The organism is Asticcacaulis sp. W401b, assembly GCF_046503825.1.
Classification (GTDB): domain Bacteria; phylum Pseudomonadota; class Alphaproteobacteria; order Caulobacterales; family Caulobacteraceae; genus Asticcacaulis.
Map to the genome: position 1 here is coordinate 332841 of NZ_JBKFEE010000003.1, position 112523 is coordinate 445363.

The following is a 112523-nucleotide window of genomic DNA, read 5'->3' on the forward strand; positions in this document are numbered from 1 at the left end:
GCTTGAAGTTAAAGCCAATGTAGAAACGACGGCCGAACAGGTCGAAGTTATCCGCCGAGGTTTGACCCATCCAATCCACCGGATCGGCATCGAAGGCGTTGACCACGCCACCGCGCAGGATCACACCGTCCTTCACGCGCCAACGGAACGAGAAGTCGTGCGTGATGTAATCACCAGTCGTGAGGTACTCATAGGCGCGGTTGTCGGGATCACTGCGCAGGAAGTCGATATCCGCAATTTCCTGGCTAGACTGGAAGTCGATATTCCAGAAGAAGCTCAGGTCCGGCTTATAATTCCAGGAGAAGCTGGTGTTGAAGCGCAGTTGCGGCTCTTCGACTGCTTGCGCAAAATCGGTGTGCACCAGAGGCGCATCGATATTTGTGTAAGTGCGGTCGAATTGCAGGTAGGTGCCGCGTACCTGAACGCCCAGATTTCCAAGGTTCTTACCGAAGACATTGTTCAACGGTTGACGATACAGGAAGGTGAAGTCCATCCCCTGGTTTTCGTACTTGGCGTAGTTGAACGAGCCTTGCAGGAACGAGGTCATGCGATAGCTAACATCGGCCCCGCCGCGGGTGATGAGACCGCAAGCCTGAGTATTTAGAACCGGACCACCGACGCACTGGTTGGCCAAGGTCTGAGCCGTGATCGAAGCGATAACGCTGTTGATCTCGATATTGTACCAGTCGAACACGAGGGTCGTGCGCGGCAGGATTTTCGGTGTCAGGATCAGGCTGAGGGTCTTCGAAATCGACTCTTCCGGCTTCAGGTTCGGGTTGCCACCGTTGAAGCCCGCAGGCGAGGAAGGATAGCTGATGGCGGTCCCTGTCGGGATTCCAAGCGCTTTACAGTTGGCGATGCGATAGTCGCGTATCTGCTGGTTGGCCGTATTATTGATAACGGTGACGTCACAAGGATCAACGAAGCCGTTGGCAAAGGTCTGGCTTTGCAGCGAGAAGTTTTCCGAAAGTGACGGGATACGCACAGCCTTGCCTCGCGTACCGCGGATCTTCACCTGCTCATTAATTTCCCAAAGGAACTGAGCTGAGTAGGTATCCACCTTGCCAACCGTCGTGTAATCCGAACGGCGGGCCGCGCCGGAGAATTCGAGGCGGTTAACGAACGGCAGATCCTTCAACAGCGGAACGCGAAGTTCGGTGAATATTTCTTTGGCTTCGTACTGCGAATACGGGAAGTCAGCGCCAGTGTTCAGGAACAGAAGGCGATCACCTGTAGAAGCCGTACGGCCCTTACCTTCGGCTTCTTCTTTGCGCCACTCTACGCCAACCGCTGCACCGATCGGGCCGGCACCCCAGAAATCCCAGAACTCACCCGAGCCATAGGCCAGGAAGTGCTGTTGCTTGTTGGTGTGCGAGACTTCGATTTCGGCGTCGAAATAGTTACGCGCTGCCGCATCGTTTTGACCGTTACCGAAGATGCTGAAGGGCACACAGCCCGCGACCTTCGGATCGGTCGGGCTCACGGTCCCGCCACGATAAGGATCGGGGATGGCAATACCATTGGCCGCAAGCAGTTGCACACGGCAGACGATTTGCCCCGGTTTGCCGCTGACCTTACCTGCGGTATCGACCACCGCATCGGCACCGTAACGGTAGCGTTCGACGTCCAGCGCCCGCTCGTGATTTTCGTTAGTTAATTCGCCGTACACATAGCTAGCTTCCCAAGCGATGTTCTTGGCAAAGAGGAACTGATCAGCCTCGCCCTTGGCACCGATCACGTAACGCTGAACCTTGCGGTAATTCAACTGATTACGCAGCGGACCAAAGTTGGTGAACATGGCGCGAGGATCGAGGGCACCTGTCGAAACCACATTGCCGTTCGCGTCGTAGGTTTTGCGCGTGTTGGTCGCGATAGCTGTACGCAGGGCTGGGGACAGGTAGGCATTGTCCAGACCGATGTTGAAGGAGCTGGTAGCGGGAGTCCATTGCGGCATGACCGCGCCCGTTGCCGTCGTGGTCCCGCCCGCCACAGGCGCTTGCGTGAAGTCATAGATACCGATGTTGAAGAACGAACCTTGACCCTCGTCGTAGGTTGTTTCCTTGACGTATTTGGCTTCTGCGTAAAGCAAAACGTTTTCAGTCAGCTTGAAGTTCAGGCCACCCTGAACGCGGCTGGCGTTCGACTCAGGTATACGGCTGCCTTGCGAGAACTCCGTGCCGACGTTCAGACCGTCACCCCCAATGTTAATCGTACGTGCGCCACCAACAGCGACGCGCTGACCCACATTAAGACCACGCGGCGTGCCATCGTTGGCAAATACGAATGCGCTGCCGGCGTTGGCAAAGAAGCAGTTGGTGTTGGTTCCGGTAGCCGCCGGGAAGGCGTTGTATGCAAGTTTTTGCGCGGAAGTTGCGGTTGTGGCCAAGGTCGGAGCGCTACAGCCGGCTGAGGTTGTGGGAATATCCGGGTCGGTAGTCGGGCTGGCCGTAATGGCTGATGACAAAACGAGAAGACCCGTGTAGGGGCGCGAGAAGTTGCGCACACCGCAGAGCAACTGGTTGTCCAGAACACCGTCGTTATTATTTGGCGAGGCCTGATCCGCGTCCATCGCATAGAGGCCGCAGGCGCGTCGACGCCAATCAACATCGGAGTCCTTGACTTGATCGTTTTCTTCGTGTTCCAGCGACAGGTACGCGTTCAGCTTGTCATCGAAGAAATTTTTACCGAACAGCATGGACAGACGCTTTTGCGCCGTTCCGTCTTGGTTGATTTGCGAATAGGCCCCATCGACTTCGACGCCTTCGAAGTCGCGCTTGAGCACATAGTTGACGACACCCGAAACGGCGTCGGCACCGTACATGGCCGACTGACCGCCCGTGATGATGTCAATGCGGTTGATCAGCAGACGCGGGATAGAGTCCACATCCACCGAGAGCGAGCCTTGTGGTGCGCCCACGTGACGCTTACCGTCCACCAAGACCAGTGTGCGCTGCGAACCAAGGAAGCGCAGGTTCAGCAGTGACAGGCCGCCGTCGTTCAGGTTGGAACCCGTGGTATCTTCCGGAACGGTCGAACCCGAGAGGGCCGGAATATCGGCCAGTTGGTCAATGATATTGGGCACGCCCGATTGCAGAAGGTCGTCCTGAGTGACGCTGATCGTCGGGGCCGGGGCATTGGCCACGCTGCGGCGAATACGCGAACCTGTAACGACCACTTCCTGTACGGCTTCGGCCGGTTTGGACTCTTCTGCTTTTGGCGCGGCTTCCTGCGCCTGCGCCATGCCGCCGGTGACCGTGGTCAGTACACCCGCAACCACCGCACTGCAAAACGAGGTTGTGGCCAGCAAGCCAAATCGTCTCGATTCTTTTTTCACACTCTATCTCCGGGTTTATGGACGCTTTCACAGCCGAAACGTTGCGACTATGTTTTCTATAGAAGGATATAACGCCTCGTCGTCATGGACTCGTCAATGTCTCGCCACAAATTTGTCAATTACGAATGAAACCTGTTTCAATAAGGTCACACTGGCAACTATAAGACCCTGTTTAACGTGTGGACTTGGCTTGAAAAGAGAACGTTTTTTCGCCTTTTCGTTACCTTAAAAGGTAAGGTGTAAAAAAACTGCCTGCCTTTTGCCATTTTTTGCCCTCTCCAAATGTGTCGGGAAGGCGGTAAAATAGCGTCCTCCGCGATATATTGCGCTATATGATGTCTCTCAATTTCGCAATTGCACATGTTGCGCCGCACAACTTCCCCGCCCGATATGAGTTTGCTCTGAGCCAAGCGCTGGTCTAGCTTAGCACGCGGTCTCAGTGGCGGGTGCGCATGAACGGTTACATTCTCCTCATCGCAGCGGCGGCCTATGTAGGCGGGTTGTTTGCCATCGGCGCCTGGGCCGAAGGGCGGGCGCGGCGTGAGGGCGGGCGTTCGCCGCTGAGGTTGCCGGCCTACGCCCTGTCTCTCGGTGTCTATTGCACTAGCTGGACCTTTTTTGGCGCGGTCGGATCGGCGGCCGGGGAGGGGTGGAGCTTCGTGCCCATCTATCTGGGGCCGATCCTGTTGTGGCTTCTGGCGTCCGGGTTTCTGACGCGCCTGATCGCCGCCGTGCGCGCCGAAGGGGCGACGTCGATTTCCGACTTTATCGGCGCGCGATTCGGCAAGAGTCGCGGCGTGGCGGCGCTGGTGACTCTGCTTGCTCTGTTCGGCACCATTCCTTATGTCGCCCTGCAACTGCGCTCGGTGGGGACCAGCTTTGCGGCGGTGGCGGGCGGTGAGCGCCTGTGGCCTATGACCCTGACGGCGCTGGCCCTGGCGCTGTTTGCCATGCTGTTCGGGACGCGGCACTATGTGGCCTCCAGCCGCAATGAGGGCATATTCTACGTCATCGCCACCGAATCTCTGGTTAAGCTGGTTGCGCTGGTCGCCGTGGCCGGGTTTGCCGTTCTGGCCTTTATAAGCGCGCCGCCCGATCTGCGCAGCGGCGGCTGGACGCATTTTTCCGCCCGCTTTGCGCCGTCTCAGCTCAATCTCGATTTTGTCGTCATGACGCTTCTGTCGATGGCCGCCGTGGTATGCCTGCCGCGTCAGTTCTACACGGCGGTCATCGGGGCCGACCGGCCGGAGGACGCGCAGAAGGCGCGCTGGCCGTTCGTGGGTTATCTGCTGGCGACGCTGGTGGTGGTGCCGCCCATTACGCTGGCTGGCCTGACGCTTCTGAGCCCAGATGTGCCGCATGATCTGTTCGTGCTCAACCTGCCCTATGCGGCTGGGCTGAACGGCCTGACCCTGCTGGCCTTTATCGGCGGCTTTGCGGCGGCGACGGGCATGGTGCTGGTCGAAACCATCGCCCTTTCGACCATGATTTCCAACGACCTGATCGCGCCCTTCCTGCTGCGACACCGCAGTGCGTCGGCGGCAGCGGATTTCGGCAAGCTGATGCTGTGGGTGCGCCGCGGCTCGATTGCGGCGGTGATGGGGGCGGCCCTGACCTATGCCCTGTGGGTGCCGCCGGGGCAGCAACTGGCGGTCATCGGGCAGATTGCCTTCGCCGCCATCGCGCAGTTTACCCCGGCCCTGCTTCTGGCCGTCAATGGCAAGGCGCGCGACGCCGCCGCCATTCAGGCCGGGCTGCTGGCCGGTCTGATCGTGTGGACCTACACCCTGTTCTGGCCGACCATAGCTTCGCCGCACTGGCTTGAAGGCGTGGCCCTGACGCTGTTCGATCCGCAGGGCCTGTTCGGCATAAAGGCCTTGTGGCCGGACCTCAATCCGCTGGTGCACGGGGTGGTGGCCTCGCTGGGGGCCAATGCCGCCGCCTGGGGGCTGGTCTCGGCCTTCGGGCGGACCCGTCCGGGCTTTGGCCTGCGTCTGACGCCGGCGGTGCGGCAAGGCGCGGTGCACAGTCTGGGGCAGTTGACCACGCTGACGGCGCGCTTTGCCGGGCCCGAAGCGGTCGCCGAAGCCTTTGGCCGTATACAGGACCACGCTCCCATCGACCGCGCCGCCGTGCGCCGGGCCGAGCGGCTGATCGCCGGGGTGGTCGGCGCGCCTTCGGCCCACGCCATCGTGTCGTCTGCCCTGTCCGGCACGGCGATCAGCGTCGATGAGGTGGCGCGCCTGCTCGACCGCTCGGGTCAGAGCCTGCAATTTTCGCGCGGTCTTCTGGCGGCGACGCTGGAAAACATCGACCCCGGCGTCAGCGTGGTTGATCAAAACCTGCGGCTGGTGGCGTGGAACACGCGCTATCTGGAGTTGTTTCAGTACCCGCCTGAGCTTGTGCGCGTCGGCACGCCGGTGGCCGAGCTGATCCGCTTCAATGCCGAACGCGGCGAATGCGGGCCGGGCGAGGTCGAAAGCCACGTCGCGCGCCGGCTGGACCACATGCGGCGCGGCACGCACCACGCTTTTCAACGGCGGCGCAATGACGGGCGGGTGATCCGCACGGTCGGCGGCCCCATGCCCGGCGGCGGCTATGTCATGTGTTTTACCGATGTGACGGGTGAGGCCGACGCCCTGTCAGCGCTGGAAACGGCGCGCGCCGAGCTGGAAAGCCGCGTGGAACGCCGGACGGCGGAGTTGCGTCTGGTCAATTCGGCTCTGGCGCGGGCAACCGAGGAAAAGACGCGCTTTCTGGCGGCGGCCAGCCATGATCTGCTGCAACCGCTGCACGCCGCGCGCCTGTTTACGGCGGCTCTGGCGGAGGAGACGCAAGGCGAGGCGCGGGCGCTGGTCGATAATGTCGAACGCTCGATCGAGGCGGCGGATGCCCTGCTGAAATCCCTGCTCGATATCTCCAAGCTCGATGCCGGGGGCGTCACGCCGCGCCCGGTGCGCTTCGACCTGTCGGTTCTGGCGTGGGATCTGAGCCTGATCTTCACGCCGCTGGCGGCGGAAAAGGGGCTGAGCCTGCGCCTGATCGCGCCGTCGGTGTGGGTGGAGAGCGACCGCACCCTGCTGCGTTCGATCCTGCAAAACTTCCTGTCCAATGCCGTGCGCTACACAAAAAGCGGTGGTGTGCTGCTGGTGCTGCGGCCGCGCCCAGAGCGTGTGCGGATCGAGGTCTATGATACCGGCGTCGGCATTGCCGAGGCCGATCAGGACCGTATTTTCCGTGAGTTTGAGCGGCTGGGCGTATCGGGTGAGGCCGGGGTCGGGCTGGGGCTGGCCATTGTCGAGCGCACGGCGCGCCTTCTGGGGCTGCGCGTCGAGGTGCGTTCGCGCCCGGGGCGCGGCAGCCGTTTTGCCGTGACCCTGCCGCGCGTTCAAGCGGTGGAGGCCGCGACGGCGGGACCGGTGGCGATTAACGCCCCGGCACGGCGCGTGCTGATCGTCGATGATGAGCCCGCAGTGCGCGAAGCCATGTCGGCGCTTCTGACCCAGTGGGGGTGTGAGGTGCAGGCGGTGGATGACACGCAGGCGGCCTTCAATCAGGCCGAAACCGCCGACTGCGCCCTGATTGACTTTAATCTGAGCGAGGGTCAGGACGGCCTGTCGCTGATCCGGCGCTTGCGCGGGCGTAATCCAGACCTGCGCGTGGCCCTGATCACTGCAGACCGCGACCCGGCGACCGAGGCGGCTGCCGAGGCGGCGGGCGTGCCGGTCTTCGCCAAACCCGCTGAGCCCAAAACCCTGCGGCAGTGGCTGGGGGTTTAACCCTCTATCCCGATGCCCAGAGCGCGGGCGGCCAGCACGGCCTGAGTACGGTTCTGCACATCCAGCTTGCGCATGATGGCGGTCATATGTGCCTTCACCGTGGCCTCCGAAATGCTGAGGTCGTAGGCGATCTGCTTGTTGAGCCGCCCCGCCAGCACGCCCAGCAGGACACGCAACTGCGTCGGGGTCAGGTCGGCGACCTTGGCCGCCACCGTATCGACCTCCGGATCGGCGGGCGGTGTGTCGCTGACGCGCCCTTCCAGAGCGTCGCTGATGGCCTCCTGCATGCGCGGCAGCGGCTGGTCCTTGCCGATAAAGCCCACCGCGCCGAAGCGCCGGGCTTCGCGCGCCGCCTTTTCGGCGTCGGCGGCCGAGACGACCAGCACGGGTACATGCGGCACCTCGGCGTGCAGCAGAGCGACGCCGGAAAAGCCCTCGGCACCGGGCATACGCAGATCGAGCAGGACCAGTTTGAGGTTGGCGGCCTGACGCACGGCCTCCAGCGCCGCATCCAGCGTACCGGCTTCGAGGATATGGGCGTCCGGGCGGACCTTGCGCGCCGCCAGTATCAGGGCCTGACGAAAGAGCGGGTGATCGTCGGCGACCAGAATGGAGGGTGCCGAAACGGGAAGGGGCATACTCAAGACGAAACCTCCGGCCGCATTCTTTTTATTATTGAAAATGCTGGCGCGCCCAATCTGTACCCTTGGCGCTGACATGTCCAGACCCAAGTGCGGCTATGGGACGCATTTCGTTACGTTATCCGACCAAGGTCTGAACGACCAAGGTCGGGGGGCGTCTCGACCAAGGTCGCCCTTCAATTACCGCCCCTTCGGCCTGATCCTCTGTCTCACCGCTGCCCACCCGGAATAGCAAAAAAGGGCAAACAAAAAGCGGGGAGGTTCACATGCGATATACCCTGATCGGCCTGACCTCTGCGGTCGGGCTGGCGCTGGCGGCTGGCCCCGTCAGCGCGCAACAGACCGCGCCGTCTGAGGCGGCGGCGCTCGAACAGAGACTGGCGGCGATGGAGGGCGAGCTGAGCCGCCTGCGCGCCGAACTGGCCGGGCTGAAGGCCGAAAAGGCCACGCCGTCCGCCCCGGCCCAATCCGCCCAAACCCAACCCGCCCAAGCTACCGGGCCCGCCTTACGCTTTGGCGGTTTTCTCAAGACCAATGCCTTGTTCAGCCGGTACGATTCCGGCGATCTGGCCACTGGATCGCTGGGGCGCGACTTCTACCTGCCGGCGTACATCCCCGTGGGGGGGACGCGCGAACACAGAGACGCCGATTTTATCGCCAAACAGACGCGCCTGACGGTGTCGATGGACAGCGGTTCGGGCTTAAGCGGCTATGTCGAGGCCGATTTCCAGACCACGCCCGGCGGTGGCAGCGAACGGACCACCAACGGCTATAATCTGGCGCTGCGTCGCGCCTACATCACCTATGGCCGCTGGCTGTTCGGGCAGGACTGGACGACGTTTCAGAACGTCGCCGCCCTGCCGGAAAGCACGGACTTTGTCGGCCCCACCGAAGGCACGGTCTTCGTGCGCCAACCGCAGGTGCGCTATACGCTGCCGCTGGGGGCGGGCTACAGTCTGGCCGTGGCGCTGGAAAACCCCGAAACGGCGTCGATTACGCCCACCGCCGCGACCCTGATCGAAAACGACGACGACCGCCTGCCCGATGTTACGGCGCGCCTCAGTCTTAAAAAGCCCTATGGCGATTTCGCGGTGGCCGTTCTGGCGCGACAACTGGCCGTCGATAATGGCGCGGTCGGGGCCACGGCATCGGGCTACGGGCTCAGCCTGTCGGGCAAGGTGCCGTTCGGGACGAAGGCGCCCCATGATCTGCGCTTTATGCTGACCGGCGGGGAAGGGATCGGGCGCTATGTCGGGCTCAACTTCGCGCCTGATGTCGTCTATGCCGGGACGCCGGGCGCGAAGATGGAAACGGTCGGCGTCACCTCAGGTTTTGCGGCGGTGAAACTGGGCTGGACGCCGCGCCTGCGTTCGACCTTCGCCGCCTCGTTCCTGAGCGCCGACTATCCGGCAGGCAGCCCCGCTCTGGCGTCGAAATCGGCGCAAAGTCTGGCCGCCAACCTGTTTTTCACACCGGTCAGGGGGCTCGATTTCGGTATCGAACTGCGTACCGGTAAACGCGAACTGCTGAATGGGCAGAGCGGGCGGCTGGACCGCCTCGAACTGGCAGCGAAATACGCCTATTGAGTGCGGGCGCATTGACCCCGGCCCGCGGCGGTGCTTAGGCTCACCCCTTCGTTTTTGCCTGAGTACCCGCATGGCCGCTTCTGCCTCCGCCTCCGTTCCGTCTGTTACAGGCCTGTCTTCTGGCCTGTCCTCCGGTTTGACCAGTAACCACTGGCTGATCGGCATAGGCGGCATTCTCACCCTGCTGCTGATCGCGTTTCTGGTGTCGGCCGATCGTAAGGCCATTCGGTTGCGCATGGTGGCGTGTGCCTTTGCGCTTCAGGTGCTGATCGGCGTGCTGGTCCTGCACACGAGCTGGGGCAAGGCGGGGGTGCAGGCCATCGCGCACGGCGTCGAAGCCCTGATGGGCTATTCCAAAGGCGCCATTGACATGCTGTTCGGCGGGCTGGTCAATGTGCCGGGCGGGGCGGGTTTTGCCATTAATGTGCTGCCGGTGATCGTCTTTTTCGCCGCGCTGGCTTCGGTGCTTTATTACCTGAAAATCATGCAGTTGATCATCAAGGTGATTGGCGGGGGCTTAGGCTTTATCATCGGCATCAGCCGCGTTGAGGCGCTGGCGGCGGCGGCCAATGTGCTGGTCGGGCAAAGCGAATCGCCGCTGGTCGTGCGGCCCTATCTGGCGGGCCTGAGCAAGGCACAACTGTTTGCCATCATGGCGTCTGGCATGGCCGGTGTCGCGGGCACGATTCTGGCCGCCTATGCGCAGATCGGCATCAAGATCGACTACCTGCTGGCCGCCAGCTTCATGTCGGCCCCCGGCGGGTTGCTGATGGCCAAGATCATCATTCCCGATCCCAAAGGGGCGGTGATCCATTCGCCCGAACCGATCATGGAAGACGCTGACCACCACCCCAAAAGCCTGCTGGCCGCCATCTCCGACGGCGTGCAGGACGGCCTGAAGATCGCCATTTCGGTGGGCGGCATGGTGCTGGCCTTTGTGGCCCTGATCGCGCTGGTCAACGGCATTCTGGGCGGCATAGGCGGCCTGTTTGGTTACCCGGACCTGACGCTTCAGGGGATGCTGGGCCTTGTCTTTGCACCGGTCATGTTTCTGATCAATATTCCGTGGAACGAGGCCGTGGCGGCCGGCGGCCTGTTCGGCGAAAAGCTGATCATGAACGAATTTGTCGCCTATCTGCACCTGATGGAAGAGGGCGGGCAGTTGTCGGCGCGTTCAACCGCCATAATGAGCTTTGCCCTGTGCGGCTTCGCCAATCTGTCGTCCATCGCCATCCAACTGGCGGTGATCGGCGGTCTGGCCCCCAATCAGCGCGATTTGATCGTCAAGCTGGGGCCGAGGGCGCTTCTGGCAGCCACTCTGGCCAATCTGATGAACGCGGCGATAGCGGGACTTTTGCTGTTCAGCTAAATTGAATCAATTATTGATTCGGATGTAAACATACGCCCGGTCTGAGGCGATAGCGAGCGTGCCAGTCACCGGGATCGAGGTGACTGAAGAGTCCCGTCTTTATGCCGGACAAGGTTCGCAGCATTTCCTGCTTCATCCACGGCATCCGACACATCAGCCCGAAGGTGCGGTCGCGCACCCAAGGGGCCAGGGTCTGGTCGGACTGAAAGAATGGGGTCATCCAGCGGCTGGCGATCTGATAGAAGGTCAGATGCGCCTTGCGTGCCCGACTGTAGGCCGCAATGGCATCCTCAGGGGTCGCGCTGCGCGACAGGGCCTCGCTGAGGATCAGGGCGTCGCACAGGCCCAGATTGGCCCCTTGCCCCAGTTGCGGGCTGATCGGATGGGCAGCGTCGCCGGTAAAGACCAGACGCCCGCCGTACCAGCGCTTCATCACCCGGTGGCCGTATTCGGCAAAGGTCAGTTGATCGAAGTCCGTGAACTGCGCCACAAAAGGCGCCATCTGGGGCCAATAATGAGTGACACGTTCCTGCCATGCCGCCAGTCCGTCGGCGCGCACCCTCACATTATCGCGGGCGGGCAGGCTCCAGAAAAAAGCCATGTGCGGCTGTGGGTCGGTTGGGGTTTGCCCCAGCGGCAGTGTACCGATCATGACCCGCGCGGCGTCATAACGTTGCAGGAGGTGGTCTTTGCTGAAGCCCTCCAGATCGTGAACCACTCCCCACAGGGCGGCATAGGGGTAAGGCGTGTCGTGGGCAATAGCGCCGCGGGGCGAGTTTCGAATGGCGTCCACTGGCGTCGATAATCAGATCAAACGGCCCGGCGTCGCGGCCATCCGCCAGACTCAGCGACAGCTTGCCATCGGCGTGGGTGCGCGTCTCCACGGCATCGCATCCGGTGTGGATGGGAACGCCAAGCGAAACGACGTGATCGTACAGAACCTGAAACAGGCTGGCGCGATGGGTGCCCAGACCGAACAGGTGCGGGGCCAGACTGCGGTAGTCCAGATCGAATATCACTGTCCCGCGCTGGGTCTCCCCATAGAGGTGGTGCACCGGCGCGCTCAGAGCGATCAGCTTTTCATCCAGCCCCAGACGCGCCAGAACCGCCAGCCCGGACGGTTGCAGCAGAAGGCCCGCCCCCAGCGGACGTGGCGTTTCGAAGCGTTCGAACACATCGACCGCATGGCCATCGGCCTTCAGAAACCCGGCGAGAGCCAGACCCGTGGTGCCTGCCCCGACTATGGCGGTTTTATAAATGGACCGTAAGAGCGGCATCACACCAGAAGTTTATCTGTATTATCATCCCCGGCAGGTTTCTTAGCACGAAGCCCCTGATGTGCATAATGGTACGATGATGATGCGCCCTGTTTTAAGTTTGTTCCCGGTTTTGGCCTCGCTGTCACTGATCGCCTGTTCGCCCAAGACCGACACTTCTACCCCCACCGAAGCGGAGGCCTCGGCCTCCAGCGCTGCCTCGACCAGCGCGTCGAAAGCCGCCGATGTTGCCGCCGGCTATGTCGGGCGCTGGACCGGGCCCGAAGGCACATCGCTTGAGGTCGTGGCGCGACAACACGATTACGAGGTGACGCTGAGCGGTAAGAACACACCGGGCGTCTTTACGGGGACGGTCAATGGCAGTGCCATGCAGATCGAGCGCAACGGCGAAACCCTGCTCATCCGCCATACGACCGGGGCCAAAACCGGCGTCAAATATCTAGCGGACAAGCTGGATTGCGTCTCCGTCTCGAACGGCGAAGGCTATTGCCGGGATTAATTTCCATACCTGTATTGTGGAAATGAGGGTGATCGGTTAGGCAGGGCGCGATTGAAACTAACAAGGAGCCCCGCCATGTCCGATGAAGAACTGATCGTAAAGGACGCCAATGGCGCGCGTCTGGCGGATGGCGACAACGTCACCCTGATCAAGGATCTTAAGGTTAAAGGGTCGGGCGGTGTGACGCTGAAGCGCGGCACGCTGATCAAGAATATCCGCCTGACCTATGACGAAGACGAGATTGAGTGCAACCACGAGAAGGTACGCGGCCTTGTCCTGCGCACCGAGTTCGTCAAAAAGGCCTGATCGCTCGTTTGTGATAGACTGGGCGTGAACGTAATCCCTCTGACGAGCGTATAAAAAGCGTTCAAGCAAGGGGAAGTCACATGGCCCGTACCATCACCTCTATAGACTCGGTCAGTACCGGTCGTGTGCCAGCGGCCGGTTGGCTGCTGTTGCTGCTCGGTCTGGCGCAGATTTTCAGCGGCCAGGTGCCGGAATGGCTGGGCGTCGGCCGCAGCGTTGCCGAACAGTCGGCCCTGACCTCTCACCCTCTGGTGCCACTGGGGCCGGCCTTTGCCATCTGGGGCGTTATCTATCTGTGGGCGCTGGTCGGCGCGGTGTGGGCCATCCGTCACGCCGACACTGAAGCGCTGCGGGTTGCCTGGCCGCATACGGCGGTGATCTGGCTGCTCAATACGGTGTGGTCGATCTGGGTGCCCATCCACGGCATCGACTGGGTGAGCTTTGGCATCATCAGCGTGTCGCTCACCACAGGCCTCACCGGGCTGATGCGCCTGAAACGGCTGAGCCTCAGCAAGAGCGAAACGGGCTTTGTCGTGGCCCCGCTGGCTCTGGTCACCGGCTGGATTTCGGCGGCGACTGTGGTCAACTTCACCTCGGCACTGGTGGCGGGAGGCCTTACGCCCGATCCGCGTCAGGTCATGGTCTCTCTGGGCTTTCTGCTGGGCCTGATCGCCTTTGCAGGCATTATGCTGCGCCTGACGCGCTCGCGCATCTATGCCGTGCCGCTGGTCTGGGCGCTGGGCTGGATCGCTGCGGCCAATGTGCAGCGTCAGGACGAGCCGCTGATGGCCTTTACGGCGGTCATCGGCATCGGCCTGTTGCTGGCTCTGGCCCTGACCGTTAGGCGGCGGATCGCCTGAGGCCGAACAGGGGCCGCAGCCGGGGCACGGCGCGAACAATCAGATAGGTCAGAACGCAGCCCGCGACCGTGATCACTATCAGGAGCGCGAACTCCAACCCAATGGGCAGGTTGAATTTTGCCAGATGATAGGCCGCGACGACGATCAGGGTCTGATGCACAATATAGAAGGGAAAGACGGCTTCGGTTAACGTGCGACGCAGAGGACCATCTGCGGCGGACAGGTGCTGACGGGCGAAGCCGAGCAGAGCCAGAATGGCGAACCACGCCTGCGCCTCACGCGCGCCACGCAGCACGAACAGGGCCCACGGGGGCAGTTCGCCGCCGGACCACAGGCTCATCGGCATGAAGACCGCATAGGCGACAACGGCTACGCACAGCCACAGCCAGCGCCAGCGACGGGTCGTTTCAAACACCGCGTCTGAGCGCCCAACCATAGCCCCCAGCAGGAACAGAAAGCCGTAAAGGGCATGGAGATAATAGTCGTCCGTCAGAGCATGGGTGTCGCCAAACACAGGGAAAAGGGTGGCGCGCAGTCCCCAAAGTACCAGCCAGGGCCCAAGCACGAATGTCCATAAGGGCCATTCCCCTTTGATCCGCTTCAGCAGCGTCCAGATCAGGGCCAGAACCACCGAATAGACCAATAGATAAGCGACGAACCACATATGGTTCCAGGTCGGCACGCGCAGGCAGTCTTCGCCATCGCACCAGCCGCTGTAGCCACTGATATATTTGAGATAAAATGCGCGGTAACTATCGGTGTAAGCCGGAATTTGTCCCAGACGCACCGCGTCCAACAGCTCATAATAGGCTTGTGGCGGAACGATCACGAAGATGGCAAAGACCAGCGGCCAGAACAGACGATGAAAACGTGACAGGGCAAAGCCCCGGGCGGACATCTTGTCGAGCATGAAGCGCGCCCCGACCCCTGAAATAAAGAACAGAAGGTCCAGCCGCCACGGGTTGGTTAGCAGCATCAGCTTTTCCGCCCAGTCTGAGGCGCGCGGACTTTTGACGTGCCAGTCCCAGGTCACGTAGAACATACCGATATGATAAAAGATCAGCAGACCGAAGGCGATGATACGCAGCCAGTCGAGATCGTAACGGCGGGTAAGAGGAGCGGATGTCATATGGTGTTTCCCCGAAAACTGTGCCACGCTTAAGCTTAAGACCTAGGGTAGGGCCACGCCTAAGCCTTGAGCGGACAAACGATTGGGACGGACGGGGAACGGCCTGTGACAAGCGGGGAAGCAGCAGGGACGAGCGGTGAGGGTGGAACGTTCCTTGATCGATTGAGCCGAATATATATCGCGGTTGCTTTTTTGGTGGGGTTAAGTTGCGCCGTGAATATCGGTTCGGTGCTGATCGAAAATCCGCCGGATGAGCGTCATTTTAAATTCTGGGAGCCCATTGTCTGGGAAACGAGCAGCGCGGTGATGACGCTGGGCGGGCTGTGGGCTTGGGTGTTGATCTATTATCGCTTCCCACTGGCCCGGGTCGGGCGATGGCGCTTTGTCGCCGTGCAACTGGCCGGATTTCTCGGCTATACGCTGTCGCATGTCGGTGGCATGGTCGCCTTGCGTGAACTGGCCTACGCGCTGGATGGACGCGACTACGATTTCAGTCAGGGGGACCTGTGGCTGCGCGTCATTTATGAGGGGCGTAAAGACGCGCTCGGCTACCTGTTGATGCTGGCCATTATCTGGGTGGAGGATCGATTCAGCCGCCAGATGCACGTCGCGCCCGCCGCCCGGCGCAAGCTGGAAATCCGTGACGGCGGGCGCACGGTGTTTGTCGATCCGGCGGAGGTCCTGTGGATCGAAGCCGCCGGTAACTATGTCGAGGTGCATACGACGGACAAGATGTGGTTGACGCGGGGCGTCTTGTCGGCTTGGGAAGCACAAGTGAGCATGGAAGGGTTTTTACGGATCCACCGCTCCCGGCTGGTCAATCGCCAGCATATACAGACCATCGAGCCGCTGCCGTCCGGAGACGTCCGTATTCGTCTGACCGACGGACGTCAGATCATCGGCAGCCGGCGCTATAAGGCGGCACTTTAAAAAACAGCCCCGTCAGGCGAACTGACGGGGCTGTAGGCGCTGTTTATCTGTTGCTTTTCAGCGCCGCCCGGACACCCTCGGCGTAGTCCGGGTGGATGCGTTCGAAGTGGGTGAGGGCGCGCTCGATGATGACGTCGGGCACGCCGGCCATGGAGGCGGCGATGTTGGCAAACAGCCGCTCTTTCTGAGCGTCATCGAACAGGTTGAACAGGGCGCGCGGCTGGCTGTAGTCGTCATTGCCCTCGCGGTGGTCGTAGCGGTCGGCGTCGCCTGAGATGCGCAAAGGCGGTTCGCGGTATTGCGGCGCTTCACTGGGGCCGCCAAAGCTGTTGGGCTCGTAATAGGCGTCCGGGTTCGACTGGAAATTGTCGAAAAAGCGCATCGAACCGTCGCGGTGATAATGGTTCACCGGGCATTTCGGCGCATTGACCGGCAGGGCCTCATAGTGCGTCCCCAGACGGTAGCGGTGGGCGTCGGCATAGGCAAACAGCCGCGCCTGCAACACCTTGTCCGGCGAAAAACCGATGCCGGGCACGATGTTCGATGGCGAAAAGGCCGCCTGCTCGATCTCCGCGAAATAGTTGGAGGCGTTGCGGTTCAGCTCGATCACACCGACGTCGATCAGCGGGTAATCGCTGTGTGGCCACACCTTGGTCAGGTCGAAGGGGTTGTAGGGCGTGGTGTCGGCCTCCAGTTCCGGCATGATCTGCACCTTGACGTCCCACTTCGGGTACTGATGCGCTTCGATGGCCCCGAACAGGGCCTCCTGATAGGTTTCGCGCGACTGCCCGATCACGTCGGCAGCCTGGACGTTGGTGTAGTGAGCGTGGCCCTGACGGGTCTTGAAGTGGAACTTGACCCAGAAGCGCTCGTTGTCGGCATTGAGGAAGCTGTAGGTGTGCGAACCGAAGCCGTCCATGTGCATGGGATCGGTGGGGATACCGCGATCGGACATCAGGATAGTCACCTGATGCAGGGCTTCGGGCGACAGGGACCAGAAGTCCCAGGCGGCGGTCGAGGAACGCAGGTTGGTGCGCGGGTGGCGCTTCTGCGTATGGATGAAGTCCGGGAATTTCAGCGGGTCGCGGATGAAGAAGACCGGCGTATTGTTGCCGACGAGGTCCCAGTTGCCTTCTGAGGTGTAGAATTTGAGGGCAAAGCCGCGCACATCACGCTCGGCATCGGCGGCGCCCAGTTCTCCGGCCACGGTCGAAAAGCGCGCCAGCAGCGGTGTGGTGGCCCCCAGCGCGAAGACCTTGGCGCGGGTGTATTTTGAGATGTCGTGCGTGACGGTGAAGGTGCCGAACGCGCCCCAGCCCTTGGCGTGGACGACGCGCTCCGGGATACGCTCACGGTTCTGATGCGCCAGCTTTTCGATGAGTTGATAGTCCTGCATCAGCAGCGGCCCGCGCGGCCCGGCGCTCAGGCTGTTCTGATTGTCCGCCACCGGCGCGCCCGCTGTGGTGGTCATGATTTTACCGTGCATAACGGGGCACTTGCTCTCGCTCATCGTCTTGTCTTTCCTAAGCCTTTTGCCCTCTGTGGGACGTAGGGCGACTATGGCGAAGCTACGAGAATAAATGAAATAGATAGTCTTTGAATTTTGGATAAAGAGAATTTTTTCAAGAGCGGCGCCCTGCTGACGGGAACTGGCAGGATAGATGCGGTGAATGGCAACCTCGCCACTGGACGTGGAATCGTTTTCGCCGCAAGAGACGGGACGCTTGTTCGATGCGTTGCATACATCCTCCCCTGCGAAGTGGGGGAATTTGAGGTATTTATGTCTGTTGCCAGCCTGATCCGTCTGTTGTCTCTGGCCGCCATTTGGGGCGGTTCGTTCCTGTTCATGCGCCTGAGTGTCGGGGCGCTCGGGCCGGTATGGCTGATCGCGATCCGCGTCCTGCTGGCGGCGGTGTTTCTGACCGGTGTGGGCGTAGCGACGCGCAAAGCGTTGCAGATCAAAGGCTTTTATAAGTATTTCCTGATCCTTGGCCTGTTCAATTCGGCCGTGCCCTTTTTATTGTTCGCCTTTGCCGCCAAGACCCTGCCGGCGTCGATGCTGTCCATTCTCAATGCGCAGGCGCCCCTGTTCGGCGTGATCCTGTCGGCCGTGATGTCACGCGCATGGCCGCCTGTGAAGGTGATGGCCGGTCTGGCGCTCGGCGTTGCCGGGGTGAGCGTACTGGTCGGGCTTGATGCCGCGCATCTTAACGCGCAAAGCCTGCTGGCCATTGGCGCAGGGATGCTGGCCGCGCTGTGCTACGCCATTGCCTCGGTCTATGCGCGTCACGCGCCGCGCACACCCGATCCGTTGTCCAATGCCCACGGCGGCATGTGGGCTTCGGTCGTGCTGATTGCGCCCTTCGTACCGGTCTTTGCCCCCTCAACAGCGCAACTGGTGACGCTGACGCCTGTGGTCGCCGCCGGTGTTGTGGCGCTGGGCGTCGTGTGCAGCGGCATCGCCTACATGATCTATTTCCGCCTGATCAATGACATAGGCGCGGCCCCCGCCCTGACCGTCACCTTCCTGATCCCGGTCTTTGGCACGCTGTGGGGCTGGCTGTTCCTGCACGAGGCTGTGGGCCTGAGCACGCTGATCGGCGGGGCGCTGGTGCTGTGGGGCACGGCGCTGGTGGTCGGGTTCGACCCGCGCGCCCTGTTTAGAGCGAAATGATTTCCCTTGGAATCATTCCGCTCAAGCCGCCATTGAGGCGGCGGTCAATGTGGCGAAGCCCGCACCCGGCGAGGAGCTAAACAAAAACCTCAGGCGACCTTGGAATAGCGGTTCGGCGCTTCGGATTGTCGCGCATAGGTGTCGAAGGCGCAGGCGACATTGCGCGCCAGCATCTTCAGCGGCGAATGGAAGCGCACACGGCGGTCTTCGACGCTCACCAGACCCGCCGCCACAAAGTCGGACAGCCCGGCAATGTCGGCATCAAGATAGTCCGCCGCATAGCCATGGCGTTCCAGAATGGCCGGGATATCGGCTTCGAAATAGCACATCAGGTCGCTGATCACCGCCTTGCGCAGCGTGTCATCGCCCTGATAGGCCCAGCCGCGCACCGTGGCCCAGTCGCCGGCCACAAGGCGGTTCTGATATGTGGTCGATTGCGGGATATTCTGCATGATGCCGCCGTCCAGTTCCCCGATGGACGAGGCCCCCAGCCCCAGCAGATAGTCATTGGGCAGGGTCGAATAGCCCATAAAGTTGCGGCGCAGCGTACGCGCCTCAAACGCGCGCGACATCTCATCGTCGGGCTTGGCGAAGTGGTCGATGCCGATGGCGCGATAGCCGTGCGACGTCAGATAGTCCGACAAACGCAGGAACATGGCCACCTTCTCTTCGGTGCCGGGCAGACGGGCTTCGTCGATGAGGGTCTGGTGCTTCTTCACCCACGGCACATGGGCGTAAGAAAAGGCCGAGATGCGGTAGGGGTCCAGTTCGGACACGTGGGCGAGGGTGGTGTCAAGGCTGTTCAAAGTCTGCCCCGGCAGGCCATAGACCAGATCAATGCCGATGCGATTGAGGCCATTGTCGCGCAGGTGGCCCATCACCGTCTTGACCTGCTCCAGCGGCTGGATGCGGTTGATGGCGGCCTGCACAACGGGATCGGTGTCCTGAATGCCGAGAGACACGCGGTTGAAGCCGAAGGCCGCATAGGCCTTGATCTTGCTGAGCGTAACGCGGCGCGGGTCCAGTTCGATGGCGATTTCGGCGTCGGGCCGCAGGTCGAAGGCCTCATGCAGGGCCTCAAAAAGGCGTCCCATATCGGCGGGTTTGAGCATGGAGGGCGAGCCCCCGCCGAAGTGCACGCTATGCACCGCCGGGCGGAAGCCCAGATGCGCACCGACCATCTGAATTTCGGCGACCAGCGCCCCGACATAGGCCTCGACTGGCGCGTATTTCAGCGTCGCGCGCGTATTGCAGCCGCAGAAATGGCACATCTGCTCACAAAACGGGATGTGCAGATAGAGCGCAATGGGCTGATCCGGACGCAGGGACGACAGCCAGCCCTTATAGGTGTCCGGCGTCAGGGCCCCGAAATGATGCGCCGATGGATAAGAGGTGTAGCGCGGGGCCTCACGCCCCATAAAGCGCATCACATCGTGCTCTTGCCAGGATTTCTCTGGCCACGATTTTTGAGCGAACGACGGCGTGGGAAATGAGGTGTCGGGCATGAGCAGCGTCCTGAAGCGGTACGCTCTGCTCTTACGCCCGTTTACCCTCAGGCTTTATGTGGTCTTTCGTCGCACATCCGCCATTGCCGCACCCCAAAGGGCAGATTTACGGCAGTTTGGCGCTCTCCATCGTCGCCAGCACGTCATTCAGGCTGGCGTCGTAATAGTGTTCGGCCGGGGCGATATAGACGATGTAATAGCCCAGCCCGCCCTTGGAGGCGGCCTGCGCCACGCCGCGCACGTTCAGGCCCTCAGCCGTCTTGGCCGTAATGTCGAAACGCACGGCGCGCTGACCGTTCAGATCGACCGGTTTGGGGGCCGAAGCCTCGACCTTCTGATAATCGAGGGCCGCCAGCGAGTTGGTGACAAACTCGATCTGTTCCGGATAGGACATGTTGGCCTTGCCACGCGGGGCCGGGGCGTTTTTGTTATCGCCCTTGACCGGGTGGACCATCAGCGGGTCGGCGGCGCTCAGCCCTTCGGAAACAAACAGGCGGTTGAGGCCGGGCCCGTCGATCGACAGGATTTTGACCTTCTTGGCGCGGCTGTAATAGAGCGGCGAGATGTCGGACCAGTCGCGGCTGAGGCTGACGCTGTATCCTGTGCCGACGGCCAGCGCCCCCTTAGGGGCCAGCGTCGCGCCGCCACAACCGGCCAGAAGCGCGGCCGCCAATGTGGCGGCAGCGATGGTTTTCAGAGCGGTGAATTTACGCATGAGTGTCCCCCGATAATTCAGTTCTTGGCCGGCGCGGGCGGCGGCGCTGCGGGTGCAGGCGCCGTCTTCAGGCCGGAGAGCAGGTCTTCGACCATCCAGGCGTCTTGCGCCTGCGGATAGGTCCTGAGATAGGATTCGTAAGCGGCGATGGCGTCCTGCGTGCGGCCCATGCGGCGATAGACCTCACCCAGTTGCCGACGGGTTTCCGGCGGCGCATCGGGCAGGGCGGCGGCTTCGCTATAGGCATTGGCGGCGGCCAGCAGGTCCTGAGACCCCAGATTGTCCTTGGCCCTCAGGCGATAGGCCTCACCGGCATAGAAGCTGAGCAGGCCGCGATCAAGGCCGTCCTGCTGGAGTTCGCCGATCAGGAACAGGGTCTGGCCATAGTCCTGACGCCGCAGATCGTCCTTTAGCCAGCGCCCAAGATAGGGGCGGATATGGGCGCGATAGGCGGCGCGCTTCTCTTTTTGCACCGCGTCGGAATCGCTTTTGACCTTAAACCCTTCGGCCTGCCGGCTGAGCGCATCGACGCGCTCGCTTTCCAGCGGGTGCGAGCCGAAGACATTGATGCGTCCGCCGCGTTTGCGCGTGCGTTCATAGTCCGACGCCTTGGTCTCGTCGATCAGATAAGACCAGATACGCACCGCGGCATAGGGATCGTAACCGGCCTTCAGCGCATAGGTGTTGCCAAAGCGGTCGGCCTCGCTCTCATTATCGCGCGAATAGGCGAAGTAGGAGGCGATGGCCCCCAGATACACCGCATCGATCAGCCCGCCGGTCAGGTTCGATATGTCGCGCGCCGCCGAATAGCTGCCCGCATTGGCGGCCGCACCCGCGCCGATGATGGCAATGACCATGCCCGCAGCAGCGGCGGCGTTCTGGTTCGACTTGACCGTCTCAAACGCTTCGGTCGAGTGGTTGTGGCGATAGTGGGCAAATTCGTGCCCCAGAACAAACGCCACCTCGTCCTCGGTCTGGGCCCGCAGCAGAAGGCCGGTCCACACCTCGGTATAGCCGTTGGGGGCCATGGAGGCGTTGAAGAAGGGACGGTCCATCACATAGAGGCGCAGATCGCCTTTGTAGTCTCCGGCCACCCGATCCAGCACGCTGCGCACATAGGCATTGAGCGCTTCATCGTGGTTGCGCTCCCCCGAGGTGCGAGCGTCGCGTTCGGCCTTTTTCGTCTCTTCCCAGATGGAGAATTCCAGCGTTCCGGCCACAGGCGTCTGGCCCGGCAGGCGCTCCGGATATGTGTCGGCGGCCACGGCCGGTTGCATCGCCGTCATCAGCAGCGCGCCGGTGAGAGCGGTGAGCGCGCGGCGCATCAGAGCGGCAGGTCCTTGAACAGCTTTTCGACCGCCGCCGTCGCCCCTTCGGCTTCGCGGATGTCGGTGCCCGACGCCACCATGTTAAACTGATACCACACGATCTGCCCCGTATCGAGATCGACCAGTGTGGATTGCAGGCCCTGACCCCCGAACTGCATCGGTCCGCCCAGCAGCGCCATGCCGACGTTCAGCGCCGCCTTGGCCGAGCTTTGATAGCTGCCCTTACAGGTGAGGAACAGAGCATAGCGCGGCGCCTTGTCCGCCATTGCGGCGGGGACCAGCGTGCGTGCGCCACTGCCCAGCGTCCAGTCGAAGGTGGTCTTGGTCGGCAGACGCAGCATAGGCACCTGTTGCCAGGCGATGGCCGAGACCACCTCATCGTTCAGTTTCAGTATCTGAAGGGCGCGCGGGTCTTCGTAGGTGTCGAGCGCCACTTCGCTGACGGCGTATTTCCTGGTCTTGAGGGCGGTGGTCAGGGCCGCCGACAGGTGCCCCTGCGCGGCTTTTGACCAGTCCGAACGCGGCTCCTGCACGCCGCCGGCGGTCAGCAGGGACAGGCTGACTTCGGGGGTGACGATCAGAAGCGGCGCGCCTTCGGCCGGTTTGTCGATCTTGACGAAGGACTTGATCGTCTGGGCCTGCGCCGCGACGGGGGCGACAACGCATGAGAACGCGCAGGTGGCCATAACGGCGGACACCGCCGCTGCGAAAAGTACTTTTTTCATCGAATCCCTCCCCCGAAGGCAAATAAAGCCCGCCCGGACAGGTTTCCGTGGCGAAACAAACCTGAACTTCAGGATTGCAGAGAGGGAAGCTAATCGAAAACGGATGCCCTCGCAAGAGGTCATCCGCTGCGATAAAGACTTTCAACTACAAGGCGTTATTTTTGCAATGCGGCATCCAGTGCTTCGGCGAAGGCCTGCGGCTGATCGTACATGATGAAGTGACGGCTGTCCTTGATGCCGACAATAGTGAGGTTCGCCGTACCGTTATATTGCAGGGTATAGAAACCGGACGTTTGTTCCGCCGTGTAGGGCATGGAGGCGTGGTGCGGCACAAGGACCGTTACCGCGGCGGTGATCTTCGGAAGCTCAGGGCGCAGGTCCATGGTCATGTCGTCATAGAAGGCCTGAGCCGAGACGCGGCGGTCGCTCAGCGCCGTCCACAGGGCGATGTGGCGCTGGTGACGTTCGGCATCCGTGGTGGCCGCCGCCAGAGCGGCACGGGCAGCGTCCTGCTGCGCCTTATAGGTGGCGTCATCGACCTTAAGCTGGGCGTCGCGCAACTGAGCGGCCTGCGGGGCGATCGTATCGACCGTGGCGACCGGGTTGAACAGCACGCCGATAAAGGGCAGGGCATCGACGACGACCAGCTTCGACAGGGCCTGCGGGTGGCGGGTGGCCAGCTTGAGCCCCATCAGCCCGCCCAGCGAATGACCCACCACAATGGGGTCTTTCAGCTTGTTTTGCACGATATAGGCGTTCAGCGCCTCAACGGACGGGGTGATGACCGCGCCCTGGGCATTGCCGCCGGCGGGCTCACCGGCAAAGCCTGCGATGTGCAGCAGGTGCAGGCGATAGCGACTTTTGAGGCGTTCGGCCGTGGCCTCCCACACCTCGCGGGAGCAGTTGAGGCCGGGAATAAGGATCAGGTCGGGGCCCGTGCCCACCACCTCAACCGAAAAGCGCGCCGTGGGGGCATCGGGGTAAAGGGTAGCGGATTTGGCGGCCGACAGATTGGCGGCGAGGATGCCCAGGGCGACCACGACCCAAATGGCAAGGTGGTAGCGCGAAGGCTTTGCAATAAAGCGCTTGAACATAGGATTTCCTTTTCAGATCAGTTTCTTATTCGCCTGAGTTCAGCCGATGCGGATTTTCAAAAATCGCTTCGACGGCAAGGTCGAAAATGGCGGCGATGCGATAGGCCAGATCGAGCGACGGATCATGTTTGTCGGACTCGATGGCGATAACGGCCTGCCGCGAGACATTGAGGCGGGCGGCCAGATCGGCCTGGGTCAGACCGGCCTCGGTGCGCAGGTCTTTCAGGCGGTTCTTCATTTGCTGCCCCGTATGAAGGGCGACGCCAGCCCGAAGCAGGCCCAGAACATCGGATAGACCAGATAGCGCTCAATCAACTGGGTCTCGGTGAAGTTCTCGATAAAGCCGATAACGGTGCTGAGGAACAGGGTCAGGCCCATGGCGATCAGGACGCGGCGGACCATCATGGCGCGGATAAACTCATCCGAACGTTCGATAAAGCGCAGGAAGGTAACGATGGTCCCGCCGATGGGCAGGGCGGGCAGGACGGCCAGTGCGTACAGCAGTGGACCCGTCGGGTGATTGGCCTTGATATACAGGATCGCGCCGATGAGCAGGCCGGCATAGAGCGCCATCCAGATCAGCATCTGGATCGTGTATTCGGCGGCGGGTGTTTTCAGGTTCATGGGTGTCGTCCTTGGCGAAAGGGAAAGGACATCGGGCCGGATGTAAGGTTAAGCTTACATCGCAAAAATGTAATGTCAACCTGACATGAGAAAAAAATGTCAGGTTTGCGTTACATGCCAATCTGTCGCAGTTGTCGAAACGCGAACGCCGTGATATTAGGTACTGACCAGTCAGTCAGTAAGGCCCATGTCCGACCTTTTGCCCAAGAAAAGAGTGCGTCTGTCGCCCGATGTGCGCCGCGACGCCCTGTTGCAGGCGGCGCACGACCTGTTCAGCCGCCACGGCTTTGCCGATACGCGCATGGACGATGTGGCGGCGGCGGCGGGCGTGTCCAAGGGCACGGTCTATCTCTATTTCCCGACCAAGGAAGCGCTGTTCGAAGCCCTGTTGCGGCGGGACGTCCTGCCGCGCGTCGGACGCATCCTGTTTGTGCTCAACCATTATAACGGCCCGGTGGGCTGGCTATTGAAGCGGGTGGCGCACTTTATCGGTGGCAAGATCGACGCGGGGACTGTGCCCCTCTATCCCAAGCTGCTGGTGCGCGAAGCCTCGCGCTTTCCCGAACTGGCGCGCTTTTATCATGAAGAGGTGATCACGCCGGTTCTGGGGGCGCTCGAAGACCTGTTCCGGCGCGCCATAAGCCGCGGCGAGCTGGGGGCGGGGGATGCGAAACTCTACGCCCATCTGTTTATCGCCCCAATGGTCAAGGCGGCCCTGTGGTACTTTACTTTCGGTGAGATCAGCGCCCCGGTGGTCAAGGCGCGCCCCTATCTGAAGGCCCATGTCGAGACGTTTCTGAGAGGAGTGAGGCCATGAGCCGTCCCTACGCGCTTCTGTGTCTGCCGCTAGTGCTAAGCGCCTGCACGCGCGAAGAGGCCGGGCACTATACGGGCTATGTCGAGGCGCAGTCGGTAGCGGTGGCGGCACCGCAATCCGGCTGGCTGACGCAGGTCTATGTCGATGACGGCGCGGCGGTCAGCGCAGGCCAGCCCCTGTTTACGCTCGATGCGACGCAGCAGCAGCAGGCCTTGAGCGGTGCCGAGAGCCAGAGGCGGGCCGCGGAAGCGACGGCGAGTGATCTCAGCAAGGGCGCGCGCGAGGTGGATATCGCGCCCCTGCTGAAAGAGCGCGATCAGGCGCGCGCTTCGCTCGACCTCGCCCGTTCCGAAGAGGCGCGCTACGCCAGGCTGGCGCCGCAGGGCTATGTGTCGCAGGCCAAACTCGATCAGCTTCGGGCGACGCGGCAGGCGGCTGAGGCCAATGTTGCCGCCATTGAACGCACTATCGAGGCGCGGCGGCAGGCGGCGCGCACGGATCAACTGGCCGCCGCGCAGGCTCAGGCGCAGGCCGCCGGGGCCGAGGCCGCTCAGGCGCAATGGGTGCTGGACGAACGCGCGGTGAAGGCGCGGCTCAGCGGGCAGGTCGAGCGGCGTCTGCACGAGGCCGGGGAATTTGTCGCGGCCGGCACGCCGGTGCTGAGCGTCTATCCAAAGGGGCGCGAATTTGTGCGCTTTTACGTGCCGCAGGGCGATTTGCCTAAAGTCAAGGTCGGGCAGACGGTCCGGGTGTCCTGCGACGGCTGTCAGGCGCAGACGGCGAAGGTGCGCTACGTGTCGCTGGAGGCCGAGTTCACACCGCCGGTCATCTATTCGGTGCGCGAGCGCAAGAAGCTGGTCTTTCTGATCGAGGCGACGCCGCAAAAACCCGACGCGCTCAAGGCCGGTCAGCCGGTGGATGTGGCGCTATGAGGGGAGTAATTTCATACGCCCCCAGCGTGCTGGGGGAGGTGGATTTGACGCCCGAAGGGCGGCAAAGACGGTGGGGGGCGGCCCACCCTCCGGTCTATCGAACGGGTTCCTCCGTAAACCGGGGGGGATAAAGGATGACCGACCTTGCCATTGACGTGCACGGCCTGACCAAGCGCTTCGGCGATCGCGTGGCGGTCGATAATGTCGCCATCCGAATGCCGAAGGGGCAGGTCTGGGGTTTTCTGGGGCCGAATGGTTCCGGAAAAACGACAACTATCCGTATGTTATGCGGACTTCTTAAACCCGATGCGGGGCAGGGCACCTGCCTCGGTTACGATCTCATCGCCGACAGCCGTCAGATCAAGCGGCAGGTCGGTTACATGACGCAGAAATTCTCCTTCTGGGAAGACCTGTCGATCCGCGAAAATCTGGAGTTCGTGGCGCGGCTTTATGAGCTTAGGAATATAAGACAAGTCGTTGATCAGACGCTGGAAACCCTGGGCCTTAGCAGTCGTCAGAAACAACTGGCCGGGACGCTTTCGGGCGGCTGGAAACAGCGGCTGGCGCTTGCCGCCTGTACCCTGCACAACCCCGCCATGCTGCTGCTGGATGAGCCGACAGCCGGCGTCGATCCGCAGGCGCGCCGCGACTTCTGGGACCAGATTCACCGGCTGGCAGCCGAAGGCCTGACCGTGCTGGTTTCGACCCACTATATGGACGAGGCCGAGCGCTGCGACGAAATCGTCTATATCGCCTATGGCCAGTTGATGACGCAGGGGCCGGTGAGCCGTATCATCGACGAGAGCGGTCTGCACACCTGGGTGGCCGAAGGGCCCGGTGTGCGGGCGCTGGCCGATCGTCTGCGCGGCCGCGCCGGGGCCGAACATGTGGCCTATTTCGGCTCGGCCCTGCACGTGTCCGACAGCGATGCCGCCAAACTCGACGCCCTGATCGCCAGCGAAGGCGGGGCGGGCACGCAGTGGCGACGCGAACGCCCCAGCCTTGAGGACGTGTTTATCCATCTCATGAGTCAGGCGGAGGACAGGTCATGATCGCCCCGCTGAAACGCATCCTCGCCATACTGGCCAAGGAATTTATCCAGATGCGGCGCGACCGCATGACCTTCGGCATGATGATCATGGTGCCGATTATCCAACTGACCCTGTTCGGTTTTGCCATCAATTCCGACCCGCGCCACCTGCCAACAGCCGTCTATCTGGAGGAAAGCAGCCCTGCCGTGCGGTCCATCGTCGCCGCCATGCAGCAATCGACCTATTTCGACATCAAAAAGCAGGTGTTCGACCCGGCGCAAGCCGATCGTTTGCTGCAAAACGGCGAAGTGGCCTTTGTTGTCGAGGTGCCATCGGGCTTTACGCGCAGCCTGCTGCGTGGTGACCGGCCGCAACTGCTGCTGTCGGCGGACGCCTCTGACCCCTCGGCGGCTTCCGGGGCGGTGGGGCAGATGAACGAGATTGTGCGAAGGGCCATCAATGAGGGTTTGGGGCGCGGTTGGTCCAGTCTGCAAGGGCAGCAACCCTTTGTTGATGTGGTGGTCCATCGCCGCTACAACCCCGAAGGCATCACCCAGTACAATATCGTGCCGGGGCTTCTGGGGGTCATCCTGACCATGACCATGATCATGATCACCTCCATGGCCATGACGCGCGAGCGCGAACGCGGCACGTTGGAAAACCTGCTGGCCATGCCGGCGCGTCCGTGGGAGGTGATGGTGGGCAAGATCACCCCCTATGTCGGGGTGGGGCTGATCCAGACCGGTATCGTGTTGCTGGCTTCGACCTTCGTATTTGGCGTGCCGTTTTTGGGCTCGCCGTGGCTGCTTCTGGCCTGTGTCGGCCTGTTTATCATCGCCAATCTGGCCGTCGGTTTCACCTTCTCAACCATTGCCCGCACCCAGATGCAGGCCATGCAGATGACCTTCTTCTTCTTCCTGCCGTCGATCCTGTTGTCGGGCTTTATGTTCCCCTTTCGCGGTATGCCCGACTGGGCGCAGTGGATCGGCTCGGTCTTCCCGTTGACGCATTTCCTGCGTGCCGTGCGGGGCATTATGCTCAAAGGCGCCGATGCCGCCGCCGTGTGGCACAATATCTGGCCGCTGTTGGTTTTCATCACGGTCGCCAGCTTTATCGCGCTGAAGCGTTATCGGGTGACGCTGGACTAGATCATTATGATTTCTGGTAGAAACATAATGATCCAGATTTTTGTTTAGCCCCTCGCCGGGTGCGAGCTCCGCCACCTTGGCCGCCGCCTCAATGGCGGCTTGAGCGGAATGATTCCAGTAGAAATCATTCCGCTCTAAACATGAAATTTTTGTGTGCGGCGCGAAATTAACCCAAATTAACCGTTGCGGCCGTAAAACCGAATCCAGCGTTTTATCAAAACGAGGTGGAAGATGACGGTTCAGGGTATCAAGCCCCTGCGCGACGGCGTGCTCGCGGGGGCATTGGTGTTCAGCGTGGCGCTGGTGGCGTCTCTGGCGGTCTATATGACGGCGCAGCACGGCATGAAGACCGAGATTCGCGACAACCTGAACGGCCTGTCGCATCAGGCCGCCGCCTTGCTGGATACGGCAACCCTTTCGAGCTTCACCTCCGGGACGGACAAGGCGGGCACCGACTATCAGCAGGTCGCCGCACCGTTTCAGAAGTTGGTCGATGCCGACAAGCGCCTCGCCTTCATCTACGCCATGGTCGAGCGCGAGGGTAAGGTCTATTTCGTCATGGACGTGCAGCCGACCGGCAGCAACGGTGAGCCCTCGGCGGTGATGGAAGAATATAAAGATGCCTCGCCCCTGCTGGTGCAGTCTTTCCGTGACCGCAAGGGTGCGACCGAAAGCGAACCGGTCACCGACAAATGGGGCACCTTCCTGTCCGGCTATGCGCCCTTCACCGATGCGTCCGGGCAGTTTGCCGGTCTGGTTGGGGTGGACATCACGCTGAAAGAATATCAGGCCAGCCTCAATCGTATCCGTCTGGCCCTGCTGATCGGTCTGGGTCTGGCGGCCCTGTGTGCAGTCGGGGTCGGCTTGGGCGTCTATCGGGCGCGTCAGGTCATGGCTCGCTCGCGGAAGGCCGCCGCCGAGCAGGCGCAGCGCATCAGCGACATGGAACGCCAGCGTCAGGAAACCGAGGCGCACGAAGCCGAACGCGCCGCACAACTGCGCCGCCGCACGCTGAATGCCCTGGCCGACGAACTGGAAGCCTCGGTGACGACGGTGGTCAGTGAGGTGGTGTCGGCCACGGCCCTGCTGAAAGGCGAGGCCGATAACGTCACCCACATCGCGCAGGACACCAAGACGCGCACCCATCGCGTCTCGGGCATTTCGCAGAACGCCGCCTCCAACTCGGCTCAGGTGGCCGCCGCGGCCGAAGAACTGACGGCCTCCATCGCCGCCATCCGCGAACAGGCCGAACACGCCGCCGCCGTGGTGCGCGTGGCCTCGGACAAGGGCGATACGGCCAAGTCGGTGATTCAACGGTTGAGCGAATCGTCGGGACGGATCGGCGATGTGGTCGGACTGATCAACACCATTGCCGGTCAGATCAACCTCCTGTCGCTCAACGCCACCATCGAGGCGGCGCGCGCCGGTGAGGCGGGCCGCGGCTTTGCGGTCGTGGCCTCTGAGGTCAAGGCCCTGTCCAATCAGGTGTCGAAGGCGCTGGGCGATATTTCGGCGCTGGTCGGGGCCATTCAGTCCGAAACCCAGTTGTCGGTTGAGGCGATGAACGACATCCTGCGCACCATTGCCGAGATCGAGACGGGCACCGGCGTCATCGCCGAGGCTGTGGGTCAGCAGTCGCAGGTGACCGCGGAAATTTCGCACACCATCCACGCCACGGCGGCCGGGGCGCGCGAAATCGCCGACAATATGCAAAACGTCACCGACTCGGCGGAAAACACCGGCCTGACGGCGCAAAAGGTCGCCGGGGCAAGCGTTGCCTTGCAGGGCCGCGCCCGCGAACTGAGCGACAAGGTGGACGGTTTCGTGCGCCAGATACGGGCTTAAGACATTTCTGACACAGTCAGGCGCTCAGCTCTGTCCTTGAGGTTCAGGGCAGTGGGCGCTCATCGAATCCTTATGGCGATAGCCTTATCCGGCTGTCCTGATCATTTTCCTGAAGGATTTCCGATGAAAACGCTGTTTTTGACTGCCGCCGCACTCGCCTTCGCCGCGCCCGCGCTGGCCCAATCACCCGCAGACTTCTCCGGCCCGTACATTGCGGGGCAGGGCGGCTATGCCAAGACGAAGCTGGAGGTGACCTATAATAACGGCACCACCACGCAAAGCACCTCAGATGACACCGGTAATGGCGCGGCGGGGGGCATTCTGGGCTTCAATGCGCAAAGCAACGGTACGGTGTTCGGCGTCGAGTCCGACCTGAACTGGAACAATGCAAATGACCGGTACACGGTGCTGGGTGAAGAGGTGGAAACCGGCATCGACTATTCCGGCGCGGTGCGTGCGCGTCTGGGTTTTGTGTCGGGTAACACCCTGTTTTACGGTGCGGCCGGTGTCGCAGGGACGCGCGCCTATGTCGAATATGACGGCGAGAAGGAAACCGAAACCGTCGCCGGCTGGACGGCCGGTATCGGGGCCGATCACGCCTTTAGCGACCGCGTCTTTGGCCGCATCGAATACCGCTATACCGATTTTGGCGACGTCGAAGACGATGGCGTAAAGGCCGAATTGACGCAGCAGTCGGTGTGGCTGGGTCTGGGCATGAAGTTCTGATATCACCCCCAAGGTTGAAACAGGGCAGGCGTCTGCGGACGTCGGCCCTTTTTCGTGTCACGGGCTTTTTCCTTTGAGATTTGGCGTCAGAAGTGCCAAACAGTGCGCCGGTAAAACCCAAGGCCGATAAAAACCTAAGGCCGGTAAAAACCAAGGTACGTGTGATGACGAACGAACAGGTCAACCCCATCCCCAACATACTGACGGCCACCCGGCTGGTGCTGGGGATCGCCATGTTTGTGCTGATGGCGGTGTCGGCGGATGCCATTCCCATGGTGTCGGTGATGCCGGACATGATCTTTGGGTTGCAACGCTGGGCTTTTTATCTGTTTGTGGTGGCGGCGGCGACCGACTATCTCGATGGTTATCTGGCGCGTCGGCTGAATGCCGTTTCGGTCTGGGGCTCGATCCTCGACCCTATCGCCGACAAGATTCTGGTTTGCGGCACGCTTCTGGGCCTGTTCGCCATGCACACGGGCGACCCCATCTTCGTTCTGCCCGGCGCCATCATCCTGTTCCGTGAATTCGCTGTCTCGTCCTTACGCGAAGCCACCGCCGGGCGTAGCCTGTCCCTGCCGGTGACCCTGCTGTCGAAGTGGAAGACCGCCATTCAGATGACGTCGCTGGGCGCGTTGCTGATCACCGAAAGCTGGGCCGCCTTCGGTTTGGAAAAGCTGCTGCCCCTGTGGTACGACCCCTTCTTCACCATCGCCTATCTGGCCCTGTGGTTCGCCGCCCTGGCCTCGATCTGGACGGGCGTGACCTACTTTATCCAAACGCGCCGCCAACTCTAAAAGGCTTTTCTCCGGCGATCTGGGGCGTCGGCGTCGCTTGCCCGTATTCATATACGGGCGGCGCTAGCCTCCTGCCATCTCATCCGGATTAAAGCCCTTTACGCAGCCAGCCCGCGACTCGGTTATCTGGGGCGTCGCTAGCCTCCTGCCATCTCATCCAAATTGAGGGCTGCGCGCCGTTCAGCAAGACGGTTCGGCTGCCTGATGAAAAAGTTAACGCGCTAACCGTCTTTCCAAACGCTTCGTTAACCATGTTCTGAGAGGCTTAAAGCCTGTATGGACTCATGGTGTCGGGCGGGTAATGGCCAAGAAAGAGAAACCCAAGAAGGAAGAGGCGCCGCCGGTTGACGGTGCCGAAGGCGAAGAGGGCGAAGCCCCAAAGAAAAAAGGCTTGCCGATCATGCTGATCGCCATTGCCGGTGGCGCGGTTGTGCTGCTGGGTGGGGGCGGGGCCGCGGCCTATTTCCTGTTTCTCAAGCCCAAGCCCGCCGCCGAAGCCGGTGCGCACGGCGAAGAGGCCAAGGGCGGCCACGGCGAAGAAAAGAAAAAGGACGACGGCCACGGCAAGAAGAAGGAAGAGAAGGGCGGCCACGGTGGTGGCGGTGAGAAGGTCGATCCCAAGACCCAGCCGGTGATCGCCGAGGGGCCGGACGGCATCACCTACTTCACCCTGCCGGACACGCTGGCCAATATCCAGACGACCAATGGCAAGGCGACCTATCTCAAGCTGAAACTTACCTTTGAAGTGGCGGATCACGAAACGGTCGAGCTGCTCAACCAGAGCCTACCGCGTATTGACGATGTGTTGCAGGGCTTCCTGCGCGAGCTGCGCCCGGAGGACGTGACCGGCTCTCAGGGCAATTATCAGTTGCGTCTGGAGATTCTGCGTCGCGTCAATCTGGTACTGGCCCCGCATAAGGTCAATGCGGTGCTGATTGAGGAGATGCTGATTACCTGAATCAGGGTAACAGCAGGTTTCGGGTAAGAGTCGGGAAGCAGGCGTAAATGGCGGAAGTCGATCAGGAAGCCTTAATGGCCCAATGGGAGGCCGAACTGGCCGCCGAGGCCGAAGCGGCGACCGGCGGCGGGGGCGACGGGGGTGCGGGTGATCTGGCGGCCGAATGGGAAGCTATGGTCGGCGGCGGTGGAGGCGATGCACGCATGGCCTCGCCGACCGGGGCTGAGCGCATCCTCAATCAGGACGAAATCGACAGCCTGCTGGGCTTCGACCTCAGCGACGACGATTACAATGAGCGGTCCGGCATCCGGGCGATCATCAATTCGGCCATGGTGTCCTATGAACGCCTGCCGATGCTGGAAATCGTCTTCGATCGGCTGGTGCGCCTGATGACGACCTCTTTGCGTAACTTCACCTCTGACAACGTCGAAGTGTCGCTCGATAATATCTCGTCCATCCGCTTCGGCGACTATCTGAACTCCATCCCGCTGCCGGCCATTCTGGCGGTGTTTCGTGCCGAGGAACTGGACAATTACGGGCTTTTGACCGTCGATTCCAACCTGATCTATTCCATCGTGGACGTGCTTCTGGGCGGGCGGCGCGGCACGGCCGCGCTGCGCATCGAAGGCCGCCCCTACACCACGATCGAGCGCGTGCTGGTACAGCGCATGGTCGAGGTCATCCTGCACGACGCCAAGATGGCGTTTGAGCCGCTGACGCCGGTCAATTTCAATCTGGACCGTCTGGAAACCAATCCGCGCTTTGCCGCCATTGCGCGCCCGGCCAATGCCGCCATTCTGGTCAAGCTGCGCATCGACATGGAAGACCGCGGCGGCCGCGTTGAGTTGCTGCTGCCCTATGCGACGCTGGAACCCATCCGCAAGATGCTGCTTCAGCAGTTCATGGGCGAAAAGTTCGGCCGCGATAACATCTGGGAAAGCCACCTGGCCACGGAACTGTGGACGACTCAGATGGAAGTGCGCGCCGTACTCGACGAACAGCAGATGCCGCTGTCTGAGGTCTTGAACTTGAAGGTCGGTGAGACCATCGTGCTCAATGCAACGGCTGATTCTCCCATTGAACTGCGGTGCGGCACGATTCCGCTGACCAATGGCAAGATGGGACGCAAAGGCCACAATATCGCTGTCCGCGTCGATCACCCGCTGGCAGCCTCAACCAAGCGCCGATTGACGCAGATCAGGAAGAAGTAGTCCGCCCCCATGCCCGCCGCCGCCGGACTGATCATGGATATGGTCCTTATGGGCCTGCTGCTGGTGGCCCTGTGGTACGGCATGCGCCTCAATGCGCGCCTGAAGGCGCTGCGCAACGGGCAGGAGAGCTTCATCAAGGCGGTGGCTGAGCTGGATCAGGCGGCCATCAAGGCGCACGCCTCCTTGCGCGAGTTGCACACCAATGCCGACGAGTCGCAGGAACTGCTGCACGGCCGCATTCTGGCGGCGCGCGACCTGTTGTCGAAGCTGGAAAGCCAGATTAACCGCGCCGAACGCGCCCGCCGTGACCTCGAAGAGGTTAATGTCACCCCTGTGACGCGCATCGTCGAACCTGAGCCGGAGCCCCCTCTGTCGGTGGCGCGCAGCGCTCAGCGCGACAGTTGGGCCGGGGCGCGTGGGGCCGAAGGGCGTCAGACCTATGCCGGGCGCGGACGTCCGGCCTTTGAGGACGAGGATGAGGCCGATGAAGACCTCAACCTGCCGCTTTCGGGGCGTCTGCGCGACATGAATGACCGCCTGTCGCGCGGTCAGCGCCCCGAAACGCCGCCCGTCCCGCGTCCGGAGGTCGATGAACAGGCCGCCGTCAGCGCCATCGGGCTGGAAGCGATTAACGAAATGTTGAGAGCGTTCGCCGATCCTGAGGACCGTGAACCCCAGCGTCCGGCCCGCCGCCCCTCAGCGGAAATGCCGCCGCTGCGTACCGAAGGCCGCAGAAGCGCGCCGCCCGACCGTTCTGTGGCTCCGAATGTTCGTCCCGACTCTTTGCGGCTGTCGCGTTCGCGGCTGCCGTCGGCGCTTGATGACGAACTGTTTGACGCGGGTCAGGCGGCTGAGCCGGACAGGCCCGCTCCCCAAGCCGCAGAGGCGGCCCCCAAACCCGCGCGCCCCCTGTTCCGGCGGCTGCGTTGACCCGAGCGCATTCCGAAACGGAGTTCGGCGAAGCCAAAAGTGTGAAGCGGTTTTCGGATTCAAATGCGCGCTAAAGCAAAAGCCTGAGTATGTGATTTATGGCCAATCATCTCCGCCTCCTGCCGCTGATCGCCGTTGCCGTCGGCGGCGTTATCGCCTTCCGTGCGGTCGGTTCCATCGAGGCCATGCCCGCCTTTCTCAAAAGCGCCACCGCCTGGGCCGAGGCCCCGAAAGCCGATGGTGAGGCCAAGAAGGGGGAGGCCAAGAAGGGTGAGGCCAAGCCCAAGCCTGAAAAGGCGAACTCGGCGGATGACACGGCCACCGATGCGGCCGAATCCGCCGCCGGTTCGGTCTCCGGCGATGACAAGGCCCTGTCGGTGCTCGATGCGGCCCAGCCCGCCGCTGCCAAGGCCGCCCCGGTCTGCGCCACCTCGGTCGATGATCTGGCCAAACAGGCGGGCATGTCGCCCTCGGAACTGAAGGTCATTCAGGCGCTGGCGCAGCGCCGCGCCGAACTGGACGCCCGCGAAAAGCAGATGGCGACGCAGGAGCAACTGATCGCCGCCGCCGAAAGCAAGCTCGATGGCCGAATCAAGCAACTGGGCGACCTCAAGACCCAGGTGCAGGCCCTGCTCGATCAGGCCAACAAGACCGGCGACGACGACGTGGCGCGCATGGTCAAGGTCTATGAATCTATGAAGCCCAAGGACGCCGCCAAGGTCATGGAAACACTCAAGGACGATGTGCGTCTGCCCATCGCGTCCAAGATGAAGGAGCGTAATCTGGCGGCCATGCTGGCTCAGATGCAGCCCGACAAGGCGCGCGACCTGACTGAAAAGCTGGCCCAACGCATGAAGAAGGCGGATGACCTGCAAAATCGTCTGGATAAGGTCAATGCCGCCGGTGCCGCCCCGGCGACGCCCGCCCCTGCGAAGAAGTAAAAGACATCCTCTTGCCTCCGGCGGGCTTTATTTGCCTCCGGCGGGCAGGGGCACGGCCCCTGCACCCTCATTTTCCTACTCCTCCGGCGTGCCGGGGGAGGTGGCGCGCCGAAGGCGTGCCGGAGGGGGGCTCGCACTGCAAAGCGTGGCCTTAGAAGGCTGATATGACTCCAAAAATCAACCTTCGTTACCTCGGCGTTAACCCTGCCTTAAGCCCAATCAGGGCAAGGATTCGAGCGTCATGACGCGCCCACCTCACGACCTGTCACGGCTAAAAGCCGCGCTGAACGCGGAAACGCAGATGCGTTACCCGGCGCGCGAGGCCGCGTCTGCGGGCTTTACTGTGCGCAACATCCGTTTTGCCGCCGCGGCTGTCGCCCTGACCGGGTTCGGGGCCGCCGGTCTGGCCGTGTCGGCGCCGCTGGCCGATCAGGTGGCCGCCGCACTGGCCTCCAAAAGCGAAATCGACCTGCGTGTCGGGCGCAACGGCGGCGTCAGCCGCGTCGAACTCTATGGCTCCGTCGGGTCGCGCGCCTCGGTGCGTAGCGACAAGGGGCAGGTGGTCATCCGCCTGCCGGGGGCCAAAGCGCCCGACATCGGTGACCTCCGCGTCAATCCGCCCACTGGCGTCAAGGCCGTGGACCTGCGCCGCGATGCGCGCGCCAGCGAGATCGTCCTGACCCTCGATGAGGGGGCAAAGGCGCGATTCGGGCGCTCGGACGGCGCGGTCTTTGTGCAGATCGACAGCAAGGACGATCACGGCGAAGCGGCGGAGGTCCTGAAAACCGTCGCCGCCGAAGACCGCAAGGCGGGTGAACTGCCGCCCACCCCGGTGGCTGAAACCAAGGCTAAGGCCGCCGCTCCCGTTGTCGCGCTCAAGCAGGTGCGCGTGCAGGACGGCGTGCAGCTCGATTTTCCCTTCCCGGAAGTCACCGGGGCCGCCGTCTTCCGTCGCGGCGAGGCCGTGTGGATGGTCTTTGACCGTGAGGTCGATTTCCGCCTTCCGGCGGGTCTTAAAGACGGCAGTCTCGTCACCGAGGCCAACTGGGTCAAGAATGACGGCTTTGCCGCCCTGCGGCTGGTCGCGCCGTCGGCAACGGGCCTGTCGGTCGATACGGAGGGCGCAACCTGGCGCGTGCGCGTCGGCGGTCGGGCCCTGAACGGCGAAGCCAGCGAAGTGGCGGTCAAGCGCGACGACACGACGGGCTCACCCACCCTGACGCTCAATCTGGCCGGGGCCAAGCGCGTGGCTTGGATTCGCGATCCGATGGTGGGTGACCGCATGGCGGTCATTCCGGCCCCCGGTCCGGCCAAGGCCGTGCGCGACGACCGTTCGACGCTTCAGGCCTCGATTGCCGCCACGGCGCAGGGCGTGATGGTTGAGCGCATGACGCCCGACATCATGGTCACGGTCGAAGGCGACCGCGTGGCGGTGACGCGCCCCGGCGGCCTGTTGCTGTCGTCCAACGGCGAAGGGGTGCAAAAGCCCGATCGCGCGGGTTTCAAGCCGGCTTTGTTCCCGACCCTGCCGGACCCGTCGTGGAGCCAGATGCCGGAAGAGGGCTTCCTCAAGACCTATAACCGCCTTCAGGAGGCCGCCGCCGAGGAGCAGGGGGCCGGGGCCGAAGGGCCCTATGCGGCGCGCCTTGATCTGGCGCGTTTCCTGATCGGGCAGGGGATGAATTTCGAAGCGCAGGGCGTGCTTGACCTCCTGACCAAGAACAATCCGCGCAGCCTTGGCGATCCGCAGGTGCGCGGCCTCAAGGTGGTGGCCAAGGTGATGGCGGGCCGCCTGTCCGACGCGCAGGTCGATCTCGATTCGACGGCCTTGCAAAACGATCCGGCGGCCAATCTGTGGCGCGGCTATATCGCCGAACGCGGCCGCCATTACGAAGACGCGCGCAAGGCCTTTGCCGAGGGCGTGTCGGCCATGGAGGGCTTTCCGCCGGAATGGCGCACGCGCTTCGCCACGGCCAATGCCCGCGCCGCGCTGGCGCTGAAAGACACCAAGGCGGCGTGGGAGCTGATCGTCTATGCCGCCGGCCAGGACGTGCCGCCGCTCGACCGGCTTGAGGCGCAACTGGTGCAGGCGGAAATCATTGAGGCACAGGGCGACAAGGCGCGCGCCTACCGCGTCTATGCCGCCATCGCCAAATCGACCTCGGACCGTATCAATACCCCGGCGCAGTTGCGCGCGGCGCGGCTTAAGCTGGAACTGGGCGAGGGCAAGCCGGAGGAAACGCTGCAACTGCTCAGTTCGCTGCGCTTCCGCTGGCGCGGCGATGAGACGGAACTGGAAACCATCCGCACCATGGCCGATATCTACCTGACGCAAGGACGCTATCGTCAGGCGCTTGAGGTATTGCGCGGGGCCGGGGCTTCCTTCTTCAACCGGCCGGATGCGGTTGAAATCAATGAGAAACTCAGCACGGCCTTCCGCAGCCTGTTCCTCGACGGCATGGCCGACGGGCTGCAACCCATCGAGGCACTGGGCCTCTATTTCGATTTCAGGGACCTGACGCCCGTGGGTGGCGATGGCGACGCCATGGTGCGCCGCATGGTCAAGCGTCTGGTCGAGGTCGATCTTCTGTCTCAGGCCGCCGATCTGCTGCAATATCAGATAGATAACCGTCTTCAAGGCGTTGCGCGTTCTCAGATGGCGGCGGACCTCGCGGCCATTCACCTGATGAATCGTCAGCCGGAAAAAGCGCTTCAGGCCCTGTGGAAGACGCGCAACACCCTGCTGCCCAAACCCGTCCTAACCGAGCGTCGGGTGCTGGAGGCACGGGCGCTGAACGAACTGAACCGTCCCGATCACGCGCTGGAAGTGCTGGGCAACGATATGTCGCCCGAAGCGCTGGACGTGCGTGCCGATATACTGTGGCGGCAAAAGGACTGGGCCAAGGCCGGGGCGCTGCTGGAGCGGCGTCTGGGGGACCGCTGGAAAAAAGACGGGGCGCTGGCCATCGGCGAAGAGGCCAATCTGATCCGCGCAGGGGTGGCCTATAGTCTGGCCAGTGACCAGAAATCGCTGGATCGCCTGTCGCAACGCTTCGGCAAATACGCCGATACGGCCCAGAATGGCGACGCGGTGCGCGTGGCGCTGGCCGGGCTGGATAACGGGCCGCTGCGCGCCTCGGACTTTGCCACCGCAGCCGCCCAGACCGACAGCTTCACCGCCTGGGTCGCGGCCATGAAGCAAAAGTTCCGCACACAGCCCGCGCAACCGGCACCTGCGGCCCCGGCGGCACCCGCGCCGAAGACCGCCTAAGCCTACTTCTTCAGCAGCGGGTCGATGTGCGCCGACAGTTCGTCGCTCTCATAGCGACTGAGTTGCACTGTCTTGCCATTGATCAGGAAGGTCGGCGTGCCGGTGACGCCGTCTTTCAGCGCCTGCTGGTTCAGCTCATTGAGCGTGTTCAGCCCTGCCGGATCGGTGACGCAGCGGTTGAAATCGGCCTCGCTCAGGCCGGCCGATTGCGCGATGCGCAGCAGAACCGGGCGGGCATTGGCGTATTGTTCCGGCGCGCCGCCCTGATCCATTTCCGGCTGAGCCCGCATGATCGAGTCGATCACCGTCAGGGCCTTGTCGCGCGATACGCAGTTGGCCAGCATGTGCCCGGCGGCCGCGACCGCCGCATTGCCGGTCATCATGGGGCGATAGACGTAGCGCACCTTGCCCGTTTCGACATATTTGCTTTTGAAGGCGGGCATCATCTTTTCATTGACCTGCGCGCAGATGGGGCAGGCCACAGAGGCGTATTCGACCACCGTTACCGGCGCATCGGCCTTGCCTTCGCTCAGTTCATCGACCTTGATCGTGCCCTTCGACCCGGACTGACCGCAGGCGGCCAGACCCAGCATCAGGAATGCCGCCACCGTCTGGCGCAGCGTGGAAACGGTTTTGGTCATGAGGGTCCCCAAAGGTGCGACAGGTGCGTTTTGCCCTGTATCCAGAATGAGAATGGCGGCGAAAGTGTGACCCGCGCCTTCCCTGATCACATCCGCGTTATCATTGTCCGGATTCGCTTTGTGGCGAAGCTGTGGCCATGTAATATATCTGCATTCTCCGGTGTAACGGAGTTTAACGAACGCAAAGGTTTACGATCGCCAAACGAAAAAGCATAGCCGCCCTGAACAGATGCGCGGCCCCTGAATGAAGATGGAACGGCTCGATTTGACTAATCTTAAGCCGCTGTCTGCTAGTCGAAATCTCGGCCCAGCCCATATTTGCTTTACTTGCGATCAAGCCCCCGAAACCCAGACGATGCCACCCGTTTTTCAGGGCGCGTATCCTTTTGTCTCTGAACCCCCTCTCACTTTTGGAAAGGACGGACCGCGCCGGATGACGGCGGGCCGAAGACACCCATGACTCTCAATAGTCTCAATACCGCTCCCAAGCTCTCTGGCCGCTGGAAGGTCTATGCGCCGCTGGGCGCCGTGGCGCTTCTGGCGCTGTTTGGTCTGGCCTCGTGCGGGCAGACGATCCAGCCCGGCAATGTCGGCGTGAAGATCCGCACGCTGGGCCCCAATGCCGGCGTGGACAAGACCGCCCTGCCGTCGGGCTGGCACCTCAACCTGATCGGCGAGCGTATCGTCGAATTCCCGGCCATCCAGCGCACCTATACTTACACGCGCGAAAAGGATGAGCGCGGCCCGGAAAACGAGGAGATCAACTTCTCGGACAACAACGCCCTGCCCATGACGGCGGACGTGCAACTGGTCATGCGCATCGACGCGGGCAAGGCGCCTGAGCTTTACAAGCGCTACCGCCTGACCTTCGATCAGATGTTCGAAGGCCCGATCCGCAACGATGTGCGCTCGGCCATCGCGGCGGAAACCGAGCTGGTCAGCGTCGAGTTCCTGTATCGCGGTGGCCGTCAGCAGGTGATCCAGAAGGCGCTGGCCCGCGTCAATCGCAAGTGGGAGCCGCAGGGGGTCAATATCAGTCAGCTCGACTGGATCGGCACCATCCGCTACCCGCAGGTGATCCTCGACTCGATCCAGGCCAAGACCAAGGCCGACGCCGACGCGGCTGCGGCTCAGGCGCAGGTCGCCGTGGCCAAGGCGCAGGCCGACGCGAAGATCGAAGAGGCCCGCGGTCAGGCCGAGGCCAACCGCCTGATCGCTCAGTCGATCGCCGCCAGCCCCGGCGTGGTGCAACTGCGCGCCATCGAAAAGTGGGACGGCAAACTGCCTCAGGTGACGGGTTCGGCCACGCCGTTCATCGACCTGAAAAAGGCGGACTAGAGCCTCATGCCGAAAAGTGGACACCACTTTTCTGAAAAACATGAGGCGTTAGAAATAATTAGAGCCATTCGGCGGCTCAACTTAGCCGACGAATGCTCTAACTGTGCTCAGAGCGGAATGATTGCTAACGGAATCATTCCGCTCAAGCCGCCGTGCGCAGGGTCTGGCCCAAGGCCTTGATCTGATCACGCAGGGCGATCAGGTGCGGCAGGTCCATATTGCCCATGGCGCACAGCATGGCCTGCGGAATGGATTGCCCTTGTTTAGCCAGCGCCTTGCCCTTATCCGTCAGGGTGATGCGGGTGACGCGCTCGTCCCTGGGGTCGCGGGTGCGGTCGATCAGCCCTTGCGTCTGAAGGCGTTTGAGCAGCGGCGTCAGCGTGCCGGAGTCAAGAAACAGCGGCGTGCCCAGTTCGCTCACCGACCGGTCGTCCTTCTCCCACAGCAGCAGCATGACCAGATACTGCGGATAGGTCAGGCCCAAGGGTTCCAGCAGGGGCTTATAGGCCTGCGCAAAAGCGTGCGCCGCGCTGTGGACAGCAAAACATATCTGGTTTTCGAGGCGCATTTCCGCGGGGATGAGGGGCGAGGACATGATTTTCTCCTGACTTGGCAAAGGGATAACACAAAAATCGCTTAAAATCAATTAAATTGCACGCTATGCAAATGACAAAAGATTGTGCGCAATCTATCTAGGTTTCAGACACGCCGCTGGCTGTTCTTCATCGACTTCAACCGCAAAGGAAACCTGATATGACCACCTCGATCACCGCGCTCTACACCGCTCACGCTACGGCCACCGGCGGCCGCGAAGGCACCGCCTCCACCCCTGATGGCCGCCTGTCGGTCAAGCTCTCGACGCCGAAGGAACTGGGCGGCGGTGGCGGGGAAGGCACCAATCCGGAGCAACTGTTTGCCTCTGGCTACGCCGCCTGCTTTATCGGTGCCCTGAAGTTCGTTGGCGGTCAGAAGAAGGTCGCCGTTCCCGCCGACGCCTCGATCGACGCTGCGGTCGGCATCGGGCAGATTCCCAACGGGTTCGGCCTTGAAGTCACGCTGAAGGTCAACCTGCCGGGCGTCCCGGACGAGGCGGCGCGCGACCTGATCGAAGCCGCACACGTGGTCTGCCCCTATTCGAACGCGACGCGCGGCAATATCAACGTCACCCTGATCCACAAGGCGACGTCGGGCGAAGTCATCGTCGCGCAGTAGGTTTTGCGCCTAACGGATTAAAAATAAAAGCGCCGGAGGTGTCTCCGGCGCTTTTTTTTCAGGCTTTGAAGTGCGGGTTGTCGATCAGGTCCTGACCAGTGGATTTCGGCGGGGCCGTGAAGATGCCGGGCAGGGCGTCGCGGGTTAGCCGATCCAGTTGCGTCAGTTCCGCCTCGCTGAAGCTGAGATTGTCCAGCGCGCCGAGGCTGTCGGTCAGTTGCCCGACCGTGCGCGCTCCAATCAGGGTCGAGGTGACCCGCGCGTCCTTCAACGTCCAGGCCAGAGCCATGCGCGCCAGAGATTGCCCGCGCGCCTTCGCCAGTTCATTGAGCTGACGGATCAGGGCCAGCTTGGCGTCGGTCAGTCCGGCGCGCACCCAGTCGAGGCGGGCAGCGCGTGACTCTTCGGGCAGACCGTTCAGATACTTGTCGCTCAGAAAGCCCTGCGCCAGAGGGGAAAAGACGATGGTGCCGATGCCGTTGCGCGCATTGGCCTCCAGCAGCGCCGGTTCGATCCAGCGATCCAGCAGGCTGTAGTTCGGCTGGCTGATCAGCAGCGGTACCCCCAGAGATTTGAGAATATCGGCCGCCTTTTGCGTCAGGTCCGGCCCATAGTTGGAAATGCCGACATAGAGCGCCTTGCCCTGCTGGACCAGCGTCGCCAGCGCGCCCATGGTTTCTTCCAGCGGCGTATGCGGGTCCGGGCGGTGCGAATAGAAGATATCAACATAGTCGAGCCCCATACGCTTCAGGCTCTGGTCGCAGGACGCGATCAGGTGCTTGCGCGTACCGGTCATGGAGCCGTAGGGGCCGTCCCACATCTGCCAGCCGGCCTTGGACGATATGATCAGCTCATCACGATAAGGCTTGAAATCTTCGGCGAAAATGCGCCCGAAGTTCACTTCGGCTGAGCCTGGCGGCGGGCCGTAATTATTGGCCAGATCGAAGTGAGTGACGCCCCGGTCAAAGGCGGCACGCAGCAGGGCACGTTGCGTATCGAGGCGGTCGATATCGCCGAAATTATGCCACAGCCCCAGCGATATGGCGGGCAGTTTCAAACCCGACGTGCCACAGCGGCGATAGGGCATGGCGTCATAGCGCGTGTCGGCGGCGGAATAGGTCATGGGGCGCTCCCGGTTTTCATTGCCGCTAGGGTTAGGATGGTTTAGGGCGGTTGGGAAGTGGGGATAAGCCATGAGTCTTGAAAACTGGACGCCGCGTCCGCGACCGGCGGCGAAGACCTTTGTGGGCCGCTATGGCCATCTGGAACCGCTCGAATGGGCGCGCCACCTGTCGGGGCTTTATGCCGTGGCCGGGGGTGAGGCCAATGGCGACCTGTGGCGTTATATGCCGCTCGGTCCCTATGTGGGTGAGGCCGTTTTTCAACGCGAGTACGAAGCCAAACGCGCTCAGGAAGGCTGGGAAACGCAGGTCATCCTCAATCCGCGCGGGGTGGTCATGGGTATGGCCTCCTTCATGCGTATTCGTGAGGCGCAGGGCAGCGCCGAAATCGGTGCGGTGCTGTTTGGGCGCGCCTTACAACGCACGGCTCTGGCCACCGAAGCTGTGTTTCTGATGGCGCGCTATGTGTTCGACGAACTGGGCTATCGGCGCTTTGAATGGAAGTGCAATGCGGCCAACCGGGCGTCTATGCGCGCGGCGGAACGGTTTGGTTTTACCTATGAAGGCACCTTCCGCAACGACATGGTGACGAAGGGCGAAAACCGCGATACGGCATGGTTTTCAATCATTGACTCGGAATGGCCGCGCATTCGCTCTGCCTACGAGGCCTGGCTCGACCCGGCCAATTTCGATGGCACGGGCCGTCAGATTTTTCGCCTGAAGGCCAAATAATTTTCGCGCTCTGTCACAACCGCTTCGGCTGGCTCGTCTTGCTTTCGAGGTCGCACGCACGCGGCCTGTGAAAAGGAGACGTGTTATGTCGCAACGTATCAATGGCTATGCCGTCGCCCCCGAAGCCTATAAGGCCAAGGCGGCGCTCGAAGACTATTTCAAAACCACTGCTATCGAGCCCTCGCTGATGCACCTGATCAAGGTGCGGGTGTCGCAAATCAACCATTGCGCCTACTGTCTGCACATGCACCGCGAAGAGGCGCTGAAGGATGGAGATACGGAAAAGCGGCTGCTGCTGCTCGATGCATGGCGCGAGTCGGACCTGTTTACCCCCCGTGAGCGCGCCGCCCTGGCCTGGGCCGAGAGCGTGACCTTGATTTCGGCTACCGAAGCGCCAGACGCCGATTATGAAGCCATGCGGTCTGAGTTCAATGAAAAGGACGCGGTTGACCTGACCTTTCTGATCGCGCAGATCAATGGCTGGAACCGCATCGCTGTGCCGCTGCGGCAGGTCCATCCGCAAGACCGGGCCAGATAGGAGGCGCAGGATGATCGCCGATTTCGAGAGTCATCGCCGCTATCTGATCGGCGTCGCCTACCGCATGTTGGGCACTGTCGCCGAGGCCGAGGACGTGGTGCAGGAGGCCTATATCCGTACCCGCGATGCCGAAGCCGTCGCGCATCCACGGGCCTTCCTGACGCGGGTCGTGACGCGGATGAGCCTTGATGTCCTGAAATCGGCGCATCGTCAGCGCATGACCTATGTCGGGCCGTGGCTGCCGGAGCCTTTGCACGACATCAGCGATTTTACGGGGGCAAGGACAGAAGAGGGACTGGCGGACGACGTGTCGATAGGTCTGCTCTATGCGCTGGAGCGGTTGAGTCCGCTGGAGCGGGCGGCCTTCATGCTGCACGACGTGTTCGGGGTGGGGTTTGCCGACATAGCCGCCACGTTGGAGCGCTCCGAAGCCGCCTGCCGGCAACTGGCGGCACGGGGGCGCAAGGCGGTGCGGCGCGACGAAGCCCCTCCGGTGCGTTTTCAGGTCACGCCCGACGATGAACGGGCCTTTCTTCAGGCGTTTCTGGAGGCGTCGCTGTCGGGCGATGTTCGCGCTCTGGAAGCCCTCCTGACACGCGACGTGACGCTCCATTCCGATGGCGGCGGCAAGGTGTCGGCGGCCCTCAATGTGCTGGAAGGCCGCGACCGCGTGTTGAAATTCATGGTCGGTATCTACCAGAAATTCCGGCAACATACGGTCGTGCGGGTCGAATTTGTGCGGGCGAATGGGGCCCTGTCGGTGCTCAGTCACCACACGGATGGCACGTGCGACCTGCTCACTGTCGAAACCTCTGACGGACGGGCTAAGGCCATCTATTTTGTGCGTAACCCGGACAAGCTGAAACGGTTTCAGGACCCGTATGGCTGAGGGTCAGGCCACCCGCAAGGCGCGGTCGAGGGCGGCGATCAGGTCCGTCGGGTCTTCGAGACCGATCGACAGGCGCAGCAGCCCCTCGGTAATCCCCGCCGTGGCCTGCGCTTCCGGCGACATGGCCGCGTGGGTCATCGACCCCGGATGCACGATCAGGCTTTCGACGCCGCCCAGACTTTCGGCCAGACTGAACAGTTCGATCACGTCAAACACGCGCTTGACGGCCTCAAGCCCGCCGGCCAGTTCGAAGCTCATCATGGCGCCGAAGCCCTTTTGCTGACGCCTGGCCAGTGCGTGCTGCGGGTGTGAGGGCAGGCCGGGATAGAAGACGCGCGATACGGCGGGGTGGGCGTCGAGGAATTCGGCAATGGCCTGCGCCGACTCCTGCTGCTGCTTGACGCGCACGAAAAGCGTGCGAACGCCGCGCAGGGTCATGTAGGAGTCAAACGCGCCCGGCGTCGAACCGAGGCAGTTGGCCCACCAGCGATAGGTGGTGACGTCTTCTGCCGTCGTGCAGACCAGCGCGCCGCCGATGACGTCCGAATGGCCGTTGATATATTTGGTCGTCGAATGGATTACGAAATCGGCCCCGAAGGCGATGGGGTTTTGCAGGGCGGGTGACAGGAAGGTGTTATCCACGGCGACCTTTGCCCCGGCGGCGTGGCCCAGAGCGATCAGTTTTTCGAGGTCGATGAGGCGCATCAGCGGGTTGGACGGCGTTTCCAGCAGCAGTAGACCCGCGGGTTGTGAAAGGGCGGACTCCATAGCCGCATCGTCGCCCTGATCGACATAGACGACCTCAATCAATCCTTGACGATGGCGGGCATTAAGCAGGCGCTGCGTACCACCGTAGCAGTCGTGCGGCACGATCACGCGCTTATTGGGCAGGTCCTGCCACAGAAGGTCCAGCGCCGCGAGGCCGGAGGCGGTCATCACGGCACCCGCCCCGCCTTCCAGTTCGGCAATCACGTCGGCGATGATGTCGCGCGTCGGATTGCCGGAGCGGGCATAGTCATAGCCGCGCTTTTGCCCGAAACCGGCGAAGGAATAGTTGGACGACAGGTAGATCGGCGGCATGACCGCCCCATGCGCGCGGTCGCTGTCGATACCGATATTGATGACCTTGGTGCCGAGTTTGGCGTCTTTGAGATAATCTTTTGACATTTTCGTTCCTGCCGGCGCTCGTTTTGGGGACGTCGGCTAATCCTTAAGTGATGTGCGAACTATATCGGACACCAGACTGATTTCTTTCAAAAAAGCATCGTGCCCATAAAGTGAGGGAAAGTCGATAAAGACGCTGTCCGTCAGCGTCTCATGCAGGGTCTGCATGTCGGAATAGGGAACCAGCCGGTCCGTCGGCACGGCGGCCAGAAACACCCTGGCCTTGATCTTTGCCGGATCGACGCGGTGACGATCGAGCGAATCCGACATGGATATCCAGCGATTGGCGTTCGACGTATAGGCGTCGCCGCGCGCCCGAAGATAGCCGCACACCGTATAGTTTTCACCCGCCCAATCGGGGGCCGGGCCATCAAAGCGCTCGGAAAACTCGGCTTCCGAGCGATAAGTGGTCATGGCCAGTTGCCGCGCCAGTGAAATGCCTTCCTGTTCGCGGCCCGTGTCGAGCCCGAACTTCAGCAGACGGCGTTGCAAGCCACGCATGGCCGTGGCCATGGGGTGCGCCCTGTGTGCTGCCGAAATGCAGCAGACGCGGTCGATATAGTCGGGATAAAGCTCAGCAAAGGCCAGCCCGATCATCGCCCCATAAGATGCCCCGATAAAGGCAAACACATGAGCCACCTCAAGGTGATCGAGGATCAGCTTCACCAGCCGCGCCTGATCGTGTGTGGTGATGGTATAGACCTGAGAGGCGGGCAGGCGCGGCGCAAACTCGATGGACAGGACACGAAAAACGTTGAGATCGAGCGCTTCACCGGGGCCCGCTACGCCCTCCCACCAACCGGGGGCGGTGTCGGTCGAATCTTCCTTGGCGAACAGGATGCGTCCGGCGGAAATGCCCCCCGCGGCCACCACCACACGGCCATCGGCCGGGCCGTAGAGGCGCGCCACGACGTCGGTCTGCTCCAGCCTTTGCCCGCTTTGCAAACGGAAGTCGTCCGGAATATCGACTCGGATGTCGGTTCCGGTCAGATCGGGCTGGGTGTGCGGTTTGATAAAGCTCATAGCGGTAAAAGCTCGGTGGTCCGGTGCAAAACAGGGGCTCAACGGACCAGTCGGGAGAAGACACGGCCACACCGCCGCTGTCGCTTCTCTCATCTGTCGGAAGCGCACTTCCGCAGGAGTTGGCACCATTCCGAAGGTTCGGCGGTTGCCCCAGCGTCGTCGGGCCTGTCCCTCGGCTGGTCTCGATGAGTTATGTGCGCTTATGCGCCGAAGCCGGCTTTGTCGTCAAGAGGGGGATAGAGATGAGGCGTATCGCATAAGACGCGCATAAACAGGTCATCCGGTAGCGACCTTCGTGCGTAATGACCTTATGACCCAAATCAAACGTCGCGCTGTTCTGGCCTCTCTTGGGGCTCTGCCCCTCTCGATCACTGCCTTTGGCGTGTATGCCGAGGTTCCGGCAGGCGTGCCTGACGGCAAGCTGGTCGGTAAGGGCCGCTACAGCGTGCTGGGCCTGTCAATCTTTGACGCCAGCCTCTATGCGCCCAACGGCCGTTATGATCCGCAAAAGCCGTTCGCCCTGCGGCTCGATTATCTCCGAAACATCACCGCGAAGCACATTGTCGATCATTCGGTGGCCGAAATCCGCAAGCAGGGTTTTTCGGACAAGGCCAGGCTGGAAGAGTGGCGACAGCAGATGAGCGCCATATTCCCGGATATTCGTTCGGGGGCCTACATTACGGGTGTACGCACCGCCGACGGGCACGCCCAGTTCATTCACAATGGCCGTTCCATCGGCACCATCCGTGATACGCAATTTACGCGCCTGTTCTTCGATATCTGGCTGGGCAGCCGGAGCTCGTCGAAAGCGCTGCGCGCCCGACTACTGGGGGATGCATGAGTCCGCGCAAGACACCCAAACGCACCTGGATCATCGGTGCTTCCAGCGGCATAGGCGAAGCTTTGGCCGAACGGCTGGCGGCGCGGGGTGAGGAAATCATCCTGTCGGCGCGCAATGCCGAGGCGCTGGAGGCAATCTGCAAACGTCTGAAGGGCCGGGGGCATCGCGTCCTGCCGCTGGATGTATCGGACGGCCCGGCAGTGGCCCGCTCAGCTATCTGGTTGAAGGACACGGTGGGGCCGCTCGACCGTGTGCTGTTTTTTGCCGGAGCCTACACGCCGATGAAGCTGGGGCAGATCGACCTCGGTGACATGGGCCGCATCGTTGACACCAACCTGAAAGGGGCCTTTTACGTCGTGGAGGCCGCCCTCCCGGTCATGGCGGAAAAAGGTCAGATCGCCCTTTGCGCGTCGGTGGCGGGTTATCGCGGCCTGCCCAATGGTCAGCCCTATGCGGCCACCAAGGCGGGTGTAATTTCTCTGGCCACGTCTTTGCGCGCCGAACACGGCGACCGGCTGGATATCAAGGTGATCAATCCGGGCTTTGTCAAAACGCGCCTGACGGACAAGAACGGCTTTGAAATGCCGATGATGATTACGCCGGAAAAGGCCGCTCGCGCCATTGCCCGCGAACTGGATAGCAAACGCTTCGAAATCCACTTCCCCAAGGGCTTTACGCGGATGGTCAAACTTCTGGCCTTGCTGCCCGACGGACTTTATTTCAATGCTGTCAAAGGGATGCGTTAGGTAGGTTGCGCAGCTTTCGGGCGGCCCCATTCGGCCAGCACGATACCGGCAATGACCAGAGCCAGTGCCCAGAGGTGAAACCCGTGCAAAGGCTCGCGCAGGATCAGCACCGACAGGATCACTCCGAACAGCGGGATGGTGTTGATGAACAGGCCGGCCCGGTTTGCCCCGATCAGTTCAACACCCCATACATAGCACACCTGTGCCACCAGTGACGGCAGCAATCCCGTATAGAGCACGATCAGCCAGCCGGTGGTATCGGGCCAGACGATGCCGGTGTCGCGCGACATCCACAGCAGATAGGGCAAGGCGGCCATAGTGGCCCCAAGGGTCGGAATGGCCATCAGGCTTTGCCAGTGGATCGCCGGCTTATATCGCAGGGCGATCGTATAGGCCCCGTAATTGATGACGGCCAGCAGCATCAGGGCGTCGCCGAGATTGAGGTTCAGCCGCACAATATTGCGCAGATCGCCATGCGTGGCCGTCAGCATGACGCCGATGGCTGTAACGCCAAAGCCCGCCACCTGCGCCCAGGACGCTGTGATGCGATAAAGCGCGTAGTTCAGCCCCATAATCACCAGAGGAATACCGGCGTCTTCGATCACCACATTGATGGCGCTGGTGTGCTCCAGCGCGGTGTAGAGCAGGATATTGAAAGACGCGAAACCGAAGAAGCCATAGGCCAGAAGCAGAGGCAGGTGCTGACGGATGACGGGCCAGTCGCGGCGCAATGGCTTAACGGAGAGGGCAAAGATCACCAGAGCCGCCAATATCCAGCGTGCGGCCGACAGCAGGGCCGGGCTGATGTGCCCCACGGCCAGCTTGCCCGACACCATATTGCCCGCCCACAGGATCGAGGCGATCAGCAGGCAGGCATAGGCCTTCAGGCTCACGGATGATTTTAGATACTGTTGCAACGACTTCTCTCCGTCGTCGCGCGCTTAACACGAAAAACGGGGCGCGGCTTATCTTTTTTCTTTGAATTCGTTGAAAAGACTTATAACGCCATGCTTACCCGCCTGCCGTAAGGGCGATAGGAATAAGGATCTGAAAACATGTCTACCCTTGTTGTGAAATTCGGTGGTTCGGTTCTGACCTCCGAAGCGGCCCTGCACCGCGCCGTGTCCGAGGTCTATCGCTATGTGCGCGACGCGCACAAGGTGATTGCCGTTATTTCGGCCTTCAAGGGTGAGACAGACCAGCTGATGCGTCTGGCTGTTGGCTATACGCAGGCCTCGGCCTCTTCGGCGACGCCGCACCTGCTGGCGACCGGAGAAATGAAGGCCTCGACCCTGTTCGCCATGGCCTGCGAGCGGTCGGGGATCGTGACGCGCTTTCGTTCGGTGGCCGAAATCGGCCTGACCGCCGAAGGGGATCATTTCAATGCTCAGCCGGTCAGCCTGAAGACCGAGGTGCTGATCAACGACCTCAAGGCCTGTGATCTTGTGGTGGTGCCGGGCTATGTGGCTGAAAACGCGGCCGGTGAGCCCGTGCTGCTGGGGCGGGGGGGCTCGGACCTGACCGCCGTCTTTATCGGCAAGGCGCTGCGTGACGCCGGTGTCGAGGCGCGCGTGCGTCTCAACAAGGACGTCGATGCGGTCTATGATATCGACCCCAATACCTATCCCGATACGGCGAAGCCCTACGCCGCCCTGTCGTGGGAAGAGGCCGAAAAGATCGCCTTCCCCGTCGTGCAGGCCAAGGCCATGAAATACGCCCACGAGCACGGGCTGGAGGTCGAGGTCGCGGGCATGGCGCGCGGCTATGAGACCGTGCTGGGCGCCAAAACGGCGGAACGCAAGACGCCGGGTTTTGCGCGCAAGATCCGCGTGGCGGTGATGGGGGCGGGGGGTGTCGGCTCGATGTTCCTGCAACGCTGCCTCGAATGGTCGGACCTGATCGAGGTCGATCGCGTGCTGGTGCGTGATCCGTCGAAGCGCCGCGACCATCCGTTGGCGGGCAAGTTTACCTCGGATGCGCGTAACTTTGCCCGCGCGGATGTCGATGTGTTTGTCGATATCGGCACCGGCGTGTCGCCCTCGGCGGAACTTCTGGAGCAGTTTCTCAAACTGGGCGTCGGCGTAACGTCTGCCAACAAGCAGGCGGTGGCCGCCGTTCAGGGCAAGCTGAAGGACGCGGCCAGGGCGTCAGGTGCGGCACTCACCTATTCCGCTTCGGTCGGAGGTGGGGCCCCGGTTATCGAAGCCCTGCTGCGTGCCGTAAAGTCGCACAAGATCAAGAGCATTGCCGGGGTGGTCAACGGCACCTCCAACTTCGTGATTGATCAGGTCGAGGCGGGTAAGACCTTCGATGCGGCCATGGATGAGGCGCGCCGTCTGGGCTTTGCCGAGCCGGACTCCACGGCCGATCTCGATGGGACGGATGTGGGGGCCAAGCTGCGCCTGCTGCGCGAAATCGCCTTCCCCGGCGTGACGCCCGTGCACGTTGAGGTCGGGGCCATCACGGCGGAGTCGCTGGTCATCCCCAAGGGCAAGGGCCTGCGCTACGTGGCGCGCGCCATCATGACGCCTAAGGGCCTTGAGGTGTCGATGAAGCTGGAGGAACTTCCTGCCGATCACTATCTGGTGGGTGCCAAGGGCGAGCAGAACCGCGCCATTATCGAGCTGGAAAACGGTGAGTTCTGGTACGTGACGGGCAAGGGGGCCGGGGCCTGGCCGACGTCGGAATCGCTGCTGGCCGACACGCTGGAGATCGCCCGCGGTTTGAAGGGGTGATGTTTTAAGCGCCTCCCTTGAAATCGAGGGAGGTGTTATATGTAACTTCATGACCCTCGAAGACCTCAATAGCTTCTGCCAGTCGCTCACCGCTGCCATCCATGTGGTGCAGTGGGGCGAACACGATGTGTGGAAGGTGGGGGGCAAGGTCTTCGTCATTGCGGGCACACAACCCGACGGGCATGTGTCGTTCAGCGTCAAGGTCTCTCCCATGAAGTTTGAAATTTTGCGCGATCATCCTGATTGCCGCCCGGCCCCCTATCTGGCGTCGCGCGGTATGAGCTGGATACAATATTATACCGGTGATCAGATGTCCGACGAGGAGTTGCGTGGTCTCATCACCGACTCGCATCGTCTGGTCGCCGACGGCCTGTCGAGAAAGAAACAGAAGGAATTAGGGCTTTGAACTATCGCCACGGCTTCCACGCCGGGAACTTCGCCGACCTGTTCAAGCACGCGGTCCTGTTGAATTTTCTGCGCGCCCTGCGTGAGACGGGGCAACCGCTTCAGGTGGTGGACAGCCACGCCGGGGCGGGTCAGTACGACCTGTCCGATCCGACCTTCTCGCGCTCCAAAGAGGCCGAGGCCGGAATCGGCTACCTGCTGGGGCGTGACGTGCCGCCAAGTCTCATCCCCCTGTCGGACTATGTGTGGGCCAAGAACCGCGCGGCCGGGTTCAAAACGCGCATCGGCCTCTATCCCGGCTCGCCGCTTCTGGTGCTCGACCATCTGACGGCGGAAGGTCACTATATGGGCTGCGAGCTGCGCAAGGACGATTACGAGCGCTTGCGGGAGACGGTGACGCCGCGCGGTAAGGCGCGCCATACGGATGGCTATGAGGCGGCGGTTGAAGTGGCCGAGCCGGACAAGGACCTGCTTTTGCTAATTGACCCGCCATTTGAGCAGTTCGAGGATTATGAGCGCATCAATCTGTGCCTGCGCGACGTGCTGAAAAAACAGTCCAACGCCAAGGCCCTGGTGTGGTTGCCGCTGAAAGACCTTGAAACCTTCGATCGCTTCCTGCGCCATATGGAATGCGAGCTTCTGGAGGACCAGACGGGGGAGGGCGGGCCGGACATTGCCGTGGCCGAATTGCGTTTGCGGCCGCTGACCCATCCGTTGAAGATGAATGGCTGCGCGCTGGTGACGGTCAATGCGCCGGCGTCGGTGGTCGAGGCCATGCGCGACATTGCCGAGGATCTGGCTCAGGTCTTTGCCGAACCGGGCGGCAAGGCTTCGGTGTGGACGTTGGATTAATCACTGATCACGCGAATTTGCCCGCTTAGGGCGATGGGTCGCATAGGCGCCTGTGGATTTCTGTGTTAGTTTTGTGCGCTGCAATATTTTTTGAGCGCACGAGGCCACGAGATGTTGACCATGACGCAATCCGATCTGCCCCCGTTTTCCCTGCCCACCTCCGAAGAGATGAAAAACGCGACGGAGCGCCTGACCCATTTCTGGATCGGGGCCTGTTCGCCGATGTGGGTGCCGTTTTTTGCCGCGACCAGCTTTGGCGTTTCGGCGTGGATGCTGTCCGGCGTGCCGGCGCGTCGCGCAGGCGGCAGCGACCTTTATAAGGACCTGCCCAAGGGCTTTGTCGATATGATGAGCCTGCGTCAGACCTGGTACAAGGCCAGCGAAGACGCTGCCCATGTGTTGGAAGAGGTCAATGAGGCCGTGCGTGAGGCCGCCGTTGCGCCTGTGATGGCGGCTATCGAGGTCGAGGACGCGGTTATGGATGCGCTTACCGAAGTGTCCGAGCCGGTAGAGATCGAACCTCAGCCGGTTTCCGAGTTTATCGCGGACCCTGCGCCCGAAATGGATGCCGTCGAAGCCGTTGAAACGGAAATCGCGTCTGCGACGTCCGAAGCGGAAACCGCTGATGATGTACTGCCGGAGCCGGTCGTCGAACCCGCCTTTGAGCCGGCTCCGGTCGTCAAATCCGCGCCCAAGCGCCGTCCGGTGCCGCGGAAATAGTTATCCTGCGGGGTAAATATCCACCCGGATCGGACGGTGGTCGGAGCCGTAATAGGGGCCGGCCTTGCGATTGCGCAGGCTGAGCGCCTGACCGGCAAAGGCATTGTCGATGCCGATACGCAAGGGGGCGGGCAGGACCGCAGGCCATGTCCCGACCGCGGCCGGGGCCGCGAACACGCCCAGATCGCGGCTGAAATCCTTAAGACCAGAGGCTGAGGGGGTGGTGTTGAAATCCCCGACCAGCACCGTGCGCTCCGGCTGTTCGTCGCGCAGGTCGGCGTCAAGCCGCTCCAGTTGGCGCGGTTGGTCGCCCGGTGCGCTGAACGGCCACGGGCGCGTCAGATGCGCTACGGCCAGATGAAACGCCCCCGCAGGTGCCGCGACCTCTACGGTCAGCAGGCTGTAACCAATGGGGCGGGCGCGCGGACGCGTCAGCGGGTAGCGCGAAAAGACGAACGTGTCGTAGCGGCGGGCCACGTGGGGATAGGTCTGGCGCAGTTTTGCTGCCAAGGTCGCTTCGGCCAGAGGCCCGGCTTCGACGATGGCCACGACATCGGGATTTTCCGTCCTGACCCAGTCAAGCAGTCGCTGCGGCGTCTCGTTCTTGACGTACAGGTTGGCGAAGATCAGCCGCACCGGCGCCACTTCGGTATTCGTTTGCGCGTGGGGCGGGCTGATCTGCGGCCAAAAACTCACCCCCAGAAGACCGGCCGCCATCAGACTGATGAGGGCCGAGGCACGTTGACGTAACTGAATGAGCACAAAGGCCGCCGCCAAGGCCACGCTTAGCAGGGGCGCGGTGAAAATGTCGATCAGATAGCCGCGCGCGCCTAGTGGGTCGATGAGGCACACCGCCCCCATGCCCAGCAGAGCGAGGCTGAGGATGAAGGCCAAAAACGAAAACAGTCTGAGTACCAGCAAGACTTAGCGCAGGACCACGGCGGTCCCGGAACAGGTGACCATCAGCATGGTGCCCTGAGAGACGGTTTCATAGTCGAGATCGACGCCGACAATGGCGTTGGCCCCACGTTGCGCGGCTTCTTCCTGCATTTCCTTCAAGGCGGCTTCGCGGGCGGCGCGCAGCACTTTTTCGTAGGAGCCCGAACGGCCGCCGATAATATCACGGATACCGGCAAACAGGTCGCGGAAGATATTGGCCCCCAGAATGGCTTCGCCCGTAACGACGCCGATATAGGTGTCGACGCTGCGGCCTTCGACGCTGGGTGTGGTGGTGACGATCATGATAAAATTCCCCTAACGCATGTGATTGACGCATAACCCCGCTACAGGCAATGTCTAGTCCGAACGGGCGAAGGGGAGCAAATGACATGTTTGTCAGGTCGGCCTATGACGTGCAGAAGACCTACGATTCGATAGGCACGATCAAACGCCTGTCGGATCGCATTATTGGTATCGGCCCATTCAACCTGATCGGTCTTGACGGTCTTCTGGCGTGGCTACCGTTTCCGATCGTCGGGGCGGTCTATTCGTTCGGGGCCTCCGCCTTTATTCTGCTGAGCGGGTTTCGCGCCCGCATCAGTCCGGTCGCCTGGGTGCAGGCGGCGGTCGTTCTGGCGCTCGATCTGGGGATCAGCGGACTGGAGGAGGTGGCGCAACTTATCCTCCCGTTTTTCCCGGTGGGGGCGGTGGCCGATACCCTGTATCAGGGGCACCTCTACGCCTCGCATATCGTGCAAAAGGATATCGAAAAAACCCTTTATATCGAAGAAAGTGGCCGTGACGCCCACGCGTCGGGCCGCCACAAAGAGCATCTGGCGACGATGAAGGCGACCAAGGGCAAGAAGCGCCTCGTCTATCTTTTGCCCTGAAATCTATCCCCGCCATGACATTCGGGCGGACACTGACAGGCACCATTGTCGATGAGGCCCGAACGTGTCCCTGCAAAACACCCCCGCCCTTGGCCTGCCCCTGCTGCAAGCGGGACAGGCGCATAAACATATTACCCTTAATGAAAGCCTGTGGCGGCTTGATGCCCTCGCGCAGGCCCGCGTCAAAAGCCGCGCAGTCGGCGCGCAACCCGCCACGCCGCAGGAGGGCGACGCCTATATCCTGCCCGCAGGCGCATCCGGCGTGACCTGGGATGACTTCGATGCCGGTGATTTTGTCGTCTATCAGGGCGGTTACTGGGACCTCCTCAGCCTGCCCGAAGGGGCGCTGGTGCACGTGGCCGATGAAGGCGGATTTGTGGTGCGCGTGTCGAGCGGCTGGGTGCTGCTTCAAGCCACGTTTAACGCCTTACAAAACCTTCAGCGCTTAGGGGTTGGCGCGACAGCAGACGCCACCAACCGTCTGTCGGTCAGCAGCCCGCAGGTCCTGTTCAACCACGCCGGGGGCGGCAGCCTGCTCTATGGCAACAAGGCCGCAGAGACAGATGAGGCGGGCCTTGTCTTTCAGACCGGTTTTTCGTCGCGCGCCCTGCTGGGGACGCTGGGGTCGGACAATCTGACGCTTAAGGTCTCGCCGGACGGGTCCGTGTTTCACACCGTGCTGAGCGTGGACCGCAATACGGGGCATACCACCTTTCACACCCACACCCGTCTGAGGTCGTTTTCCATCGGCACGGCCTGGGCGGGGTTTATGAACCGGGATGCTTCTATTCTGATCCCAATTGGGGCTTTCTGATGCGGGCGGCCGAACCCGACCCGGTGGCGGATGATTTTGTCCTTATCGACGGGTACGGCAATCACCTGCTGCGTTGCGGCAATGGCCGCGGGGCAGTGGAAAATGCCCTGAAACCGGGTTTTGATAACAACAAATCGCTGGGTACGGCCAGTTTGCGCTGGTCGCAAGTGTTTGTCGCCTCCGGTACGATCAGCACTTCGGATGCCCGGCTGAAAGCCGAGGTCCTCTCTGCGCCCGCCATTCTTGAGGCCGAGGCCCGCGCTGCCTCGCGCATCCGCGGCGTGTTACGCACGTATCAGTGGCTTTCGGCCATTGCAGTCAAAGGTGAAGCGGGGGCGCGCTGGCATTTCGGGGTGTTTGCGCAGGAGGTGCGCGATATTCTCAGTGAGGGAGGGCTTGAGGCCGCGCGCTATGGCTTCTTCTGCGAGGACGAGCGATATGAGGAGATTTTCGATCCGGACACCGGGGCGCGCCTTGAGGTCATCCCGGCCGGGACGCAACTGGGCGTGCGCTATGACGAACTGATGCTGTTTCTGCTAAAATATACGTAAGTTATTGACGGCTGTTCAGATGATGCGCCCAGTTGAAGAACTCACCCGCTGTTTGTGCCAGTTCCCGCTCAGCCATTAAGGCCACGGCTTTACTGGCCATGCGTTTACGGTGCTGGTCGACGGTGCGTGCGCGCTTCATGCGTTCGAATATCTGCGCGAACACCTTTTCCAGGCAGAAGGCCGGATCGACCTCACGACGCGCAGCCTGACGTGCGGCCTTGGTATAGCCATTCACCAATTCTTTAGCGATTTCAGCCGCCTCAAGCCGGCGTTCGCAGCACAGGCCGCTGAAATTACGGGACTTTACCGTAGCAAAATTGTCGTCGAGCAGCCAGCCTGGGCCACCGAAGTGGTCATAGACATAAACCGGTCGTCGGGCTCTCAGGGCGTAGGGAATGGTCTTGCCAATACTTACAACCGCATTCGCCGAAATAATGTCCTCTGGCGTCACCCGTTGATGGCGGCGATCACCTGCAACGCCCAGATGGATAACCTCAATGCCCGCCGCCTGAAGCAGGGACTGAGCGATCACAAGCTCTGACGGCGCGTGGTTTGAGACGATGAGCAACCGGCGCAGCCGTTCGGCCGGAACAGGCGCCTCATCTTCAAAACCAGCAGGGGCCGGGTTGCGATAGATGGATACGTCTTTCGCGGGCAAGCCGCGCTTAACCACGCGCTCTACCCCCAACTCTGAAGGTACGATAAACATTTGCCCCAGCAGTGGCTCGGCCACTACGCCGGGCTGAGCGTAGGACCAGGTCTTGTCCAGATGCGCAAAGACGAAAAAGCTCGATCTGACCTCTTTATCAGAGGGCGAATTGTCGAGCACAGCTTCAAGGCGGTTCTGCAACCACACCAGATCATACTCGAAGGGCCTGGCCTGATCCGGGCGTTCTATAATACGAAGGCCCGACGTCAAAGCATGGCTCAGCATGGGTTCGCCAAAGTAACAGGCGGTCAGATCGACTTCCCAGCCTTGCGATATAAGGTATTCGGCGGCTTCCAGAATGACAAGTTCAGAGCCCGCGACCATTTGAAACGCTGCATTTCCGAACAGCGCGCGTTTGACAGGTTTTGCCGGCATCAAAGCAACTCCCGCATATGGCGAAGGCCCGGTCGTTTCCGAACCGGGCCTTCATGGTGCCGTATGGCAGGATTGAACTGCCGACCTCAGCCTTACCAAGGATGCGCTCTACCACTGAGCTAATACGGCTGAACCGGTGTGAACACCGGCTGAGGACGGGGCTAATACCCAAACCGGGGCCAAACGCAAAGCGAAAAGTGCATTTTTCGCTCGCTTTTTGTGGATGGAACGCTAAATCACCGCCTTATGAGCGACTCTCCGAATAAAAACCCTAAGGACGAGAAGGCCGAGCGCCTCAATGCCGCCCTGCGCGCCAATCTGCAGCGGCGCAAGGCTGCCGCGCGGCGGCCTGCGCCTGCACCTATGCGTGAGGACGACGCGAAAAACTAGCTGTTGCACCTGCGGCCCGGTGATGTAGAACGCGAAATCCATTTCATTTCCAAAGCCCTGAATCGGGGCGGCCCTGTTGGCAGAAATGAAAGTTCAGAACATTCGGATCAGGCGTACTCAATGGATCGTATTGCGTTGGAAGGCGGCGTGCCGCTCAAGGGGGATATTCCCGTCAGCGGAGCCAAGAATTCCGCGATCAAGCTCATGGCGGCGTCGCTGCTGACCTCTGAGCCGGTGCGCCTGACCAATATGCCGCGTCTGGCCGATACGCGCCTGCTGGGTCGCCTGCTGCAACGCTTTGGCACGCAGATCACCGAAACCAACGGACCGGACGGGCATCAGGAAACGCTGCTGCACACGCCGGAAATCACCTCAGCCTTCGCGCCCTACGATCTGGTGCGTCAGATGCGCGCCTCGTTCAACGTGCTGGGGCCGCTTCTGGCGCGCACGGGCCATGCCAAGGTGTCGCTGCCCGGCGGCTGTACCATCGGCGCGCGTCCGGTCGATCTGCACCTCAAGGCGCTGGAGGCGCTGGGGGCCCATATCGACATGCACGAAGGCTATGTCTTCGCTCAGGCACCGCGCGGCCTTAAGGGGGCGGAGATCGAGTTTCCCTTCGTTTCGGTCGGCGCGACGGAGCACGCCCTGATGGCGGCGGCTCTGGCGCACGGCACGACCGTGTTCAAAAATGCGGCCTGTGAACCGGAAATCGTCGATCTGGCGGAATGTCTGAACGCCATGGGGGCGAAGATCAGCGGGGCCGGGACGCCGACCATTGTCGTCGAAGGCGTCACTGCGTTGAAGGGCACCGACTGGGCGGTCATCTGCGACCGTATCGAAGCCGGCACCTACGCGCTGGCCGGGGCGGCCATGCCGGGCAGTGAGGTGCGCCTGACGAAGGTGCGCCCGGAACTGATCGGTATTTTACTCGACAAGATGCGTGAGGCGGGCTGCGAGATCGAAACGACGGCCGATACGGTGACCATCCGTCGCGGTCAGGGGCGCCTGAAAGCCGTCGATATCACCACCGAAGTCTATCCGGGCTTTGCCACCGACCTTCAGGCGCAGTTTATGGCCCTGATGACTCTGGCCGAAGGCGAGTCCACGGTGCGCGAAACCATCTTTGAAAACCGCTTCATGCACGTGCCGGAACTGGGGCGACTGGGGGCCAGTATCTCGGTCCAGCACGGCGGCGAAGCGAAGGTGACGGGCGTTGAGGAACTGCGCGGGGCGCAGGTCATGGCGACCGATTTGCGCGCCTCAGCCTGTCTGATCATCGCCGGTCTGGCGGCGCGCGGTGAGACGGTCGTCAACCGCGTGTATCACCTCGATCGTGGCTTTGAGAACCTTGAGGGCAAGCTGTCGGCCTGCGGGGCCAATATCCGCCGTATCAAGGGCAATGACCCGATTGAGGAAGAATAAGCCTCATGTTTGGGTGGTTTCACAAAAAGCCGAAACCGCTCCGTCTTCTCGCGCAGAGCGAAGAGGACGTGGTGCCGCTGAGCGCGCTGTTGCAGGATGCGGCCTTGCGCGGCGAAGACGTGCGCTATGATGCCCGCGCCCGCGCCCTGACCCTGCGCTTCAATCGCTTTTGCCATGAACACAAGAGCCGCACGCCGTTGCGCGCCGCCTGTGCCTTGCAGATCGGCTCGATCACCGGCCTTCAGTCGCGCGGTTTCGACGTGCAGCGCCCGCCGCAGGGCATGACCATCCTGCATCTGGCCACCGAACCGCTCGAAGCCCCGGCCTGCCACCTTTATCTGCGCTTTGCGGGCAAGGCCGCTACCGAACTGAAGATCGAGGTCGAGGCCGTCGATCTTCTGCTTATGGACCTCGCTGCGCCCCATCGCGCCCGTTCGACCCCCAGCCACCCGGTGTAATCATGAAACTGGCCCGTATCGACATCGACTCCGACAGCCTGGCTTCGCCGTCGCCGGAGGTGGAGCATGAGCGTCAGGTCGCCATGTTCGACCTGATCGAAAAAAACAGCTTCAAACCCGAAGGTGGCGCGGCGGAAAAATACGATCTGCGACTGGCCTATGAGGACGGGCGTCTGGTCTTCGACGTAACGGGTGAGGGCTATGCCAAGAAATTCATGCTGTCCTTCACGCCGCTCAAGCCGATCATGAAGGACTACGCCATGATCTGCGAAAGCTATTACGAGGCGCTGAAAAACGCCACGGTGGGGCAGATCGAGTCGATCGACATGGGCCGTCGCGGTATTCATAATGACGGCGCGGACCTCCTGACCGAGCGTCTGGCCGGCAAGATCGAAATTGATCATGAAACGGCGCGGCGTCTGTTTACCCTGATCCATGCCCTGCATCTGCGGGGTTAATTGCTCCGTGTGGTGATAAAACACAGGTGTGGCTGAAAAGCCGCGAAACACCTAATTCGCCGGAAATGAATGATCGTTCATTTTGAGTTCATCAAGATGGCGGTTTTGCCGCAATCTCCTATTAAATTTATGTTTTTCTTGTAAAAAGGTCCAGAAATGGCCTTTGAGGCGGCCCAATGCGGCCCCTTTGCGGAGCGATTGTTGTCTGGTCGCTGGGGCATCTCCCCCGGCAGACAACAACGAGTGCGGTTCATGAAAATCGCACGGCACACGAAGACAATAGGAGTTCACTATGAAGACCATGCTCATGGTTAGTGCCGCTCTGGCTGCCGCTGCTTTCGGCGCGTCCACGGCTTCCGCGCAGTCCCTGTCGCAGCCCGAAGTGTATGGCTCGATCGGTGCGACCGCCACGAATAACAACAAGTCCGACTCCAGCCTCAACTCGATGAATGCGCGCCTTGGCACCAAGCTCACCCCGCACTTCGGCGTTGAGGGCGAGCTGGCCGCCGGCACCAACGGCGACACGACCAATTCGGGCCGTTACAAGCTGACCAACAAGAAGGCCGCCTACGCCGTGGGCTTCCTGCCGGTATCGCAACGCGTTGAGCTTATCGGCCGCGTCGGTGTCTCGGACACCAAGCTGAAGAATTATAACAACTCGCCGATCGCCGAAGACGGCACGGCGCTGGATGTCGGTGTCGGCGCGCAGATGAAGCTCAACGACGCTTACGCCATCCGCGGCGACTATACCCGCTCGGCCTTCAAGGATGACCGCGGTAATGCCGACAACCTGTCGGTCAGCGTGGTACGCAAGTTTTAATCCTCAACTTGCGCTCAAAGGCTTCGCCTCTTGGCGGCCTGAGAAGTAAAAGACTTGGGCCTGCGCTCCCGCTTGGTCGCTAGTCGCTTCGCTCCGGGAGTGCGTACTGGATCGGCGGAGTTCCGAAAGGGGCTCCGCCTTTTCACGCGCGCTTTCCCTCTTTCCTCTGAACCCGTTTGGGTATAAAGGGAGCGCCACTGATTTTCATGGGCGACATCGCATGACGATTCGCCCTTTTCCCTTTCCATGTGGGGCCGAATGGCAAAAGAAGAACTGTTGGAGTTTGCGGGTACCGTTGTCGAGCTTCTGCCGAACGCGACATTCCGCGTGACGCTCGAAGACTCGGGTCATGAAATCATCGCGCACACCGCGGGCAAGATGCGCAAGAACCGCATCCGCGTGCTGGCCGGTGACCGTATCATGGTCGAAATGACGCCCTATGACCTGACCAAGGGCCGCATCACTTACCGGTTCAAATAGGTGTTGGCCGCTACACGTAAGGGGCGCGCCTGATGCTGCCCCTTATTCTGGCCAGCGCCAGTCCCCGCCGTGTGGACCTGCTGGCCCAGATCGGCCTGAAACCCGATCGTATCCTTCCTTCCGACATTGATGAAACGCCGCTGAAGGCCGAGACCCCGCGCGAACTGGCCGGGCGTTTGTCGCGCGCCAAGGCCGAAGCCGTGGCGGCTCTGCTTACGGAGCCCGCCTATGTACTGGCCGCCGATACGGTGGTCGGGGTGGGGCGGCGTATCCTGCCTAAGGCGGAAACGGATGCCGAGGTGCGCGCCTGTCTGCAACTGATGTCTGGCCGCAGCCACCGCGTCTATACCGGCGTCGCTCTTGTCTCGCCTAAGGGCCTGTCGGCGCGTGTGGTGGAAACGCGGCTGCAATTCAAACGTCTCAGCGCCGAAGAGATTGACGCCTATGTGGCCTCCGGCGAAGGTCTGGGCAAGGCCGGTGGCTATGGCATTCAGGGCCGGGCCAGCGCCTTTGTCATCCACCTGATCGGCTCCTTTCCGTCGGTGGTGGGGCTGCCGACCTATGAGACTCTGCAATTGCTGCGCGGCGCGGGTTACACGGGGTGAAGCTTTACAGCGAACAGCGGTTTGGTCTGGTGCGTGCCTGCGTGGCGCGTGAGGGGCAGCCGCTGCTCTACGCCGAAGGTCCGGCGCTGGATACGTCCCTGACCCTGTGGGGAACGCGGTCGGTGGCACGCCTGATCGCAAAGTCGGGACGGATCGGCTTTCTCAGGCTGGCCGATGGGCAAGACGCCATGGCCGACCTCAGCGAGCCGGACGCGCTCAACGAAGGCACGGCGGTCGAGGTCGAAATCGCCGCCGAAGCCCGTGCCGACAAATTGCCGCGCGCCCGTCTGCTGGGGGTCAGCGAAGGGCCACCGCGTCGCCTGTCGGACCCGCTGACGCTGATCGAACGCCTGAAGCAACAGGCGCGGCGTCTGATCGACCCGCAGGTCCCGTTTGAACCCGCCGAAGACCCCGACGCCCTCGATATCGCCGAGGCGCAGGCGACCCAGCCCAGTTTTGACCTGCCCGGCGGGGGCTATTTGTCTATCGAGCCGACGCGCGCCCTGATCGCCTGCGACATCGACATGGGCCGCGCGGGGGAGGGGATGATCCACACGCTGCGTCAGGCCGCCAAGCGCCTCAATGAGGTGGCGGTGGAAGAGGTGGTGCGCCGCCTGCGCCTGTCCAATCTGGCCGGGCTGGTGGTGGTCGATCTGATCGGCAACAAGCACAATGGCGAGAAGCTGACGGGCCTTGTGCAAGCAGCGTTTGCGGCGGAGGGGCGCGCCATCGCCTGCGGGCCGATTACGCGCTTCGGGACGCTGGAATTCAGCCGGCCGTGGGGTGCCCGGCCTCACACCGAAGACACGCCGCTGAGGGCCGCCCGGCGTCTCCTGTGGCGCGCCGTGGCCGAAGCCCGTTCGGATGCCGGTGGACGCCTCCGTCTGCGCGCGCCGGGACCGGTGGCCGATCAGGTGCGGCAGTGCCTGAAAGACAGCCTCGACCCGCTAGCACCCCGTCTCAGCGTCGAAACGGCGGCGATGACCGAGGTTGTTCCGCTGCGATAGTCGTCCTATATGGGCCACATGACCGAACGCACATGTGCCTATTGCCGCCAGACCTATCAGGTCGCTGACCAGACGCTTCCCAATGCGGCGAAGGACTATTCCCCCTTTTGCTCGAAACGCTGCGCCGATGCCGACCTGATGCACTGGCTGAAGGGCGAATACGTCATCAGCGGCACGGGGGCGCTGGCGGCCGAAGCGCCGGAAGAGGAGGGGACGGCAGCATCGGCGGACTTATCCTCACCTTTTGACGATAAAGACGCGGTTTAGACGGGTTTTTTGCGAATTTGCGGCTTTGCGCGCTTGCCAAGCCCGAATGGCTCGCTTATTAGAGCCACCTCCCGAGGCGGCGCACCAAGGTCGTTTCGATGCAAAGAGTGCCTGGATAGCTCAGTTGGTAGAGCAGCGGATTGAAAATCCGCGTGTCGCTGGTTCGATTCCGGCTCCAGGCACCACTTTTCCTCAATATTTCAATACTTTGCGTGACTAAAGGCTGTGCTGTGGGGGCGCTATGCGACTGGCTATAGCGTAATTTTAGCAAATGGGTAGCTGTACCCGACAGGGTTTATGTAAACGGCTATGGTTCGGGCGAGCGCGTCAACTGCCATATGATGACTACAATCCCCGCGTGTCGTATTAAGCGTGCATGGATGACGTCAAACAGAATCTAGCCAACTGGAAAGAGGGATTATTCCCGAAAATACCTGTCGGCGGATTGTTTGCCCGCAGTCCGGTTGCGCACAAATGGAAAGCTCCGTTTCGGAGCATGATGCTGCGCGAAGCGGCCTTTTGGCGTGAGCAGGATTTGATGGCTCAGTCCTATGCTTTGTATCGGCAAGGCCATGTGCTCGGCGCACGCATCTTGTTGAGAGGCGGCTTTGAGACGCTAGCGACAATGGTCTACCTCAACATGCTGATGACCGATGTTCTCGACGGTAAGCTCGGCTTCCACGACTTTAGCGACAAGACGAGCGCTCTCCTGTTGGGTACGCGAAATAACGAACATATGCCAGTTGCCATCAACATCCTTACCGTGTTGAGCAAGTGTGACAAACGCTATCCCGGCATTGTGAATATCTATGCCGACCTCTCCGAAAGTGCGCACCCGAATTATGCGGGGTTATGCGTTGGTTACTCCAAGATCGACCACGACGAATACGAGACGGTTTTCTCCAACCGCTGGATGGAACTTTACGGCGAGAAGCATCTTGATGGGATGCGTTTGTGCATGGGCACCTTTCACCACGAATTTGGTGAGGTTTGGCCGGAACTGTTCGAGGCGCTGGAAAAGTGGATTGAGGAAAATGACGCCGAATTGGAAGCGACCGAGGGTGACGCATGAACAGCAATTCTACATGCTCCGCCCCATTGCCGCACCGGCACTGACTTCGCGGCTGTAACGGCGGCTCCCGGGCCCTGGGTTGATGCCCACCCCTCCGGGCCGATCGTGTCGCAGTCCTATCCGGTTAAAAACGATATTCAGAATATCGATCCGACCGTGCTAGGGTTTGTGGGGATTCATTTTGAGTTTATGACGGCGGCTGCGAGATAGATCATGGCCTTGAAGCTGTTATCGGTTTTGTCTGCTCTCATGGCGATGCGTTTGAACTCTTTGAGTTTGCAAAAGAAGTTCTCAACCAAGTGTCGCCATTTGTAGATTTCTTTGTCGATGTCCAAAGGCTTTGAACGCCGTGGATGTTGGGAAATGACGATCTTCGCCCCGCGTTCATTGAGATTATCGACGATCGAGTTGCTGTCGAAAGCCTTGTCGGCCAACAAGGCTCCGAAGCTGATGCCTGTCAGAAGCGGTTCAACGCCCACCGTATCGAACCGATGCCCCGGCAACAGTTCAAAGCGCACGAGATTGCCAAAGGCATCTGTCAAGGCGAGGATTTTAGTGGTCATGCCGCCCTTTGAGCGGCCTATGGCCTGGCTCTGAGTCCCCCTTTAGCGCCCTGGCCATGACGGTGGACCTTGACTATCGTGGCGTCGACCATCGCGTATTCCATATCTGGATCATCCGAGCAGGCATCAAATATCCGTTTAAAAACATCGGCTTTGCGCCAGTCACTGAAGCGGCGAAACGCTGTGCTCCAGTTGCCGTAATGCGCCGGAAGGTCGCGCCAAGGACTGCCGGTACGAGCAATCCAAAGCACGGCCTCCATAAAGCGCCGGTTATCTCCGCCGCTGCGTCCGGGGTCAGTGCGCTTCCCCAAACAGTGCGGTTCGATCTTGGCCCATTGGGCATCTGTCAGAATATTGCGGTCCATTAACAGTATGAATCACAATTCGATCCATCTGTGAATCCCCACAAACCCTAGTCGATGAGGATGGCCGAGTGTACCTCTATTGGGGGACGTTTGGTCGCCTGAAAGGCGTTGAACTGGAACGTGACATGGTGACGTTCAAGGGGGCGCCGGTAGATGTCACAGGTCTGAAAGGTTTTTTTGAAGCGCCGTGGATTTTCAAGCGCAAGGGTGTCTATTACATGGCCTATGCCGGTAACACGGCGGGGCCGGCCTCGGAGTGTACCGAGGCCGTCTGTTATGCCTGTGTTGCCTATGGGACGGCGACCTCGCCCCTGGGGCCGTGGACCTATCGCGGGGTTGTGCTCGATCCCGTATCTTCGACGACCTCGCATCCGGGCATTTCCGAGTTCAAGGGCAAGTGGTACATCGCCTATCATACGGCCGATGCCAAAGGTGGCGGCCATTTCCGTCGCTCGGTCGCCGTCGATGAATTGTCGTGGGACGACAGCGTGAACCCGCCACTTATTGAAAAAGTCGAACAGACCCGTGCGCCGGCACCCGTCCCGCAGCCTCAGCGTAATCTGGCCCCGGCGGCACGCATCGTGGCGTCGAATTCACCTGTGCCGGTGCAATACTGGATCCGCGCCCTTAATGACGGCAAGGTGCGCGAAGCGCCGTTGCCGCCGGATACCTGGGGGACGTGGTCGCCAAACAATCCGAAGCGGCAGTGGGTGGTTTATCAGTGGGAGCAGTCGCTGAAACTCAACGGAACACGCCTCTATTTCTGGGCCGATCAGCCGGCCGGTTCCGGTATAGGCGTGGCGCCGCCCAGGGCCTGGCACCTCGAATACTGGTCAGACGCCGAAAAGGGTTGGAAGGCGATTTCCGCCAGCTATCCAACGGCAGAGGTCGGGAACTGGACCGAAGTGGCCTTCGATCCGGTCACCACACGTTGCCTGAAGGCGGTGTTTGACGCCTCCACCGATGGGAAAACCAATGCCGCCGTAGCTGTTCAGGAATGGGAGGCGCTCTATCCGAAGGCCGTTCTGGTTGAGGCGGCGGATACAAAGGTTCCGGCGTCGCCGATTTGTGCGCCGATGGAGTAGGAAAAAGCGCGAGAGAGTTGTCAGGTCTGCAATGCCTTAATTCGCCACACAGTCTGGTTTGGTGCCTTTTCCGCCGTGCGTCAGCAGAGGGTTTTTATGGGGAGAGAAAACGGTGAGATCTCGTGTTTTTGAAATGCGGCCTGATGGCCCTGCTATTTGTTTGCCGTCCAAGCGGGTGCGATCCTAGCCCGACTTGTGCTCTGACACCCATGAGCGACCGCGCTTATAGAGGTTCGACTCCTTGTCGCACGGGCGGAAGGGCTTGAACACCGACAGTATATTGTCACCGAAATTGTCGTATTCCTGATAGACCTTCCAGCTTACGCCTGCCGCTTCCAGACGCTCGGCATAGGTGGTCCACTCATAGGCCTTGATCGATAATTGCTCATCACCGGGTCGCCGCCCAGACGCCCGCCGCCATTGCAACCCGTCCACAGGTGCAGGCGGTTGGGATAGGTCTGGGTCAGGGTCGAGCAGTGATAGGCGTCAAGAATGGTGAAGGTCGAGGCCAGCGCGTGGTAAAAGGGCAGGTCCGACGCCTTGTAATAGGTCATGCGGTGCTGCACCTGACGCGACACGCCCCACTGATCGAAGCGGCCGCCATTGACGATGATCGTCGCTGCGCTGTGCCCCTGATCGGCCCCATCGACCACATAGGCGTTGGCGGTTCTGAAGTCGGCCCAGTAGGGCTGCACATAGCCGTCCGGGTGCTGGTCGCTGGGCTGAAGCCAGACCGTGTGCCCGTTGCGCAGCCGCAGGGGACGCGGATCGCCCAGACCGCGCACGCCGGGAAAGCTACCGAAATAGTGGTCGAAGGTGCGGTTTTCCTGCATCAGGATCACCACATGCTCGACATCCATGATCGTGCCGGTGCGGTTATGGGCCGGGGTGGCCATGGCCTTTTCCAGAGTCGCCAGCGTGGCAGCGCTCAGCGGTCATGGCTGTGTCCCTTGCTTATAAGGTCAGTTCACTGAAATTAAGGCGATAAGAGATGTCGGTCACGCCGGTCTGGCTGTCGCTGACGCGATAAAGGATGTGCGGCGTATTGTAGTCGTCCGCCTCCGACTGTTGAGTCGCCAGAATTAGGGCATTTTGAATTAATTATCAGAATTAAAAGATCATATTCATTATGTGTAAATCTACGACCGCATATCTGCGGCGCCTTCCTTTGCAAATCCTCAACAGATGTGCGCTGCGGTAATCTTTCATTATCCATAGTTCGGTCATAAAGGCGCGAGACTACTGACGCTCCGGAGACCCTCATGCGCACCTTCAAGCGAATTTCCGTTTTTGTCCTGCCGGTGGTAACCGCAGCGGCCCTTTCGGCTTGTACGGTGATGCCCCAGACGCCGAAATATCCCATCTATATGGAGAACCGGCCGGTCGCCGAAGCGCCGCAGGCCGCATCGGCGGAGCCGTCCCCGGCACCGGTCGAGGAGCCAACGGGGATTCAGCCGTTGGGCTCCAAGGGCGGGATCACGACCACGGAGTTGCCACCCCCGCCACCGCCACCGCCGCCGCCGGCCAACACGGTTGCGACGAAGCCTGCGCCGTCCGCTCCGAAGCCCACGGCGACCCTGCCGGTGCACGACAGCCGGGCCGGGTTTGTCTATACGCTTCAGGCCAAGGATACGCTGTTTGGCGTGTCGCGGCGTTTTGGTGTGCCGGTGCAGACCCTGTACAAGATGAACGGTTTGGCCGCGGATTCCGTGACCCATATCGGTCAGAAGATTTTGCTGCCCGAAGGTGCCAAGGACAAGGGCGTGGAAGCCTATGCCTCCGGGCCCGCGCCTGAGCGTGTCAAGGCGGTGGTAGCGCAGGCCGATGCGGCGAAACCCGCCGCGACGCCGCCCGCACCCAAGCCGGTCGTGTCGGCACCCGTGGCCACGGCACCTGTGGTGACCCCACCTGTCGCAAAACCGGTTGTAACCGCTCCGACGTCGGCACCATCAAAGCCTGTTGAGACACCGAAAACGCTGCCTTCCGATACGGCGGGAATCGTCAAGCTGGGCAAGGGGCGCTTTGTCTGGCCGTACAAGGGGAATGTGCTGGTGCGTTATGGCCAGTTGGCCCCGAATGTGCGCAATGACGGTATCAATATCGGCGGCCCGGAAGGGGTGGATATTGTGGCCGCCGATGAAGGTACGGTGGTCTATGTCGGCGATCAGGTTAAGGAGCTCGGCAATACGGTCTATATCCGTCATGCCGATGGCTTCTACACCGGCTATTCGCACCTCGGTAAGGTCAGCGTGAAGTCCGGACAAAAGGTCGCTCAGGGGCAGGCCGTCGGCACCATGGGCAAGTCGGGAGCGGTGGACCGGCCGCAACTGCATTTCGAGGTGCGTTACACCCCGTCCTCCGAAATCGCCAAGCCCTTTGATCCGACGTTGGTTCTGCCCTGAGGCAGGCTCCATTGCCTGCCCAAAGCATAGCACGCGTAAGGAAGCCGTAAAAAGCGCATTGACCTTTTAATCTGTGTGCCTATGTATGGCGCAACCCTATTTCCTGCCTGCCGCTGGCGGGCCTAAACGGAGACCCCGGTCTTGGATACTGCCGCTCTTGTTCAGCTTCTGCCCTTCGTGGCGATCTTCGTCCTGATGTACTTCCTCATCATCCGCCCGCAGCAAAAGCGCGCCAAGGAACATCAGGCGCAACTCAATGCCGTCAAGCGCAACGACACGGTCGTGCTGTCGAACGGCATGATCGGCAAGATCACCCGCGTCGAAGAGACCCAGGTGATGGTGGAGATTGCGTCGGGCGTGAATGTGCCGGTCGTCAAGTCGATGATCGCCGAAGTCCGCACCAAGGGCGAACCCGCCCCGGCCAATGACAAGGCCGCCTAAGCGCCTTTAGTCCCTCTGGGCCTGTCTGATCCGTCAGACAGGCTTTTTGTGTTTTTATTCAACCCGTTCCCGTGAATTTTTTACAACGGGAGCTAAAGGGTCGTAACGATCATGATGCAATTGTCCCGCTGGAAAATCACCCTGGTGACGCTCGTCACCCTGCTGGGGATATGGTTTTCGCTGCCCAACCTCCTGCCAAAAACGGTCCTTGACCAGTATGGGTTCCTGCCGAAAAACGGCCTGAACCTCGGTCTCGACCTGCAAGGGGGCTCGCACCTTCTGCTTGAGGTCGATACGGAGGCTTTGGCGCGGGACAAGATCAAGAACCTGACCGAAGAGACGCGCGACCGTCTGCGCGGTGCCGGTATCGCCTTCGGCAGTCTCACCGCTCAGGGCGATGTGGTCAGCGTTCGTATCAACGAAGCCGGGCGTGTCGATGCCGCCCTGACCGCCCTGACGCCGCTGTCCAATCCGCTGGTCAATAATCCGTCGGCGCGCGATGTGGCCATTACCAAGGAAGCTGATCAGGTCATTCACCTGACCTACACCAAGGAAGGCAAGGCCGCCGCTTCGTCCGGCGCGGTGGACGCGTCCATTGAAACCGTGCGTCGCCGTGTCGATAATCTGGGGACGCGCGAACCCACCATCATCCGTCAGGGCACCAACCGCATCGTCGTGCAGGCCCCCGGTGAAAGCGACCCGGAGCAGCTCAAGCGCGTGATCGGCACGACCGCCAAGCTGACCTTCCAGATGGTGGACGAGTCGGCATCGCCGGCGGATGTAGCCGCCGGTCGTGTACCGCCGGGCTCCGAACTGCTGCCCACCTCCGACCCGACCTTGCCGCCGTCCATGGTCGTCAAGAAGCGCGTAATCGTTTCGGGTGAAAACCTGACCAAGGCCTTTGTCGATACTGACCAGAGCAACCGCCCGGCCATCGGCTTCCGTTTTGACGGCGAAGGGGCGCGCAAGTTCGGTGAAGCCACGTCGCAAAATATCGGTCGTCCGTTCGCCATCATCCTTGACGGCAAGGTCGTTTCCGCGCCGCGCATCATCAGTGCCATTACCGGCGGTTCGGGTCAGATCACGGGTAACTTCACCGTTCAGGAAGCCTCGGAACTGGTCAATGTGCTCAATGGCGGGGCGCTGACCGCGCCGCTGAACATCGAAGAACAGCGCGTGGTTTCGGCCGAACTGGGGGCCGACTCGGTGGCCAAGGGCCAGCTTTCGACGATTATCGCCTTTATTTCGGTCCTGATCTTCATGCTGCTGGCCTATGGCTGGCTGTTCGGCGGCATTTCCATTGCTGCTCTGATCGTCAACCTGATCCTGATTATCGCCGGTATGTCGGTGACGCAGGCGACCCTGACCCTGCCGGGTATTGCCGGTCTGATCCTGACTCTGGCCGTGGCCGTTGACGCCAACGTGCTGATCTATGAGCGGATGCGCGACGAAATTCGCGCGGGCCGTAACGTGATCGGTGCGCTGGATGCCGGTTTCTCCAAGGCCATGGAAACCATTATCGACGCCAACCTGACCTCGCTCGGCGCGGCGGCGATCATGTTCTTCTTCGGCGCCGGTCCGGTGCGCGGCTTCGCCTGGACCCTGTCGCTGGGCGTTATCACCTCGGTCTTCTCGGCCGTTATGGTGACGCAACTGCTGCTGGCCTGGTGGTATCATGCCCGTCGCCCCAAGACCCTGCCGATTCAGGCCGCGGACGGTAAGGGCGTGTGGCCGCTGATCAAGATCCTGCCGCAAAAGACGAATTTTGGCTTTGTGCGTTTCTCCAAGCTGGCCGGGATTATCTCTATCGTTCTGGTCGTGGGTTCGCTGTTCTTCACCATCTGGCCAGCCACGCCGCCGTGCGGCGGTCTGAATTGCGGCGTCGATTTCAAGGGTGGCACCATCCTCGAAATGTCGCAGAAATCCACCATTGATCTGGCCAAGCTGCGTAGCACACTCGATACGCTGGACCTGCACGACGTGCAGGTGCAAGGCGCCGGGCAGTCGGGTCAGGACGCCATGATCCGCTTCGAGTCGCCGACGACCAACGCGCAGGCGGCACTGGATCGCGTGCAGACCTCGATCAAGGCGCAGTTCCCGGACGCCAGCTTCAAACCGGCCACTGTGGTAGGTCCGAAGGTGTCGGGTGAGCTTTTCACCGGCGGTATTCTGGCGCTGGTCTTCGCCATCGGCCTGATGATGGTCTATATCTGGTTCCGCTTTGAATGGCAGTTCGGCCTGGGGGCGGTTGTTGGCCTGATGCACGACGTCATCCTGACCTTCGGCCTCTTCGCTGTCTTCCGTCTGGAATTCACCCTGACGGCGGTCGCGGCCATCCTGACCATCATCGGCTATTCGATGAACGACACCGTCGTCGTGTTCGACCGTATCCGTGAAAACCTGCGTAAGTATAAGAAGCTGCCGCTCAAGGACGTGATCGACCTGTCGATCAACGAAACCCTGTCGCGCACCATCATCACCGGGGTGACGGCGGTCATGGCGCTGACCGGTCTGGCGGTTCTGGGCGGTGAGGCGCTGTTCTCCTTCTCGGTGGCGCTGATCTTCGGTATCATTATCGGCACCTATTCGTCGATCTATGTGGCGGCCCCGGTCATCCTGCTGTGGGGCGTCAACCGCAATGCGGCCGAAGCCGAGGTCGTTGATGTCGGCGGCTTCAAGGGCAAAAAGGCCCCGCAGCCTTAAAGCGGGTCTGCCAGACTTACAAATGACCGCCCTGTCCGTTTGGCAGGGCGGTTTTTTTGTTGCTTTTGGTGTGCGGCAGGGTAAGGGCAGGGCATGTCCGACTCCCCGATCTTGCCCGAAGACGAAACCGTACCGCGCGATGAAGTCGTGCGTCTGGCCGCAAACTTCATCGAGGATGCGCAGACGCGGGCAGACGTGCTGGCGCTGCTGGCCTTTGCCGAGGTGCTGCGCGATGTCCCGGCCCGCGTCTCCGAACCACTGCTGGGGGATATCCGCTATACGTGGTGGGGTGAGGCGCTGGAGGAAATCCGTGACGGGCGTAAGGTGCGCTACCATCCGCTGAGCACGGCGCTGGCGGGCGTGGCCGAACGCCATGCCCTTGATATGCAGGCGCTGATCGACGCCATTGAGCCGCACCGCTTACAACTGGATGGTCGCCTGTCTTTGCGCGACGCTTTGAGCGTGGCCGACAAGGGGCAGGCCGTCGTATTGGCCCAGGCGGCGAAGGTGCTGGACCCGACGGCCGATGCGGCGTGCCTGCTCATCCCGGCGAGGTTTCAGACTCTGGCGACGCTCAAGGTGGCGGGTCATTTGAACGCCGACGAAGCGGGCGTGGAAGAGGGCCGTCATCTGTACCGTGAGGCGCGTCAGGGGATGAAGCGCGTGCCGCCGGCCTTGTTGCCCTTGGTGTTGCCGACGGCGGTGGCTGCCGGTCTGTGGCAGGGTCGTGTACGTAGTGCCCTGTCGGTGCGTTTGAAACTGCTCTGGGCGTTTGTGACCGGCCGGATTTAAATCGAAGCCTTACCCAATCCCGAACAGCGGTTTCTTTTTCGGCGGTTGTGACACAGTCGGAGTCACAGGGGCCGGATACAGCGGATAGGCTTTCCAGCCCCTGGCCACCATCTCTTCAAAGCCCTTGCACTGCGGCAGGGTCATGATCACGCCGGTCTTCGGCTTGGCAAACGGGGCGGGGAAGCGCGCCGACGGGAAGGCCGGGTTGACGAACACCCAGTCCGAGGCAAGCCCATAGCCTTTTTCACCGCCGGTACGCACCGCATTATAGGCGATGCGGGCCTCGATCTCGCTGACGCCCCATTTGCGCATGGCGCGATAGAAGATGTCGTCGGCGTCCTGACGCTTACCCGGTTCCCCGATGGCATAGAGCCAGTCGTGGACAATGGCGGCGCGGATGGTCGGCCCGTCCGTATTGACGGCAAACTGCCCGAACCACGGCACGGACGCGAAGTCGGTGCGGAACCATTTTGGTACCACCACCACCTTGCCCGTCAGCTTGTCGCAATAAGGGAATTCGTCGTTCAGAGTATAGAGCTTGCGCCCTTCCTTTTGCACATCGAACAGCATGATGGGCTGCGGTTGCAGTGAGGAGGGGATGACGACCGGTGTTGGCACGACCGGTGGCGTCTCGGTCGTTGCGCAGGCGCTTAGGCTCAGAACGGACAGAGCAAGAAGAGGGGCGAGGGCTTTCATCACACACACATGTCAGACGGCACTCAGGCCGGAACCGCCTCTGTTTTTAACCACGTCTCGATATCGCGCAAGGCCCGAACGCTCATCTGGCGTTTCTTGGCGCGGGTACGATCCTTGACGGGGATCTTCTTGCCGTCTTCATCGAACTTCGGGGCCTCCATCGGCGGCAGGAGTCCATAGTTGATATTCATAGGCTGGAAAGACACCTTTTCGTCGGCCAGATGCCCGCCGGTGATGTGCCCGATCAAGGCCCCCAATGCCGTGGTCGGCGGCGGAGGCGGCAGGGTTTCGCCGCGGGCTTCGGCGGCAGCGAAGCGTCCGGCCAGAAGACCCATGGCGGCGCTTTCGACATAGCCTTCGACGCCGGTGATCTGCCCGGCAAAGCGCAAAGACCGTTCACCAATCAGGCGCTTAAGCCGCAGGTCGGCCCCCAGCACCTTGGGCGACTGGATGAAGGTGTTGCGGTGCAGCCCGCCCAGACGCGCAAATTGCGCGTTTTGAAGGCCGGGGATCATGCGGAAGACCTCGACCTGAGCGCCGTGTTTCAGCTTGGTCTGAAAGCCGACCAGATTATACAAGGTTCCCAGGGCATTATCTTGCCGAAGCTGAACAATCGCATGAGGTTTAACGGTCGGATTGTTGGGATCGGTCAGGCCCACCGGCTTCATCGGGCCATAGCGCAGGGTTTCGCGGCCGCGTTCAGCCATCACCTCGATGGGCAGGCAGCCGTCGAAATAGGGGACGTGCTCCCATTCCTTGAAATCGGCCTTGGGGCCGGTCAGCAGGGCATCGACAAACGCCTCGTACTGGTCCTTCGTCATGGGGCAGTTGATATAGGCCGCCGCGTCGCCACCGGGGCCTTCCTTGTCGTAGCGCGACTGCCGCCAGGCGATCGACATGTCGATGCTTTCGGCGTGGACGATAGGGGCGATGGCGTCAAAAAAGCTGAGGTGGCCTTCACCGGTCAGTTCCAGAATGACCTCGGACAGGGATTCCGAGGTCAGCGGCCCCGTGGCGCAGATGACGTTTTTCCAGCCCTTGTCTTTCAGCGAGGTGACTTCCTCGCGCAGGAGGGTCACCAGCGGATGCGCCGTCAGCGCGGCGGTGACGGCCTGCGAAAAGCCCTCACGGTCAACGGCCAGCGCACCCCCGGCGGGCACCTGATGCGTGTCGGCACAGGCCATGATCAGCGAGTTGCCGCGGCGCATTTCGGCGTGCAGCAGGCCCACGGCATTATATTTCCAGTCGTCCGAACGGAACGAGTTGGAACAGACCAGTTCGGCGAGGCCGTCGGTCTGGTGCGCGTCGGTCGGTTTGATGCCGCGCATCTCATGGATAACAACGGGGATACCGGCCTGAGCCAGTTGCCAGGCGGCTTCGGAACCGGCAAGGCCGCCGCCGATAATGTGTACGGGTTGGACTGTCATGCGGGTCATATAATGAGATCGTATGACGATGTCACGGTCTCGATGAAAAACATCGGGCAGGTTGCCTTTGCCCTTTTAAAGGGAAAGGATTTGTTTAACAGTGGGCCCCGCTTAGGGTTAACGCTGCGGGTTATCGGGCTTTTGGGGATTTCGACAATGAGTTTCGGCACGGCCTTTCATCTGATCGGTGCGCTGAAGACGGCCGGGCAGAGCCTGCCGCTGCTGTGGCGTAAGGCGGGCCCGGTTCTGGGTGTTCTGTTTGTCGTACTGCTGCTGGGGCATTTGCCGCATCTGGATGTGTGGCTGCGGCGCGGCCTGATCGTGGTCGGCGTGATCGCGCACACGGCGGCGGCAGGCGCTTTGTACCGCGTCGCGCTGTTCGGGGAGCGTTTTGCCGCGGCCGAAGGTCTGGGCTTTGGCGGCTTGCAGTTCGGCCGGGCCGAACGCCGCCTGCTGGGGGCCAGCGCGCTGGTTCTGCTGTTCTGGTCCATCGTGTTTATCGCGGGGGCCGTTGTGCTGGCCCTGTTTATGGGGGCGGCGGGCCTGCCCGAAGACAGCTATCGCACGCCGCAGGCCTTGTTGCGCACCCTGATTGAAGGGGCGCAACCGCAAGGGGTCGTGATCGGCCTTGCGATCATCGCCGTTCTTCTGACGCTCAGCATCCTGACGGTGAAGCTGTGGTTGCACCGCGCCGCCACGGTGGCTGAACATCGGCTGGTGTCGCTCAATGCGCTCAGCCTGTCGTCGGGCCAGACGGTCAAGCTGGGCCTCGGCTACGTCTATATTCTGATGCCGTTTATCGTCCTCAGCAGCCTGATGCCGCCGCTGATGATCTTGGCCGGGCTACCTCTGGGGGGCGTGATCAATCTGGCGCTGGGCGTCGGCGTGTTCATGCCGCTCAGCATCGCTTTTTTGGCCTCAGCCTATAGGCAAATCAGCGCGCTTCGCGCTAAGGGATAGTCAGTTCTCTTTCCCCGGTTCCGTGCATGGCCTCCTCCGTTGATTTTGCCTTTGAAGGCTTCCGTATCATCCGTGAGCGGCCCATCCTGATTGCGTGGTGGGGAGCGGTTCTGCTGGTGGCTTTGATCCTTTCGACGGCCTTGCTGATGTCGGTCGCCGGTCCGGAATGGAATGCGCTCATTCAGGGGCAGGTGCCGAACGAGCCGGAAAAGGCAGCCGAGTTGCTCCTGCGTCTGGGGCCGGCCTATGTGCTGGCCCTGATGGTTACCCTTGTGTTTTCGGCGATTATCACCTGCGCTGTCTATAGGGCCGTGCTGGGCGGACATTCGCCGCAGTTCGGTTTTCTGCGTTTGGGGACCGATGAGGTGCGTCAGATGGCGCTGTCTTTCGTTTTGGCGATGGTCATTATCGTAGTGACGCTTCTGATTACCGTCGTTCTGGCCATATTGGGTGGTCTTCTGTCTTTGCTGGTCGGGGCGGTGTCTCAGGCCGTCGTCCCCGTTATTGGTGTGCTGACGGCCATCGCCGCCATGATCTTCAACATCTGGCTAATGGTGCGGCTGTCTATGGTCAGCGTGCAGAGCTTCGATGAGGGCCATTTCAATCTGACGGGTTCCCTGAAACTGACGCAGGGTCGTTTCTGGTCCCTGCTGGGCGGCTTTGCCGTAGCCTTTCTGATGGCGCTGGTGGTTAGTATGCTGGCGCAGACCGTCTATATGGCGCTGGCCGTTCTGGTCACGGGCCGCGATGTGACGTCCGTCGAAGACGTGCCGCAACCCGACGTCTCGCAATTGGCTAATCTTATGGAGCCGCTGACGGGGGTTTATCTGGCGGTCAATGGCGTGATCGCGCCTCTGACCACAGCGATCATGATCGGTGCCGTTGCCGCGGCCTATCAAACCCTGAAAAACACGCCGAACGCCTGATCAGCTACCGACAAGGTGCAGGATGTCACGGCCCTGCGGTGGCTGGATCGGGCGCGCGTTTGGTCCGGTCAGGCGCTGATAGGCGTCCACCTGTTCTGGCGAAATCGACAGGGGCGAGGCATAGACCAGCCAGGTGACCTTTTCCGTGCACGGCGGCGTGGTGAGCGAACCGGAATAGGCGTAAAATTCTTCGGTCGCCGGCATCAGGTCGCGCGCATTGACCAGCAGGTCGGGGATCAGGGCCGCCGGACCCGGATCGGTCGGCAGCCACGTCCAGATGGGGGCCAGCATCGGGTCGGCCACGCCGACATCCGAAAGGACGCCAATAACCAGCAGGTCGCCCTTGTCATTCTTGTGCACAAAGTGGGTTTCGATAGCCGCACGGTGACCGTCGATCGTGTGTTCGGACGGAGTGTGGAAATGGAACTGCACCAATTTGTAACGCACCCCGTCCATCACCACGCCGCCGCCGTCGGTCGGGGAGACCTGAATGGCGTGCCCAAGATTCTGGATCTTGGCCGGGGATGAGGTGTAATCGAGCGTCAGATTGACCGATTTGGGGGCCGCCACGCCGGTGAGGTTGATCGGCGACTGACGCGGGCCGGTTTTGCAGGCCTTGTTCTCAGTGCTCAGATCGCCCCAGTGCGCCGGGCCGTCATCGCCTTCGTAGCTCCAGTGACTGACGTCACCCTTGGCTGCACCGTGACCGTCCCCACCGTGATCACCGCCCCCATGCTCGCCCGCGGCTTCGGCATGAGGATCGCCGTGCTCCGCCTTGGGTTTGCCGCAGGACGACAGGCCCGCGCTCATCAGGGCAAAGGCAGCAACCGTAAACAGCAAAACAGGGCGGCGCATGGCGAACTCGAATCGAGAGTGAGGATGCTCGATTCAATGCCGTAACAGGGTTAACGCAGTGTTCACTTTGGGCACTGATCCGCGTTTGAACCCTATTTTTTCCGCGCCTTGTGCCGGGCCAGAATGTCTTTCAGGTATTTGCCGGTCCACGACTTCGGATTGTCCGCTACCTTTTCCGGGGTGCCAAAGGCCACGATCTCACCGCCGCCGTCGCCGCCTTCCGGGCCGAAGTCGAGCAGCCAGTCGGCCGTCTTGATGACGTCCAGATTGTGCTCGATCACCACGGTCGTGTTGCCGTGATCGGTCAGTTCGTGCAGCACCTCCAGCAGCTTGCGCGTATCCTCAAAGTGCAGACCCGTGGTCGGTTCATCGAGAATATACAGGGTCTTGCCCGTGGCGCGTTTCGACAACTCTTTCGACAGCTTGACGCGCTGCGCCTCGCCGCCCGACAGGGTCGTCGCCTGCTGGCCGATCTTGATATAGCCCAGGCCGACGCGCTTTAGCGTCTCCAGCTTGTCGCGGATGGACGGCACGGCCTTGAAGGCTTCGGCGCCTTCCTCGACCGTCATGTCCAGCACATCGGCGATGGAATGGCCCTTGAAGACGATCTCCAGCGTCTCGCGGTTATAGCGCTTGCCCTTGCACACATCGCAGGTGACATAGACGTCGGGAAGGAAGTGCATCTCGATCTTGATGACGCCGTCGCCCTGACAGGCTTCGCAGCGGCCACCCTTGACGTTGAAGGAGAAGCGGCCCGGTCCATAGCCGCGCGCCTTGGATTCCGGCAAGCCGGCGTACCAGTCGCGGATCGGCCCAAAGGCCCCGGTATAGGTGGCCGGGTTGGAACGCGGTGTGCGGCCGATGGGCGACTGGTCGATCTCGACCACCTTGTCGAAAAACTCCAGCCCCTCGATCTTGTCATGAGCGGCAGGATTGGCCGAGGCATTGTTGAGGCGTCGCGCCGCCGCCTTATGCAGGGTTTCCAGCGTGAAGGTCGATTTGCCGCCGCCGGAAACACCGGTGATGCAGGTCATGACCCCCACCGGGATTTCGCCGGTGACGCTTTTCAGATTGTTACCGCGCGCCCCGATGACCTTGAGCATCTTCTTCTTGTTTATGGGGCGGCGCTCATTGTCCGTGTCCTTCGAGAAGTAGAGCGGGATTTCGCGTTTACCGGTCAGATATTGCCCGGTCAGCGAGTTGGCATTGGCCTTGATGTCTTCGGGTGTGCCTTCGGCCACCACCTGACCGCCGTGCACACCCGCCGCCGGCCCCATGTCGATCACATAGTCGGCGGTGAGGATGGCGTCTTCGTCGTGTTCGACTACCAGCACGGAATTGCCGAGGTCGCGCAGGCCTTTCAGGCTGTCGAGCAGACGGTCATTGTCGCGCTGATGCAGGCCGATCGAGGGCTCATCCAGCACGTAGAGCACGCCGGTCAGGCCGGAACCGATCTGCGACGCCAGACGGATACGCTGACTTTCGCCGCCGGACAGGGTGCCGGAATTGCGCGACAGGTTGAGATAGTCGAGCCCGACCGCATTGAGGAAGTTCAGGCGGTCAAGAATTTCTTTCAGGATGCGCCGCGCAATATCCATCTGCTTTTCCGTCAGATGGTTTTGCAGATCGGCAAACCAGTCGTGCGCCTTCTTGATCGACAGACCGGAGATTTCGGCGATGTCCCTGGCATTGACCTTGACGGCCAGGGCTTCGGGCTTGAGGCGCTTGCCGCCGCAGGCCTCGCAAGGGGTTTCGGCCTGATAGCGGCTCAGGTCCTCGCGCACCCACGACGAGTCGGTTTCGCGGTAGCGACGCTCCATATTGGGGATGACGCCCTCAAACGGCTTGGTCACGTCGTAGCGACGCGAGCCGTCCTGATAGACGAACTTGATCTTTTCCGAACCGGACCCCAGCAGGATCACGTCCTGCGCTTCCGGCGTCAGGGCGCGCCATTTGGTGTCCATCTTGAAGCCGTAATGCCCGGACAGGGCTTCAAGCGTCTGCGCGTAGAGCGGCGAGGGGCCCTTGGCCCACGGAGCAATGGCCCCGTCCTTGAGGCTCAACGACTCATCGGGCACGATCAGCGAGCGGTCAAAGGTCAGCTTGACCCCCAGACCGTCGCAGGTCGGGCAGGCGCCGAAGGGGTTGTTGAACGAGAACAGGCGCGGCTCGATCTCGGCAATGGTAAAGCCGGAGACCGGGCAGGCGAATTTTTCTGAAAAGATCAGGCGCTTCGGCTCGGTTTCGCCTTCCGCGATGTCGGCATATTCGGCGATGGCCAGACCATCGGCCAGCCGCAGCGCCGTTTCCAGACTGTCGGCCAGACGCTGCATCAGCCCGCCCTTGACGACCACGCGATCCACCACCACGTCGATATCGTGCTTGTACTTCTTGTCGAGCTTGGGGGCGTCTTCGATGGCGTAGTACTGACCGTCGATCTTCAGACGCTGGAAGCCCTGACGCTGAAGGTCGGCGATTTCTTTCTTGTACTCGCCCTTGCGCCCGCGCACGAAGGGGGCCAGCAGGAGCAGGCGCGTCCCTTCGGGCAGGGCCATGATCTTATCGACCATCTGCGAAATGGTCTGGCTTTCGATGGGCAGGCCCGTGGCGGGCGAATAGGGCACGCCGGTGCGCGCCCACAGAAGGCGCATATAGTCGTGGATTTCCGTTACCGTGCCGACGGTCGAGCGGGGGTTTTTGGAGGTGGTCTTCTGCTCGATGGAAATGGCTGGCGACAGGCCTTCGATCAGGTCCACATCCGGCTTCGACATCAACTCAAGAAATTGCCGCGCATAGGCCGATAGCGACTCGACGTAGCGACGCTGCCCCTCGGCATAGATGGTGTCGAAGGCGAGTGACGACTTGCCCGACCCCGACAGGCCAGTGAGCACCACCAGCTTGCCGCGCGGAATATCGACATCGACGCCCTTGAGATTATGCTCACGCGCGCCGCGCACCTTGATGAAGCCCTGCATCAGGTTTGAGCTGCTCATCAGCATATCCTTGTCGTGTCCGCTATCGGCCATTACGCATATCCATCCGGGGAGGCAATTCCACCATATAGGTATAATGGCGGTGTCGAAAAAGTGTCAGCAGAGGTTTGCGGGTTCACTGCCCGATTTGCGGAGGGGGCGCAAGAACGTTTTGCGAACGCTTTTGTAAAAACTGTGACCGTGGCCCGCCTCGCAAAGGCCGGAATGTTTCGCTCAACTGACAGAGACGGCGGCGGCATGGCGCATCACATCATTCAATGGCGACATGTGGGGCTGGCGGCGCTGATCGTCGTCGCGGCGCATCTGGTGCTGGCTCTGTTGTTCATGATGTCACGGCGTGAGGAAACCACGGTCGAGTCCCCCGTCATTACCGAGATAGGCTTTGTGCCACCTGTGCTCATCCGTAAGGGGCCCCGGCCCGAAAGGCCGGTGCGCCGGACGCGATCGGCGTCTCATCGTCAGGAGACTTTCAATGCCGCGCCCTCAGAGGTCGCGCCCCTGACGACGGTCAGGGGAGAGCCGCCGCCCGAAGCGGCTGATGCGGTGTCGCGTGAGACCCTGGGGGCGACCTTGCGACACGCACAGGCCTGTCGCCGGGCCTTGATGGAGGGCAGCGTCCTGCCGCCGGACTGTCCGGCGCGCGGCGAGGGGTTAAACCGCCCCTTGCCTGTAAAGCCCGGAGATCAGCCCTATTGGGACAAGCAGATCAACGACAATGCGTTCCGGCGTCGCTACAAGAGCGAACCGGGCAACACGGAATACTGGCAAAGGGTCAATCGCAGTCGCTCAGACCCACAAAGACACACCCCGCAGGAGTGAACCTATTTCAACAGGCGTATGTTGGTCAGAGCTCCACCGGTACCGGAAGACCCCGTGACGGGTTCAAGGTTCCAGGTGGTATTGTTCAGGATCAGCCGGTTCATCACCATCGACAGCTTGTCGCTGCTCATTTTTGATTGCGCATTGAAAGTGACGTTGCGACTGGGCAGCCAGATTACGCCGTCCATATGGTTGGCCACGGCGCTGTTGAAAATAAAGTCTGTATTGCTCAGACCCGGCCTCTCAAAGAACAGCAGATTTTTGTATGTGCCCGTGTCGGGGGCGGTAAGGTCGGCGGAAATGCCGGAGTTGAACTGGATTTTCGTGGTGTCCTCGAAATAGAAGGTTACGCCCTTGCCCGTCCACGTCCCGCCATTGACGTTCCAGCCGCCGCTGCGGATGACGTACAGGCCGGGAGCAAAACTGACCGTAGCCGAGGAATTGTTGAAATTGAACCAGCCGCAATAGACACCGGGGCTGAGGCTGACGCTGCTGGTGTTACAGTTGCCATTCGACACCGTGCACGTCGTGCTGGCCACGGTCGGGATAAGCGCCGCCCACTGATCAGCAACGGTGGGGCACGACAGGCTCAGGCGATCCACCGCCGTTGAGTTACGAATGACATTGCTGCCTTCGATGCACACCTTCTTGAAGTTCAGGCTGGAGCCCGAATTGAAGATGGCAGCCGGACTGCCCTTTGAACGCACCTGAATTTCGCAGTTTGGGGCGGTTATTTTGGCGCCGGAATTAACCAGAAGCGCCTGGCTGCCCGACGGATCAAGCACCTGAATACAGGGGCCTGACGATTGGCTGGCCGCCGTGCCCACGGCTGTGGCGGTAACATTGATGGTCAGGCTGGAAATACCAAACAATCCTAGCAGGCCCGTGCGGTTATTATAAGCCACGGTTCCGGTTAGGGTTGTTTTGTCTGTCGTGTAGCCCGGCGTGGCGCTGAGGCCTTCGGGCAGGTTTGAGGCGAAGATGCGCGTGGCAACGGTGCTCCGCTGGGATGTCTCCTGACGCAGCCCTCCTAATACCGACGCGTCCATAGCGTCCTGTAGTTTTGCCTTCACGGAATAGTAGTTGTTCAGGTCAATGGCACCGCCGACGGAGCCGGCCATAGCCATCAGTGACAGAGCGAAGGCAAATGTCGTATTGCCGCCTCTATGCGAAACATCGCGTCGAAGGGGCGTGACAAGGGGTGCAGATATGGTTCATTTCCCGATAATCGCCACCATTGGTAGCGTATCCTTGTGAACACATGCTTAAGTCACACCGGAAAAATGACACCGGTTTCTGAATTTTACGCCTTGAAGCCGTAGTTCAGCGACTGAGGCGTGCGATCCTTGATTGAGGCGCCGGGGCCATAGGTCAGGCTGGGTTTACGCGTTTCGTTCAGCGAGTCGGCTATGGCCTTCATCAGCCCTTCGGAGATGGTCTTGGCGGCCTCGACGGCGCGGGCATGGCGCTCCGATATGGCCACAAAGCCTTCGGTGGCCTTGCGCAGGCTTTGTTTGTGGGCGGCGCTCAGCCCTGTCAGACGCGAGGGATCGGCCTTGAGGCGGGCGCTTTCCTGACGATACAAGGCCGACAGGCTGCGCGTCTCTTCGACCGACTCGCGGATATCGAGCGGACGGTGAGCCTCAAGCGCCTCGGTTTCAGCGCTCAGGCGTTCGGTCAGGCGCTCGGTGAGCACCAGAAGCTGCGCGGCGTAGTCATCGGCGTCGCGGGCGGAAATGCTCATGAGTTCGTCTCCTGTAGGGCAAGCAGTTGTTTCTGAACCTGAGCGGAAATACCGACACCGCCGGATTTTACCACCTGACCGGCCAGGGCGTCGAGATAGACGGAACGAAAAGCCTCTTCGCCTTCGCCGCCGCCGAACATGCCATCGGTCGAAAGACCTTCGAACATCGGCTTCAGCATCTGGGAAATGACCATATCTTCAAAGTCATCGCCGACCTTTTTCGGGTCGCGGGTCTTTTGCGGAGACAGTGAAAACGGCTTGGCATCCAAGGGGGACGAGACAGTTTTATCCAAAGGGCTCATAGGTATTACATCACCTCAATATCGCCTTGCAGCGCGCCGGAGGCCTTGATGGTTTGCAGAATGGAGATCATGTCGCGCGGGCTGACGCCAAGCGCATTCAGACCATTGACCAGATCGCCGAGCGAGGAGGTTTCTTTAAGCTCATAAAGCCGTTTCCCCTTTTCCTCTTCGACACTCACCGAGCTGTCGGGGACGGCTGTGGTCTGGCCCTGCGAGAAGGGGGCTGGCTGACTGACGAAGGGGCGCTCATCGACGCGAATGGTCAGATTGCCCTGCGCAATGGCGACGCGCGAGACGCGGACGTTTTCGCCGATGACGATGACGCCATTGACCTCATCAATCACCACCTTGGCCGGGGTATCGACGGTAACCGGCATTTGTTCAATGGCGGTAATGAAGCTCATCATGTTCATTTCCGGCCGGTTGCGTACCGACACCACCGTCGGGTTGTCGGCAAAGGCTGTGCCGGGATAGGCCTTGTTGACCGTATCGGCGATACGCTTGGCCGTAGTGAAATCGGGGTTTTTCAGCGTCAGGCGCACAATGGGCATGGCGTTGAAGTCAAAGCCCGTTTCGCGTTCGATAATGCCGCCTGAGGCGATGCGCCCGGCGGTCGGCACGCCCTTAGTGACAGAGGAGCCCGATGCTCCACCAGCAGATACGGAACCGGTCTGGATCGAGCCTTGCGCCGCCGCATAGGCTTCGCCGTCAGCCCCCAGAAGCGGCGTCACCAGCAAGGTGCCGCCAAGCAGGCTCTTGGCGTCGCCCATAGCTGAGACCGTCACGTCAATGCGCGCACCGGGCGCGGCAAAGGGCGGCAGTTCGGCGGTGACCATGACCACGGCGGCATTTTTGGTATTCAGCGAGGCGTCACGTATATTGACGTCCAGCCGTCCCATCATACTTTCCATGGTCTGTTTCAGCATGGGGGCGTTGCGCACTGTGTCGCCCGTACCGTTCAGACCGACGACAAGGCCATAGCCAACCAGCTGGTTCTTCCGCACGCCTTCAATATCAACAATATCCTTGATGCGCGATGCGGCCGCGGCTTCGCAAGCCCCGAGGACCGGCGCGCAAAGCGACAATAAGGTAGCGAGGGCGGCAATCAGAAGGCGCATACGCATGTCCACACAAAGGGCATTAACCATGTTGAGCCAACTGCGAAATCTGTGCCAGATGAAAAACCTTTAAAAGTCAGTGACGTGAGCTTCGCCTTATGGGGCGGGGGAAAAATCTGCCGGGCCGTTAAGGGCTTGGAAACCACGGGCAGGCAAATACTCACCGTCTGTACACCCTTAGAAGAGGGTTTCGCGTCTTTATCGCCAGAACGGCCCCGACATGACCATACCACCGCTGAATGGGGCAAGCATGATCAAGATCAACGGACCGGCCGGACCGACCACTGTGGGCGGAGGCAATGCGCCGCGCCGCGCGTCAGGCGGCTTTTCGCTGAACGGATCATCCGAAACAAAGTCAAGCGCGTCCGCGGCCTCGGTGTCGCAGGCCCTGTCTCTGGGCGGGATTGATGCGCTGCTGGCCTTGCAGGCCGAAGACGACGTGCTTCAGGGGCGCCGCCGCCGTCAGATCAAACGCTCTCAGGATATTCTCGAAGCGCTGGAAGAGTTGAAGCTGGCGCTGCTGGGCGGCACCATTGATGACGGCGCGCTTTTATCGCTGCAAAAGATGATCGAGCTTCAGCGCGAAGAGGTCGAGGATCAGGGGCTGCAAAGCGTGCTCAACGAAATCGAAACCCGCGCCTATGTCGAACTGGCCAAGCGCCGACTGATGTAAATTCCCCTCTGACGCGAAGCCTGTGCGATGGTGACGTTTGCGCTGCACCATCGAAACCCCGTTAGAGTAAAGAAAACGTGATTGTTCACGGGTGATTCCACGGGTATAAGCCGCGCCATCGGACCCGCGCTGTCACGTCCATATGGGGCCCTGTTCTTGCAGGGAGGGACGTAGCGGCAGGTAACGTCTCAATTCGGGGCTAAAACCAAGGGTGCCGACAAACAATGTCATGGGGTGTGGTGCAAAGATGAGCGCTGTCGAGCTTTCCAAATCCGATACCGATGCCTATCGTCCCAAGGACGACGAAGAATACATGAATGAGCGTCAGCTCGCCTATTTCCGCAAAAAACTGATCTCGTGGAAGACGGAAATCCTGGCCGGGTCGAAAGAAACCGTTTCGGTCATGCAGAAGGAAACGGAAAACCACCCCGATCTGGTGGACCGGGCCTCTTCGGAAGCCGACCGCGCGCTGGAACTGCGGACCCGCGACCGTCAGCGCAAGCTGATCTCCAAGATCGACGAAGCCATCGCCCGTATCGACGACGGCTCTTACGGCTTCTGCGAAGAGACGGGTGAGCCGATTGGTCTGGGGCGGCTTGAGGCGCGCCCGACCGCGACCCTGTCTATCGAAGCGCAGGAACGTCATGAGCGTTCCGAACGTGTTCATCGCGATGATTGAGTAAAGAAAAGGCGCTTGAACAGCGCCTTTTTTGTTATCCTGTCGGCGTTGGATCGCCCAGATCCGCCTCGCTGTCGATGTCGGTATGCGCATCTGGCGGCGTTCCCTCCGTTGCGGGGGGAGGGGGTATCTCGTCAAAACCGTAAGGATGGTCGCTGGCGGCTGCGGTCTTGGGGCCGTAATCGCTCAGGCCATTCTTTTTGGGCGGTTCATGGCGCGGGGGCAGATCAGTCATGGGCGTCTCCTTTGCCCCGAGACTGCCTGCCCCCGTCTAAAGAAGCGATCGTGTTACAGCACGCGGCGCGTGTCGATTTCCTCATCATGCGAGGCCAGTTCGGCTATGGCTCCTAACACCTCTTCGACCGTATCCACGCTCTTATAGGTGTTGCGGAAAGCGTCCGGCGTGAACCCCTTACCGACGGTAAAATCGACCAGATCGAAAAAGGGCTGCCAGAAGCCGCCCGAATTGAGGAAGATGATCGGCTTCTTGTGCAGATCGAGCCGACGCCACGACAGAAGCTCGATGACTTCCTCCAGCGTCCCGACCCCGCCCGGCAGGACGACAAAGGCATCGGCCTCTTCAAACATCATCATCTTGCGCTCGTGCATCGACTGCACCACGATGGTTTCGACCTCATCAAGCAGGCGTTCCTTGGTGCGCAGGAATTGCGGCATGATGCCCAGCACCTTGCCGCCGGCCTGAGACGCCCCGCGCGCCGCTTCGCCCATCAGGCCCACGCCGCCGCCGCCATAGACGAGGCGCAACTGACTACGGGCCAGAATTTGACCCAGTTCCCGTGCTTCGTCCTTGTAGCGCTGATCGACGGCGTCCGACGAACCGCAATAGATGCACACCGACAGGATGGGGCGCGGCGAGGCGGGGGAGACGGAGTCGGGCATCGCTAATCCTTGGAACTATGGTTGCGGGCGGGCTTGATTGCCACCGGCGACAAACGATATGGTCAATCGCGTAAACAAATGAATGTCGTCGTAAATTAAAGGGCTTTGCCGGGCGTGCGCAACGCTTTTCAACGATGACAGACGTGTTCTGTGCATGAGATTTGTCAGGCTGTGATAAGCCTGCTGAAAGGTATCGACGTTCCGATGGGGTTCAAGCTGAGCACTGTGGCGCTGTGCGCTGCTTCGGTCGTGCTGTTGTCCGGCTGCGGCGACAAGGCCCCGGAAAAGGTCGAGGTCGCCGACTATGTGGCCACCAATCGCGGCTATGTGAAGTCGCCCGAAGTGACTTCGGTAGCGGTAACCGCCGCCGGTGAATTGCTGGTCACAGGGGCCGCCCTGCCTGAGGCGCGCGTACGCCTGACCAGCCCCTCCGGGCAGGCCTATGGGGTCACAGCGGGCAGCGACGGACGCTTTCAGGCCAGCCTGCCACAGATGTCGGGCGGCAGCTTTTACGATCTCGCCATGGAGACCGAAGGACGGCTGATGCGGGCAGAGGGGCGTCTGTTTGTGCCACCCGCCTCGGATATCGGTGCCCCCCCGCGCTCGGTTTTATTGCGGCCCGGCGCGTCGGCCCTGCCTTTGTGGCCGCAGGCCGGACTTTTTGCCGTCGTCGATTACGATGCGGGTGGGGCTATGGCGGTATCCGGTCGTACCGATCCCGGCATAATGGTCGATGTGGAAATCGACGGGCAGCCGGCGCTTGAGGTGCGCTCCGGCGAAAACGGCGTCTATACGGCGGCCTTGCCGGTCAGGGGCGGTTTGCGCAGTGGGACGGTCACCATCGGGATACGCGCCCGCGACCGTTTCGAAACGCGGCAGGTCAGTCTGCGGCAACCTCCGACCGAGGGGGCCACCCTGATGGGGGTGGCGTGGTATGTGGACTGGGCCATCAGCGGCGGCGGCCTTCAGACGACGGTCGTGTTCTGAGCCGCTTGGCCCTTTTGCTATGCGTCATTGACGACATATTTGTAACGCAGTTGCGCAAACTGTGATGCGAATAACGCAAATATGTGCGTAGCGGCCTCTTAACAGGATTAAAGTTTGCACTATCTTGAAGTCAGGCGAAAACTGTCGGAGCATTCTCTCCGTAAGGTTTTAGCTTCGTGTGAGTCTCAAAAGACGAAGGGGGGTTCGCCTGCCCATCGCCCAGTTAAGAGGACAGGTTTGACGTTTGGTCCCTCCCTGCTGCGTCCGCTGCTATCGGCAAATTCGCCGGTTGAGGCGGCGCGCGCCCCGAAGGCCCCGGTGACCGATGTGGACAAACCGGCCAATGCGCCGTTTGCCGTCATCGACGCCAAGCCCAAGGCGGCGAAGCCCTCTCTTTATCGCGTGTTAATTCTCAACGACGACTATACCCCTATGGAGTTCGTCGTGTACGTGCTGGAGCGATTCTTCAACAAGTCGCGCGAGGACGCCACCCGTATTATGCTGCACGTCCATCAGACGGGCGTCGGTGTTTGCGGGGTCTATACCTATGAGGTCGCGGAAACCAAGGTCGCCCAGGTGGTGGACATGGCCCGTCGGCATCAGCACCCTCTCCAGTGCACCATGGAGAAAGACTGAATCTGATGCCGACACTCTATCCAGAATGCCGACACCAACACCCTCTCCAGTGTACGATGGAGAAGGACTGAGGATCGCTTGAACCCGACTTTCAGCCCCCGTTCATCGAGGAGACGTAAGACTAAACTGTACCCGCTTTTTGCTCCAAGGAGAGGCCGACATGCCATCGTTTTCAAGCGCTCTCGAAGAAACCCTGCATCGCGCGGTGGGTCATGCGAACACCCATCACCATGAGTACGCGACCCTGGAGCACCTTCTGCTGGCCCTCGTCGATGACGTCGATGCCGCAGGCGTCATGACGGCGTGTAATGTCGATCTGACCAAGCTCAGGACCGCATTGACGGCCTATATCGAAACCGACCTTAAATCGCTGGTCGTTCCGCATTCCGAAGAAGCCAAGCCCACTGCCGGTTTTCAGCGCGTCATTCAGCGCGCGGTGATCCATGTGCAGTCGTCGGGCCGCGACGAAGTGACCGGCGCCAATGTGCTGGTGGCCATCTTCTCTGAGCGCGAATCCCATGCCGCCTTCTTCCTGCAGGAGCAGGAGATGACGCGCTATGACGCGGTCAACTATATCGCCCACGGCATCGCCAAGAAGCCGGGCGCGTCCGAGCCGCGTCCTGTGCGCGGATCGTCCGAAGATGGGGCACCGTCTTCCGAAGAAAAGTCGGGCAAGGCGGCGTCCACCGATGCCTTGGCGGCCTATTGCGTGGATCTCAATGAGAAATCACGTCACGGCAAGGTCGATCCGCTGATCGGGCGGTCGGCCGAGGTCGAGCGCGCCATTCAGATCCTGTGCCGCCGTACCAAAAACAACCCGCTGCTGGTCGGTGATCCGGGCGTCGGCAAGACGGCCATCGCCGAAGGTCTGGCCAAGAAGATCGTCGAAGGCGAGGTGCCTGAGGTGTTGGCCGGGGCGACCATCTATTCGCTCGACATGGGCACGCTGCTGGCCGGGACCCGCTACCGCGGCGACTTCGAAGAGCGCGTTAAGCAGGTGGTCAAGGAGCTGGAGGCGCATCCCAATGCCATCCTGTTCATTGACGAAATCCACACCGTCATCGGTGCCGGGGCGACGTCGGGCGGGGCGATGGATGCCTCCAACCTGCTGAAGCCGGCTCTGGCGTCGGGGGCCCTGCGCTGCATGGGTTCGACCACCTATAAGGAATATCGTCAGCACTTCGAGAAGGATCGGGCCCTGGTCCGTCGCTTCCAGAAGATCGACGTGACCGAGCCGTCGCTGGACGACACGGTGAAGATTCTGAAGGGCCTCAAGCCTTATTATGAGACCTTCCACAATCTGAAATACACCGATGCCGCTATCAAGACGGCGGTGGAACTGTCGGCGCGCTACATCACCGACCGCAAGCTGCCGGACAAAGCGATCGACGTGATCGACGAAGCCGGGGCCTTACAGGTCATCCTGCCCGAAGGTAAGCGCAAGAAGGTCATTGGGCCGAAGGAGATCGAAACGGTGATCGCCAAGATCGCCCGCATCCCGTCGAAGTCGGTGTCCAAGACCGATACCGAGGCGCTGCGCGACCTGACCAACGACCTGCAACGGGTTGTCTTCGGTCAGGACGAGGCCATCGAACAGCTTTCGGCGGCGATGAAGCTGGCCCGGGCGGGTCTGCGCGACGCCAACAAGCCCATCGGGTCTTACCTCTTCTCCGGTCCGACCGGCGTGGGCAAAACCGAGGTCGCCAAGCAGTTGTCGCAAACGCTCGGCATCGAATTGCTGCGCTTCGACATGTCGGAATATATGGAGCGTCACACCGTGTCGCGGCTGATCGGGGCCCCTCCGGGCTATGTCGGCCATGATCAGGGCGGCCTGCTGACCGATGCTGTGGATCAGACGCCGCACGCCATCGTCCTGCTCGACGAAATCGAGAAGGCGCACCCGGATATCTATAACATCCTGCTTCAGGTGATGGATAACGGGACGCTGACCGATGCGGTGGGCAAGAAGGTCGATTTCCGAAATGTGGTGCTGATCATGACCACCAATGCGGGCGCTTCGGACAATCAGAAGAACTCGATTGGCTTTGGACGCGAAAAGGTGTCGGGTGAGGACGAGGTGGCCATCAAGCGCCTGTTCACGCCGGAATTCCGCAACCGTCTCGATGCCATCGTCACCTTCCGTCAGCTCAAGCCAGAGGTTATCGGGCAGGTCGTGCAGAAGTTCATCCTTCAGCTCGAAATGCAACTGGCCGACCGCAACATTACGATCGAGCTGTCGCCGGATGCCGAAAAGTGGCTGGCTGAGAACGGCTATGATGAACTCTATGGCGCGCGTCCGCTGGCGCGGGTCATTCAGGAGAACATCAAGAAGCCGCTGGCGGACGAGATCCTGTTCGGCAAGCTGGTGCGTGGCGGGCATATTCTGGTCAAGCTGGCCGAGGGCAAGATCGCCTTCGACATCACGCCGGCCAAGGACAAGAATGCCTCTCGCGCCGAGGCGGTGGACTAGCAGGGGTCTCGACCCCTGCACCCCGTTAGTCGGGCGCTTAAGTTATGGGGTGTGGGGTCCGTGACCCCACATCACTGAATCCCAAAGAAAAACCCTCCGGATCGCTCCGGAGGGTTTCTTGTTTCAGGTATGAAGTCTTACCCTACGGCGCGTAGGGTTCCGGGGCCAGGACGCTGGCGCCTTGCTCGCGCAGGCGGGCGTCGCGGGCTTCCTTCATGATCATCTGGGCGCGCGGATCGCTGGCGGCCCAGCCGAGGAAGGACAGGGCTTCGAAGCCCTTGGCGCTGGCCTCGACACCCTTGCCGAACATGGCAAAGGGCGACTTGTTATTGGGGTAGTTGACCAGCTTCACCTTCACGTCGTCACCGATCTTGGCCAGTTGCTTGGCCTTGGCCACTGCGGCGAAGAAGCCGCCGGTTTCATCGACCAGCCCCAGTTGCTTGGCCTGCGCGCCAGTCCAGACGCGGCCCTTGGCGATTTCACGCACGCGCTCGGGCGCCAGCTTGCGGCCTTCGGCGACGTGGCCGATGAAGGCGTTATAGATGGTGTCCATCCAGTTGGAGATGGCCTGGGTTTGCTTTTCGGTGAAAGGCTTGCCTGCCGAATAGGCCCCGGCGTACTCAGAGCCGACGCCGATCTGACGGAAATCGACCCCGAAACGCGATGCCGCTTCGCCAATGGCCATCTTGCCGCCATAGACACCGATCGAGCCGGTGAGGGTGGTCGGGTTGGCGACGATGGCATTGGCCCCTGCCGAGACCCAGTAACCGCCCGAAGCCGCGTAATCCCCCATCGACACCACGACAGGCTTGCCGGATTTCTTGGCGTAGGCCAGGGCGCGCGAAATCTGCTCAGAGGCGGTATCCGACCCACCGGGCGAAGAGACGCGGAAGACTATGGCCTTGACCTTGTCATTCTCAACGGCGTCGTAGAAGGCCTGAGCCACATCGTCCGACAGCATCTGGGCTTCGCTGCCGAAGCCGCCGCCCGACCCCTTGCCGGTCATGATCGGGCCTTCGCCATTGATGACGGCGATGGTCTGGCTGCCCGTCGAGACGGTGGAGGCCGCATAGGACTCAATATCCATCAGTTGCGTGTCGGCCCCGCCCTTGGCCTTGGCGGCCTCTTCGATTTCCTGCACCTGCCCCAGATTGGTGATCAGGCCCAGTTCCTTGGCCTGTTCGGCGCTGTAGGGGCCGGCTTCGAGAATGGTTTTCAGCTTGGCGGCGTCCAGCTTGGCGTCCTTGCGGTCGATTGCGGCGTCGCTGATCAGCGAGTCATAGACCGAGCCCATCCACGACAGGGTGGCTTCGCGGTGCGCCGGGGTGAAGTCGCTTTGCAGGTAGGGGTTGACGGCGTTCTTGTACTCATAACGCTGCTGGAATTGCGGCGTGATGCCGTACTTGTCAAAGGCGCGCTTGAGGAACATTTCCTCGGTGGCAATGCCGGTCACCTGAAACGACGAGCGCGGCTGCATCCAGAATTCGGTCGCCGCCGTGCCCACCGTGTAGGAGGCCAGCACCATGGTCGAGGGATAAAGGCCCTGCGAATGGGCATAGACCGGTTTGTTCTTGCTGCGCACGTAACGCACGGCTGTGCGGATTTCCTGCGCGGCGGCGGGCATCAAGCCGCCTTCGGGCAGGCGGATCAGCACCGACTTGACCTTGCTGTCGTCGGCCGCGTGATAGAGCGAGGTAACGATGTCCATGGTGGACAGGGGACGCCCCGTTATGAAGGCGAAGGGGTCGGAGCGCGACTGATCCGTCAGGCCTTCGCGCAGATCAACCACCAGCGTAATGGCCGACGGCGTGGTCGGCTTGGATGCCGCGGCGATCATGGTGATGAGCAGGAAGGGCACACCGACGAAGAACAGCACAAAGGCGGCGAATACGGCGGCTACCGTAATGAAAAACTGTTTCATGTGACGAACGTCATCCCCGAATTGGGTGCAGCTATATCAAGATGCGCCGGAACCACGATGGGCGACGCACGCGCACTCAGGCGGGCACCATAGCGTGCCTAACGATAAGGTCAAATGAAGACCGTGTAATGCAGGCGAACGCAGATCAGAATTTGGTGCGACCTGCGGCCGGTTCGCGGTCATGCTGATATTTCGGGTCGCCGTGGCAATGCGGGCAGGAGACGCCCTTTTGGTACATCGGGCTTTGCTGATCCTCGGCCGTCAGGGCATGGTCGCAGTAAAGGCAGAGCACGGCGGTTTGCGACGGATTTAGGTGATGATCGACGGCGATACGCTCATCGAAGACAAAGCATTCACCATCCCATAGCGACTCTTCGGCGGGCACGTCCTCGAAATACTGCAAAATGCCGCCCTTGAGGTGATAGACCTCGTCAAAGCCGTTCTCCATCATCCAGGCGGTGTATTTCTCGCAGCGGATGCCGCCAGTGCAGAAGGTGGCTATCTTCTTGCCTTTAAGCTGATCGGCGTACTGGCGCGTCCATTCGGGCAGGAATTTGAAGGTCGGAATTTTCGGGTCAATGGCCCCCCTAAACGTGCCCAGATTGACCTCGTAATCATTGCGCGTATCGAGGATCACCACGTCATTACGGCGGATCAGATCGTTCCAGTCCTTCGGCTCGACATAGTGGCCACGGCGGCTGAGGTTGACCGGCTCCCCCAGCGAAATCGTCTCTTTCTTCAGGCGCACGCGCACCTTGCCGAAGGGCTGGGTGTCCGCATAGGACTCCTTCCATACAATCGGCTCGCCAATCAGTTCGCTCTGAAGATAGGTCAGGAAACTGTCTATGGCCTCGCGCGTGCCGGCCATGGTCGAGTTGACGCCTTCAGAGGTGATCAGCAGCGATCCCTTGATGCCGAGCGCCTTCAGCCGTTCGAGCAGCGGGGCCTGATGCGCTTCGAAATCGGGAAAGTCGAAGAAATGATAGAAGGCGGCGATGACGTAGGGCGGCTGTGACATGCGGCGGGAGCTATCACAAAGCCTGCGCTCACGAAAGGGGGCGGGATGTCGCGATGGTTACAGGAAACGCCAGCGCCGGATAAAGGCGGCCTGCCCGTGACGGGTGCCGGCCTCATCGACGACATTCCACAGGACGGTGTCTTCTATGTAAAAGCGCCGACCGCTGGCGGACACGCGGATACCGGCATAATGATCGACATACCCCTGCGCCAGCGCCGCCTTGAGCAGGGCATTACGGTCGGACTGTATGCCGTTGTCGGGTTCTGCGGAATGGCGCGAAGGCAGACGGGTAAAGGTGTCCCAGTCCATTTCCCAAAGGTTGAGCGCCTGTGCATTGGCATAACGAAAGATGGGGTCGGCTTCGATCCCGTGGGAGACGATGGCTTGCGGGGCCGTGAACAAAGCCTCAGCCAGTTCGGAGGCGTTCAATCCGGCGGCACCAGCGACGATCTCCTGCCCGGTAAAGCGACGGAAGCTGTGGGCCATCAGCCGGCTATAGGCCTGAACGGCAGGGTCAAGGGCAGGGGGCATGAAATCCAGAGAAGTTGGGGAAAATTTCAACGGGGGGATTGCATGTCACAAAAGCTTGGGTTAGTGAAGCGCCCTCTCGCTGAGACAAGCGAGGCCAGCAAGTCTTTCAAAGACTTTCTAAAGACCTGCTGGGGAATGGTGTAATGGTAACACTCCGGTTTTTGGTACCGTCATTCTAGGTTCGAGTCCTAGTTCCCCAGCCAATTTTCTTTTCCTGCATCATCATACCTTTCTGGGTTTTCGCTGTTCGTCGATTTCAATGCTGTTTCTTGCAGCATATCAAATGGTTGTCGAAAATCTGCGATCAACTCGCCATCCTTCCAAATGCAGTTCTGGAAGACGAAATTTAATAGCTTTCTTTGGGCCATTCCCTCCTGTTTTTCGAAGATCGAATGAGCGTCCTGGGCTAGCTTCAACAGGCTCACCCCTTCGTCCATGTACGATTCCCCAGCGCCATTAAGCCTTAGAAGCTCATCTTCGCACCGCCTGGCCTCTTCTTTCCATTGACTTGAAGTTCTAGAATAGAACGCATCACTAATTCGGCGGTCGAGCTTGTCTATATAGAGGGCTTCCAAGCGCTGATTCAGCCGATCCAACTCACCCTTCACGCGATTGACGCGTTGAAACGCGCTTGGGGCAACCTGGGGGAACGGTTTGCGACGGCGACCATTACCCTACTTAAACAGCGCAGGCGGAACATGCGGTGAACATTTCGCGTAAGTGGTTGTATTTATTGAGCCGCGTTTTGGCCCCGTCATAATGTGTAGTGAAAACATATTTTCATCAATGCCCTTATTTGTATTGATTTCCGGCGATTCTCAGGTGACAACGGAATCATGTTTGTCGTTGAAAAGGTCGCCCGCGGGCATCGATATCTCTATCTCGCGGAGACCTACCGCGAGAATGGCAAGGTGCGTCAGCGTCTAATTCGCCCCCTTGGACGCAAAGACCAGTTACTGCTGTCAGGCGATCTCGATCGCCTGATCGCGTCCATGGCTCAACATTCGGACCGTAACCTTGTCTTATCCGAGATCGATAACGGTGAGTTGGCTTCGACGCGCATCGGCGGCCCATTGTTATTCGGCCGGTTGTGGGAGCGCCTGGGCATTGGCGACGTCCTTCGCGACCAACTGGCCAAACGCGCCTTTGAGTTCGCCGTTGAACGTGCCGTGTTCGTCAGTGTTCTGCACCGCCTGTTCGTCTCCGGTTCGGATCGGTCCTGCGAGAAGTGGATGAGCGACTACAAGATCGACGGCATAGACGGCCTGCAACTGCATCACCTCTATCGTGCGGTGGCGTGGTTGGGGGAAGAGATCGAGGAAAAGGCGGAGGGAGCCCTGGCACCACGCTGTGTGAAGGACGTGATCGAGGAGACCCTGTTCGATCGACGCCGCGATCTGTTTACAGATCTGTCCCTGGTCTTCATGGATACGACGACCCTGTCCTTCTATGGCGAAGGCGGCGACAGCCTCGGCGCGCATGGCCATTCCAAGGATTATCGCCCCGATCTGAAGCAGGTGGTTCTGGCCGTGGTCATCGATGGCACTGGCCGTCCGATCTGTTCGGAGATGATGCCTGGCAATACCGCCGACAGCACCGTGCTCCTTCCGATCGTCGACCGGTTGCAAAAGCGCTTCGGCATTGGACGTGTCTGTGTGGTAGCCGATCGCGGCATGATCTCGAAGGCGACCATTGCCGCCCTGGAGGCGCGCAAGCTCGAATATATCCTGGGGGCGCGCGAGCGCTCAAGCAAGATCGTGCGCGATACGGTGATGGACGACACCCAGCCCTTTGTCCCCCTGCTGATCGAACGCACTCAGGGCGAGACACAACTGTTTATCAAGGAGGTCATGGCTGAAGGCGAGCGCTACATCGTCTGTCGCAATGAGGCTGAAGCCGAGAAGGACCGGATGGATCGCCAAGCGATCGTCGAGGGCCTGCAGACCCAGTTGAAGCGCGGGGACAAGGCCCTGGTCGGCAACAAGGGCTATCGCCGATACCTGAAGGTCACTGACCGCGGCGATGATAAGCCGGCCTTCGAGATCGATGCCGGCAAGCTTGCAGAGGAGGCCCGTTATGACGGCATCTTCGTCCTGCGCACCAATACCAAGATTAATCCGCTGCTGGCCGTCCTGCGCTATCGTGACCTTCTGAAGGTCGAGGAACTGTTCCGCCGCGCCAAGGCGGTCATGAAAACCCGGCCGATCTATCACTCATCCGACGAAGCTATCCGCGGGCACATCTTCTGTTCCTTCCTGGCTCTGCTGCTGCAGAAGGAACTGGCGGACCTCTGCGCCGCAAAGGGCGTGAAGCTCGAATGGCAGGACCTGCTACGCGATCTTGATCGCCTTCAGGAGGCCACCATCGAAAAGGATGGCAAGCGTATCACCGGCCGCACCAGCGTTCGGGGCCAGGTCGGAACCATCTTCCAGGCGGCCGGCATTGCACTGCCCCCGAACCTGAAATCTGAGGCCGCCTGACACAGCCTCCGCAAACCCTTAAAATGTAGTGCAAACACCGAAATCAGTGCCAATATCCCATTGTTTATACAAATCTTTCCCAAAAACGGTGTTTAAGTAGGGCATTATGGGCATTCCCGGGAGCGCCTCGGTCAAAGAGGCGGTTGCCGACTCGTGCTTTGACGTCGATGGCATAACCTACGTCAAGCCCGCTCCGATTATGGGCATCGAAAGCCAGATCTACGTTCGCGGCAGACCCCGCAACAATGTGAAAGTGGCTGGCGAATGGCCGCCGGTTGGCCTCATCACTCCAGATATACCGAAAGCTGATTTCGCGAGTTTCCAAGCGGCTTTTCCTGACGAACCCTTATTGCAAAACTGGGAGTCATGGCAGGCGCTGTGGGCACCTGCGAAAGACGAGGCGTCACCGCTTCAACCTGTTGTCGCGATGAAGACCTCCTACCGGGGCTGGTGCGGATGGCGAAAGAAGAGCGGGGTAGGAAAAACCGTTCAATCCCTGTCGGCTTACGCGATGTATTGCTTCAACGCAGAAATGCAGAAGTTTCGCTCGGCGGCAGTGGAGACCGAAGTGGTTCCACCGCGTGCCGGACACTACGTCCTAAGTGTAACCGAGGTCATCGGCATGGACGCCGCGAACGACGTATCGTCAATCGGTATCGCCTACAATTCACCCGGAAAACCTCTAAGCTTCGATGAGTTTGTTCTGGACAGCCGTATCGGCAGAGAACAGAGCTTGGCGTTGGCTTGTGCCTATGCTGTCAAAATTGGGGCTCGCGGGGTGCTATGGTATGAGGACAAGACCTATGCCTGGGTTTGATGAGCCTGGGGTTGGCCTGTGCGAGGCCAACTCGTAGGTGTCTGGAGTAAGGGCGCCCGCTGCGCGCCGAACACATGAATGGTGCCCAAAGAAGGAAGATGCCAAGAGAATCGAATGGAAAAGTACCACATCGAACTTACGGAAAACGAAAAGCCGATCCTGGCAAAAATAGACCTGAAATTGGGTGACTGGCGCGAGTCTCATGATGACGGGCATAGGCGCTATCTGAGTAACAAAGAACCCATCCTATCGCTGCTCGAAAGTCTCGCCGGTCGCCAAGCGATTCCGTCTCAGCGCGTTGCCTATTGGAATGACCCTGCGTACCGAAGTGGAAGAATCAAGGCGTCCCGCATGGGGCTTTTTGAGCGAAATAACTGTCGTGGGGACGATATCTATACCCATCCTCACTTCATTCCGCATCTCCGTTATTTTCTGTTCGGCACGGACCTGCCTGATGCGGTTGTCCTTGCGTTTGAAGAGAAAGTGGGCAAGCCGGAATGGATCACATCCAGCGATATCGTACCTCTGGGCAAATTTGCGCGAGAGTTGGCCCGCAACTATAATCTTGACCGCACGGCGGCCGTAGACGAGTTTTTTAAACTATGCCTCGACATGGGTTTGGGTCTTAATCGTTCGAGCCAGATTTCTCGGGCGCTGAAATAGGTCGGTGCATCCAATTGTAATGGTATCTAACCGTTGCGGGCTCAGGGGGCGGAGCAAGTGGCGGGGAGAGCGCCTGTACCGCCACGGGTTTGCCTGCTTTCTTTGGTGCATTCACACAGATCTGGACGCGCGACTCCAATGTTCATCCGAGTTCAGGTGCGGTGAGCTAGCGGATTTTACGAGCAATGTCCCGGTCTTAGCGGGTCTGAGGGGACCATTTTTAGACACTAAGGTAGCTTTGCTTTTGGCCCAATAGCTGACATGGTCCTTACGGGTGATCGCATAATAAGCGGACATCGGATCACGCAGCATTTCCATATTTAACTTCGCTTCGCACGAATTTTCTCAAAAGCGAACGTCAATATTTCTGATAGTGATATTTGATTGGGCTACCGCCTTAACCCGACTATTCTCTGAATTTTGCCAGACGATTTTGAATCTCGGCTCCGGGTAGCCTGCATCGAGGGTGCGCGCGCAATGTACTCAAGCCGCAGTGCAAGCGCTCAAAGGTGACATGAGCGCCATCGGCGAGTTGATCGAACACCCATAGAACACCATGAATCCCCAGGTTCTGTGCGGTGGCCAGAGCGCGCAGTGATCCGTCTCCGGTCAGGAGGGTCCGCTGCCGTGACCCCGCGATGGCATACGCGAACGCATCCGGCCGCGAAAGGCGCGCGTCACCGCGTCGGATGGCGATCGCGCGACCCAGCTCTTTTCAAGATTGCCGACGATGGAGACGTGCACGACTGGATCAATAGAATTCGCTTTCCATCGCGCCAGACCGCCCCTGACCGTGTGACCGCAGCACTGCACCTTGCCATTAGGCGAAAAGGCGGACGGCCAGACCTATTCCAGCGCAGATAGCAAGGGTTCGTAGGATCGACCATTTCAGGCGAAGCAGCAGAAGAGCGGCGAGACCAGTCAGCACGATGGCCACCGCATCGGGAGGAGATCCCATACCCGACGGCCAGAAGACGTGGCTCGCGAAGAAGACGGATAGCGTAGCAATCACGCCGACGACGCAAGCGGACACGACCGCAAGCGGCGCACCGAAACGCAGATCGTTCTGGCTCTGCTCGATAAACGGAGCGCCTGCGAGGATGAAAATGAAAGAAGGCAGGAAGGTAAACCAGGTCACCAGTACGGCTGCCAACACTGCGGACAAGACGGCTTGATCCGCGCCAAGCGGGGAGGTGACATGCCCGCCGAGATAGGCGACAAATACCACAACCATGATCAGCGGACCCGGTGTTGATTCCCCGAGCGCCAGACCATCGATCATCTGCGGAGTAGTCAACCAGCCGAACTGGCTCACCGATTGCTGGAGGACGTAGGGCATAACGGCGTAGGCGCCACCGAAGGTTACCAACGCGGCGGAAGTAAAGAAGCCGGCCATCTGGGTGAACGGACTGTGCCATCCGAAGAACATGCCAAGGCCGGCAAAGGGAAGGGCCCAGAGCATTGCTCCGGTGAGGCAGATTTTCAGGAAGGGCGACCAGCGGAAACGCGCGTGGTCGGGCAATGGTGTATAGTCATCAATGACCGCCGGGGTGTTTGATCCGGAAGGGGTTGCATGCGTTTGGGCCCGAAACAGGTCTGGCCGCCAGCGCCCCACCATCCCTCCGAGTGCGAGGGCCATGAGGATTAGTACCGGGAAAGGAAAACTGAAAATAGCAGTGGCCATGAAGGCCGCGGTGGCCGTCGCCCAGAGTAAGCCGTTCGACAAGCTTCGTCGGCCGACCCGGTAGGCCGCATGAAAGACGATGGCCACGACCGCCGGCTTGATGCCGTAAAATACTCCTTCGAGCATGGGCGTGTGCCCGTACGTTACGTAAAGCGCCGATAGTCCGATCATCAGAAAGAGTGAGGGCGCGACGAACAGGGTGCCGGCGATGATGCCGCCGGCCGTTTTATGCATCAGCCATCCGAGATAGATGGCCAGTTGTTGCGCTTCGGGTCCCGGTAGCAGCATGCAATAATTTAAAGCGTGCACAAATCGCTTTTCGGAAATCCAGCGCCGGCCTTCCACCAATTCCTTGTGCATAATAGCGATCTGTCCCGCTGGTCCACCAAAGCTGATGACGCCGAGCTTCAGCCAGAACAAAAAGGCCTCTTTCCGTGAAATTGGACGCGGCGGTTCTATCATAGGCGCCGTCACGCTTCGTCCCCCGCGAAAACCCGCAGGATGGCGTCAAAAACCGGATGGGTAGCGGCGATCAGGTCGTCATCATCGTTGTGGGTTTGTCGCAAACCCTTCAACACGGCGCTCACTCCGGCCGCTTCAGGCGGTTCGGGGCCCCCCACATCTAGGAAATGAATCAGAGCAGCCATTCGCGCCAGACCTGGCATGGACAGGCCGAAGCTGACAGCCAGCACCTCGAAACTCACCAGAGGGCCGACGTGGGTGAAGCGGGCACCATCGAAATCAAAGCCTAGGGCGTCCGCTGGACAATCCCCCGGCGTACCAAGCCACAGAAAGCGTGCGTTGGCGTCGATATGGCGGGCGATGAGCCAGGCTGACGCCAGGCGATCGACCCACGGTCTGCGCCTTGTCGCCCAAAGCTGGCCTTGATAGTCGGCAGGGGATAGGCGCGGAATTTCACCTTGGGTCGGTTCGGGTTCTCCCGGTTCAGCGAGACGAGTAGCGAGAATATCGAGCGCCTGATATTCGCCACGTACACGGGCTTGAGTCGCGTCGGGAAAGAAATCTATGGCGGAGAGCGCTGCGAGCGCCTTGCCGATCCGTCGCACCTTCTTAGGAGTGTCGGCTGCATAGGCGCGTCGCATTTCGCGATCGAGATACCGGATGTCCTCTGAAATCTTCTCAAACTCGACCCGGCGATCGAAGAGCGACGCGAAAGCCCCTGGTTCGGGCTCTTCCATACGCAGGACATGCGCAATGCCGCCCTCAGTCCGGACATCGTTGGCGATGGCCTCCAGAGCGGTTGAGGCTGAATCGCTTTCCGGCAAAAGATAAACCCCATCTCGCAGACTGCCTGCGCCGAGACTTTTCAAGGTGCGCCACGAGCGCATGCGCACTGTGGCATTCTGTGTGGGGAGCGACAGGATCAGCGACGTGAAAACATTCATATGTAATTATTATAACAAATTTATATGAATCTCTACAAATTTATTGCGTGCAATCGCTCTCAGGCGTAGGTTCTGTTCGAAGTTTCGCCAATCGGATTCGAAGGAGCGCGTCATGACGACCCAAGTGGATCGTAGAACGGTATTTGGACTAGGCATGGGTGCCGTCGCGACTGCTGCCGTCGCGACTGCTGCCGGCCAGACTTCCGCGCAAACAGTGGCCTCAGCGGCCAAGGTGCTGGAACCTCAACCGTTGCCGTTCGACCCCAAGGCGATCGCCGGTCTGTCTGAGAAAATACTCACCAGTCACCACGCCAACAACTACACCGGCGCCGTGAAACGCCTGAACGCCATTGAGGCGGAAATCACAAAGCTTGATCTCAAGTCGGCGCCGGTCTTCGCCGTGAACGGCCTTAAACGCGAAGAACTGATTGCTCTGAACTCGGCCGTGCTGCACGAAATCTATTTTCGCTCAATCGGACCGGCCAATCGCACGCCTGGGGCCGCGCTCGCCGACCAGATTGAAACCGATTTCGGTAGCCATGCCCGTTGGGCACTTGAGTTTTCAGCCATGGGCAAGGCGCTCGGTGGTGGATCGGGCTGGGTGTTGTTAACTTGGTCGCCTCGCTTTGGTCGTCTCGTCAATACACGGGCGGCCGATCATACGATGACGGCTGCTGACGGGCAGGTGTTGCTGGCGCTCGATATGTATGAACATGCTTACCAGATGGATTATGGCGCTAAGGCTGCTGCCTATGTTGATGCTTACATGGCCACGGTGGATTGGGCTTACGCTTCCAGTCTCTTCAAAGGGGCGTAACTCGTTCTCCATTTTCAGACTTCAGACTTTCGCAAGCGTGCGGCAAGGTGACGGAGAATGCCTCCTAGAGCCTCTGGTTTCCCGTAAAGGGAGGGGCATGACGGGCGTTGAGATTGCGCACAAGAGACGTTGCGCATTTTGCCCAACGCGCTTAAAAGCCATTGAAGGTAGATGTGTTCCTTGATGAGAACACGCGGCGGGCTAGCTGGACGCATGAGGGAAGATCGGAAGAGCTATTCGAGCTTCAAGGCATGGCTACTGGCCGTCTGCCTCGGCTTGTTTATGCATTCGGTCTGGCTTACGACCCAGACCGAAGTCAACCTCCTGGATCATATGGCCCGAGGGGATGTGTCGAAGGTCTTCTCGTTGGATCATGATCACGACCATCACGATCATGAGGCGCCCGTGGCGAGTTTTGTTGTAAACGCCGATAACCCTCTCGATTTGCACCACCACCACCATTTCAGTGAATCGACGCCCAGCATCGTGCCCCTGGTCGAGGAGATGGTCGTGCCTCTGAGCGTAGCCCTTATCCGCGACACTCCTGGAAACGTTTTGGCGCCGGATGGTGTGCGTCCTTCTGGTCCGTTCCAGCCGCCGCGCGCCTGAATCGAATCTAACCTTGCCGTGCCAACTGGCGCGGATGATATCGATTCAAGGAACTCATCATGCAGAAGAACCACTTGCGTCCCTTTATGGGGCGTGTAGGGCTGAGCGTGCTTGCTTTGGCAAGCCTCGGCCTGGCGTCAGGAGCGCGGGCCGAACCCATGCAGCTGGCCACAGCGCTAACCCGCGCGGCAGAACTTAACCCTGAACTTGAGGCCGTCCGTCCTCGGCTTAAAGCGGTCGAAGGTGCCGTGGCCCAGGCGGGCGTTCGGCCCAATCCCACCTTAGGTCTTGAAACCGAAAATGTACTTGGCTCCAACACTTACGGCGGTATAGACGGCGCCGAAACGACACTACGCTATAGTCAGGTCTATGAGACGTCCGACAAGCGCCGCGCACGACAGGATTTAGCCGCAAGCCAGCGCGACCTCATCCTGGCCGAAGCTCGGGTAAAAGGCCTCGACCTCATGCACGAGGTTGAGGCCGTATGGATCGCCGCCGTAGCCGCGGAAGCCGACGTCGAAGTGGCTCGCGAACGTCTGGCTATGGCTGAAAGGTCGCTCAGGGAGGTCAGCCGTCGGGTCGCGGCCGCCCGTGATCCGTTGTTCGCCGGCGCACTGACAGAGGCCAATGTCGCGAAGGCCCGCATTTCACTCGATCAGGCAGGCGACAGAGCGCGGGTGGCAAAAGCACAACTGGCGGCCTACTGGATCGGATCGACCGACATTGACCTAGATCTTACCAGTTTTAAATCACCCGCTCTGCCATCCTTCGTGTCTGAAGACATGCCAGATGCCGAATTGCTTAGAGCGAGGGAGAGGCAGGCATCCGCGCGGATACGCGTGGAGACCACGCGCCCCCTCCGTGACAAGACCTTGACGGCGGGTGTGCGGCATTTCAATGCCGATGGCTCGGTGGCGTTTGTGGTTGGCGGCTCTATTCCGCTGGCGCGCCACGACACCAATCAGGGCGCCATTGCGCAAGCGCGCGCCGAAGCCGACGCGGCGGCGCTCGACATCCGGGCCTATGATGTGAAACGCGCTCGTGACCTGGTGGCCATCAAGGCGCGGTTGGGTGGCTATCTCAATGAGGTCAAACGTCTCGATGCGGAGGTTGTGCCGCAGGCCGAACGCGCAATCAGACTGGTCGAAGAGGGCTTTGCCCGCGGCGGCTTCGCCTATCGCGATCTCATGAACGCCCACGAGGCGCTTTTGTCCGTAAAGGCCGAACGCATCACCCTTCTAAAAACCTTTCATCTCGAACGTGCCCATTATGAGCGACTGAGTGGTCAATGGATCGCACTGTTGCCGGCGCCAGATGTAAACACCGAGGCCAAGTAAATGACCCTCCAAAATTCTCCTAGACGCACGTTCCTGCTGGGAACCGCGGCATTTTCCCTTGCTACTCTGGCCGCCTGCGATGACAAGAAGGCGCCGGCATCCGAGGGCGGGCATGGCCCGGCCAAAGCAGACGAATACGAGCGCGGTCCGCACCGCGGACGGATGCTGCGTGACGGTGACTTCGCGCTGGAAATCACCATCTTTGAAGATGGCGTTGAGCCCGAATATCGCGTCTATCCCTATCTTAAAGATAAGCCCTTGCCGCCGACGCAGGTCCAGCTTGCGATCGAGCTGACCCGGTTGGGCAACGTCAAAAACCAGATCGCCTTTTCCGCACAGGAAGACTATCTGCGTGGCGATCAGGTCATCGTCGAGCCGCACTCCTTCGATGTAAAGGTGACAGCCAGTTTCCGGAACAAAAGCCACGGCTGGTCCTTTTCGTCCTACGAAGGGCGAACTACCATCTCAGCCGAAGCGGCCAGAGCGGGTGGGATCAAAACCGAGACAGCGGGGCCGGCCGCGATCAGTGAGATAGTCACCATTGCGGGTCGGGTCGAGATCAAGCCTGAAGGCAAGTCTCAGGTCCGTGCCTGGTACCCCGGTCGCATTATGATGCTCAATGTCGAACTGGGCCAATCCGTCAAAAAAGGTCAGGTGATCGCCCGTGTCGAATCGAGCGAGAGTCTCCAGACCTATGCAATTCCCGCCCCAATCTCCGGCGTTGTAGTCGAGAAGAATGCCAATACCGGCGACTACTCCGGGGACGGCCCGATGCTGGTGATCGCCAATCCGACGAAGTTGCACGCCGAATTCTTCGTCTATCCGCGTGACGCCGAGCGGGTAAAGGTTGGCCAGACCGTGAGCGTACGCAGTCTGTCTGGCGATACGAGGATCGACGCCAAGGTTGAAGCGGTTCTTCCAACGGCTGACCTCGTCAGCCAGACGCTGGTCGCCCATGTCCATATCCCTGAAACCCAAGCAGGCGCCTTCCGCCCCGGCATGGGCGTCGAAGGCGATTTTGCCGTGAATGCGCAATCTGTGCCTTTGGCTGTGCGCACCAAAGGCCTGCAGCCCTTCCGCGACTTCACGGTTGTTTATGCCAAGGTTGGCGACACCTACGAGGTGCGTATGCTCGATCTGGGCCGCAAGACCCCGGAGTGGACGGAAGTCCTGGGCGGGTTAGAACCCGGCACCGAATACGTTACCGACGGCGCCTTCCTCGTTCGCGCGGATATCGAAAAGTCCGGCGCGAGCCACGATCACTAAAGGGAGGGGGACGATGCACAAAACACCTTTCCTGGAGGCGGTTATTACGGCCTCCATCCGTTATCGCTGGGTCGTTCTGGCCCTCGTGCTGGTATCCGCGGCCATCGGTGTCTGGAGTTTCCAGAAACTGCCGATCGACGCGACGCCTGACATCACCAATGTTCAGGTGCAGATCAACACTGAAGCCCCCGGATTCTCGCCATTGGAATCCGAGCAGCGCATCACCTTCCCGGTGGAAACCGCTATCGCCGGCTTGCCGGGGCTCCAGAATACCCGCTCGGTGTCCCGTTACGGCCTGTCTCAAGTGACGGTCGTTTTTGAGGACGGCACAGACATCTATTTCGCCCGGCAACTGGTTAACGAGCGGCTGCAAGGCGCGCGCAGCCAATTACCGCCTGGCCTGAACCCGGAGATGGGCCCGATCGCCACCGGGCTTGGCGAAATTTTCATGTATACGGTCGAGGCTAAGCCCAACGCGAGCAAGCCGGATGGCAGCCAGTACACCCCTGAAGATCTACGCACGTTGCAGGACTGGGTCATCCGCCCGCAACTGCGCAATACGCCGGGTGTCACCGAGGTCAACACCATCGGCGGGTTTGAACGGCAGTTCCACGTCACGCCGCTGCCGGAGCGACTTTCGGCCTATGGTCTAACCATGGCTGATGTGGTCTCAGCCATCGAGCGCAACACCTCGAATGTGGGGGCAGGTTACGTTGAACGTTACGGTGAGCAATATCTGATCCGGGTCCCCGGCCAGGCCGAAGGCTTGACCGATCTCGCCAGCATTATTGTGGTCAGCCGCGGCGGCCTTCCTATCCGGGTAGCCGACGTGGCCGACGTCGCCAATGGTGATGAGTTGCGCACCGGCGCGGCGACCGAGGACGGAAAAGAAGTGGTCCTGGGAACCGTCTTCATGCTGGCGGGAGAAAACAGCCGCACGGTGGCGAAGGCCACGGCAGAGCGGCTGAAGGTCGCTGCGGCGGCGCTGCCTGCAGGCGTCGAGGCGGTGGCTGTCTATGACCGTACCGACCTAGTCGAACGTGCTATCCACACCGTGGAAAAGAACCTTGCCGAAGGCGCGCTTCTGGTCGTCGTTATCCTGTTCTTGTTGCTTGGGAACATCCGGGCGGCGCTGATCACGGCACTGATCATTCCGTTTGCCATGCTGATGACCATCACCGGCATGGTCCGCGGCGGCGTGTCGGGCAATCTGATGTCGCTGGGGGCGCTTGACTTCGGTCTGATCGTTGACGGAGCGGTGATCATTGTCGAAAACTGCCTTAGACGGTTCGCGGAAGCGCAGCATTCTCACGGGCGCCTATTGACCCGTGACGAGCGGTTTAAACTCACTGCCGAGGCCACCTCCGAAGTCATTCGGCCGTCGCTATTTGGCGTGTTGATTATCACCCTGGTCTACGTGCCTATTTTTGCCCTCACTGGCGTCGAGGGCAAGATGTTCCACCCGATGGCGATCACGGTCGTGATGGCGCTCACAGCAGCCCTGATTCTATCGCTGACCTTCGTCCCCGCGGCCGTCGCGATGTTCGTCACCGGCAAGGTGCAGGAAAAAGAAAGCGTCATCATGCGCGCCGTTCGCGGCGTCTATGACCGGGTGCTGAAGACGGCGATGCGTTTACGCATTGTCATGGTGGCGGTATCCGTCGCTCTCGTCGTCCTGGCGGCTTTCGCCGCCAGTCGTATGGGCTCGGAGTTCGTGCCAAACCTTGACGAGGGGGACATCGCACTACACGCGCTGCGTATCCCCGGTACCAGCCTGACCCAGGCCATCCACATGCAGACCGCGCTTGAGGCGCGGATCAAGCAGTTTCCCGAGGTCGAACGTGTGGTGGCCAAGATTGGCACGGCGGAAGTGGCCACTGATCCTATGCCGCCCAGCGTCGCGGACACATTCGTAATGCTGAAGGATCGCAAGGACTGGCCGGATCCCAATAAACCCAGGGCGCAACTCGTCGCCGAAATGGAAGCGGCGGTGAAAAAGGTACCTGGCAACAATTACGAGTTTACCCAACCGATACAGATGCGCTTCAACGAGCTTCTGTCTGGGGTGCGCGCGGACGTGGCCGTCAAGATATATGGTGACGATCTCGATGTGCTTCTGGAGAAGGGCAATGAGATCAAAGGCGTGATCGAAGGGGTCGAAGGAGCCCAGGACGTCGGCGTGGAACAGATCACTGGCCTGCCGGTCCTTCAGATTCGCCCCAATCGCGCGGCGCTCGCCCGTCTGGGTCTGAACGTCGAGGACGTGCAAGCCGTTGTCTCCACCTCCATGGGGGGCGCAGTGGTAGGCCAGATGTTTGAAGGCGACCGGCGGTTTGATATCGTCGTTCGGCTTCCGGAGGCGATCCGCAGCAATGTCGATGAAATCGGTCGACTACGCATCCCCCTCAGAAACGCCGATGGCGCGGTGACAGGGTTTGTGCCCCTCGAAGATGTCGCCCATATCAGTATGGAAAAGGGGCCAAACCAGATCAGCCGTGAAAATGGCAAACGGCGTGTCGTCGTCACGGCGAACGTCCGCGGTCGCGATCTGGGCTCGTTTATTTCTGAAGTCCAACAGAAGGTCGGAACTGAGATTGAGGTGCCGGCGGGCTATTGGATCGGCTATGGCGGCACGTTCGAGCAACTGATCTCAGCGGCCAAGCGTCTTCAATTCGTAGTTCCGGCGGCTTTGCTGCTGATCTTCGGCCTGCTGTTCGCGCTATTCCGATCCGTAAAAGATGCCGCCATCGTCTTTTCCGGTGTGCCTCTGGCGCTTACGGGTGGGGTAGCCGCCCTTCTGCTGCGAGACCTGCCCCTGTCAATCTCGGCCGGGGTGGGGTTCATCGCTCTGTCAGGCGTCGCGGTGCTCAACGGCGTGGTGATGGTAACGTTCATCCGGACCCTCCTCAATGAAGGCAAGTCACTCGACATGGCCATTTATGAGGGGGCATTGACCCGATTGCGACCGGTTCTCATGACGGCGCTCGTCGCATCACTTGGCTTTGTGCCGATGGCGATCAATGTCGGGGCTGGGGCCGAGGTGCAGAGACCTCTGGCGACTGTCGTTATCGGCGGTATTACCTCATCAACGCTTCTGACCCTCCTGGTACTTCCGGCCCTGTTCCGAATGGTACATGGAGGGGAGAAAAAGTCGCTTCAGGCAAAAATGAAGGTGTAGGGCTGGCGGGGGCGGCCCTGGCTTCCCCCGTACTTTCCCGCAGGTTATTCGACAGGTTTGAAATTTCCATGATGAGCGTTCTCAAAAACCGAGCTTACCGCCACATGTTCGGGGCTCAGGTCGTCGCCCTGATCGGTACGGGTCTTTTGACCGTGGCGCTGGGTCTGCTCGCCTACGACCTCGCGGGTCCCAATGCGGGCGTTGTACTTGGAACCGCACTGGCCATCAAAATGATTGCCTACATCGGTGTCGGACCGATCGCCAATGCCTTTGCCGATCGTCTGCCCCGTCGGCCGTTATTGGTCAGCCTTGATCTCATCCGGGCCACGATTGCCTTGCTGCTTCCTTTTGTTTCGGAGGTCTGGCAAATCTATATTCTGATCTTCGTTTTGCAATCGGCATCGGCAGCTTTTACCCCGACGTTTCAGGCGACGATCCCTGACCTGCTTCCTGACGAGAAAGATTATACGCGGGCGCTGTCTCTGGCGCGTTTGGCCTACGATCTTGAAAGTCTGGCCAGTCCTGTCATCGCCGCAGCCCTGCTGACGGTAATCTCGTTCAACCTGCTGTTCGTTGGAACAGTCGCAGGATTCCTCCTGTCTGCTGCCCTGGTGGTCAGCGTCGCCTTGCCGCGTCCGAAGACAAAACCGAGAGAGGGTGGTATGGTCGACCGCACCACCTATGGCTTGCGTCTCTATCTGAAGACGCCGCGTCTACGGGCACTGCTTGCCTTTAGTCTTTCTGCCGCTGCAGCAGGTGCTTTTGTCTTCGTCAACAATGTCGTTTATGTTCGGACTCTTTTGGGAAAGGGCGAAAATGACGTGCCCGTTTCGCTGGCCGCCTTCGGCACAGGCTCGATCGTCGCGGCGCTTGTCCTACCAAAACTCCTCGGCGATCGCGAAGATAGGCCTGTCATGCTGGTGGCGACGTTACTGATGGTGATTACATTGACCGGTATGGCCGTCGTGACGGGCTTTCACCTATTGCCGCTCTGGCCCTCGTTGGTGGTCGGACTCTTCATTCTGGGAATAGGTTACTGCGCGGCGCAGTTACCGTCAGGTCGCCTCATTCGCAGGTCAGGGGACGAGGAGACCCTAAGCGCCTTGTTCGCCGCGCAGTTCGCCTTATCCCACGCCTGCTGGCTCGTAACCTATAGCCTAAGTGGCTGGATAGGCGCGGCCTTTGGGTTGGTGGCGGCACTATTGGCAATGGCAGGCCTCGCTTTGATAGGCTTTGTTTTCGCTCTTTGGCTATGGCCCACAGAGGGCCAACTTGCGAAACGAAAGACGTAAGACGTAAGACCCTCTGACTGAATTTCATTCGCTCAGAGGTCACGGCCGGTAAGGTGCAGGAGTATCGGGGCACCGGGCCGGGCAGAGCGGTCGCGAGCCCCGGTCGCCATCGCTGGAATGCCAAGCAGGTGCATGACTTCGTGTTGTTCATGCGAAATACCGGGCCATGGCCCGATGAGGCGAAGAACCTCCAGCATCAGGACGTCGCGATCGTCACCGATCCTTACGCCGGCGAGCGTATTCCGGAAATCGAGGTCCTTGTCATGATCGATGTGTGCTACTGCAAGTCCATGTCAGGCGCGGTGAACGTCTATTAGCGCCTTCTCGCCCGACCGAAGCCCGTTACCCTCCCAAAGGTCAGCAAGCGGCAGACGCGGCCAGGGGAGGGGATCGACATCCCGCCACAGGTTCTTCCCCATCCGAAAGACCCGGTCTTCCCCGGCAACCACATCAAGCTCTTCAATAGTCTCCTGGAGCGCCGTGGTCTCAAGGAGGACCGTGACGGTCAGTTACGCACCGCCTACAGCCTGCGCCACACCTATATCTGCCTGAGGCTGATGGAAGGCGCCGACATCTACCAGATTGCCAAGAACTGCCGTACCAGCGTTGAGATGATCGAGAAATACTACGCCGCCCATATCAAGAACACGCTCGACGCCTGCGCTATCAACCGCCGCAGGCCACGGCCCAAGGGCGAAGCCGCGGAACACAATCTTCATTCCGAAGAGTCAGACGCGAAAAATATCCGGAACCGGATCGGCGCCGAACCGCTAGCCCGCCTTCCGGGCCGGCTTTGCCAAGGCGATCGCCGACAAGGCAAACAGGCCGAACGGCCTCTTTTTGCCGCACGCAGCTATGTGCAGGTTCTACGGGTTTTGGCCCTACTGCGCCTCTAGTGCTGAGCGGAGAACGGTGACGTATAGAGTACGATGGGGGTCGAACGCTACGCTCGCCTCCTGCTGAAAGACGAAAAATACGATATTCGGACCCATAGTAGGAAGGTGTTGGACGGCATTGACTTAGAAAGCCTCCGTGTTTGGGGAAAATTGGCGAACAGAAGGGTGCATTCATCAACAGAAATCGAACACGTGACCCTGAGGTCGAGTTCGTCTCATGTCCCAAAGCAATGGCGCCGCAGCGAGTAAGTCGCTGCGGCGCTTTCCTTTTTTCAGGCTGTAGAAAGTTCAATGAGACGAATTTCAAAACTCACGCCCCGCATGATTTCCAACTATTGCAGCATCAGAATTGCTCCTGTTCTGACCCCTCGGGAAACCGAGGCTTTGCGCAACTACCTTCTTGATCTGATGAAGAGCAGGGTTTTCCCCCCATACGACAAACATCGCATCGACTGCTGGGCCATCGCGCAGGCCAGTGGCGTTGACGAGGAGCGTATTCGAGAATCCAGATCCCACATCCAGCCCGTCTTCGATGCAATGTGCAGAGCGCTGGCGGATTTGGGACAAGCGCGGCCAACTCCCCGACGTGCGGCGCCCGAGCTCTCGTCCTCGAGAGAGGCTGGATTACGCGCACCGAAGTGCTGCCCGCCAGAAGACAATGTTCCCGCTAAACGAAAACGTGGCCGACCTCGTAAGGGTGAGGTCGTCATAAAACCAATCCCGAAACAACGCATGAAGCCCGGTCCGAAGCCGAACCCGGTTATCGAGTTTCCTGAACCAAAATGGACTGACTGGGTTGATTGCCCGACCTTCGGGGAAACACTGGCGATGCACATGAGACGTCATGGCGACAGCGTCAGGCATCTGTGCAAGGCAATA

107 protein-coding genes, 3 tRNA genes, 1 pseudogene and 1 riboswitch (1 of these 112 only partly in view) are annotated in these 112523 nt (G+C 60.8%); of the genes and pseudogenes, 70 read left to right on the forward strand and 41 right to left on the reverse strand.

The window, feature by feature from the left end; all coding sequences use genetic code 11:
* A protein-coding gene (locus tag ACK8OE_RS09160; protein ID WP_410272279.1) for a TonB-dependent receptor domain-containing protein crosses the window boundary here: on the reverse strand, nucleotides 1-3334 show its 5' portion. 5 nt of this gene lie to the left of the window's left edge; only the first 3334 of its 3339 coding nucleotides appear in the window; the start codon lies at nucleotides 3332-3334; its stop codon lies beyond the left edge, outside the window.
* 452 nt (nucleotides 3335-3786) lie between these two features.
* Here ACK8OE_RS09160 and ACK8OE_RS09165 point away from each other — a divergent pair, with 452 nt between their 5' ends.
* Nucleotides 3787-7113 (forward strand): PAS-domain containing protein, encoded by a 3327-nt coding sequence (locus tag ACK8OE_RS09165; protein ID WP_410272280.1) that lies wholly within the window; start codon nucleotides 3787-3789, stop codon nucleotides 7111-7113.
* On the opposite strand, the gene ACK8OE_RS09170 is transcribed toward ACK8OE_RS09165, so the two are convergent.
* Complete coding sequence (locus ACK8OE_RS09170; RefSeq protein WP_410272380.1) at nucleotides 7110-7751, reverse strand: response regulator transcription factor; 642 nt, start codon at nucleotides 7749-7751, stop codon at nucleotides 7110-7112. The genes ACK8OE_RS09165 and ACK8OE_RS09170 overlap by 4 nt on opposite strands.
* Nucleotides 7752-8020: 269 nt before the next feature.
* Here ACK8OE_RS09170 and ACK8OE_RS09175 point away from each other — a divergent pair, with 269 nt between their 5' ends.
* Together ACK8OE_RS09175 and ACK8OE_RS09180 are read left to right on the forward strand one after the other, a co-directional pair.
* Nucleotides 8021-9340, forward strand: a complete 1320-nt coding sequence (locus tag ACK8OE_RS09175; RefSeq protein ID WP_410272281.1) for a DcaP family trimeric outer membrane transporter — start codon at nucleotides 8021-8023, stop codon at nucleotides 9338-9340.
* A 70-nt stretch (nucleotides 9341-9410) separates the two neighbouring features.
* On the forward strand, nucleotides 9411-10709 hold the full coding sequence (locus ACK8OE_RS09180) for a NupC/NupG family nucleoside CNT transporter (protein ID WP_410272282.1): 1299 nt from the start codon (nucleotides 9411-9413) through the stop codon (nucleotides 10707-10709).
* A 10-nt stretch (nucleotides 10710-10719) separates the two neighbouring features.
* Here the strand turns inward: ACK8OE_RS09180 and ACK8OE_RS09185 are convergent, their stop codons facing one another.
* Nucleotides 10720-11427: an FAD-dependent oxidoreductase gene (locus ACK8OE_RS09185; RefSeq protein WP_410272283.1), complete on the reverse strand. Its 708-nt coding sequence runs from the start codon at nucleotides 11425-11427 to the stop codon at nucleotides 10720-10722.
* Nucleotides 11375-11986: an FAD-dependent oxidoreductase gene (locus ACK8OE_RS09190; RefSeq protein WP_410272284.1), complete on the reverse strand. Its 612-nt coding sequence runs from the start codon at nucleotides 11984-11986 to the stop codon at nucleotides 11375-11377. The genes ACK8OE_RS09185 and ACK8OE_RS09190 overlap by 53 nt, the downstream gene beginning before the upstream one ends.
* Before the next feature lie 76 nt (nucleotides 11987-12062).
* On the opposite strand from ACK8OE_RS09190, the gene ACK8OE_RS09195 reads away from it, so the two are divergent.
* The 3 genes from ACK8OE_RS09195 to ACK8OE_RS09205 all read left to right on the forward strand — a co-directional run bounded on the left by ACK8OE_RS09195 (nucleotide 12063) and on the right by ACK8OE_RS09205 (nucleotide 13651).
* Complete coding sequence (locus tag ACK8OE_RS09195; RefSeq protein ID WP_410272285.1) at nucleotides 12063-12485, forward strand: hypothetical protein; 423 nt, start codon at nucleotides 12063-12065, stop codon at nucleotides 12483-12485.
* A gap of 75 nt (nucleotides 12486-12560) precedes the next feature.
* Nucleotides 12561-12791 carry an alkylphosphonate utilization protein gene (locus ACK8OE_RS09200; protein ID WP_013478955.1) on the forward strand — a complete coding sequence of 77 codons (231 nt, stop codon included), beginning with the start codon at nucleotides 12561-12563 and terminating at the stop codon, nucleotides 12789-12791.
* Nucleotides 12792-12871: 80 nt separating this feature from the next.
* Nucleotides 12872-13651: a hypothetical protein gene (locus ACK8OE_RS09205; RefSeq protein WP_410272286.1), complete on the forward strand. Its 780-nt coding sequence runs from the start codon at nucleotides 12872-12874 to the stop codon at nucleotides 13649-13651.
* On the opposite strand, the gene ACK8OE_RS09210 is transcribed toward ACK8OE_RS09205, so the two are convergent.
* On the reverse strand, nucleotides 13632-14780 hold the full coding sequence (locus tag ACK8OE_RS09210; RefSeq protein ID WP_410272287.1) for an acyltransferase family protein: 1149 nt from the start codon (nucleotides 14778-14780) through the stop codon (nucleotides 13632-13634). The genes ACK8OE_RS09205 and ACK8OE_RS09210 overlap by 20 nt on opposite strands.
* 213 nt (nucleotides 14781-14993) lie before the next feature.
* On the opposite strand from ACK8OE_RS09210, the gene ACK8OE_RS09215 reads away from it, so the two are divergent.
* On the forward strand, nucleotides 14994-15710 hold the full coding sequence (locus ACK8OE_RS09215; RefSeq protein WP_410272288.1) for a LytTR family DNA-binding domain-containing protein: 717 nt from the start codon (nucleotides 14994-14996) through the stop codon (nucleotides 15708-15710).
* 43 nt (nucleotides 15711-15753) lie between these two features.
* Here ACK8OE_RS09215 and ACK8OE_RS09220 read toward each other — a convergent pair whose 3' ends face one another.
* A complete protein-coding gene (locus tag ACK8OE_RS09220) occupies nucleotides 15754-17220 on the reverse strand; it encodes a catalase (protein WP_410272289.1) in 1467 nt (488 codons plus the stop codon).
* Between the two features lie 270 nt (nucleotides 17221-17490).
* On the opposite strand from ACK8OE_RS09220, the gene ACK8OE_RS09225 reads away from it, so the two are divergent.
* The gene (locus ACK8OE_RS09225; protein WP_410272290.1) at nucleotides 17491-18384 is read left to right on the forward strand and encodes a DMT family transporter; all 894 of its coding nucleotides are present in this window, start codon (nucleotides 17491-17493) and stop codon (nucleotides 18382-18384) included.
* A gap of 89 nt (nucleotides 18385-18473) precedes the next feature.
* Here the strand turns inward: ACK8OE_RS09225 and hemN are convergent, their stop codons facing one another.
* The 7 genes from hemN to ACK8OE_RS09260 form a co-directional block, all read right to left on the reverse strand.
* A complete protein-coding gene (hemN, locus tag ACK8OE_RS09230; protein ID WP_410272291.1) occupies nucleotides 18474-19889 on the reverse strand; it encodes an oxygen-independent coproporphyrinogen III oxidase in 1416 nt (471 codons plus the stop codon).
* A 106-nt stretch (nucleotides 19890-19995) separates the two neighbouring features.
* A complete protein-coding gene (locus tag ACK8OE_RS09235) occupies nucleotides 19996-20604 on the reverse strand; it encodes a hypothetical protein (RefSeq protein ID WP_410272292.1) in 609 nt (202 codons plus the stop codon).
* 17 nt (nucleotides 20605-20621) lie between these two features.
* A complete protein-coding gene (locus tag ACK8OE_RS09240; RefSeq protein ID WP_410272293.1) occupies nucleotides 20622-21929 on the reverse strand; it encodes a M48 family metalloprotease in 1308 nt (435 codons plus the stop codon).
* On the reverse strand, nucleotides 21929-22657 hold the full coding sequence (locus tag ACK8OE_RS09245; protein WP_410272294.1) for a hypothetical protein: 729 nt from the start codon (nucleotides 22655-22657) through the stop codon (nucleotides 21929-21931). The genes ACK8OE_RS09240 and ACK8OE_RS09245 overlap by 1 nt, the downstream gene beginning before the upstream one ends.
* Before the next feature lie 155 nt (nucleotides 22658-22812).
* The gene (locus tag ACK8OE_RS09250; protein WP_410272295.1) at nucleotides 22813-23751 is read right to left on the reverse strand and encodes an alpha/beta fold hydrolase; all 939 of its coding nucleotides are present in this window, start codon (nucleotides 23749-23751) and stop codon (nucleotides 22813-22815) included.
* A gap of 25 nt (nucleotides 23752-23776) precedes the next feature.
* Nucleotides 23777-23989, reverse strand: coding sequence for a helix-turn-helix transcriptional regulator (locus ACK8OE_RS09255; protein ID WP_013478946.1), 213 nt, complete (start codon nucleotides 23987-23989; stop codon nucleotides 23777-23779).
* Nucleotides 23986-24375: a hypothetical protein gene (locus tag ACK8OE_RS09260; RefSeq protein ID WP_290799872.1), complete on the reverse strand. Its 390-nt coding sequence runs from the start codon at nucleotides 24373-24375 to the stop codon at nucleotides 23986-23988. Before ACK8OE_RS09260 ends, ACK8OE_RS09255 begins: the two co-directional genes overlap by 4 nt.
* A gap of 187 nt (nucleotides 24376-24562) precedes the next feature.
* On the opposite strand from ACK8OE_RS09260, the gene ACK8OE_RS09265 reads away from it, so the two are divergent.
* The 12 genes from ACK8OE_RS09265 to ACK8OE_RS09320 all read left to right on the forward strand — a co-directional run bounded on the left by ACK8OE_RS09265 (nucleotide 24563) and on the right by ACK8OE_RS09320 (nucleotide 38979).
* The gene (locus tag ACK8OE_RS09265) at nucleotides 24563-25192 is read left to right on the forward strand and encodes a TetR/AcrR family transcriptional regulator (RefSeq protein WP_410272296.1); all 630 of its coding nucleotides are present in this window, start codon (nucleotides 24563-24565) and stop codon (nucleotides 25190-25192) included.
* Nucleotides 25189-26124 carry an HlyD family secretion protein gene (locus ACK8OE_RS09270; RefSeq protein ID WP_410272297.1) on the forward strand — a complete coding sequence of 312 codons (936 nt, stop codon included), beginning with the start codon at nucleotides 25189-25191 and terminating at the stop codon, nucleotides 26122-26124. The genes ACK8OE_RS09265 and ACK8OE_RS09270 overlap by 4 nt, the downstream gene beginning before the upstream one ends.
* A 134-nt stretch (nucleotides 26125-26258) precedes the next feature.
* Nucleotides 26259-27176, forward strand: coding sequence for an ABC transporter ATP-binding protein (locus ACK8OE_RS09275; RefSeq protein WP_410272298.1), 918 nt, complete (start codon nucleotides 26259-26261; stop codon nucleotides 27174-27176).
* The gene (locus ACK8OE_RS09280; protein ID WP_410272299.1) at nucleotides 27173-28303 is read left to right on the forward strand and encodes an ABC transporter permease; all 1131 of its coding nucleotides are present in this window, start codon (nucleotides 27173-27175) and stop codon (nucleotides 28301-28303) included. The genes ACK8OE_RS09275 and ACK8OE_RS09280 overlap by 4 nt, the downstream gene beginning before the upstream one ends.
* Before the next feature lie 231 nt (nucleotides 28304-28534).
* Nucleotides 28535-30148: a methyl-accepting chemotaxis protein gene (locus ACK8OE_RS09285; protein ID WP_410272300.1), complete on the forward strand. Its 1614-nt coding sequence runs from the start codon at nucleotides 28535-28537 to the stop codon at nucleotides 30146-30148.
* Nucleotides 30149-30271: 123 nt separating this feature from the next.
* A complete protein-coding gene (locus tag ACK8OE_RS09290) occupies nucleotides 30272-30874 on the forward strand; it encodes an outer membrane protein (RefSeq protein WP_410272301.1) in 603 nt (200 codons plus the stop codon).
* Between the two features lie 164 nt (nucleotides 30875-31038).
* Nucleotides 31039-31668 (forward strand): CDP-diacylglycerol--glycerol-3-phosphate 3-phosphatidyltransferase, encoded by a 630-nt coding sequence (gene pgsA, locus ACK8OE_RS09295; RefSeq protein WP_126420434.1) that lies wholly within the window; start codon nucleotides 31039-31041, stop codon nucleotides 31666-31668.
* A gap of 301 nt (nucleotides 31669-31969) precedes the next feature.
* Complete coding sequence (locus ACK8OE_RS09300; protein WP_410272302.1) at nucleotides 31970-32626, forward strand: flagellar basal body-associated FliL family protein; 657 nt, start codon at nucleotides 31970-31972, stop codon at nucleotides 32624-32626.
* 47 nt (nucleotides 32627-32673) lie between these two features.
* Nucleotides 32674-33837, forward strand: coding sequence for a flagellar motor switch protein FliM (gene fliM / locus ACK8OE_RS09305; protein ID WP_013478935.1), 1164 nt, complete (start codon nucleotides 32674-32676; stop codon nucleotides 33835-33837).
* 9 nt (nucleotides 33838-33846) lie between these two features.
* Nucleotides 33847-34767: a DUF6468 domain-containing protein gene (locus tag ACK8OE_RS09310; protein WP_410272303.1), complete on the forward strand. Its 921-nt coding sequence runs from the start codon at nucleotides 33847-33849 to the stop codon at nucleotides 34765-34767.
* 98 nt (nucleotides 34768-34865) lie between these two features.
* Nucleotides 34866-35708 (forward strand): MotE family protein, encoded by an 843-nt coding sequence (locus ACK8OE_RS09315; protein WP_410272304.1) that lies wholly within the window; start codon nucleotides 34866-34868, stop codon nucleotides 35706-35708.
* Nucleotides 35709-35949: 241 nt separating this feature from the next.
* The gene (locus ACK8OE_RS09320; protein WP_410272305.1) at nucleotides 35950-38979 is read left to right on the forward strand and encodes a tetratricopeptide repeat protein; all 3030 of its coding nucleotides are present in this window, start codon (nucleotides 35950-35952) and stop codon (nucleotides 38977-38979) included.
* 2 nt (nucleotides 38980-38981) lie between these two features.
* On the opposite strand, the gene ACK8OE_RS09325 is transcribed toward ACK8OE_RS09320, so the two are convergent.
* Nucleotides 38982-39620 carry a DsbA family protein gene (locus ACK8OE_RS09325; RefSeq protein ID WP_290797757.1) on the reverse strand — a complete coding sequence of 213 codons (639 nt, stop codon included), beginning with the start codon at nucleotides 39618-39620 and terminating at the stop codon, nucleotides 38982-38984.
* Between the two features lie 456 nt (nucleotides 39621-40076).
* Here ACK8OE_RS09325 and ACK8OE_RS09330 point away from each other — a divergent pair, with 456 nt between their 5' ends.
* Nucleotides 40077-40958, forward strand: a complete 882-nt coding sequence (locus ACK8OE_RS09330) for an SPFH domain-containing protein (protein ID WP_410272306.1) — start codon at nucleotides 40077-40079, stop codon at nucleotides 40956-40958.
* A gap of 142 nt (nucleotides 40959-41100) precedes the next feature.
* Here the strand turns inward: ACK8OE_RS09330 and ACK8OE_RS09335 are convergent, their stop codons facing one another.
* A complete protein-coding gene (locus ACK8OE_RS09335; protein ID WP_410272307.1) occupies nucleotides 41101-41553 on the reverse strand; it encodes a MarR family winged helix-turn-helix transcriptional regulator in 453 nt (150 codons plus the stop codon).
* A 158-nt stretch (nucleotides 41554-41711) separates the two neighbouring features.
* Here ACK8OE_RS09335 and ACK8OE_RS09340 point away from each other — a divergent pair, with 158 nt between their 5' ends.
* Nucleotides 41712-42170, forward strand: a complete 459-nt coding sequence (locus tag ACK8OE_RS09340; protein ID WP_290797748.1) for an organic hydroperoxide resistance protein — start codon at nucleotides 41712-41714, stop codon at nucleotides 42168-42170.
* A 58-nt stretch (nucleotides 42171-42228) separates the two neighbouring features.
* Here the strand turns inward: ACK8OE_RS09340 and mgrA are convergent, their stop codons facing one another.
* A complete protein-coding gene (gene mgrA / locus ACK8OE_RS09345) occupies nucleotides 42229-43293 on the reverse strand; it encodes an L-glyceraldehyde 3-phosphate reductase (RefSeq protein ID WP_410272308.1) in 1065 nt (354 codons plus the stop codon).
* 70 nt (nucleotides 43294-43363) lie between these two features.
* Here mgrA and ACK8OE_RS09350 point away from each other — a divergent pair, with 70 nt between their 5' ends.
* The 3 genes from ACK8OE_RS09350 (at nucleotide 43364) to sigJ (ending at nucleotide 45450) form a co-directional block, all read left to right on the forward strand.
* On the forward strand, nucleotides 43364-44023 hold the full coding sequence (locus tag ACK8OE_RS09350) for a GNAT family N-acetyltransferase (RefSeq protein WP_410272309.1): 660 nt from the start codon (nucleotides 43364-43366) through the stop codon (nucleotides 44021-44023).
* 85 nt (nucleotides 44024-44108) lie between these two features.
* Entirely contained in the window at nucleotides 44109-44561 is a 453-nt protein-coding gene (locus ACK8OE_RS09355) for a carboxymuconolactone decarboxylase family protein (protein ID WP_410272310.1), read from the forward strand.
* A gap of 10 nt (nucleotides 44562-44571) precedes the next feature.
* On the forward strand, nucleotides 44572-45450 hold the full coding sequence (gene sigJ / locus ACK8OE_RS09360) for an RNA polymerase sigma factor SigJ (protein WP_410272311.1): 879 nt from the start codon (nucleotides 44572-44574) through the stop codon (nucleotides 45448-45450).
* 3 nt (nucleotides 45451-45453) lie between these two features.
* Here the strand turns inward: sigJ and metB are convergent, their stop codons facing one another.
* Nucleotides 45454-46617 (reverse strand): cystathionine gamma-synthase, encoded by a 1164-nt coding sequence (metB, locus tag ACK8OE_RS09365; protein ID WP_410272312.1) that lies wholly within the window; start codon nucleotides 46615-46617, stop codon nucleotides 45454-45456.
* Between the two features lie 36 nt (nucleotides 46618-46653).
* Nucleotides 46654-47637, reverse strand: a complete 984-nt coding sequence (locus ACK8OE_RS09370; protein WP_410272313.1) for a homoserine O-succinyltransferase — start codon at nucleotides 47635-47637, stop codon at nucleotides 46654-46656.
* Nucleotides 47638-47723: 86 nt separating this feature from the next.
* A riboswitch (SAM riboswitch) is annotated at nucleotides 47724-47829 on the reverse strand.
* Between the two features lie 118 nt (nucleotides 47830-47947).
* On the opposite strand from ACK8OE_RS09370, the gene ACK8OE_RS09375 reads away from it, so the two are divergent.
* Both ACK8OE_RS09375 and ACK8OE_RS09380 read left to right on the forward strand, forming a co-directional pair.
* On the forward strand, nucleotides 47948-48478 hold the full coding sequence (locus ACK8OE_RS09375; RefSeq protein WP_410272314.1) for a chalcone isomerase family protein: 531 nt from the start codon (nucleotides 47948-47950) through the stop codon (nucleotides 48476-48478).
* Entirely contained in the window at nucleotides 48475-49224 is a 750-nt protein-coding gene (locus ACK8OE_RS09380) for an SDR family NAD(P)-dependent oxidoreductase (RefSeq protein ID WP_410272315.1), read from the forward strand. The genes ACK8OE_RS09375 and ACK8OE_RS09380 overlap by 4 nt, the downstream gene beginning before the upstream one ends.
* On the opposite strand, the gene ACK8OE_RS09385 is transcribed toward ACK8OE_RS09380, so the two are convergent.
* Nucleotides 49221-50117 carry a DMT family transporter gene (locus ACK8OE_RS09385; protein WP_410272316.1) on the reverse strand — a complete coding sequence of 299 codons (897 nt, stop codon included), beginning with the start codon at nucleotides 50115-50117 and terminating at the stop codon, nucleotides 49221-49223. The genes ACK8OE_RS09380 and ACK8OE_RS09385 overlap by 4 nt on opposite strands.
* A 162-nt stretch (nucleotides 50118-50279) precedes the next feature.
* Between ACK8OE_RS09385 and ACK8OE_RS09390 the strand changes: the two genes are divergently transcribed.
* From ACK8OE_RS09390 to ACK8OE_RS09405, 4 genes are all read left to right on the forward strand, one after another.
* Entirely contained in the window at nucleotides 50280-51959 is a 1680-nt protein-coding gene (locus ACK8OE_RS09390; RefSeq protein WP_410272317.1) for a homoserine dehydrogenase, read from the forward strand.
* A gap of 49 nt (nucleotides 51960-52008) precedes the next feature.
* Complete coding sequence (locus ACK8OE_RS09395) at nucleotides 52009-52365, forward strand: MmcQ/YjbR family DNA-binding protein (protein ID WP_410272318.1); 357 nt, start codon at nucleotides 52009-52011, stop codon at nucleotides 52363-52365.
* Complete coding sequence (rlmJ, locus tag ACK8OE_RS09400) at nucleotides 52362-53216, forward strand: 23S rRNA (adenine(2030)-N(6))-methyltransferase RlmJ (protein ID WP_410272319.1); 855 nt, start codon at nucleotides 52362-52364, stop codon at nucleotides 53214-53216. The genes ACK8OE_RS09395 and rlmJ overlap by 4 nt, the downstream gene beginning before the upstream one ends.
* A 120-nt stretch (nucleotides 53217-53336) precedes the next feature.
* Nucleotides 53337-53936: a hypothetical protein gene (locus ACK8OE_RS09405; RefSeq protein WP_410272320.1), complete on the forward strand. Its 600-nt coding sequence runs from the start codon at nucleotides 53337-53339 to the stop codon at nucleotides 53934-53936.
* Here ACK8OE_RS09405 and ACK8OE_RS09410 read toward each other — a convergent pair whose 3' ends face one another.
* Both ACK8OE_RS09410 and ACK8OE_RS09415 read right to left on the reverse strand, forming a co-directional pair.
* Nucleotides 53937-54857: an endonuclease/exonuclease/phosphatase family protein gene (locus tag ACK8OE_RS09410; RefSeq protein WP_410272321.1), complete on the reverse strand. Its 921-nt coding sequence runs from the start codon at nucleotides 54855-54857 to the stop codon at nucleotides 53937-53939.
* A 3-nt stretch (nucleotides 54858-54860) separates the two neighbouring features.
* Nucleotides 54861-55178 (reverse strand): heavy metal-binding domain-containing protein, encoded by a 318-nt coding sequence (locus ACK8OE_RS09415; RefSeq protein ID WP_410272322.1) that lies wholly within the window; start codon nucleotides 55176-55178, stop codon nucleotides 54861-54863.
* An 86-nt stretch (nucleotides 55179-55264) separates the two neighbouring features.
* Here ACK8OE_RS09415 and ACK8OE_RS09420 point away from each other — a divergent pair, with 86 nt between their 5' ends.
* The 3 genes from ACK8OE_RS09420 (at nucleotide 55265) to ACK8OE_RS09430 (ending at nucleotide 57130) form a co-directional block, all read left to right on the forward strand.
* Nucleotides 55265-55765 (forward strand): DUF4112 domain-containing protein, encoded by a 501-nt coding sequence (locus tag ACK8OE_RS09420; protein WP_410272323.1) that lies wholly within the window; start codon nucleotides 55265-55267, stop codon nucleotides 55763-55765.
* Between the two features lie 64 nt (nucleotides 55766-55829).
* Nucleotides 55830-56579 carry a DUF2793 domain-containing protein gene (locus ACK8OE_RS09425; RefSeq protein WP_410272324.1) on the forward strand — a complete coding sequence of 250 codons (750 nt, stop codon included), beginning with the start codon at nucleotides 55830-55832 and terminating at the stop codon, nucleotides 56577-56579.
* Nucleotides 56579-57130 carry a tail fiber domain-containing protein gene (locus tag ACK8OE_RS09430; protein ID WP_410272325.1) on the forward strand — a complete coding sequence of 184 codons (552 nt, stop codon included), beginning with the start codon at nucleotides 56579-56581 and terminating at the stop codon, nucleotides 57128-57130. The genes ACK8OE_RS09425 and ACK8OE_RS09430 overlap by 1 nt, the downstream gene beginning before the upstream one ends.
* A 1-nt stretch (nucleotide 57131) precedes the next feature.
* Here the strand turns inward: ACK8OE_RS09430 and ACK8OE_RS09435 are convergent, their stop codons facing one another.
* Entirely contained in the window at nucleotides 57132-58214 is a 1083-nt protein-coding gene (locus ACK8OE_RS09435) for a hypothetical protein (RefSeq protein WP_410272326.1), read from the reverse strand.
* A 54-nt stretch (nucleotides 58215-58268) separates the two neighbouring features.
* A tRNA-Thr gene (locus ACK8OE_RS09440) sits at nucleotides 58269-58343 on the reverse strand.
* 117 nt (nucleotides 58344-58460) lie between these two features.
* Here ACK8OE_RS09440 and ACK8OE_RS09445 point away from each other — a divergent pair.
* The 11 genes from ACK8OE_RS09445 (at nucleotide 58461) to ACK8OE_RS09495 (ending at nucleotide 65193) form a co-directional block, all read left to right on the forward strand.
* Nucleotides 58461-58604, forward strand: a complete 144-nt coding sequence (locus tag ACK8OE_RS09445; protein ID WP_410272327.1) for a hypothetical protein — start codon at nucleotides 58461-58463, stop codon at nucleotides 58602-58604.
* 120 nt (nucleotides 58605-58724) lie between these two features.
* Complete coding sequence (gene murA, locus ACK8OE_RS09450) at nucleotides 58725-60026, forward strand: UDP-N-acetylglucosamine 1-carboxyvinyltransferase (RefSeq protein WP_290797700.1); 1302 nt, start codon at nucleotides 58725-58727, stop codon at nucleotides 60024-60026.
* Nucleotides 60027-60031: 5 nt separating this feature from the next.
* Complete coding sequence (locus ACK8OE_RS09455; protein WP_410272328.1) at nucleotides 60032-60484, forward strand: DUF2948 family protein; 453 nt, start codon at nucleotides 60032-60034, stop codon at nucleotides 60482-60484.
* Nucleotides 60485-60486: 2 nt separating this feature from the next.
* Complete coding sequence (locus ACK8OE_RS09460; protein WP_290797694.1) at nucleotides 60487-60942, forward strand: UPF0262 family protein; 456 nt, start codon at nucleotides 60487-60489, stop codon at nucleotides 60940-60942.
* A 292-nt stretch (nucleotides 60943-61234) separates the two neighbouring features.
* Nucleotides 61235-61762 carry a porin family protein gene (locus ACK8OE_RS09465; protein WP_410272329.1) on the forward strand — a complete coding sequence of 176 codons (528 nt, stop codon included), beginning with the start codon at nucleotides 61235-61237 and terminating at the stop codon, nucleotides 61760-61762.
* Nucleotides 61763-62020: 258 nt separating this feature from the next.
* Nucleotides 62021-62242 (forward strand): translation initiation factor IF-1, encoded by a 222-nt coding sequence (gene infA / locus ACK8OE_RS09470; protein WP_041658556.1) that lies wholly within the window; start codon nucleotides 62021-62023, stop codon nucleotides 62240-62242.
* Nucleotides 62243-62274: 32 nt separating this feature from the next.
* Nucleotides 62275-62847: a Maf family nucleotide pyrophosphatase gene (locus ACK8OE_RS09475; RefSeq protein WP_410272330.1), complete on the forward strand. Its 573-nt coding sequence runs from the start codon at nucleotides 62275-62277 to the stop codon at nucleotides 62845-62847.
* The gene (locus ACK8OE_RS09480; RefSeq protein WP_410272331.1) at nucleotides 62844-63854 is read left to right on the forward strand and encodes a ribonuclease E/G; all 1011 of its coding nucleotides are present in this window, start codon (nucleotides 62844-62846) and stop codon (nucleotides 63852-63854) included. Before ACK8OE_RS09475 ends, ACK8OE_RS09480 begins: the two co-directional genes overlap by 4 nt.
* Before the next feature lie 18 nt (nucleotides 63855-63872).
* Complete coding sequence (locus ACK8OE_RS09485; RefSeq protein ID WP_410272332.1) at nucleotides 63873-64121, forward strand: DNA gyrase inhibitor YacG; 249 nt, start codon at nucleotides 63873-63875, stop codon at nucleotides 64119-64121.
* Between the two features lie 109 nt (nucleotides 64122-64230).
* Nucleotides 64231-64306, forward strand: a tRNA-Phe gene (locus tag ACK8OE_RS09490).
* A 191-nt stretch (nucleotides 64307-64497) separates the two neighbouring features.
* A complete protein-coding gene (locus tag ACK8OE_RS09495) occupies nucleotides 64498-65193 on the forward strand; it encodes a hypothetical protein (protein ID WP_410272333.1) in 696 nt (231 codons plus the stop codon).
* Nucleotides 65194-65369: 176 nt separating this feature from the next.
* On the opposite strand, the gene ACK8OE_RS09500 is transcribed toward ACK8OE_RS09495, so the two are convergent.
* Nucleotides 65370-66121, reverse strand: a protein-coding gene (locus ACK8OE_RS09500; RefSeq protein ID WP_410271718.1) for an IS5 family transposase whose coding sequence is annotated in 2 segments (ribosomal slippage) — nucleotides 65370-65791 and nucleotides 65791-66121 — 753 coding nt in all. Because the reading frame shifts where the segments join, the coding sequence is not laid out codon by codon here.
* A gap of 26 nt (nucleotides 66122-66147) precedes the next feature.
* Here ACK8OE_RS09500 and ACK8OE_RS09505 point away from each other — a divergent pair.
* The gene (locus ACK8OE_RS09505; protein ID WP_410272381.1) at nucleotides 66148-67206 is read left to right on the forward strand and encodes a family 43 glycosylhydrolase; all 1059 of its coding nucleotides are present in this window, start codon (nucleotides 66148-66150) and stop codon (nucleotides 67204-67206) included.
* 183 nt (nucleotides 67207-67389) lie between these two features.
* On the opposite strand, the pseudogene ACK8OE_RS09510 reads toward ACK8OE_RS09505, so the two are convergent.
* A pseudogene (locus ACK8OE_RS09510) lies at nucleotides 67390-68102 on the reverse strand (alkaline phosphatase family protein).
* A 366-nt stretch (nucleotides 68103-68468) separates the two neighbouring features.
* Here ACK8OE_RS09510 and ACK8OE_RS09515 point away from each other — a divergent pair.
* The 4 genes from ACK8OE_RS09515 to ACK8OE_RS09530 all read left to right on the forward strand — a co-directional run bounded on the left by ACK8OE_RS09515 (nucleotide 68469) and on the right by ACK8OE_RS09530 (nucleotide 73544).
* Nucleotides 68469-69608, forward strand: a complete 1140-nt coding sequence (locus ACK8OE_RS09515) for a peptidoglycan DD-metalloendopeptidase family protein (RefSeq protein WP_410272334.1) — start codon at nucleotides 68469-68471, stop codon at nucleotides 69606-69608.
* Between the two features lie 141 nt (nucleotides 69609-69749).
* On the forward strand, nucleotides 69750-70049 hold the full coding sequence (gene yajC / locus ACK8OE_RS09520) for a preprotein translocase subunit YajC (protein WP_290799419.1): 300 nt from the start codon (nucleotides 69750-69752) through the stop codon (nucleotides 70047-70049).
* 111 nt (nucleotides 70050-70160) lie between these two features.
* Nucleotides 70161-72752 carry a protein translocase subunit SecD gene (gene secD, locus ACK8OE_RS09525; RefSeq protein ID WP_410272335.1) on the forward strand — a complete coding sequence of 864 codons (2592 nt, stop codon included), beginning with the start codon at nucleotides 70161-70163 and terminating at the stop codon, nucleotides 72750-72752.
* 93 nt (nucleotides 72753-72845) lie between these two features.
* Nucleotides 72846-73544 (forward strand): squalene/phytoene synthase family protein, encoded by a 699-nt coding sequence (locus ACK8OE_RS09530; RefSeq protein WP_410272336.1) that lies wholly within the window; start codon nucleotides 72846-72848, stop codon nucleotides 73542-73544.
* Between the two features lie 9 nt (nucleotides 73545-73553).
* Here the strand turns inward: ACK8OE_RS09530 and ACK8OE_RS09535 are convergent, their stop codons facing one another.
* Nucleotides 73554-74240, reverse strand: coding sequence for a DUF1353 domain-containing protein (locus tag ACK8OE_RS09535; RefSeq protein ID WP_410272337.1), 687 nt, complete (start codon nucleotides 74238-74240; stop codon nucleotides 73554-73556).
* Between the two features lie 23 nt (nucleotides 74241-74263).
* Nucleotides 74264-75676 (reverse strand): methylenetetrahydrofolate--tRNA-(uracil(54)-C(5))-methyltransferase (FADH(2)-oxidizing) TrmFO, encoded by a 1413-nt coding sequence (gene trmFO, locus ACK8OE_RS09540; protein ID WP_410272338.1) that lies wholly within the window; start codon nucleotides 75674-75676, stop codon nucleotides 74264-74266.
* A 147-nt stretch (nucleotides 75677-75823) separates the two neighbouring features.
* Between trmFO and ACK8OE_RS09545 the strand changes: the two genes are divergently transcribed.
* Both ACK8OE_RS09545 and ACK8OE_RS09550 read left to right on the forward strand, forming a co-directional pair.
* Nucleotides 75824-76627 carry a hypothetical protein gene (locus tag ACK8OE_RS09545; protein WP_410272339.1) on the forward strand — a complete coding sequence of 268 codons (804 nt, stop codon included), beginning with the start codon at nucleotides 75824-75826 and terminating at the stop codon, nucleotides 76625-76627.
* Between the two features lie 26 nt (nucleotides 76628-76653).
* Complete coding sequence (locus ACK8OE_RS09550; protein WP_290799407.1) at nucleotides 76654-77553, forward strand: hypothetical protein; 900 nt, start codon at nucleotides 76654-76656, stop codon at nucleotides 77551-77553.
* Here ACK8OE_RS09550 and ACK8OE_RS09555 read toward each other — a convergent pair whose 3' ends face one another.
* The gene (locus ACK8OE_RS09555; RefSeq protein ID WP_126420167.1) at nucleotides 77554-78408 is read right to left on the reverse strand and encodes a carbonic anhydrase; all 855 of its coding nucleotides are present in this window, start codon (nucleotides 78406-78408) and stop codon (nucleotides 77554-77556) included.
* Between the two features lie 92 nt (nucleotides 78409-78500).
* The gene (gene uvrA / locus ACK8OE_RS09560; RefSeq protein ID WP_410272382.1) at nucleotides 78501-81383 is read right to left on the reverse strand and encodes an excinuclease ABC subunit UvrA; all 2883 of its coding nucleotides are present in this window, start codon (nucleotides 81381-81383) and stop codon (nucleotides 78501-78503) included.
* Nucleotides 81384-81638: 255 nt separating this feature from the next.
* Here uvrA and ACK8OE_RS09565 point away from each other — a divergent pair, with 255 nt between their 5' ends.
* A complete protein-coding gene (locus ACK8OE_RS09565; protein ID WP_410272340.1) occupies nucleotides 81639-82220 on the forward strand; it encodes a hypothetical protein in 582 nt (193 codons plus the stop codon).
* Between the two features lie 2 nt (nucleotides 82221-82222).
* On the opposite strand, the gene ACK8OE_RS09570 is transcribed toward ACK8OE_RS09565, so the two are convergent.
* From ACK8OE_RS09570 to ACK8OE_RS09585, 4 genes are all read right to left on the reverse strand, one after another.
* Nucleotides 82223-83431 carry a TadE/TadG family type IV pilus assembly protein gene (locus ACK8OE_RS09570; protein ID WP_410272383.1) on the reverse strand — a complete coding sequence of 403 codons (1209 nt, stop codon included), beginning with the start codon at nucleotides 83429-83431 and terminating at the stop codon, nucleotides 82223-82225.
* A gap of 92 nt (nucleotides 83432-83523) precedes the next feature.
* Nucleotides 83524-83964, reverse strand: coding sequence for a flagellar basal-body protein FlbY (locus tag ACK8OE_RS09575; RefSeq protein WP_290799397.1), 441 nt, complete (start codon nucleotides 83962-83964; stop codon nucleotides 83524-83526).
* A complete protein-coding gene (locus tag ACK8OE_RS09580) occupies nucleotides 83961-84266 on the reverse strand; it encodes a rod-binding protein (RefSeq protein ID WP_410272341.1) in 306 nt (101 codons plus the stop codon). Before ACK8OE_RS09580 ends, ACK8OE_RS09575 begins: the two co-directional genes overlap by 4 nt.
* 5 nt (nucleotides 84267-84271) lie before the next feature.
* Entirely contained in the window at nucleotides 84272-85384 is a 1113-nt protein-coding gene (locus ACK8OE_RS09585; RefSeq protein WP_410272342.1) for a flagellar basal body P-ring protein FlgI, read from the reverse strand.
* A gap of 250 nt (nucleotides 85385-85634) precedes the next feature.
* Between ACK8OE_RS09585 and ACK8OE_RS09590 the strand changes: the two genes are divergently transcribed.
* Together ACK8OE_RS09590 and dksA are read left to right on the forward strand one after the other, a co-directional pair.
* Nucleotides 85635-86057 (forward strand): flagellar assembly protein FliX, encoded by a 423-nt coding sequence (locus ACK8OE_RS09590; protein WP_232037077.1) that lies wholly within the window; start codon nucleotides 85635-85637, stop codon nucleotides 86055-86057.
* A gap of 247 nt (nucleotides 86058-86304) precedes the next feature.
* Complete coding sequence (gene dksA, locus ACK8OE_RS09595) at nucleotides 86305-86736, forward strand: RNA polymerase-binding protein DksA (RefSeq protein ID WP_013478760.1); 432 nt, start codon at nucleotides 86305-86307, stop codon at nucleotides 86734-86736.
* Nucleotides 86737-86770: 34 nt separating this feature from the next.
* Here the strand turns inward: dksA and ACK8OE_RS09600 are convergent, their stop codons facing one another.
* Nucleotides 86771-86971, reverse strand: a complete 201-nt coding sequence (locus ACK8OE_RS09600; protein WP_410272343.1) for a hypothetical protein — start codon at nucleotides 86969-86971, stop codon at nucleotides 86771-86773.
* A 53-nt stretch (nucleotides 86972-87024) separates the two neighbouring features.
* The gene (locus tag ACK8OE_RS09605) at nucleotides 87025-87636 is read right to left on the reverse strand and encodes a TIGR00730 family Rossman fold protein (RefSeq protein ID WP_410272344.1); all 612 of its coding nucleotides are present in this window, start codon (nucleotides 87634-87636) and stop codon (nucleotides 87025-87027) included.
* Nucleotides 87637-87807: 171 nt separating this feature from the next.
* On the opposite strand from ACK8OE_RS09605, the gene ACK8OE_RS09610 reads away from it, so the two are divergent.
* The 3 genes from ACK8OE_RS09610 (at nucleotide 87808) to clpA (ending at nucleotide 91729) form a co-directional block, all read left to right on the forward strand.
* Nucleotides 87808-88623 (forward strand): hypothetical protein, encoded by an 816-nt coding sequence (locus ACK8OE_RS09610; RefSeq protein WP_410272345.1) that lies wholly within the window; start codon nucleotides 87808-87810, stop codon nucleotides 88621-88623.
* A 318-nt stretch (nucleotides 88624-88941) separates the two neighbouring features.
* A complete protein-coding gene (clpS, locus tag ACK8OE_RS09615; protein WP_041659021.1) occupies nucleotides 88942-89259 on the forward strand; it encodes an ATP-dependent Clp protease adapter ClpS in 318 nt (105 codons plus the stop codon).
* 160 nt (nucleotides 89260-89419) lie between these two features.
* On the forward strand, nucleotides 89420-91729 hold the full coding sequence (gene clpA, locus ACK8OE_RS09620) for an ATP-dependent Clp protease ATP-binding subunit ClpA (RefSeq protein ID WP_410272346.1): 2310 nt from the start codon (nucleotides 89420-89422) through the stop codon (nucleotides 91727-91729).
* 142 nt (nucleotides 91730-91871) lie between these two features.
* On the opposite strand, the gene sppA is transcribed toward clpA, so the two are convergent.
* The 3 genes from sppA to ACK8OE_RS09635 form a co-directional block, all read right to left on the reverse strand.
* A complete protein-coding gene (gene sppA, locus ACK8OE_RS09625) occupies nucleotides 91872-93650 on the reverse strand; it encodes a signal peptide peptidase SppA (protein WP_410272347.1) in 1779 nt (592 codons plus the stop codon).
* A 145-nt stretch (nucleotides 93651-93795) separates the two neighbouring features.
* Nucleotides 93796-94668: a rhodanese-related sulfurtransferase gene (locus tag ACK8OE_RS09630; protein ID WP_410272348.1), complete on the reverse strand. Its 873-nt coding sequence runs from the start codon at nucleotides 94666-94668 to the stop codon at nucleotides 93796-93798.
* 57 nt (nucleotides 94669-94725) lie between these two features.
* Nucleotides 94726-95199 (reverse strand): MEKHLA domain-containing protein, encoded by a 474-nt coding sequence (locus tag ACK8OE_RS09635; RefSeq protein ID WP_410272349.1) that lies wholly within the window; start codon nucleotides 95197-95199, stop codon nucleotides 94726-94728.
* A 129-nt stretch (nucleotides 95200-95328) separates the two neighbouring features.
* On the opposite strand from ACK8OE_RS09635, the gene ACK8OE_RS09640 reads away from it, so the two are divergent.
* Nucleotides 95329-95402, forward strand: a tRNA-Gln gene (locus ACK8OE_RS09640).
* On the opposite strand, the gene ACK8OE_RS09645 is transcribed toward ACK8OE_RS09640, so the two are convergent.
* The gene (locus ACK8OE_RS09645) at nucleotides 95388-95795 is read right to left on the reverse strand and encodes a hypothetical protein (RefSeq protein WP_410272350.1); all 408 of its coding nucleotides are present in this window, start codon (nucleotides 95793-95795) and stop codon (nucleotides 95388-95390) included. The genes ACK8OE_RS09640 and ACK8OE_RS09645 overlap by 15 nt on opposite strands.
* 240 nt (nucleotides 95796-96035) lie before the next feature.
* Here ACK8OE_RS09645 and ACK8OE_RS09650 point away from each other — a divergent pair, with 240 nt between their 5' ends.
* The 3 genes from ACK8OE_RS09650 (at nucleotide 96036) to ACK8OE_RS09660 (ending at nucleotide 99159) form a co-directional block, all read left to right on the forward strand.
* Nucleotides 96036-97679 carry an IS1634 family transposase gene (locus tag ACK8OE_RS09650; protein WP_410271822.1) on the forward strand — a complete coding sequence of 548 codons (1644 nt, stop codon included), beginning with the start codon at nucleotides 96036-96038 and terminating at the stop codon, nucleotides 97677-97679.
* Between the two features lie 106 nt (nucleotides 97680-97785).
* On the forward strand, nucleotides 97786-98496 hold the full coding sequence (locus tag ACK8OE_RS09655) for a hypothetical protein (RefSeq protein WP_410272351.1): 711 nt from the start codon (nucleotides 97786-97788) through the stop codon (nucleotides 98494-98496).
* Between the two features lie 114 nt (nucleotides 98497-98610).
* Nucleotides 98611-99159, forward strand: coding sequence for a hypothetical protein (locus tag ACK8OE_RS09660; RefSeq protein ID WP_410272352.1), 549 nt, complete (start codon nucleotides 98611-98613; stop codon nucleotides 99157-99159).
* 820 nt (nucleotides 99160-99979) lie between these two features.
* Here ACK8OE_RS09660 and chrA read toward each other — a convergent pair.
* Both chrA and ACK8OE_RS09670 read right to left on the reverse strand, forming a co-directional pair.
* A complete protein-coding gene (gene chrA, locus ACK8OE_RS09665) occupies nucleotides 99980-101305 on the reverse strand; it encodes a chromate efflux transporter (RefSeq protein ID WP_410272353.1) in 1326 nt (441 codons plus the stop codon).
* 8 nt (nucleotides 101306-101313) lie between these two features.
* Complete coding sequence (locus tag ACK8OE_RS09670) at nucleotides 101314-102249, reverse strand: chromate resistance protein ChrB domain-containing protein (protein ID WP_410272354.1); 936 nt, start codon at nucleotides 102247-102249, stop codon at nucleotides 101314-101316.
* Between the two features lie 112 nt (nucleotides 102250-102361).
* Here ACK8OE_RS09670 and ACK8OE_RS09675 point away from each other — a divergent pair, with 112 nt between their 5' ends.
* From ACK8OE_RS09675 to ACK8OE_RS09710, 8 genes are all read left to right on the forward strand, one after another.
* Nucleotides 102362-103066 (forward strand): superoxide dismutase, encoded by a 705-nt coding sequence (locus tag ACK8OE_RS09675; protein ID WP_410272355.1) that lies wholly within the window; start codon nucleotides 102362-102364, stop codon nucleotides 103064-103066.
* A gap of 213 nt (nucleotides 103067-103279) precedes the next feature.
* Entirely contained in the window at nucleotides 103280-103675 is a 396-nt protein-coding gene (locus ACK8OE_RS09680) for a hypothetical protein (protein WP_410272356.1), read from the forward strand.
* Nucleotides 103676-103734: 59 nt separating this feature from the next.
* The gene (locus ACK8OE_RS09685; RefSeq protein WP_410272357.1) at nucleotides 103735-105012 is read left to right on the forward strand and encodes a TolC family protein; all 1278 of its coding nucleotides are present in this window, start codon (nucleotides 103735-103737) and stop codon (nucleotides 105010-105012) included.
* Nucleotides 105013-106278: an efflux RND transporter periplasmic adaptor subunit gene (locus ACK8OE_RS09690; protein ID WP_410272358.1), complete on the forward strand. Its 1266-nt coding sequence runs from the start codon at nucleotides 105013-105015 to the stop codon at nucleotides 106276-106278.
* Nucleotides 106279-106291: 13 nt separating this feature from the next.
* On the forward strand, nucleotides 106292-109456 hold the full coding sequence (locus ACK8OE_RS09695) for an efflux RND transporter permease subunit (protein WP_410272359.1): 3165 nt from the start codon (nucleotides 106292-106294) through the stop codon (nucleotides 109454-109456).
* Between the two features lie 68 nt (nucleotides 109457-109524).
* Nucleotides 109525-110748: an MFS transporter gene (locus tag ACK8OE_RS09700; RefSeq protein WP_410272360.1), complete on the forward strand. Its 1224-nt coding sequence runs from the start codon at nucleotides 109525-109527 to the stop codon at nucleotides 110746-110748.
* A 140-nt stretch (nucleotides 110749-110888) separates the two neighbouring features.
* Entirely contained in the window at nucleotides 110889-111065 is a 177-nt protein-coding gene (locus tag ACK8OE_RS09705) for a hypothetical protein (protein ID WP_410272361.1), read from the forward strand.
* A gap of 240 nt (nucleotides 111066-111305) precedes the next feature.
* Complete coding sequence (locus ACK8OE_RS09710) at nucleotides 111306-111644, forward strand: hypothetical protein (RefSeq protein ID WP_410272362.1); 339 nt, start codon at nucleotides 111306-111308, stop codon at nucleotides 111642-111644.
* Nucleotides 111645-112523: the final 879 nt, after the last annotated feature.

Coding starts and splice junctions, on each gene's coding strand:
- ACK8OE_RS09165 (WP_410272280.1), top strand. CDS start 3,787: ATGAACGGTTACATTCTCCTCATCGCAGCGGCGGCCTATGTAGGCGGG.
- ACK8OE_RS09170 (WP_410272380.1), bottom strand. CDS start 7,751: ATGCCCCTTCCCGTTTCGGCACCCTCCATTCTGGTCGCCGACGATCAC.
- ACK8OE_RS09175 (WP_410272281.1), top strand. CDS start 8,021: ATGCGATATACCCTGATCGGCCTGACCTCTGCGGTCGGGCTGGCGCTG.
- ACK8OE_RS09180 (WP_410272282.1), top strand. CDS start 9,411: ATGGCCGCTTCTGCCTCCGCCTCCGTTCCGTCTGTTACAGGCCTGTCT.
- ACK8OE_RS09190 (WP_410272284.1), bottom strand. CDS start 11,986: ATGCCGCTCTTACGGTCCATTTATAAAACCGCCATAGTCGGGGCAGGC.
- ACK8OE_RS09195 (WP_410272285.1), top strand. CDS start 12,063: ATGATGATGCGCCCTGTTTTAAGTTTGTTCCCGGTTTTGGCCTCGCTG.
- ACK8OE_RS09200 (WP_013478955.1), top strand. CDS start 12,561: ATGTCCGATGAAGAACTGATCGTAAAGGACGCCAATGGCGCGCGTCTG.
- ACK8OE_RS09205 (WP_410272286.1), top strand. CDS start 12,872: ATGGCCCGTACCATCACCTCTATAGACTCGGTCAGTACCGGTCGTGTG.
- ACK8OE_RS09210 (WP_410272287.1), bottom strand. CDS start 14,780: ATGACATCCGCTCCTCTTACCCGCCGTTACGATCTCGACTGGCTGCGT.
- ACK8OE_RS09220 (WP_410272289.1), bottom strand. CDS start 17,220: ATGAGCGAGAGCAAGTGCCCCGTTATGCACGGTAAAATCATGACCACC.
- ACK8OE_RS09225 (WP_410272290.1), top strand. CDS start 17,491: ATGTCTGTTGCCAGCCTGATCCGTCTGTTGTCTCTGGCCGCCATTTGG.
- hemN (WP_410272291.1), bottom strand. CDS start 19,889: ATGCCCGACACCTCATTTCCCACGCCGTCGTTCGCTCAAAAATCGTGG.
- ACK8OE_RS09235 (WP_410272292.1), bottom strand. CDS start 20,604: ATGCGTAAATTCACCGCTCTGAAAACCATCGCTGCCGCCACATTGGCG.
- ACK8OE_RS09240 (WP_410272293.1), bottom strand. CDS start 21,929: ATGCGCCGCGCGCTCACCGCTCTCACCGGCGCGCTGCTGATGACGGCG.
- ACK8OE_RS09245 (WP_410272294.1), bottom strand. CDS start 22,657: ATGAAAAAAGTACTTTTCGCAGCGGCGGTGTCCGCCGTTATGGCCACC.
- ACK8OE_RS09250 (WP_410272295.1), bottom strand. CDS start 23,751: ATGTTCAAGCGCTTTATTGCAAAGCCTTCGCGCTACCACCTTGCCATT.
- ACK8OE_RS09255 (WP_013478946.1), bottom strand. CDS start 23,989: ATGAAGAACCGCCTGAAAGACCTGCGCACCGAGGCCGGTCTGACCCAG.
- ACK8OE_RS09260 (WP_290799872.1), bottom strand. CDS start 24,375: ATGAACCTGAAAACACCCGCCGCCGAATACACGATCCAGATGCTGATC.
- ACK8OE_RS09265 (WP_410272296.1), top strand. CDS start 24,563: ATGTCCGACCTTTTGCCCAAGAAAAGAGTGCGTCTGTCGCCCGATGTG.
- ACK8OE_RS09270 (WP_410272297.1), top strand. CDS start 25,189: ATGAGCCGTCCCTACGCGCTTCTGTGTCTGCCGCTAGTGCTAAGCGCC.
- ACK8OE_RS09275 (WP_410272298.1), top strand. CDS start 26,259: ATGACCGACCTTGCCATTGACGTGCACGGCCTGACCAAGCGCTTCGGC.
- ACK8OE_RS09280 (WP_410272299.1), top strand. CDS start 27,173: ATGATCGCCCCGCTGAAACGCATCCTCGCCATACTGGCCAAGGAATTT.
- ACK8OE_RS09285 (WP_410272300.1), top strand. CDS start 28,535: ATGACGGTTCAGGGTATCAAGCCCCTGCGCGACGGCGTGCTCGCGGGG.
- ACK8OE_RS09290 (WP_410272301.1), top strand. CDS start 30,272: ATGAAAACGCTGTTTTTGACTGCCGCCGCACTCGCCTTCGCCGCGCCC.
- pgsA (WP_126420434.1), top strand. CDS start 31,039: ATGACGAACGAACAGGTCAACCCCATCCCCAACATACTGACGGCCACC.
- ACK8OE_RS09300 (WP_410272302.1), top strand. CDS start 31,970: ATGGCCAAGAAAGAGAAACCCAAGAAGGAAGAGGCGCCGCCGGTTGAC.
- fliM (WP_013478935.1), top strand. CDS start 32,674: ATGGCGGAAGTCGATCAGGAAGCCTTAATGGCCCAATGGGAGGCCGAA.
- ACK8OE_RS09310 (WP_410272303.1), top strand. CDS start 33,847: ATGCCCGCCGCCGCCGGACTGATCATGGATATGGTCCTTATGGGCCTG.
- ACK8OE_RS09315 (WP_410272304.1), top strand. CDS start 34,866: ATGGCCAATCATCTCCGCCTCCTGCCGCTGATCGCCGTTGCCGTCGGC.
- ACK8OE_RS09320 (WP_410272305.1), top strand. CDS start 35,950: ATGACGCGCCCACCTCACGACCTGTCACGGCTAAAAGCCGCGCTGAAC.
- ACK8OE_RS09325 (WP_290797757.1), bottom strand. CDS start 39,620: ATGACCAAAACCGTTTCCACGCTGCGCCAGACGGTGGCGGCATTCCTG.
- ACK8OE_RS09330 (WP_410272306.1), top strand. CDS start 40,077: ATGACTCTCAATAGTCTCAATACCGCTCCCAAGCTCTCTGGCCGCTGG.
- ACK8OE_RS09335 (WP_410272307.1), bottom strand. CDS start 41,553: ATGTCCTCGCCCCTCATCCCCGCGGAAATGCGCCTCGAAAACCAGATA.
- ACK8OE_RS09340 (WP_290797748.1), top strand. CDS start 41,712: ATGACCACCTCGATCACCGCGCTCTACACCGCTCACGCTACGGCCACC.
- mgrA (WP_410272308.1), bottom strand. CDS start 43,293: ATGACCTATTCCGCCGCCGACACGCGCTATGACGCCATGCCCTATCGC.
- ACK8OE_RS09350 (WP_410272309.1), top strand. CDS start 43,364: ATGAGTCTTGAAAACTGGACGCCGCGTCCGCGACCGGCGGCGAAGACC.
- ACK8OE_RS09355 (WP_410272310.1), top strand. CDS start 44,109: ATGTCGCAACGTATCAATGGCTATGCCGTCGCCCCCGAAGCCTATAAG.
- sigJ (WP_410272311.1), top strand. CDS start 44,572: ATGATCGCCGATTTCGAGAGTCATCGCCGCTATCTGATCGGCGTCGCC.
- metB (WP_410272312.1), bottom strand. CDS start 46,617: ATGTCAAAAGATTATCTCAAAGACGCCAAACTCGGCACCAAGGTCATC.
- ACK8OE_RS09370 (WP_410272313.1), bottom strand. CDS start 47,637: ATGAGCTTTATCAAACCGCACACCCAGCCCGATCTGACCGGAACCGAC.
- ACK8OE_RS09375 (WP_410272314.1), top strand. CDS start 47,948: ATGACCCAAATCAAACGTCGCGCTGTTCTGGCCTCTCTTGGGGCTCTG.
- ACK8OE_RS09380 (WP_410272315.1), top strand. CDS start 48,475: ATGAGTCCGCGCAAGACACCCAAACGCACCTGGATCATCGGTGCTTCC.
- ACK8OE_RS09390 (WP_410272317.1), top strand. CDS start 50,280: ATGTCTACCCTTGTTGTGAAATTCGGTGGTTCGGTTCTGACCTCCGAA.
- ACK8OE_RS09395 (WP_410272318.1), top strand. CDS start 52,009: ATGACCCTCGAAGACCTCAATAGCTTCTGCCAGTCGCTCACCGCTGCC.
- ACK8OE_RS09405 (WP_410272320.1), top strand. CDS start 53,337: ATGACGCAATCCGATCTGCCCCCGTTTTCCCTGCCCACCTCCGAAGAG.
- ACK8OE_RS09415 (WP_410272322.1), bottom strand. CDS start 55,178: ATGATCGTCACCACCACACCCAGCGTCGAAGGCCGCAGCGTCGACACC.
- ACK8OE_RS09420 (WP_410272323.1), top strand. CDS start 55,265: ATGTTTGTCAGGTCGGCCTATGACGTGCAGAAGACCTACGATTCGATA.
- ACK8OE_RS09430 (WP_410272325.1), top strand. CDS start 56,579: ATGCGGGCGGCCGAACCCGACCCGGTGGCGGATGATTTTGTCCTTATC.
- ACK8OE_RS09435 (WP_410272326.1), bottom strand. CDS start 58,214: ATGCCGGCAAAACCTGTCAAACGCGCGCTGTTCGGAAATGCAGCGTTT.
- ACK8OE_RS09445 (WP_410272327.1), top strand. CDS start 58,461: ATGAGCGACTCTCCGAATAAAAACCCTAAGGACGAGAAGGCCGAGCGC.
- murA (WP_290797700.1), top strand. CDS start 58,725: ATGGATCGTATTGCGTTGGAAGGCGGCGTGCCGCTCAAGGGGGATATT.
- ACK8OE_RS09455 (WP_410272328.1), top strand. CDS start 60,032: ATGTTTGGGTGGTTTCACAAAAAGCCGAAACCGCTCCGTCTTCTCGCG.
- ACK8OE_RS09460 (WP_290797694.1), top strand. CDS start 60,487: ATGAAACTGGCCCGTATCGACATCGACTCCGACAGCCTGGCTTCGCCG.
- ACK8OE_RS09465 (WP_410272329.1), top strand. CDS start 61,235: ATGAAGACCATGCTCATGGTTAGTGCCGCTCTGGCTGCCGCTGCTTTC.
- infA (WP_041658556.1), top strand. CDS start 62,021: ATGGCAAAAGAAGAACTGTTGGAGTTTGCGGGTACCGTTGTCGAGCTT.
- ACK8OE_RS09475 (WP_410272330.1), top strand. CDS start 62,275: ATGCTGCCCCTTATTCTGGCCAGCGCCAGTCCCCGCCGTGTGGACCTG.
- ACK8OE_RS09485 (WP_410272332.1), top strand. CDS start 63,873: ATGACCGAACGCACATGTGCCTATTGCCGCCAGACCTATCAGGTCGCT.
- ACK8OE_RS09495 (WP_410272333.1), top strand. CDS start 64,498: ATGGATGACGTCAAACAGAATCTAGCCAACTGGAAAGAGGGATTATTC.
- ACK8OE_RS09515 (WP_410272334.1), top strand. CDS start 68,469: ATGCGCACCTTCAAGCGAATTTCCGTTTTTGTCCTGCCGGTGGTAACC.
- secD (WP_410272335.1), top strand. CDS start 70,161: ATGATGCAATTGTCCCGCTGGAAAATCACCCTGGTGACGCTCGTCACC.
- ACK8OE_RS09530 (WP_410272336.1), top strand. CDS start 72,846: ATGTCCGACTCCCCGATCTTGCCCGAAGACGAAACCGTACCGCGCGAT.
- ACK8OE_RS09535 (WP_410272337.1), bottom strand. CDS start 74,240: ATGAAAGCCCTCGCCCCTCTTCTTGCTCTGTCCGTTCTGAGCCTAAGC.
- trmFO (WP_410272338.1), bottom strand. CDS start 75,676: ATGACCCGCATGACAGTCCAACCCGTACACATTATCGGCGGCGGCCTT.
- ACK8OE_RS09545 (WP_410272339.1), top strand. CDS start 75,824: ATGAGTTTCGGCACGGCCTTTCATCTGATCGGTGCGCTGAAGACGGCC.
- ACK8OE_RS09550 (WP_290799407.1), top strand. CDS start 76,654: ATGGCCTCCTCCGTTGATTTTGCCTTTGAAGGCTTCCGTATCATCCGT.
- ACK8OE_RS09555 (WP_126420167.1), bottom strand. CDS start 78,408: ATGCGCCGCCCTGTTTTGCTGTTTACGGTTGCTGCCTTTGCCCTGATG.
- uvrA (WP_410272382.1), bottom strand. CDS start 81,383: ATGCAGGGCTTCATCAAGGTGCGCGGCGCGCGTGAGCATAATCTCAAG.
- ACK8OE_RS09565 (WP_410272340.1), top strand. CDS start 81,639: ATGGCGCATCACATCATTCAATGGCGACATGTGGGGCTGGCGGCGCTG.
- ACK8OE_RS09575 (WP_290799397.1), bottom strand. CDS start 83,964: ATGAGCATTTCCGCCCGCGACGCCGATGACTACGCCGCGCAGCTTCTG.
- ACK8OE_RS09580 (WP_410272341.1), bottom strand. CDS start 84,266: ATGAGCCCTTTGGATAAAACTGTCTCGTCCCCCTTGGATGCCAAGCCG.
- ACK8OE_RS09585 (WP_410272342.1), bottom strand. CDS start 85,384: ATGCGCCTTCTGATTGCCGCCCTCGCTACCTTATTGTCGCTTTGCGCG.
- ACK8OE_RS09590 (WP_232037077.1), top strand. CDS start 85,635: ATGATCAAGATCAACGGACCGGCCGGACCGACCACTGTGGGCGGAGGC.
- dksA (WP_013478760.1), top strand. CDS start 86,305: ATGAGCGCTGTCGAGCTTTCCAAATCCGATACCGATGCCTATCGTCCC.
- ACK8OE_RS09600 (WP_410272343.1), bottom strand. CDS start 86,971: ATGACTGATCTGCCCCCGCGCCATGAACCGCCCAAAAAGAATGGCCTG.
- ACK8OE_RS09605 (WP_410272344.1), bottom strand. CDS start 87,636: ATGCCCGACTCCGTCTCCCCCGCCTCGCCGCGCCCCATCCTGTCGGTG.
- clpA (WP_410272346.1), top strand. CDS start 89,420: ATGCCATCGTTTTCAAGCGCTCTCGAAGAAACCCTGCATCGCGCGGTG.
- sppA (WP_410272347.1), bottom strand. CDS start 93,650: ATGAAACAGTTTTTCATTACGGTAGCCGCCGTATTCGCCGCCTTTGTG.
- ACK8OE_RS09630 (WP_410272348.1), bottom strand. CDS start 94,668: ATGTCACAGCCGCCCTACGTCATCGCCGCCTTCTATCATTTCTTCGAC.
- ACK8OE_RS09635 (WP_410272349.1), bottom strand. CDS start 95,199: ATGCCCCCTGCCCTTGACCCTGCCGTTCAGGCCTATAGCCGGCTGATG.
- ACK8OE_RS09650 (WP_410271822.1), top strand. CDS start 96,036: ATGTTTGTCGTTGAAAAGGTCGCCCGCGGGCATCGATATCTCTATCTC.
- ACK8OE_RS09655 (WP_410272351.1), top strand. CDS start 97,786: ATGGGCATTCCCGGGAGCGCCTCGGTCAAAGAGGCGGTTGCCGACTCG.
- ACK8OE_RS09660 (WP_410272352.1), top strand. CDS start 98,611: ATGGAAAAGTACCACATCGAACTTACGGAAAACGAAAAGCCGATCCTG.
- chrA (WP_410272353.1), bottom strand. CDS start 101,305: ATGATAGAACCGCCGCGTCCAATTTCACGGAAAGAGGCCTTTTTGTTC.
- ACK8OE_RS09670 (WP_410272354.1), bottom strand. CDS start 102,249: ATGAATGTTTTCACGTCGCTGATCCTGTCGCTCCCCACACAGAATGCC.
- ACK8OE_RS09675 (WP_410272355.1), top strand. CDS start 102,362: ATGACGACCCAAGTGGATCGTAGAACGGTATTTGGACTAGGCATGGGT.
- ACK8OE_RS09680 (WP_410272356.1), top strand. CDS start 103,280: ATGAGGGAAGATCGGAAGAGCTATTCGAGCTTCAAGGCATGGCTACTG.
- ACK8OE_RS09685 (WP_410272357.1), top strand. CDS start 103,735: ATGCAGAAGAACCACTTGCGTCCCTTTATGGGGCGTGTAGGGCTGAGC.
- ACK8OE_RS09690 (WP_410272358.1), top strand. CDS start 105,013: ATGACCCTCCAAAATTCTCCTAGACGCACGTTCCTGCTGGGAACCGCG.
- ACK8OE_RS09695 (WP_410272359.1), top strand. CDS start 106,292: ATGCACAAAACACCTTTCCTGGAGGCGGTTATTACGGCCTCCATCCGT.
- ACK8OE_RS09700 (WP_410272360.1), top strand. CDS start 109,525: ATGATGAGCGTTCTCAAAAACCGAGCTTACCGCCACATGTTCGGGGCT.
- ACK8OE_RS09710 (WP_410272362.1), top strand. CDS start 111,306: ATGGAAGGCGCCGACATCTACCAGATTGCCAAGAACTGCCGTACCAGC.